General features: G+C 39.3%; 105 protein-coding genes, 2 tRNA genes and 1 riboswitch (1 of these 108 running past the window's edge). Of the genes, 63 read left to right on the top strand and 44 right to left on the bottom strand.

Translation table 11 applies throughout. The features are described from left to right. The 8 genes from atpB to ACTS4L_RS02375 form a co-directional block, all read left to right on the top strand. Window positions 1–37, top strand: the 3' portion of a protein-coding gene (gene atpB, locus ACTS4L_RS02410) for a F0F1 ATP synthase subunit A (protein ID WP_440615391.1). 749 nt of this gene lie to the left of the window's left edge; only the last 37 of its 786 coding nucleotides appear in the window; its start codon lies off the left edge, out of view; the stop codon is at window positions 35–37. 62 nt (window positions 38–99) lie between these two features. Beyond that, window positions 100–405, top strand: a complete 306-nt coding sequence (locus ACTS4L_RS02405) for a F0F1 ATP synthase subunit B (RefSeq protein ID WP_117002281.1) — start codon at window positions 100–102, stop codon at window positions 403–405. A 38-nt stretch (window positions 406–443) separates the two neighbouring features. Beyond that, window positions 444–914: a F0F1 ATP synthase subunit B gene (locus ACTS4L_RS02400; protein WP_192483602.1), complete on the top strand. Its 471-nt coding sequence runs from the start codon at window positions 444–446 to the stop codon at window positions 912–914. 11 nt (window positions 915–925) lie between these two features. Next, the gene (locus ACTS4L_RS02395) at window positions 926–1462 is read left to right on the top strand and encodes a F0F1 ATP synthase subunit delta (protein ID WP_440615392.1); all 537 of its coding nucleotides are present in this window, start codon (window positions 926–928) and stop codon (window positions 1460–1462) included. 24 nt (window positions 1463–1486) lie between these two features. After that, a complete protein-coding gene (gene atpA, locus ACTS4L_RS02390; RefSeq protein ID WP_440615393.1) occupies window positions 1487–3028 on the top strand; it encodes a F0F1 ATP synthase subunit alpha in 1542 nt (513 codons plus the stop codon). 12 nt (window positions 3029–3040) lie between these two features. Further along, entirely contained in the window at window positions 3041–3919 is an 879-nt protein-coding gene (gene atpG / locus ACTS4L_RS02385) for a F0F1 ATP synthase subunit gamma (RefSeq protein ID WP_440615394.1), read from the top strand. A gap of 18 nt (window positions 3920–3937) precedes the next feature. Then, on the top strand, window positions 3938–5314 hold the full coding sequence (gene atpD / locus ACTS4L_RS02380; protein WP_440615395.1) for a F0F1 ATP synthase subunit beta: 1377 nt from the start codon (window positions 3938–3940) through the stop codon (window positions 5312–5314). Window positions 5315–5326: 12 nt separating this feature from the next. Further along, a complete protein-coding gene (locus tag ACTS4L_RS02375) occupies window positions 5327–5779 on the top strand; it encodes a F0F1 ATP synthase subunit epsilon (RefSeq protein ID WP_440615396.1) in 453 nt (150 codons plus the stop codon). 296 nt (window positions 5780–6075) lie between these two features. Here the strand turns inward: ACTS4L_RS02375 and ACTS4L_RS02370 are convergent, their stop codons facing one another. The 9 genes from ACTS4L_RS02370 to ACTS4L_RS02330 all read right to left on the bottom strand — a co-directional run bounded on the left by ACTS4L_RS02370 (window position 6076) and on the right by ACTS4L_RS02330 (window position 15899). Then, a complete protein-coding gene (locus ACTS4L_RS02370; RefSeq protein ID WP_440615397.1) occupies window positions 6076–7059 on the bottom strand; it encodes a TDT family transporter in 984 nt (327 codons plus the stop codon). A gap of 91 nt (window positions 7060–7150) precedes the next feature. Continuing rightward, window positions 7151–8023, bottom strand: coding sequence for a LysR substrate-binding domain-containing protein (locus tag ACTS4L_RS02365; RefSeq protein ID WP_440615398.1), 873 nt, complete (start codon window positions 8021–8023; stop codon window positions 7151–7153). Between the two features lie 128 nt (window positions 8024–8151). After that, window positions 8152–9117 (bottom strand): class II fructose-bisphosphatase, encoded by a 966-nt coding sequence (glpX, locus tag ACTS4L_RS02360; protein WP_440615399.1) that lies wholly within the window; start codon window positions 9115–9117, stop codon window positions 8152–8154. A 355-nt stretch (window positions 9118–9472) separates the two neighbouring features. Continuing rightward, window positions 9473–9805, bottom strand: coding sequence for a hypothetical protein (locus tag ACTS4L_RS02355; RefSeq protein ID WP_440615400.1), 333 nt, complete (start codon window positions 9803–9805; stop codon window positions 9473–9475). Continuing rightward, window positions 9798–10064: a BrnT family toxin gene (locus tag ACTS4L_RS02350; RefSeq protein WP_440615401.1), complete on the bottom strand. Its 267-nt coding sequence runs from the start codon at window positions 10062–10064 to the stop codon at window positions 9798–9800. The genes ACTS4L_RS02355 and ACTS4L_RS02350 overlap by 8 nt, the downstream gene beginning before the upstream one ends. A gap of 345 nt (window positions 10065–10409) precedes the next feature. Continuing rightward, window positions 10410–10486, bottom strand: a tRNA-Arg gene (locus ACTS4L_RS02345). A gap of 103 nt (window positions 10487–10589) precedes the next feature. Next, window positions 10590–13595, bottom strand: coding sequence for an FAD-binding and (Fe-S)-binding domain-containing protein (locus tag ACTS4L_RS02340; protein WP_440615402.1), 3006 nt, complete (start codon window positions 13593–13595; stop codon window positions 10590–10592). Window positions 13596–13677: 82 nt separating this feature from the next. Beyond that, window positions 13678–14919, bottom strand: a complete 1242-nt coding sequence (locus ACTS4L_RS02335; RefSeq protein WP_440615403.1) for a multidrug effflux MFS transporter — start codon at window positions 14917–14919, stop codon at window positions 13678–13680. A 173-nt stretch (window positions 14920–15092) separates the two neighbouring features. After that, complete coding sequence (locus ACTS4L_RS02330) at window positions 15093–15899, bottom strand: ProQ/FINO family protein (RefSeq protein ID WP_440615404.1); 807 nt, start codon at window positions 15897–15899, stop codon at window positions 15093–15095. A 245-nt stretch (window positions 15900–16144) separates the two neighbouring features. Here ACTS4L_RS02330 and ACTS4L_RS02325 point away from each other — a divergent pair. The 11 genes from ACTS4L_RS02325 to argH all read left to right on the top strand — a co-directional run bounded on the left by ACTS4L_RS02325 (window position 16145) and on the right by argH (window position 29492). Then, window positions 16145–16221, top strand: a tRNA-Met gene (locus ACTS4L_RS02325). A 179-nt stretch (window positions 16222–16400) separates the two neighbouring features. After that, the gene (locus tag ACTS4L_RS02320; RefSeq protein WP_440615405.1) at window positions 16401–17321 is read left to right on the top strand and encodes a bile acid:sodium symporter family protein; all 921 of its coding nucleotides are present in this window, start codon (window positions 16401–16403) and stop codon (window positions 17319–17321) included. 226 nt (window positions 17322–17547) lie between these two features. Next, on the top strand, window positions 17548–18885 hold the full coding sequence (locus ACTS4L_RS02315; protein ID WP_440615406.1) for an OmpP1/FadL family transporter: 1338 nt from the start codon (window positions 17548–17550) through the stop codon (window positions 18883–18885). 22 nt (window positions 18886–18907) lie between these two features. After that, the gene (locus ACTS4L_RS02310) at window positions 18908–20581 is read left to right on the top strand and encodes an SGNH/GDSL hydrolase family protein (RefSeq protein ID WP_440615407.1); all 1674 of its coding nucleotides are present in this window, start codon (window positions 18908–18910) and stop codon (window positions 20579–20581) included. A gap of 308 nt (window positions 20582–20889) precedes the next feature. Next, window positions 20890–22746, top strand: a complete 1857-nt coding sequence (argG, locus tag ACTS4L_RS02305) for an argininosuccinate synthase (RefSeq protein ID WP_440615408.1) — start codon at window positions 20890–20892, stop codon at window positions 22744–22746. A 9-nt stretch (window positions 22747–22755) separates the two neighbouring features. Beyond that, the gene (argC, locus tag ACTS4L_RS02300) at window positions 22756–23736 is read left to right on the top strand and encodes an N-acetyl-gamma-glutamyl-phosphate reductase (protein WP_440615409.1); all 981 of its coding nucleotides are present in this window, start codon (window positions 22756–22758) and stop codon (window positions 23734–23736) included. A 9-nt stretch (window positions 23737–23745) separates the two neighbouring features. Next, window positions 23746–24921, top strand: a complete 1176-nt coding sequence (locus ACTS4L_RS02295; protein WP_440615410.1) for an aspartate aminotransferase family protein — start codon at window positions 23746–23748, stop codon at window positions 24919–24921. A gap of 209 nt (window positions 24922–25130) precedes the next feature. Beyond that, window positions 25131–26162, top strand: a complete 1032-nt coding sequence (locus ACTS4L_RS02290) for an acetylornithine carbamoyltransferase (RefSeq protein WP_440615411.1) — start codon at window positions 25131–25133, stop codon at window positions 26160–26162. Continuing rightward, window positions 26149–26961, top strand: coding sequence for an acetylglutamate kinase (gene argB, locus ACTS4L_RS02285; protein WP_440615412.1), 813 nt, complete (start codon window positions 26149–26151; stop codon window positions 26959–26961). The genes ACTS4L_RS02290 and argB overlap by 14 nt, the downstream gene beginning before the upstream one ends. Beyond that, window positions 26962–28080, top strand: coding sequence for a M20/M25/M40 family metallo-hydrolase (locus tag ACTS4L_RS02280; RefSeq protein ID WP_440615413.1), 1119 nt, complete (start codon window positions 26962–26964; stop codon window positions 28078–28080). It begins immediately after the preceding gene. Beyond that, window positions 28068–29492 (top strand): argininosuccinate lyase, encoded by a 1425-nt coding sequence (gene argH, locus ACTS4L_RS02275; RefSeq protein ID WP_440615414.1) that lies wholly within the window; start codon window positions 28068–28070, stop codon window positions 29490–29492. The genes ACTS4L_RS02280 and argH overlap by 13 nt, the downstream gene beginning before the upstream one ends. A 189-nt stretch (window positions 29493–29681) precedes the next feature. On the opposite strand, the gene ACTS4L_RS02270 is transcribed toward argH, so the two are convergent. Beyond that, window positions 29682–29864: a CBU_0585 family protein gene (locus ACTS4L_RS02270; protein WP_440615415.1), complete on the bottom strand. Its 183-nt coding sequence runs from the start codon at window positions 29862–29864 to the stop codon at window positions 29682–29684. Between the two features lie 132 nt (window positions 29865–29996). Between ACTS4L_RS02270 and ACTS4L_RS02265 the strand changes: the two genes are divergently transcribed. Then, window positions 29997–31448 carry a potassium transporter TrkG gene (locus ACTS4L_RS02265; protein ID WP_440615416.1) on the top strand — a complete coding sequence of 484 codons (1452 nt, stop codon included), beginning with the start codon at window positions 29997–29999 and terminating at the stop codon, window positions 31446–31448. Here ACTS4L_RS02265 and ACTS4L_RS02260 read toward each other — a convergent pair whose 3' ends face one another. Continuing rightward, complete coding sequence (locus ACTS4L_RS02260) at window positions 31449–32489, bottom strand: type IV pilus twitching motility protein PilT (RefSeq protein ID WP_440615417.1); 1041 nt, start codon at window positions 32487–32489, stop codon at window positions 31449–31451. A 46-nt stretch (window positions 32490–32535) separates the two neighbouring features. On the opposite strand from ACTS4L_RS02260, the gene ACTS4L_RS02255 reads away from it, so the two are divergent. Both ACTS4L_RS02255 and ACTS4L_RS02250 read left to right on the top strand, forming a co-directional pair. After that, window positions 32536–33237: a YggS family pyridoxal phosphate-dependent enzyme gene (locus ACTS4L_RS02255; RefSeq protein WP_440615418.1), complete on the top strand. Its 702-nt coding sequence runs from the start codon at window positions 32536–32538 to the stop codon at window positions 33235–33237. A 10-nt stretch (window positions 33238–33247) separates the two neighbouring features. Further along, window positions 33248–34354, top strand: coding sequence for an SGNH/GDSL hydrolase family protein (locus tag ACTS4L_RS02250; protein WP_440615419.1), 1107 nt, complete (start codon window positions 33248–33250; stop codon window positions 34352–34354). Here ACTS4L_RS02250 and ACTS4L_RS02245 read toward each other — a convergent pair. Then, window positions 34293–34751, bottom strand: a complete 459-nt coding sequence (locus ACTS4L_RS02245) for an acyl-CoA thioesterase (protein WP_440615420.1) — start codon at window positions 34749–34751, stop codon at window positions 34293–34295. The two genes, ACTS4L_RS02250 and ACTS4L_RS02245, sit on opposite strands and share 62 nt — an antisense overlap. A gap of 34 nt (window positions 34752–34785) precedes the next feature. Continuing rightward, entirely contained in the window at window positions 34786–35601 is an 816-nt protein-coding gene (locus ACTS4L_RS02240; protein ID WP_440615421.1) for an SPOR domain-containing protein, read from the bottom strand. A gap of 172 nt (window positions 35602–35773) precedes the next feature. Between ACTS4L_RS02240 and ACTS4L_RS02235 the strand changes: the two genes are divergently transcribed. From ACTS4L_RS02235 to ACTS4L_RS02225, 3 genes are all read left to right on the top strand, one after another. Further along, window positions 35774–36745 carry a zinc transporter ZntB gene (locus ACTS4L_RS02235; protein WP_440615422.1) on the top strand — a complete coding sequence of 324 codons (972 nt, stop codon included), beginning with the start codon at window positions 35774–35776 and terminating at the stop codon, window positions 36743–36745. Between the two features lie 79 nt (window positions 36746–36824). Beyond that, window positions 36825–38336, top strand: a complete 1512-nt coding sequence (locus ACTS4L_RS02230; RefSeq protein WP_440615423.1) for a fumarate hydratase — start codon at window positions 36825–36827, stop codon at window positions 38334–38336. A 379-nt stretch (window positions 38337–38715) separates the two neighbouring features. Next, window positions 38716–40089, top strand: coding sequence for an SGNH/GDSL hydrolase family protein (locus tag ACTS4L_RS02225; RefSeq protein ID WP_440615424.1), 1374 nt, complete (start codon window positions 38716–38718; stop codon window positions 40087–40089). Between the two features lie 190 nt (window positions 40090–40279). On the opposite strand, the gene ACTS4L_RS02220 is transcribed toward ACTS4L_RS02225, so the two are convergent. The 4 genes from ACTS4L_RS02220 to ACTS4L_RS02205 form a co-directional block, all read right to left on the bottom strand. After that, the gene (locus tag ACTS4L_RS02220) at window positions 40280–41110 is read right to left on the bottom strand and encodes a helix-turn-helix transcriptional regulator (protein ID WP_440615425.1); all 831 of its coding nucleotides are present in this window, start codon (window positions 41108–41110) and stop codon (window positions 40280–40282) included. Window positions 41111–41203: 93 nt separating this feature from the next. After that, window positions 41204–41920 (bottom strand): AraC family transcriptional regulator, encoded by a 717-nt coding sequence (locus ACTS4L_RS02215; RefSeq protein WP_440615426.1) that lies wholly within the window; start codon window positions 41918–41920, stop codon window positions 41204–41206. Between the two features lie 18 nt (window positions 41921–41938). After that, on the bottom strand, window positions 41939–42940 hold the full coding sequence (locus ACTS4L_RS02210; protein WP_440615427.1) for a GRP family sugar transporter: 1002 nt from the start codon (window positions 42938–42940) through the stop codon (window positions 41939–41941). Between the two features lie 126 nt (window positions 42941–43066). Further along, a complete protein-coding gene (locus tag ACTS4L_RS02205) occupies window positions 43067–43219 on the bottom strand; it encodes a hypothetical protein (protein WP_440651663.1) in 153 nt (50 codons plus the stop codon). An 80-nt stretch (window positions 43220–43299) separates the two neighbouring features. On the opposite strand from ACTS4L_RS02205, the gene ACTS4L_RS02200 reads away from it, so the two are divergent. Together ACTS4L_RS02200 and ACTS4L_RS02195 are read left to right on the top strand one after the other, a co-directional pair. Next, the gene (locus tag ACTS4L_RS02200; RefSeq protein ID WP_440615428.1) at window positions 43300–43992 is read left to right on the top strand and encodes a 2OG-Fe dioxygenase family protein; all 693 of its coding nucleotides are present in this window, start codon (window positions 43300–43302) and stop codon (window positions 43990–43992) included. Window positions 43993–44018: 26 nt separating this feature from the next. Then, a complete protein-coding gene (locus ACTS4L_RS02195) occupies window positions 44019–45284 on the top strand; it encodes a cysteine desulfurase-like protein (RefSeq protein ID WP_440615429.1) in 1266 nt (421 codons plus the stop codon). Between the two features lie 424 nt (window positions 45285–45708). Here the strand turns inward: ACTS4L_RS02195 and purN are convergent, their stop codons facing one another. Next, complete coding sequence (purN, locus tag ACTS4L_RS02190; protein ID WP_440615430.1) at window positions 45709–46326, bottom strand: phosphoribosylglycinamide formyltransferase; 618 nt, start codon at window positions 46324–46326, stop codon at window positions 45709–45711. Continuing rightward, a complete protein-coding gene (purM, locus tag ACTS4L_RS02185; protein ID WP_440615431.1) occupies window positions 46316–47362 on the bottom strand; it encodes a phosphoribosylformylglycinamidine cyclo-ligase in 1047 nt (348 codons plus the stop codon). The genes purN and purM overlap by 11 nt, the downstream gene beginning before the upstream one ends. 96 nt (window positions 47363–47458) lie before the next feature. Between purM and ACTS4L_RS02180 the strand changes: the two genes are divergently transcribed. Next, the gene (locus ACTS4L_RS02180) at window positions 47459–47599 is read left to right on the top strand and encodes a hypothetical protein (protein ID WP_440651661.1); all 141 of its coding nucleotides are present in this window, start codon (window positions 47459–47461) and stop codon (window positions 47597–47599) included. A 56-nt stretch (window positions 47600–47655) separates the two neighbouring features. On the opposite strand, the gene dusA is transcribed toward ACTS4L_RS02180, so the two are convergent. Then, on the bottom strand, window positions 47656–48633 hold the full coding sequence (gene dusA / locus ACTS4L_RS02175) for a tRNA dihydrouridine(20/20a) synthase DusA (protein ID WP_440615432.1): 978 nt from the start codon (window positions 48631–48633) through the stop codon (window positions 47656–47658). A 115-nt stretch (window positions 48634–48748) separates the two neighbouring features. Continuing rightward, window positions 48749–50164 (bottom strand): D-alanyl-D-alanine carboxypeptidase/D-alanyl-D-alanine endopeptidase, encoded by a 1416-nt coding sequence (gene dacB, locus ACTS4L_RS02170; protein ID WP_440615477.1) that lies wholly within the window; start codon window positions 50162–50164, stop codon window positions 48749–48751. A gap of 282 nt (window positions 50165–50446) precedes the next feature. Between dacB and ACTS4L_RS02165 the strand changes: the two genes are divergently transcribed. The 7 genes from ACTS4L_RS02165 (at window position 50447) to fba (ending at window position 59041) form a co-directional block, all read left to right on the top strand. After that, on the top strand, window positions 50447–50812 hold the full coding sequence (locus tag ACTS4L_RS02165; RefSeq protein WP_440615433.1) for a dihydroneopterin aldolase: 366 nt from the start codon (window positions 50447–50449) through the stop codon (window positions 50810–50812). Beyond that, window positions 50800–52098 carry a dihydropteroate synthase gene (folP, locus tag ACTS4L_RS02160; RefSeq protein WP_440615434.1) on the top strand — a complete coding sequence of 433 codons (1299 nt, stop codon included), beginning with the start codon at window positions 50800–50802 and terminating at the stop codon, window positions 52096–52098. Before ACTS4L_RS02165 ends, folP begins: the two co-directional genes overlap by 13 nt. Before the next feature lie 76 nt (window positions 52099–52174). Continuing rightward, window positions 52175–54190 carry a transketolase gene (tkt, locus tag ACTS4L_RS02155; protein ID WP_440615435.1) on the top strand — a complete coding sequence of 672 codons (2016 nt, stop codon included), beginning with the start codon at window positions 52175–52177 and terminating at the stop codon, window positions 54188–54190. Between the two features lie 42 nt (window positions 54191–54232). Further along, a complete protein-coding gene (gene gap / locus ACTS4L_RS02150; protein WP_440615436.1) occupies window positions 54233–55246 on the top strand; it encodes a type I glyceraldehyde-3-phosphate dehydrogenase in 1014 nt (337 codons plus the stop codon). 58 nt (window positions 55247–55304) lie between these two features. Further along, the gene (locus ACTS4L_RS02145) at window positions 55305–56492 is read left to right on the top strand and encodes a phosphoglycerate kinase (RefSeq protein ID WP_440615437.1); all 1188 of its coding nucleotides are present in this window, start codon (window positions 55305–55307) and stop codon (window positions 56490–56492) included. Next, entirely contained in the window at window positions 56489–57922 is a 1434-nt protein-coding gene (pyk, locus tag ACTS4L_RS02140; protein ID WP_440615438.1) for a pyruvate kinase, read from the top strand. Before ACTS4L_RS02145 ends, pyk begins: the two co-directional genes overlap by 4 nt. Window positions 57923–57976: 54 nt before the next feature. Continuing rightward, complete coding sequence (gene fba, locus ACTS4L_RS02135; RefSeq protein ID WP_440615439.1) at window positions 57977–59041, top strand: class II fructose-bisphosphate aldolase; 1065 nt, start codon at window positions 57977–57979, stop codon at window positions 59039–59041. 3 nt (window positions 59042–59044) lie between these two features. Here fba and ACTS4L_RS02130 read toward each other — a convergent pair whose 3' ends face one another. Together ACTS4L_RS02130 and ACTS4L_RS02125 are read right to left on the bottom strand one after the other, a co-directional pair. Then, entirely contained in the window at window positions 59045–59824 is a 780-nt protein-coding gene (locus ACTS4L_RS02130; protein WP_440615440.1) for a substrate-binding periplasmic protein, read from the bottom strand. 93 nt (window positions 59825–59917) lie between these two features. Further along, on the bottom strand, window positions 59918–61936 hold the full coding sequence (locus ACTS4L_RS02125; protein ID WP_440615441.1) for a glycosyl hydrolase family 18 protein: 2019 nt from the start codon (window positions 61934–61936) through the stop codon (window positions 59918–59920). A gap of 442 nt (window positions 61937–62378) precedes the next feature. Here ACTS4L_RS02125 and acs point away from each other — a divergent pair, with 442 nt between their 5' ends. The 3 genes from acs to asd are packed head-to-tail and all read left to right on the top strand — an operon-like array spanning window position 62379 to window position 66238. Next, window positions 62379–64274, top strand: a complete 1896-nt coding sequence (gene acs, locus ACTS4L_RS02120; protein ID WP_440615478.1) for an acetate--CoA ligase — start codon at window positions 62379–62381, stop codon at window positions 64272–64274. Window positions 64275–64306: 32 nt separating this feature from the next. Further along, window positions 64307–65095, top strand: a complete 789-nt coding sequence (locus ACTS4L_RS02115) for a beta-ketoacyl synthase chain length factor (RefSeq protein ID WP_440615442.1) — start codon at window positions 64307–64309, stop codon at window positions 65093–65095. Between the two features lie 51 nt (window positions 65096–65146). Next, window positions 65147–66238, top strand: a complete 1092-nt coding sequence (gene asd, locus ACTS4L_RS02110; protein ID WP_440615479.1) for an aspartate-semialdehyde dehydrogenase — start codon at window positions 65147–65149, stop codon at window positions 66236–66238. Here asd and ACTS4L_RS02105 read toward each other — a convergent pair. Both ACTS4L_RS02105 and ACTS4L_RS02100 read right to left on the bottom strand, forming a co-directional pair. After that, window positions 66212–67153, bottom strand: coding sequence for a LysR family transcriptional regulator (locus ACTS4L_RS02105; protein WP_440615443.1), 942 nt, complete (start codon window positions 67151–67153; stop codon window positions 66212–66214). The genes asd and ACTS4L_RS02105 overlap by 27 nt on opposite strands. Window positions 67154–67529: 376 nt before the next feature. Beyond that, window positions 67530–68219, bottom strand: a complete 690-nt coding sequence (locus tag ACTS4L_RS02100; protein ID WP_440615444.1) for a TerC family protein — start codon at window positions 68217–68219, stop codon at window positions 67530–67532. A 295-nt stretch (window positions 68220–68514) separates the two neighbouring features. On the opposite strand from ACTS4L_RS02100, the gene ACTS4L_RS02095 reads away from it, so the two are divergent. The 4 genes from ACTS4L_RS02095 to ACTS4L_RS02080 all read left to right on the top strand — a co-directional run bounded on the left by ACTS4L_RS02095 (window position 68515) and on the right by ACTS4L_RS02080 (window position 73661). After that, window positions 68515–69546 carry an SIS domain-containing protein gene (locus ACTS4L_RS02095; protein ID WP_440615445.1) on the top strand — a complete coding sequence of 344 codons (1032 nt, stop codon included), beginning with the start codon at window positions 68515–68517 and terminating at the stop codon, window positions 69544–69546. A gap of 3 nt (window positions 69547–69549) precedes the next feature. Beyond that, on the top strand, window positions 69550–70698 hold the full coding sequence (gene nagA, locus ACTS4L_RS02090; protein WP_440615446.1) for an N-acetylglucosamine-6-phosphate deacetylase: 1149 nt from the start codon (window positions 69550–69552) through the stop codon (window positions 70696–70698). After that, entirely contained in the window at window positions 70698–71894 is a 1197-nt protein-coding gene (locus tag ACTS4L_RS02085; protein WP_440615447.1) for an NAD(P)/FAD-dependent oxidoreductase, read from the top strand. The genes nagA and ACTS4L_RS02085 overlap by 1 nt, the downstream gene beginning before the upstream one ends. A 264-nt stretch (window positions 71895–72158) precedes the next feature. Then, window positions 72159–73661, top strand: coding sequence for an APC family permease (locus ACTS4L_RS02080; protein ID WP_440615448.1), 1503 nt, complete (start codon window positions 72159–72161; stop codon window positions 73659–73661). Window positions 73662–73804: 143 nt separating this feature from the next. Here the strand turns inward: ACTS4L_RS02080 and yfaE are convergent, their stop codons facing one another. From yfaE to ACTS4L_RS02025, 11 genes are all read right to left on the bottom strand, one after another. Beyond that, the gene (yfaE, locus tag ACTS4L_RS02075) at window positions 73805–74065 is read right to left on the bottom strand and encodes a class I ribonucleotide reductase maintenance protein YfaE (RefSeq protein WP_440615449.1); all 261 of its coding nucleotides are present in this window, start codon (window positions 74063–74065) and stop codon (window positions 73805–73807) included. A 2-nt stretch (window positions 74066–74067) separates the two neighbouring features. Continuing rightward, the gene (gene nrdB / locus ACTS4L_RS02070) at window positions 74068–75219 is read right to left on the bottom strand and encodes a class Ia ribonucleoside-diphosphate reductase subunit beta (RefSeq protein WP_440615450.1); all 1152 of its coding nucleotides are present in this window, start codon (window positions 75217–75219) and stop codon (window positions 74068–74070) included. A 25-nt stretch (window positions 75220–75244) separates the two neighbouring features. Next, window positions 75245–77533, bottom strand: coding sequence for a class 1a ribonucleoside-diphosphate reductase subunit alpha (nrdA, locus tag ACTS4L_RS02065; RefSeq protein ID WP_440615451.1), 2289 nt, complete (start codon window positions 77531–77533; stop codon window positions 75245–75247). 156 nt (window positions 77534–77689) lie between these two features. After that, window positions 77690–77915, bottom strand: a riboswitch (cobalamin riboswitch). Window positions 77916–78163: 248 nt separating this feature from the next. Beyond that, complete coding sequence (locus ACTS4L_RS02060) at window positions 78164–78922, bottom strand: SDR family NAD(P)-dependent oxidoreductase (RefSeq protein WP_440615452.1); 759 nt, start codon at window positions 78920–78922, stop codon at window positions 78164–78166. Beyond that, a complete protein-coding gene (locus ACTS4L_RS02055; protein WP_440615453.1) occupies window positions 78894–79430 on the bottom strand; it encodes a DUF3833 domain-containing protein in 537 nt (178 codons plus the stop codon). Before ACTS4L_RS02055 ends, ACTS4L_RS02060 begins: the two co-directional genes overlap by 29 nt. Before the next feature lie 47 nt (window positions 79431–79477). Continuing rightward, on the bottom strand, window positions 79478–80761 hold the full coding sequence (locus ACTS4L_RS02050; RefSeq protein WP_440615454.1) for an MFS transporter: 1284 nt from the start codon (window positions 80759–80761) through the stop codon (window positions 79478–79480). Next, on the bottom strand, window positions 80758–81300 hold the full coding sequence (locus tag ACTS4L_RS02045) for a chalcone isomerase family protein (RefSeq protein ID WP_440615455.1): 543 nt from the start codon (window positions 81298–81300) through the stop codon (window positions 80758–80760). The genes ACTS4L_RS02050 and ACTS4L_RS02045 overlap by 4 nt, the downstream gene beginning before the upstream one ends. Beyond that, complete coding sequence (locus ACTS4L_RS02040; RefSeq protein ID WP_440615456.1) at window positions 81293–82450, bottom strand: class I SAM-dependent methyltransferase; 1158 nt, start codon at window positions 82448–82450, stop codon at window positions 81293–81295. The genes ACTS4L_RS02045 and ACTS4L_RS02040 overlap by 8 nt, the downstream gene beginning before the upstream one ends. Before the next feature lie 8 nt (window positions 82451–82458). Then, on the bottom strand, window positions 82459–83247 hold the full coding sequence (locus tag ACTS4L_RS02035; protein WP_440615457.1) for a DUF1365 domain-containing protein: 789 nt from the start codon (window positions 83245–83247) through the stop codon (window positions 82459–82461). Beyond that, the gene (locus tag ACTS4L_RS02030) at window positions 83238–84500 is read right to left on the bottom strand and encodes an NAD(P)/FAD-dependent oxidoreductase (protein WP_440615458.1); all 1263 of its coding nucleotides are present in this window, start codon (window positions 84498–84500) and stop codon (window positions 83238–83240) included. Before ACTS4L_RS02030 ends, ACTS4L_RS02035 begins: the two co-directional genes overlap by 10 nt. Window positions 84501–84530: 30 nt before the next feature. Beyond that, window positions 84531–85406, bottom strand: coding sequence for a MerR family transcriptional regulator (locus tag ACTS4L_RS02025; protein ID WP_440615459.1), 876 nt, complete (start codon window positions 85404–85406; stop codon window positions 84531–84533). A gap of 239 nt (window positions 85407–85645) precedes the next feature. Between ACTS4L_RS02025 and ACTS4L_RS02020 the strand changes: the two genes are divergently transcribed. The 4 genes from ACTS4L_RS02020 to ACTS4L_RS02005 are packed head-to-tail and all read left to right on the top strand — an operon-like array spanning window position 85646 to window position 89105. Further along, a complete protein-coding gene (locus tag ACTS4L_RS02020) occupies window positions 85646–87025 on the top strand; it encodes a cytochrome ubiquinol oxidase subunit I (RefSeq protein ID WP_440615460.1) in 1380 nt (459 codons plus the stop codon). Window positions 87026–87027: 2 nt separating this feature from the next. After that, complete coding sequence (locus ACTS4L_RS02015) at window positions 87028–87990, top strand: cytochrome d ubiquinol oxidase subunit II (RefSeq protein ID WP_440651659.1); 963 nt, start codon at window positions 87028–87030, stop codon at window positions 87988–87990. A 29-nt stretch (window positions 87991–88019) separates the two neighbouring features. Beyond that, the gene (locus ACTS4L_RS02010; protein ID WP_440615462.1) at window positions 88020–88331 is read left to right on the top strand and encodes a hypothetical protein; all 312 of its coding nucleotides are present in this window, start codon (window positions 88020–88022) and stop codon (window positions 88329–88331) included. 51 nt (window positions 88332–88382) lie between these two features. Then, window positions 88383–89105, top strand: a complete 723-nt coding sequence (locus tag ACTS4L_RS02005) for an SDR family NAD(P)-dependent oxidoreductase (protein ID WP_440615463.1) — start codon at window positions 88383–88385, stop codon at window positions 89103–89105. Here the strand turns inward: ACTS4L_RS02005 and ACTS4L_RS02000 are convergent, their stop codons facing one another. Together ACTS4L_RS02000 and ACTS4L_RS01995 are read right to left on the bottom strand one after the other, a co-directional pair. Further along, window positions 89106–90368, bottom strand: a complete 1263-nt coding sequence (locus ACTS4L_RS02000) for an MFS transporter (protein ID WP_440615464.1) — start codon at window positions 90366–90368, stop codon at window positions 89106–89108. A gap of 137 nt (window positions 90369–90505) precedes the next feature. Next, window positions 90506–91612, bottom strand: coding sequence for a multifunctional CCA tRNA nucleotidyl transferase/2'3'-cyclic phosphodiesterase/2'nucleotidase/phosphatase (locus tag ACTS4L_RS01995; protein ID WP_440615465.1), 1107 nt, complete (start codon window positions 91610–91612; stop codon window positions 90506–90508). A 98-nt stretch (window positions 91613–91710) separates the two neighbouring features. Here ACTS4L_RS01995 and msbA point away from each other — a divergent pair, with 98 nt between their 5' ends. The 6 genes from msbA to ACTS4L_RS01965 all read left to right on the top strand — a co-directional run bounded on the left by msbA (window position 91711) and on the right by ACTS4L_RS01965 (window position 96796). Further along, window positions 91711–93471, top strand: a complete 1761-nt coding sequence (msbA, locus tag ACTS4L_RS01990; RefSeq protein WP_440615466.1) for a lipid A export permease/ATP-binding protein MsbA — start codon at window positions 91711–91713, stop codon at window positions 93469–93471. 10 nt (window positions 93472–93481) lie between these two features. Further along, window positions 93482–94504: a tetraacyldisaccharide 4'-kinase gene (lpxK, locus tag ACTS4L_RS01985; RefSeq protein WP_440615467.1), complete on the top strand. Its 1023-nt coding sequence runs from the start codon at window positions 93482–93484 to the stop codon at window positions 94502–94504. A 533-nt stretch (window positions 94505–95037) separates the two neighbouring features. Further along, window positions 95038–95877, top strand: a complete 840-nt coding sequence (locus tag ACTS4L_RS01980; RefSeq protein ID WP_440615468.1) for an amidohydrolase family protein — start codon at window positions 95038–95040, stop codon at window positions 95875–95877. A 109-nt stretch (window positions 95878–95986) separates the two neighbouring features. Beyond that, a complete protein-coding gene (locus ACTS4L_RS01975; RefSeq protein ID WP_440615469.1) occupies window positions 95987–96190 on the top strand; it encodes a DUF2281 domain-containing protein in 204 nt (67 codons plus the stop codon). Further along, window positions 96159–96323, top strand: coding sequence for a hypothetical protein (locus ACTS4L_RS01970; RefSeq protein WP_440651657.1), 165 nt, complete (start codon window positions 96159–96161; stop codon window positions 96321–96323). The genes ACTS4L_RS01975 and ACTS4L_RS01970 overlap by 32 nt, the downstream gene beginning before the upstream one ends. Further along, window positions 96323–96796, top strand: a complete 474-nt coding sequence (locus ACTS4L_RS01965) for a hydrogenase maturation protease (RefSeq protein WP_440615471.1) — start codon at window positions 96323–96325, stop codon at window positions 96794–96796. The genes ACTS4L_RS01970 and ACTS4L_RS01965 overlap by 1 nt, the downstream gene beginning before the upstream one ends. A 116-nt stretch (window positions 96797–96912) precedes the next feature. On the opposite strand, the gene ACTS4L_RS01960 is transcribed toward ACTS4L_RS01965, so the two are convergent. Genes ACTS4L_RS01960 through ACTS4L_RS01950 form a run of 3 tightly spaced genes read right to left on the bottom strand, consistent with a single transcriptional unit; the run spans window position 96913 to window position 100446 of the window. After that, window positions 96913–97065, bottom strand: a complete 153-nt coding sequence (locus ACTS4L_RS01960) for a hypothetical protein (RefSeq protein ID WP_440651655.1) — start codon at window positions 97063–97065, stop codon at window positions 96913–96915. Window positions 97066–97119: 54 nt separating this feature from the next. Next, window positions 97120–99213, bottom strand: coding sequence for a phosphate acetyltransferase (gene pta / locus ACTS4L_RS01955; protein WP_440615472.1), 2094 nt, complete (start codon window positions 99211–99213; stop codon window positions 97120–97122). A 9-nt stretch (window positions 99214–99222) separates the two neighbouring features. After that, window positions 99223–100446, bottom strand: coding sequence for an acetate/propionate family kinase (locus ACTS4L_RS01950; RefSeq protein WP_440615473.1), 1224 nt, complete (start codon window positions 100444–100446; stop codon window positions 99223–99225). 213 nt (window positions 100447–100659) lie between these two features. On the opposite strand from ACTS4L_RS01950, the gene hypA reads away from it, so the two are divergent. The 11 genes from hypA to ACTS4L_RS01895 all read left to right on the top strand — a co-directional run bounded on the left by hypA (window position 100660) and on the right by ACTS4L_RS01895 (window position 111797). Then, complete coding sequence (hypA, locus tag ACTS4L_RS01945; RefSeq protein WP_440615474.1) at window positions 100660–101031, top strand: hydrogenase maturation nickel metallochaperone HypA; 372 nt, start codon at window positions 100660–100662, stop codon at window positions 101029–101031. A gap of 52 nt (window positions 101032–101083) precedes the next feature. Next, window positions 101084–101824: a hydrogenase nickel incorporation protein HypB gene (hypB, locus tag ACTS4L_RS01940; RefSeq protein ID WP_440617675.1), complete on the top strand. Its 741-nt coding sequence runs from the start codon at window positions 101084–101086 to the stop codon at window positions 101822–101824. Between the two features lie 286 nt (window positions 101825–102110). Continuing rightward, window positions 102111–104369, top strand: a complete 2259-nt coding sequence (gene hypF / locus ACTS4L_RS01935) for a carbamoyltransferase HypF (RefSeq protein WP_440617676.1) — start codon at window positions 102111–102113, stop codon at window positions 104367–104369. Next, the gene (locus ACTS4L_RS01930) at window positions 104360–104596 is read left to right on the top strand and encodes a HypC/HybG/HupF family hydrogenase formation chaperone (RefSeq protein ID WP_440617677.1); all 237 of its coding nucleotides are present in this window, start codon (window positions 104360–104362) and stop codon (window positions 104594–104596) included. The genes hypF and ACTS4L_RS01930 overlap by 10 nt, the downstream gene beginning before the upstream one ends. After that, window positions 104593–105693 carry a hydrogenase formation protein HypD gene (hypD, locus tag ACTS4L_RS01925; protein WP_440617678.1) on the top strand — a complete coding sequence of 367 codons (1101 nt, stop codon included), beginning with the start codon at window positions 104593–104595 and terminating at the stop codon, window positions 105691–105693. The genes ACTS4L_RS01930 and hypD overlap by 4 nt, the downstream gene beginning before the upstream one ends. Next, the gene (gene hypE / locus ACTS4L_RS01920; RefSeq protein WP_440617679.1) at window positions 105690–106715 is read left to right on the top strand and encodes a hydrogenase expression/formation protein HypE; all 1026 of its coding nucleotides are present in this window, start codon (window positions 105690–105692) and stop codon (window positions 106713–106715) included. Before hypD ends, hypE begins: the two co-directional genes overlap by 4 nt. A gap of 15 nt (window positions 106716–106730) precedes the next feature. Next, window positions 106731–107864: a 4Fe-4S dicluster domain-containing protein gene (locus ACTS4L_RS01915; protein WP_440617680.1), complete on the top strand. Its 1134-nt coding sequence runs from the start codon at window positions 106731–106733 to the stop codon at window positions 107862–107864. Beyond that, entirely contained in the window at window positions 107861–108712 is an 852-nt protein-coding gene (locus ACTS4L_RS01910; protein ID WP_440617681.1) for an FAD/NAD(P)-binding protein, read from the top strand. The genes ACTS4L_RS01915 and ACTS4L_RS01910 overlap by 4 nt, the downstream gene beginning before the upstream one ends. 1 nt (window position 108713) lies before the next feature. Next, window positions 108714–109526 (top strand): sulfhydrogenase subunit delta, encoded by an 813-nt coding sequence (locus ACTS4L_RS01905; RefSeq protein ID WP_440617682.1) that lies wholly within the window; start codon window positions 108714–108716, stop codon window positions 109524–109526. Next, window positions 109523–110848 carry a Ni/Fe hydrogenase subunit alpha gene (locus ACTS4L_RS01900; protein WP_440617683.1) on the top strand — a complete coding sequence of 442 codons (1326 nt, stop codon included), beginning with the start codon at window positions 109523–109525 and terminating at the stop codon, window positions 110846–110848. The genes ACTS4L_RS01905 and ACTS4L_RS01900 overlap by 4 nt, the downstream gene beginning before the upstream one ends. A gap of 7 nt (window positions 110849–110855) precedes the next feature. Further along, window positions 110856–111797 (top strand): HoxN/HupN/NixA family nickel/cobalt transporter, encoded by a 942-nt coding sequence (locus ACTS4L_RS01895; protein ID WP_440617684.1) that lies wholly within the window; start codon window positions 110856–110858, stop codon window positions 111795–111797. 65 nt (window positions 111798–111862) lie between these two features. Here ACTS4L_RS01895 and ACTS4L_RS01890 read toward each other — a convergent pair whose 3' ends face one another. The 3 genes from ACTS4L_RS01890 to ACTS4L_RS01880 all read right to left on the bottom strand — a co-directional run bounded on the left by ACTS4L_RS01890 (window position 111863) and on the right by ACTS4L_RS01880 (window position 114886). Beyond that, window positions 111863–112840, bottom strand: coding sequence for a nucleotidyl transferase AbiEii/AbiGii toxin family protein (locus ACTS4L_RS01890; protein WP_440617685.1), 978 nt, complete (start codon window positions 112838–112840; stop codon window positions 111863–111865). Beyond that, window positions 112841–113467 carry a DUF6088 family protein gene (locus ACTS4L_RS01885; RefSeq protein ID WP_440651653.1) on the bottom strand — a complete coding sequence of 209 codons (627 nt, stop codon included), beginning with the start codon at window positions 113465–113467 and terminating at the stop codon, window positions 112841–112843. A 159-nt stretch (window positions 113468–113626) separates the two neighbouring features. Continuing rightward, window positions 113627–114886 (bottom strand): sensor histidine kinase, encoded by a 1260-nt coding sequence (locus ACTS4L_RS01880; protein ID WP_440617687.1) that lies wholly within the window; start codon window positions 114884–114886, stop codon window positions 113627–113629. Window positions 114887–115343 lie beyond the last annotated feature (457 nt).

Genomic DNA, 115343 nt, shown 5'->3' with positions numbered 1-115343 from the left:
AGTGGTTTATTTGAATCTTGCACAAGATGACCATTAATAAAAATTAAGAATTAAAAGAGTTAAAAACTAAAACTAAAAAAACCAACTAAGGAGAAAAAAATGGAAATGTCATTACAAGTACTAGGTCAATTAAACGGTCTAACAGCAATTGCCGTTGCGTTATTGATTGCTTTACCTGCATTAGGGACTGCGATCGGCTTTGGTGTGTTAGGTGGTAAGTACCTAGAAGGTGTGGCACGTCAACCTGAATTAAGCGGTATGTTACTGGGGCGCATGTTTATCGTGGCAGCTTTCGTTGATGCGTTTGCGGCAATCTCAATTGCAATCGGTTTCTTGGTTCTTTATGCAAATCCATTAGCAATTAACGGTTTAGCAGAAGCTGCGACAAAAGCATTAGGTGCATAATTAACGATAAATCCTGAACATATCCACAAGGAGAAATCATGGATATTAATATTACGCTAATCGGCCAGATGATCACCTTTATCATCTTTGTCGGTTTTACCATGAAGTTCGTTTGGCCACCGCTTAAAAAAGCGATGGATGAGCGTCGCGCTAAAATTGCCGATGGCTTGGCTTCGGCAGATCGTGCCGAAAAAGAACTAGAAGTTGCTAAAAGAAAAGCGCAAGAGCTGATCCATGAAGCAAAAGCACAAGCGACTAAAATTATTGAGCAAGCCAATATGCGTGCGATGCAGATTGACGAAGAAGCCAAAGAAGCAGCACGTGTTGATGCAGATCGTATTCGTAAAGCGGCTAATGATGAAGCTGAAGCACATATGATTGCAATGAAGCAAAAACTACGCAAAGAAGTCGTAGGTATTGCAGTTGCTGGTGCTGAAAAGCTTATTGGTAAAAACATTGATATGACGACCAATAATCATTTATTGGAAGAAATGGCAGCTGAACTTTAAGAGGTACGATCATGGCAGACTTAACGCCGATTGCAAGACCTTATGCGCAAGCTGCTTACGAGTATGCTAAGGCACATAATGTTGTTGCAAACTGGAATAATATGCTACTTAATCTGTCAGAATGTGTGATAGATCATCAGGTTGCATTGTTGCTTGATAATCCTGCCTATTCTCAGTCAGATGTATCCGTATTGATATTTGATGTCTTAAAAGACGTGCTTGATGAGCATGGTAAAAACTTTGTCAAATTGGCTGCAGAGCATAATCGTTTGACAGTGATGCCAACGATTTATAAGTTGTTTTTATTGCATAAAGCTGAAGATGAGAAAGCGAAAAAAGCCAAGATCACGACAGCGTTTGAAACTTCTGACGCAGAAATTCAAAAATTAAAAACAAAACTTGAGCAGAAATATCAGTGCGCAATTGAAATTGACGTGGCAGTTGATGCGAGTTTAATTGGCGGAGCAACGATTGAGATTGGCGACCATGTTATCGATGGGTCAATCAAAGGCAAGCTTCAAAAATTACAGCACGAGCTACAAGCTTAAACAAGATTAATAGGAATAAAGACTATGCAGCTTACTCCAGCAGAAATTAGTGAATTAATAAAAGAGCGTATTGCCAAGTTTGACAATGCGCCACAAACAAAAACAGAAGGTACTATTGTCTCTGTTTCCGATGGTATTATCCGTATTCATGGCTTAAACGAAGTTGCCGCAGGTGAGATGATTGAGTTGCCTGGTGGTGTTTATGGCCTAGCCCTTAACCTTGAGCAAGACTCAGTGGGTGCCGTTGTACTAGGTGATTATGAGCATATTCAAGAAGGTCAAAAAGCGTATTGCACAGGACGTATTTTAGAAGTCCCAGTAGGTGAGGCGTTATTAGGTCGTGTGGTTGATGCGTTGGGTAATCCAATCGATGGCAAGGGTGACATTAAAACAGACGTCACGTCTCCTGTTGAAAAAGTCGCCCCTGGTGTTATTTGGCGTCAATCCGTTGATCAACCAGTACAAACAGGTATTAAAGCAATCGATGCGATGGTACCCATTGGGCGCGGTCAACGTGAGTTGATTATCGGTGACAGACAAACCGGTAAAACAGCGGTAGCCATCGATGCGATCATCAACCAAAAAGATACGGGTGTTAAGTGTATTTATGTTGCTGTTGGTCAAAAAGCGTCATCAGTAGCTGAAGTCGTTCGTAAACTAGAAGAACACGATGCTTTAGCGCATACGATTATTGTTGCAGCTAATGCCGCTGATTCAGCAGCGCTTCAATACTTAGCTCCTTACGCCGGCTGTGCGATGGGCGAGTATTTCCGTGATCGCGGTGAAGATGCCTTGATCATTTATGATGATTTAACAAAACAAGCATGGGCATATCGCCAGATTTCATTATTGTTGCGTCGTCCGCCAGGGCGCGAGGCTTATCCTGGGGATGTTTTCTATCTTCATTCAAGATTGTTAGAGCGTGCAGCACGCGTTAATGCTGAATACGTTGAAAAAGCAACAAACGGTGAAGTCAAAGGTAAAACAGGTTCATTAACAGCGTTACCGATTATTGAAACGCAAGCAGGGGACATTTCAGCATTCGTTCCAACTAATGTGATTTCAATTACCGATGGTCAGATTTTCTTAGAGACTGATTTATTTAACGCAGGTATTCGTCCAGCGATTAACGCAGGTAACTCAGTATCGCGTGTTGGTGGATCAGCGCAAACTAAGATCATTAAAAAGCTAGGTGGTGGTGTACGTTTGGCACTAGCACAATATCGTGAACTTGAAGCGTTTTCACAATTTGCATCAGATCTAGATGATGCAACACGCGCACAATTAAAGCGTGGTGAGCGTGTGATGGAATTGATGAAGCAAAAGCAATTCTCACCACTGAGCATCGCTAAAATGGCATTGTCGCTATATGCTGTTGATAAAGGTCACTTAGATGAGATTGAACTTAATAAAGTTGGATCATTTGAAGCCACATTACACGCTTTTGCTGAAAGTCAGCACAAGGCATTGATGGATGAGATCAATAAAACATGCAACTATAACGATGAGATTGCCGCTCAACTTGAAAAAGTGATCAAAGAGTGCAAAGAAACGCAATCTTGGTAATAGGAGGGTATCATGTCTGGTAGTCGTGAAATACGTACTAAAATTAACAGCGTTAAGAATACCCAGAAAATTACGCGTGCGATGGAGTTGGTTGCAGCCAGTAAAATGCGCAAAGCGCGTGATCGTATGGAAGAAGCAAGACCTTACGCTCATTATGCGCTTGATATTATTCATCACGTTGTGCGTGCCAGTATGGAGTATACACATCCATACTTTCAAGCGCGTGAAGTTAAACGTGTTGGCATGGTGATTATCTCAACAGATCGTGGTTTATGCGGTGGCTTGAATATTAATTTGTTTAAAGAGGTATTAAAGTCGATTAGGCATTACCAAGAGCAGAAAGTTGAAGTTGACCTATGCTTAATCGGATCTAAAGCTGAGAGCTTTTTTAAGCGTTTACGTCAGGTGAATATCGTCTCTGTTGCCAACTTTCACGATGGTGACACGATAGGCTCAATTACCGGTGCGGTATCGGTAATGGTCAAAGCATTTGATGAAAATAAGCTTGATAACTTAATGCTGTTTAGCAATAAATTTGTCAACACCATCAAACAGCAGCCGACTAAAGAGCAGTTATTACCGATCCTTAAACCAAAAGAAGGCGCTGTAAAAGAAGATAAGTCGATTACAGGGCATTGGGATTACTTGTATGAGCCAGGTGCTAAGCGTGTGTTAGATGTGTTGTTAGTGCGTTATATTGAGTCGCAAGTTTACTGTGGCGTGGTTGAGAATCTCGCGTGTGAACAGGCAGCTAGAATGCTTGCGATGAAAAATGCAACGGATAATGCCGGTGACATTATTAATTCACTGAAGTTGCAATATAACAAAGCACGTCAAGCAATGATTACGCAAGAGCTCGCGGAGATTGTCTCCGGTGCTGCGGCAGTTTAAATTTAAGAGGACATAAAAATGAGTATGGGTAAAATTAGCCAAATTATCGGCGCGGTGATTGACGTAACTTTCCCGCGCGATAATGTGCCAAAAGTTTATGATGCGCTAATTGTTAACGAGACAGGCTTAACATTAGAAGTACAACAAGAAATCGGTGATGGTGTCGTGCGTTGTATCGCGATGGGTTCATCAGATGGTTTAAAGCGTGGGCTTCACGTTAAGAATACGAATGCACCAATTTCAGTGCCTGTAGGGCATGGTACTTTGGGACGCATTATGGATGTATTGGGCAATCCAATCGATGAATGTGGTCCAATCAAATCCGATGAAAAGCAACCAATTCATAAAAAAGCACCTGCATTTGAAGATCAAGCGTTAAGTGCCGAGATTCTTGAAACAGGGATTAAAGTAATTGATCTTATTTGTCCATTTGCGAAAGGGGGTAAGGTTGGCTTGTTCGGTGGTGCTGGTGTAGGTAAAACCGTAACTATGATGGAGCTTATCAATAACATCGCTAAAGAGCATAGTGGTTTTTCTGTGTTTGCAGGCGTTGGTGAGCGTACACGTGAAGGTAATGACTTTTATCATGAGATGAAAGACTCCAATGTATTAGACAAAGTATCATTGGTTTACGGGCAAATGAATGAGCCACCAGGAAACCGTTTACGTGTGGCATTAACAGGTTTGACGATTGCTGAGAGCTTCCGTGATGAGAATCGTGATGTATTGATGTTTATCGATAACATTTATCGTTACACATTGGCAGGTACTGAAGTATCAGCACTTTTAGGACGTATGCCATCAGCTGTGGGTTATCAGCCAACACTTGCCTATGAGATGGGTGTATTACAAGAGCGTATTACATCAACTAAAACAGGATCAATTACTTCTGTGCAAGCAGTATATGTACCTGCGGATGACTTAACAGATCCATCACCCGCAACCACTTTCTCGCATTTGGATGCAACAATTGTATTGTCACGTCAAATTGCGGAATTAGGTATCTATCCTGCGGTTGATCCATTAGATTCAACGTCTCGTCAGTTAGATCCTCTAGTGGTTGGTCAAGAGCATTACGAAGTAGCACGTAGTGTGCAACAAACGCTTCAACGCTATAAAGAGCTAAAAGATATTATTGCAATTTTAGGTATGGATGAATTATCTGAAGAAGATAAGTTAACTGTATCACGTGCGCGTAAGATCCAACGTTTCTTATCACAACCATTCCACGTGGCTGAAGTCTTTACCGGAAACCCTGGTAAATACGTACCATTGAAAGATACGATTGCGAGCTTTAAAGCGATTGTTGCCGGTGAGTATGACCACTTACCTGAGCAGGCTTTCTACATGGTTGGAACCATTGAAGAAGCAATTGAAAAAGCCAAGTCAATCTAAGAGGTATCAGTGATGTCTGATAAACTACTGACAGTCAATGTGGTGAGCCAAGAAGGTTCAGTCTATGAGGCGCATGCCAAAATGGTCAGCCTCAGAGGCACGGAAGGGGAGATGGGTATTGCTTTTGGCCATACACAACTGTTATCGACCTTGCCACCTGGTGTCGTCCGCGTTGAACGTGAAAATAATGAAAAAGATACGCTTTATATCTCTGGTGGCATCTTAGAAGTTCAGCCACATCAAGTGATTATTCTCTCTGATGTGATGGAACGTGCTAAGGATCTTAATGAAGCTGCTGCTGAGAAGGCGCGTCAACAAGCCGAAGAAGCATTAAAGAAAGCGCGTGATAGTGACAAAGTAGAAGTCGAAGAAGCACGTCAAATGCTAGCTGAAGCTGAAGCACGCTTAAAAGCGCTTAAAATTCTAAAAGGTGTTAATGCCTACTATAATGATTCAGATAAATAATTATGTAGCAATGCATAAATAAGTTGCATCAGCTAGTACCTCGCCCCTTGCGGGATTGCTCGTGTAGCTTAAGCTGCACGGGTGAGGGGGTAATTAGAGCGCAACTTATTCTTGATTCATTACGATCTCTTTCTTAATCTATACCACATAACTATAGCGAGTATCAGCTGAATAGCAGCTGTGGTCAGCGATATCTTCACAACAATATCATAGAGGCTTCGACTTACGCTCAGCCAGCGCTTATACAATCAAAGTAGATTGGAATATTGTTATCACCATTAATTGGGTGTTGGATATTAGTTGGTAGAGGAAGCTGTTTGAAGAACAAATAAATTTTCAATGACAAGGTGATAGAAGTATTTCCATGCAACATAACCAATAACGAGTGCAGCAATAATCAGTTCAAATACTGCCAAGTAATGAATTTGGCTAACATATTGAGGTGCTAGATTTAAAGTTTTTTCTGCCCAATAAGCGGTTTTAAACAATGCAGTTGAGCCAATAGCCATCGGGAAAGTAAATGCCGCAAACCCAGGGGAGAAGCTTAAGCTCATTAATTTGATAAAGCTTAGATAGATCATTGCAGTCATTAATATTGCTATGCCAAACAATAGCATGACAATAATAGGTGATGGATCTTGAGTAACCGTTAAATAACCTGCTAATGATAAGCTTGCAGGAGCTGCAAAAATCGCAATGGTTGGTTTAGCTACATCAGGAATCTCATGCGTAAACATCACGCGATATAGCATTAACGGCAATAAAATGGCATAACTGATTAAACCAAAATACAATAGTGCACTTGCCAGTGGTTGTAGTACGCCACCAGGGAATGCAACGTCAGCTACGATAATACCAACAGGTGGCACAAACCATGATGGCACCATATGGTGTAGTTTAAATTCACGCATACGATGATAAATAAATGCAGCCAGAAAAAGTAAGTGAATAGTCACTGCAAAAACCCATATAAGCTCGGCAGCAAGATGACTTGCATAATTAATGCTGTTGGAGATGATCATCAATGCCATGGCGAAAGTGGGTACAACACTACCAACAACAGGATGGGCAAGGTCTTGGCGCAATTTCTGTGGCCAAACAATAAATTTGGCAGCGACAAGTAATAATAAAATGCCAGCAATAATTGCTGAAGCGATTTGTAAGCTATGATTCGCAGGCAATGCGTTTTCAGCGCACCAACCCAAACCTGAAATACCAAGGGCTAAACCTGCCATTGGTGTCGGGACTTTTTCTAAAAAACCATGTAATTTCTGAGTCATGATAAACACCTCTATGAATATTGTTATGGTGTTAGTTTATGTTGACTCTTATATAAATAAAATTTGTTAAAATTTATGGGTTGGATTGAAATTATTTATTGGTGACCCAGTCGAGCCACTCTTCGGTAAGCTCTGAGATGTGCGCGCGTTTATTTTGCACAATGAGTAGATCTCTTTCAAGTTTCATTTCAGTACATTCAAGGATGTGAATGTTTGATTCATTATATAAGGCAGATAGTGAAACACAACCAATGGCATTGCTATTTAATACTGCAAGAATAATGGCTTCACTACTACCAAGCTCCAAGAATAAATTCATTTGATAATCAAATAATGGCAATAGGGTTTGCTCGATTAGCGTGCGACTGCCTGAGCCTTTTTCTCGCAGAATAAACGGGTGGTTTTTCAGTGTTTTAATATCAACCGTTTTTTCTTTGGCTAACGGATGATCTTTATGCACAAAGAGCTTTAATTCATCTTTAGCAAAGGCAAAACAATTGGTCTGATTACTTAAGCTAGCACTTTCAATAAAACCTAAGTCTGCTTGATGTGAAATCACGGATTCAATAACTTGTTCACTATTACTGATGCTAAGAGATAACTCCACTTCAGGGTGCTGTTGTTTAAAGGAAGACATAAGTGTCGGCAGGATATAATTACCAATCGTATTACTTGCGGCAATATGTAAGCTACCAATGAGCGCTTGTGTGTGTTTGAAGAAATGCTCAATTTTATCAGTAGTTTCTAAAAGCGCCATTGCCTTGGGGTAAAGCTGTTGTCCATGATGGTTGAGTACGATTTTTCGATCAATTCGATCAAAGAGCTTAACACCAAGCTGAGTCTCAAGGGATGATAGTGCTGTACTTAATGCAGGTTGCGTTAGATTCAAGCTTTCCGATGCTTTGGTAATGCTACCATGTTTGGCAATGGCAGAAAAAATGAGTAATTGTTTGTGTGAAAGCATGTTTTACCTAAGTAGTTTTAATGATGTGATAAAGCAAAAATAAGTTGAGTCATAATATCCCCTCACCATCCAGCTTAAACTGCACGACTTCTCCCGCGAGGGGAGAGGTATCAGCTGATGCAACTCATTTATAAATACTCAAAACCTTTCTTAAAGTTGAAATTATGTTCAGCTTCAATGTGTCTTACCGTACCTGATAATGAGCGCATCACAAGACTATGTGTTTGCGCAAATTGCCCTTTGCGCTTAACACCTTTGAGCATCTGTCCATCGGTAACACCGGTTGCGGCAAACAATACATTGCCAGAGGCAAGGTCATTTAGATGATAGACTTTATTTAAATCATCAATACCCCATTTCTTAGCACGTGCTTTTTCATCATCGTTTCTGAAGATCAGGCGACCTTGCATTTGTCCGCCAAGGCAACGTAATGCTGCCGCTGCGAGCACACCTTCAGGCGCACCTCCTGTGCCCATATACATATCAATGCCGGTATCCTCTTGTGCTGTTGCAATGACTGCTGAGACATCACCGTCCCCAATAAGTGCAATGCGTGCACCAGCTTCACGCACTTTGCGAATAATATCTTCGTGACGTGGGCGATCTAAAATACAGACAACCAACGCTTCAATAGGGACTTTTTTAAATTGAGCCAAGTTTTTCAAATTCTCAGCAGGTGTTGCATTGATATCGATGATATCTGCCGGCATACCATGCCCACCCACAGCAATCTTTTCCATATAAACATCAGGGGCATTTAAAAAACCACCATCTTCTGCCATCGCAATCACTGCCAAGGCATTAGGTCCACCTTTGGCAGTAATGGTTGTGCCCTCTAGCGGATCAAGTGCGATATCAACCTTAGGACCGCCTTTACCAACTTTCTCGCCAATATAAAGCATTGGAGCCTCATCTCGTTCACCTTCGCCGATGACGACAGTACCATCGATATCTAGACCATTTAAAGCGCGACGCATCGCATCAACAGCAACTTGGTCAGCAGCTTTCTCGTCTCCTCGACCCATTTGACGCCAAGCAGATAAAGCGGCAGCTTCGGTGACACGAACAGTTTCTAATGCTAAATTACGATCCATTATTCTATCCCTTAGTTTGTATGCGCACTGTTAAATTTAACACACAATAAGTTGCGATGTGTGTGAAATCATTACAAAGAATCTAGCGCTTGTTGAAAATCGCCAGTATTGTAACAATTGTGTGGTTAAAAGGGTATGGGTTTTTTGATGTACCCTCTCAATTTGCGACAATGAGTCCACTAGAATGAGGAGTAAAAAATGGCAAAATCTCGCCACACACAAGAGTTCAACAATGAAGCGGTGAAGTTATCTCTAGAAAAAGATGCTAATCATAAACAAATAGCGGATAATCTGCCTTAGTGATAACCTGCTACAAAGGCTACAAGCTTTGAACTATTCGGGATTTCCGAACGGTTCAGTGTGAAGTGCCTTTGTTGTGAACAATAGCAAGCTTAAAGCCACCATCAACATATTGTTTCATCAAGAAGTTAAGTAATGTCTGGTAAGGCAAGCCCTCGTGCTCAGCTTTTTCTTTAAAAGCGGCAAGCGTTTCTGGGTCTGGCTTAAAAGAAATTGGTTTTCTGACTTTCTGCATGGTTGCCTTAGCCATTTGCTCAAGCTGTGCTTTGCGCTTTGTAAACTCATCCTCTGCGATGGGCTTGTATTCCCCGCGCTTATCAGATTGCATAATAGTTTCTTCAATGGCATCAAGGGCTTTTATGTTATTTTTTTGGGATGTATTACGCATTTGTATCGCCTCCAAATCGTTTAGTTTGCTTACGGTCTGCATAAGCGGTAATCAACCTTAGGTTATTGTTACGCTGTTCTGTGGCAACAGAGTAAACATAGTCACCAATACGAACGCGCAGAATGCTTTGGCTAGGGTGATTAACATTATCGTCAATCGCTAGTAAATCACCATTTTCAATTGCTTCAACAATCTGTTCAAATGAGATATGTCTTTCTTGTTTGAGCTGTTTATTTTTCTTTTCATCCCATTCAAACATTTAACACTGCCGTTATTTCGTATCTGTAGTTATTTTAGTAAATACTCAGTATATATCAAGATGTTTTCGAAAATACGTTAAGTTTACACAAACTTGCTGTTGGTTTTATTGCACACCGCTAATGCTTGCTTAAATGTGAATATTTCATATTTTTTCCTTATAATACATGTGCAAGCATCATCATGGTGCCGTCAGACCTGTCGGTACCATAATTTCTAATAGGTATAATCTGATGAAATTATGCAGATTTTTTTGTTACCTATATGTTACCTATTGGTTTTTTGGTTCTCTTTTGTACTGCTTGGTGATTACGTCTGTATGTCTTTTTTTATAGGGCTTTAAAGCTGGCGCACCCGAGACGATTTGAACGTCCGACCTTTGGCTCCGGAGGCCAACGCTCTATCCAGCTGAGCTACGGGTGCAAAACTTTGCAATCTAATAACATTGTAGGGCTGTGAAGTTAGCAAAAATCGACATTAAAATCCAGTAACATATGCCTGAATCCGCTGATTTTAATTTTTTAGATTAATTGATTAACTCCAGAAGGTGAACGGCAGGGTGATGTAATTGTTTATTGCTAAAACGTTTAACCTGACAGCGACAAGAGAAGCCTGTTGCAAGATATTGCTTGTTTAGATTTTCCATATCTATTTTCTTTTGCCAGCTTGAAGCATAAATCTCTTTGGATAATGTAAGATTATCTTTTTCATGTCCAAAAGTACCAGCCATACCACAACAACCAACCTTTTCAATTATAAGCTTGGCACCAAACGCTTTAAAAATTTTCTGCCAGTGAAGCATTGATACTGCAGCAAGCGCGCGTTCTGAGCAGTGAGCTAATAAAGACAATGTTGTCGTGTGCTCTTTGACTGTAATATTAATGGTTGCTAGCTGTTTAACAAGCCATTCCTGTAACAACTCAACTTTAAATTGTACTTGGTCTTTTAATACCGTGCGATACTCATCACGATAGACTAAGGTCATGCTTGGATCAATGCCAATAAGCGGGACATTTAAGCGAGCAATTTGATTATAAAAATCAGTAGCACGTGCGGCTTTTTTGTGGAAGTAAGTTAAAAATCCTTTGACGTGTGCAGCTTTGCCATTTTCATAAAAGGGTAATACAAAGACATAAAAACCAAGTTTTGTTAATAGGTCATATACTGCCAAGACAACGTCAGCGTTGTAAAAGCTTGTAAATGCATCTTGAACTATGCAGACTGTTTTTTGAGGGTTGATTGCCTGTTGTACTTTTAGTTTTTCAATGCTAAAGCTTGGCGCATTACGTTTTCTAAGACCTACTTTTAAGGTTTCCTTAGACAGAAGTGGTGCATCAACAAGTTTCAGTTTATTGTTTACCCATGTTTTTATAAAGGGTGCGGATTGTACTGCGTTCATTAATGAAGGGATTAAGCTCTGCCATTTGGCTGTTTGTTCTACATATTTGATGGCATAGTCCTTTAAAGGGCGCTTGTAGCGTTTATGATATTCTGCTAAAAACATTGGTTTCATTGCCGGTATATCCACCTTGATTGGGCAAGCAGTGGCACATGCTTTGCAGCCTAAGCATTTATCAAGCGATTGATAGACCTCGTAAGAGAAGTCATTTTTGTTGGCGTTTTGTCTTTTATTGGATGCAGCAGTAGAAAATGGATTAGGTTGATAGCTTTTCTCGGTAAGTTGTTTTAACCATTCACGTAAAAGTGCGGTGCGCCCCTTGGGGGAGTAAACCCAGTTATGTGACACCTTAGCGGATGGGCACATCACTTGATCAGGATGGTAATTTAAGCAAGCGGCATTGCCATTGCAATCAAATGCGCCTGAGAATAGCTTTTGGGTATTGCTATCAACCTTAGCATCTTCATTGCCGCGAAAGGGGCCATTGACCTTAACCAGTTCATCATTGCTAGCAAAAGGCACAACGATTTTCCCTGGATTTAGTTTGTTATACGGGTCAAATGCTTTTTTGATTTTCTGCAAAGAAGTATGCAGTTCATCACCAAAGTAGTCTTTGACGTATTCACTTCTAAAGCCTTTGCCATGTTCTGACCAATAAACACCGCCATATTTTTTAACAAGATCATTAACCTCTTTGGTTAATTTGACAACCAACGCTTGATCTTTTGGGTCATTCATATCCAAAGCTGGACGCATATGCAAGCAGCCAACATCAACGTGGCCAAACATTCCATAACGCAGGTTATAACTATCCAAAAGCGCTCTTAGTTCAACAATATAATCAGCAAGATTTTCAGGTGGAACAGCAGTATCTTCCATAAATGGAATGGGCTTTTTGGCACCCTTCATCGCACCTAATAAGCCCACACCTTTTTTGCGCAGCTCCCATAATACAGTCATTTCATCTTGATCAGTTGCAAGATAGAAACTACGTTCTTGCGTGTTTAGATGTTCTTTTGCCTGCTTTATTAAGGTGCTGAGCTCTTCAGCGCTATGAGCAATAAACTCAACCAAATTAATGGCAGCAATGGCATGATTGGTGTGTACTTCCAGCATAGGGCGAATTTGCGGGTAAATCTCATCCTCTTTGGCAAGTTTTAGAATATTATCATCAATGGTTTCAATCGCTGCAGGGTCTAAGCTCAATAGGCTTTTAGCATCGCGTAATGCTAAGTCAAAATCACTATAGCTAATCGCGAATAAGATTTTGTGACTTGGAATAGCAGTGAGTTTTAACTTAAGCTTGGTAATAAACGCCAGTGTGCCTTCAGCACCTGAAATCAGATAATTAAGATTGACACTATGTTTATGCGGATCATAGCACTTAGCAAGATTGTATCCTGTCATAAAGCGATCAAGTTTTGGAAATTGCGCAGTGATCTTGTCATATTGGGCAATAACTTCAGTTGCAACTGATCGATAAATTTTACTCAATAATGAGTGTCGCCTAGAGTGTTTATCAATAAGTGTATCTAGGTTATTGGCATCTATTTTTTCAAATGACACGCGCTGACCATCACTTAATACGCATTCTAATTCCAATAAGTGTTCACTGGTGCGCCCATAAATGCGTGAGCCTTTACCGCAAGCATCTGTGCTTGCCATGCCGCCAATGGTAGCACGATTACTTGGTGATAGATTAGGTGCAAAAAAAACGTTATGTGGTGCAAGCACTTCATTAAGCTGATCTAGTACAACACCAGGCTCAACTGAAACATAATTTTCTTTTAGATTAATCTCTAAAATATTATTCATATAGCGACTGGTATCGATAATAATGCCAGAAGTTAGCGATTGACCATTGGTGCCAGTGCCAGCTCCACGTGCGCTAAACTTGAGTGTTTGGAAGGCTTGGCTATTTGCTAAAGTGAAAATCTTGAGAATATCAGTATGTTCTTTAGGGAAAAGGACAAGCTCAGGCACGACTTGATATATACTATTATCAATTGAGCTACTGACTCTGGTGGCGTAATCATGCTGTATATCACCTTTAAAGCCTGAAGTTAGCAGTTCATTTGTAAACGTTTTGCAGAGGGTGTGTTCAGTGGAGAATTTATCAAGAATAGGCAACATCGCGTAATGGTATATATTTGTTTATATTGCACTAGTATCTAGCCAAGCCCTTTTGTTTGTCAAGCCTATGCATTGGGAATTATTAAGCACAGGCTGTTTTATGAAGTGATGAGGTGTGTTGTCTAAAGGTGAGAATGCTCAAAAACGTTAAAGCAGCAAATGACATGACAAAAATAATTAGCGCATAAGCAGAAATTTCAGCAGGAATGATTGCTGCAACTGAGCTTACTATAAATAGTCCAAACATCTGTAAGAAGCCATAAACAGCATTAGCAGCACCCGCTTTATGGCTAAAGAAAGAAAGCGCAACACCAACAACAGTTGGCCCTACGATGCTGCTGCCCATAGCATAAAGCATAACGCAGATGATTAGTATTCTTTCGTGTGCCAACCCCAAGATTGAGGTTATAACTAAAATCGTACTTGCTAACACCATTAAAGATAGTCCTTGAAATAGTGTTTTTAGTGGACCAAATTTCTTAAGGGAAATGATTGACATATATAAGCGAGCAATAAAAGCACAGCCAATGATCGCAATGGATAGAAAGCCAAAATTCTGTGGACTCATGCCGTATTTGTTAATGAGGATAAAGGGTCCAACAGTGTAAAAAGCAACAATGCCAGAAAATCCAGCAATCATACAAAAAGTATATATAACAAAAGGAGTATGTTTTAATATTTCAAGATAGTTTGCGAGTAAGTGTTTAGGGCCTAAGGCATTAATATTTCTTCTGTGTGGTGGGAGAGTTTCGGGCATACGTGTGGCAACGATCAACGTTGTTATAACAACAAGTATGAACATCACGAGAAAACTAATACGCCAATTAAAGTAGGTTTCAATTAAGCCGCCAAGTACTGGTGCACCTGCTGGAGCAAGCATAAAAAAGAGACTTAACCAACCGACGATATGAATAAATTTATCCTTAGCTACCGAATCTTGAACAATCACTCGAGATAATGATAATAAAGCACCGGTTCCAGCTCCTTGAATAACTCGACCAATAATCAGTACATAAATATTCCAAGAGAACATACAAATTAAACTGCCAATTAAATAGATGCTAGCGCCAATAAAAATAATTCTTTTGCGACCAAACTTATCAGAGGCTGGACCATAAAAAAGTTGAGACAAGGCTAAAGCAATTAAAAATACAGCAATTGTCATGCGTGCCATACTTGAGCTTGTAGATAGCGCATCACTCATGTTGGGTAGGCTTGGGACATACATGTCTGATGCCATAAAATAGCTACAGCCAAGTAATATGCTCACAATGCTCAATAGTAAAATACTTGACTTGCCTGCGGAAATATTATCATTAGTCATAGATATAGCCGTAATAAATAGAACATGTGTACAATTTAGCATGTATTGATCAAGTGTTCAATTGAGTACAAGCAGAGCTTACAAAAAGATACGGTAAGTCTTTTGATGATGTGATATGAGAAAAAAAGATTCAGAGAATAGGGTGCTTGAGTATTAAAGGAAAAGTTAAAACGTTATGAGTTCGTTTTTGTATCGTGAGTTTGAGTATCAATATGAGTTGTTTGATCGGCGTTTTCAGTTTGTTCTAATGCTTGCTTTTCTTGTTGTTCTTGCAGCTCTTGTTCACGTTTTTGTTGATAATATGTTTTAATATCAATGCCTTGAGAGCGTAGGTAAGCTTTCTCAGCAATTTCATCTAAACGCTGTTTAGCATAGGCAATATGATCGTCACTGAATGTCTCAACTGGCTTACCATAAAGGTTGAAACGCTGCTTGTGCTCAAGCACCGAGCGTTGATAGCGGGTGTCGCCAACATAGCGTTTAATCACTTTTTTCAGAACATATTGATCAATTGGTGCAAAATGCTCGTTATAATAAATAATTTCAATATCATCACTTATACCGATTTTCAACGGACGCTTATCGCGTGGATTGAAACATTTTGGAAAACGCATGCAAAGCCATTTAAATAGACGTTGCTCTTCTTTATAGAGCTCTTTTTGTAGATCTATCTCAATGATTAGTTCATCTTCTTGAGCATCAGGCATGTCAACAACAAGCTCTTCATGTTGTTTTTGACCATATTGTGGCATACGAAATGGTGTGCGTGGTTGGTTGACACGTTCCTGTCTTGTCTGAGGCGCCTGCTTGGTGGCAGTGTTTGGTCTGGGCGTTGAGTTTGTCGCTTTGGTATCACTCGTTTCATTGCGTTTTGCAGCATGTGCTTTACGTAAACGATCTGTTTTGTCTTTTATGCTTTTGCCACCGACCAATGATTTTAATAATGAAAAATCGTTAAGTTTATTTCTACCATCAGACATCTAAAATGTTCCTACTTTATGTTTATTCGTATTTTGTTTATACACTATTACAACAACTAATATTAAGAGATAAGCGCAGTGATGAAATCGCTTCTTAGTCAATCTTGCTGTAGCAATAAGGCGGACATTATAGACACAATCCCAGCAAAAAACAGTATCTATCAGCTATTTTTGCAGGTGCGGGGATAAAAATAAAAAAAATCATTGACAACAAAACCAATCTTGCTAATATGCGTCCCTGTCGTGGCTACGTAGCTCAGCTGGTTAGAGCACAGCATTCATAATGCTGGGGTCACTGGTTCAAGTCCAGTCGTAGCTACCATCTTCAAAACCATATCTGGCTTATATGATGTGCCTAAGCTATTAAACAAATCATCCTCGACAGTAGCCTAACGGCGATGGAGTTAAGTCGACGGTGCCATAAAATAGCAACTTGTAGTACGCTTTTTTTATTGAGAGACTATCATTTTGTTTTGAGTTGTCATTTTATAGGGTAAAAGCATGAAGTTAAATAATTACGCTGTGATCAAGTCATTTTCTATCATTGTGATATGTGGTGCGCTGTTTGCATTATGTTTGCCTGAGATCTTTGCGCCATTAAAAGCACTTATCCCTTTATTTTTAGGGATTATTATGTTTTTAGTGGGTATTAATGTTTCATTGAAAGACATGCGTCAAATTATTGAAATACGGTGGCGTTTTGTGCTGATTATTCTATTGAAATCCTTTGTTACGGCACTGATAGCATACATGATAGGGCGAATACTTCATCTGGATAGTTATGCATTGATTGGTCTTGTGATTGTGGGAGCGTGTCCTGGCGGGACGGCATCTAACGTCATGTCGTTATTATCTAAAGCAAATCTGTCATTAACTGTGAGCCTTACATTGGTTACAACGCTATTGGCGCCAATCATTATGCCGTTAATATTGTATTTGTTTTTGCATAAAACAGTAACAATTCCTTGGGTTGGTATTTTAACGACGACTTTGATGATTGTCGTGTTACCAATAGTGGCAGGCATTATTTTTCAGCGTTTTATCGCACTCAAACCACACACCTTAAATAAGCTTTCATTACTCGCAATTATAACGATTGTGATCGTTGTGATGATTGTGGTGGCATTGAATAAAGAAGCATTATGGCATGTATCTTTGAAACTATGCATTGCAGTTGTATTACTGCATGCATTAGCCTCTGTTGTTGGCTATAGCTTAGGAAAGCTATTTAGACTGGATCACAAAAGCGCGCTGGCACTATTATTTGAATTTAGTATTCTTGATGTTGGTTTAGGGATTGTGATTGCGATTTTATTTTTTGGTAAACTTGCAGCCATTGCCGGAACACTTTACGCTGTGTGGCAGAATATTGCAGGACCTATATTGGTGAGCTTGTTATCAAATGTCAAAAAAGCTCAATAAGAATCAATAAAAACAGTGATGTGCAAGTGCAGCATATGATGGATTAAGCCTAGACTAATCAGTAAATAAATTACTCAATAAGGAGAGTGTATTGTATTTATGAGGTCTTTTCATGTGGATTATGCCTGTGCTGATTTGACTAAGCAGTCAGAATTAGTACAATCTCCCTGTTTTTCATGTAGATTAAATACATGTGTGAGAGAGTGTTTTTGAAAGAGGGGAAAATATGAAAAAACTACATAAACTGTCATTTTTGGCAGTAGCTTTTGCCATGACTTGTCGGCTCGAGGCAGCAGGCTTTCAGGTCAATGAAAACAGTGTTTACTTACAAGGAATGGCAATGGCAGGAAGTGCTGCCAGCCCAGATGATGTCAGTAGTATCTTTAATAACCCCGCTAACTTGGGCTTTGTTAAAAGTAGCAGTGTATACATTGGCGGCAGCTATATCTTGCCTAGTGTGAAAATGACTAATGCACAAGCAAGTCATGGTGTGCATTATAGTACGATCCCTTTTGCAGATGATCCAGTATCAGGCGCATCATCACAAAATAGTGTGGTTGAGGGAGCGCTAGTGCCTAATTTATATGGTGCATGGCGCATTAATGACCGATTAGCTGCGGGTGTGGCATTAACTGCACCTTGGGGGATGAAGACAAATTATGATGATAACTCTGTGGTGCGCTATGCTGCACAGAAAACATCTATTGAAGTGGTGAATCTAACGCCTGAGATTGCTTTTAATATTATTCCTGAAATATCAATTGCCGCAGGCTTGCAAATCCAATATGCCAGTGCTGAGTTTTCAAACTACGATGGTGAATTAGCCACACCAACAAATCAAGCGACGAGTATTAACGGTAATGGCTGGGGTATTGGTGGTATTTTTGGTGTGATGTTTCACCCAGTGAAAGCGACGTATTTTGGTTTGAGTTATCGCACACCAGTTAAGATGAATATTGAAGGCTCAGGCAATCAGTGGTTACTGCCAACAGGAAGCACACCAATAACACCAGGAGCACCTTATAATAGCTATATTTCTGATGCCTCGACTTCGTTTAGAACACCGGGTGTGATTAACTTTGGTATTACTCAAGCTATTACGTCAAAGTGGCAAGTTAGAGGCACTGTGCAGTATACGATGTGGAGCACATTAGATAAGCTGACCATTGATACCCCAGGAGGCTATTCAACTTCTTCAACGATGCAGTTAGGTTGGAAAAACAGTTGGTTATTCTCATTAGGTACCGATTATAAGATTACGCCGCATTGGTCGGTAAGAACGGGTGTGGCATATGATCAAACTCCAACGGTATCAGAAACAAGAGATGCAAGAATGCCAGATACTAATCGCATTTGGGTGACACTCGGTGGCACGTATCATGTCAATGATCACTTCTCAATTGATGCCGTCTATGAGCATATTTTCATGCTTAATCAAAGTATCAATGTTACTGAATATACCGGTTCAAATGCCAATATTCCAGATATTGAGCAAAACAAGGTGTCTGCGAACTATCGTGGGTTTGCCGATATCTTTGGTTTAGCGCTGAGATATAAATTCTAATATTAATAAATAGGGTACAAAGATGATGAATATAAAGTTTTTGCAATATAAAAAAGCGTGGAAAGAAATCAGTGTGCTGGCTGCCGCAATGCTATTATCTGCCTGTGGCGGCGGAGGTGGCGGTGACAGCGCTGGTGTTGCTGTGAATGTTAGCTCACCGACGGATAATGTGATCCATGCTGATATCAATCAAAATAATCAAAAAGAGTTCACGGTAAGTGTTGGCGATCAAAGTATTGGTGCAGTTGGTCAATCTAATGCATATCAGGTGACTGTAACACAATCCAATCCAAATGCTGGGTTTACTGTTAATCTTGGGACATGTGCACAAGCCATTAGTAATGGTCAAAGTTGTCAGTTTAGTTTGAGCTATGCACCAACAACGAGTACCCAATATAATCAACAGGATACTTTAACTATCAGTGTTGGTAGCACAACACAAACGGTTACGGTTAAAGGTGATAAAGGGCAAGAATTTGTGGTGTTTGGTGATAGCTTATCGGATGCAGGTGTGCAAGATCAGCTAGCTGCTTTAGTTAAAGGGTTGCATGCATTTTTACCCAATGTACTACCTGCATGGCCAAAAGTTCCAGGAACGACAACTGATAAATCGACAACCTATACCACGCCAGGTGGCAATGTATGGGCAACTAATTTGGCTAAGTTGGTTGGGGCATCAAGTGCAACGGCTTTACCTAATAATAGCCATTATATGCAGCCAATAAAGGTAGCATATTCTGTATGGTATGCTCAGATTAACCCTTTATTACAAGCCATTTTAAATGTTTCACTTGATACGGAAAGTAAAGGCTTAGTAGGTAATAATTATGCCCAAGGTGGTGCAACAACGACTTGTGCAGGCATTGGACTTGTTTTGCCGCAAGCGATGTTTACGGCATTAGGACAGCAATTACTTCCACCTGGAAATGTTCCTCTATATATGCCATCACCCATTGGACCTATTCCACAAGTGAATGGACAACCTGCTTATAGTTGTCCTAAAGCGACCGATGCTGATTTGCAGCCTGTCTATGATCAGCTTGAAAACTATAATCAAATAGATAGCTATTTGTCGCAGCAGCCATTAAAGCATGCAGATCCAAATAAAGTCTATATTTTATGGGGCGGTGCCAACAACCTATTCCTTGAGGTTGCAAAGCAACCAACACCAAGCCCAGCAGCGGTAGCACAGGTTATGACGCAAGCAGCAGGTGATATTGCCTATGATGTTCAATATTTAGCAGCCCATGGTGCGAAGAAGTTTGTTGTACTGTTCTTACCAAATATTGGTTTAACACCATTGGCTATCGCAGCCAACCAACAATCGGCGCTAGAGAAAGCATCTGTTGCTTATAATACCGCATTAAATAATATGTTAGGCACACTACAGAAACAAGATCCGAGTATTAAAATTGTACCTATTGATGTATTTAATCTAATGAATGATATGGTTGCAAACTATGAAATCTCGGCATTAGGTCAAAACTATCAGTTTGATGACACAACAACACCTGCCTGTAAACAAGCACCTGTTACTCAGGCCAATCCGTTGGCAGCACTCACTAATTCTGCACTATTGTGCACACCGCAAGCGGATAACAAAAAGCATCTATTTGAAGACACGGTGCATCCAACAGCAGAAACGCATCAAGTGATTGCTGCAAAAATCGCTAAAGCAATGGAAGCTTTTGATTAATTCACGGCTAAGACTAAATATTAACCCATAAGTGCTCACCGTACCCTTAGCGTAAGTCGAGGCGATGCACTGAGCATCAGTCGAAGTGGGTAAGCTTGGGAAAATCACACTTCATAGAGGCTTCGACTTACGCTCAGCCAACGCTTACAAAATCAAAGTGGGTAGTAATATGGTCATAGCCTAATTCACAAATGGAAAATCATTTTTTGATGAATTTAATTCATCAAAAAATATAAAAAATGAATTTTATCTATCATTAAGGCTTTGCTATCGTTGAGCTTCGTTTGGATTAACAAATAAGCACCTAGATGAAGCTAAGTCATGTCGACATTGTTATTGCTAATAGTACGCATTGTCATTTTGCCAGTGTGATTGCCGCACAGATTGAAGAAAGTGCTAAGCAAAGAAAGACCGGTATTGCCAAGCGTAGTGTGAACTATTTGCAGCAAAAAATACGCTCAAAACATGCAGTGATTGCCATTGATCGCCTGCTTAATCAGATTGTAGGCTTTTGTTATATCGAGTCATGGCAAGATAAAGCATATGTGTCTAATTCAGGCTTAATTGTTTTCCCAGAATATCGCAATTTAGGTTTATCCAAAGCCTTGAAGTCAAAAGCATTTATGTTAGCGCGTGAATATTACCCTAATGCCAAGATCTTTGGGTTAACGACCAATCCGCAGGTGATGCGTATTAACTATGAGTTGGGTTATGAACCCGCAGCTTTTACTGGCTTAACGACCGATAAAACATTTTGGCAAGGATGCATGAGTTGCGTGAACTTCGCTATTTTACAAGCCAAAGAATATCAAAACTGTTTATGCACGGGGATGCTTTACGATCCACAAAGAAAACAAAAGCAAAAAGAACAGCAAGAGCAAGGTGTATTACAAAAGAATCAAGATAATAAAAAGGAGCAATCAATGAAGGTTATTGTCGCGTTTAGTGGAGGTTTGGATACAAGTTTCTGTGTTAAGTATTTGCAACAAGAGCATGATTTGGAAGTGCATACAGTAACAGTTAATACAGGTGGTTTTAGCTCGATTGAATTAGCACAGATTGAACGCCGGGCTTATCAATTGGGCGCGAAAACGCATCAAAGTATTGATGTCACAAAAGATTTTTATCAGGAATGTGTTAAGTTTTTGATCTTTGCCAATGCATTAAAGAATAACTGTTATCCTTTATCTGTCAGTGCTGAGCGCGCTTTTCAGGCAATGACGATTGCTAAGGTAGCAAATGCTATGGGTATTACTAAGATTGCACATGGTTGCACGGGAGCCGGTAATGATCAAGTACGTTTTGATCTGATGTTTCATATATTATCGCCAGAAGCTCAAATTATCACCCCCATTCGTGATTTGAAATTATCACGTGCAGCAACGCAAGAATATTTAATTAATTCAGGTGCAAGTTGCAGTGAAAGTAGCAAAAACTATTCGATTAATAAAGGCTTATGGGGCACCTCTGTTGGTGGTGTTGAGACTTTAAGTTCACATTTATATTTAAAAGATGAGGCTTGGCCAACTCAGGTGAGCAAAACACAAGATGATCAACAAACGCTAAAGATTAGCTTTATCAATGGCGAGCCCATTGCCTTAAATGACGAATTATCAAATTCAATTCAAGTCATTCAAAAGCTTAATGACATTGCTAGTCAATATGGTATTGGTCGTGACATTCATGTCGGTGACACCATTATCAATATCAAAGGACGTGTCGGCTTTGAGGCTCCTGCACCGTTGATCCTGATAAAGGCACATCATTTGTTGGAAAAACATGTACTGACTAAAGCGCAGCTTAAAATTAAAACAAGCTTAAGTGATACCTATGCTGAGATGGTGCATGAAGGACAGTTTCTTGATCCGGCAGCACGAGATATTGAAGCATTGCTCTTATCTACGCAGGCAAAGGTCACAGGAGATGTGTTTGTGAAACTTTATCCACTTCACTTTGTATTATTAGGTGTGCAATCTGAGCATGATTTAATGCAGGTACAACATGCCAAATATGGTGAGGAAAATGCAAGCTTCAGTGGTGATGATGTCAAAGGATTTACTAAAGTGATGAGCACACAACTTGCTGCTTATTATCAATTGCAGAATAAAGATAAATCAGTCAAGACAACGCAATTAAGCTCAATCAAAGCAGCGGTAACAGGGTAAGGTTTTATGATGGCGCATAATAACAAAATAACAGGCAAAATAAATGTCGGTATTTTAGGCGGGGCAGGCTATACCGCCGGTGAGCTTTTGCGTTTACTTACCCATCACCCGCAGGTTGATATTCAATTTATACATAGTACCTCACAAGCTGGTGAGTTAATCGCTAAAACACACCATGATTTCTATCTGATCGATAATAAACGCATATTTGATAAAGAGATAAATTATAATGTCGATGTCGTGTTTTTATGTGTGGGTCATGGGCAAGCTAAAGAAGCGCTTAAATCCCATCGATTTAAAGCGGATACTAAGATAATTGATTTAAGTCAGGATCATCGAGATACACAAGCCAATCCAGAGTTTGTCTATGGTTTGGCAGACATTAAGCAAACTACCATTGCAGCAGCATCCAATATTGCCAATCCAGGGTGTTTTGCCACAGCAATACTTCTGGCATTAACGCCTTTTCGTGATTATGTTGATGGAGATGTTCATATTAATGCCATTACTGGTTCAACAGGTGCTGGAGTAATGCCGAGTGAAACCTCACATTTTAGTTGGCGCACCAATAACATGTCTGTCTATAAAGCATTCTCGCATCAGCATCTGACTGAAATTAAACAGGCACTTAAATTATCAGCAAATAATCAACTATTATTTGTGCCAATGCGAGGGAATTTTAGTCGTGGCATTTTTGCTTCGATTTACTTTAAATCAGATTTAACTGAAGTAAGCGCACAACAAATCTTGCAAGCATTCTATGATCAAAGCGCCTTTGTCAAAGTACTTGATCATGAACCTGATTTAAAGATGGTTGTTAATACTAATGGCTGTTTATTATCTGCAAAAAAACATGGTGATTATCTGCATGTTGTCAGTGTCATTGATAATTTGATTAAAGGGGCTTCAGGGCAGGCCGTGCAGAATATGAATCTTATGTTTGGCTTGCCAGAAGAATTAGGTTTGTCCCTCAAAGCCAGTGTTTTTTAAGGTGTTGTTATGAATTTATATGAAGTATATGAGCGTTATCCAATTGCATTGAGCAAAGCTCAAGATTTATATGTTTGGGATGAAAATGGTCAACAATATCTTGATCTATATGGTGGACATGCGGTGATCTCGATTGGGCATAGTCATCCGCATTATATTGAAAGAATCACTCAACAGTTGCAGCATATTGGCTTTTATTCCAATAGTGTTGAGATGCCGATGCAGCAGCATCTGGCAGATAAACTTGCACAATTAAGTGGTTGTCATAATTACCAGTTATTTTTAGTTAACTCAGGGGCGGAAGCGGTAGAAAATGCACTTAAACTTGCCGGCGTTGTAACAAATCGCAAAAAAGTAATTAGCTTTAATAAAAGCTTTCATGGACGTACCAACCTTGCTTTAGCCGTTACTGATAATCCAGCAATTCAATCACCATTCTCTGGAAACTTTCATACTGTCAGTGTGCCGTTAAATGATATAGATGCGTTGACAAAAGCGATGGATAATGACGTGGCAGCAGTGATTGTTGAAGGTGTCCAAGGCATTGCTGGTATCTATGAGCCGGATATGCATTTTCTACAGACTGCAAGTGACTTATGTCAAGAGCACGGTGCAAAATTGATTGTTGATGAAATTCAATCTGGCTTTGGACGCACAGGTGTGTTTTTTAGTTTCCAGCAATCAGGGATTAAACCGGATTTAATTACCTTTGCTAAGGGGGCGGGCAATGGTTTTCCTGTTGGTGGCATGTTGATCAAAGATAATATCCCAGTATTGAAAAATATGTTAGGTACAACCTTTGGTGGCAGTTATCTTGCCTGTGCTGCGATGTTGGCTGTACTTGAAGTTATCGACTATGAAGCACTTATTGATAATGCCAAACAACAAGGAACTTATTTAAAAGAGCAATTGTTGCAAATCCCAGAGGTCACAACCGTGCGCGGGCGTGGGCTTATGCTAGGTGTTGAATTTAGCTTAGATTGCAAAGCAATTCGTGATGCGCTTTTAAAGCAAAAGCATATATTTACTGGTGTGGCTCAAGCAGGGGAAGTGATGCGTTTACTGCCTGCACTGACGATTCAGAAATCGCATATTGATGCATTTATTGTGGCATTAAAAGAAGTGATTGAAGCTGAGCATTCATCTAAAAGTGTTAACCGCACCCTGAGCAAAGTCGAAGGGTAATTTAATAATAAGACAGCATAAGCTTCATCAACTGGTACCTCTCCCCTTGAGGGATTGCTCGTGCAGCTTAAGCTGTACGGGTGAGGGGTAACATTTATAATGGCTTCGACTAACGCTCAGCCAACGCAAATATAAAGGCTTCGACTAATGCTCAGCCAACAGAGAATTCATAAGATAAAAGAAACACACATTTTAGGAGTAAAACAAACATGCAGCAGTATTTAAGTATTAAAGATATTGATAATATCCAAGAAGCGATTCAATCATGCATTGAGATTAAGCAAAACCCCTATGCCAATGGTAAGCTAGGGGTGCATAAAACTTTAGGTATTATTTTTCTAAATCCGAGTTTGCGCACCAAGATTTCAACGATAAAAGCGGCACAAAATATTGGTTTAAATGTATTACCGATTGATGTCAATAATGGCTGGGCATTGGAGTTTAACGAAGGTGTGGTGATGAATGCCGATAAACCTGAGCATATCAAAGAGGCAGCACAAGTTATTGCAAGCTATTGTGATATTGTTGCGATTCGCTCATTTGCCAAGCTCAATGACAAAGAGCAAGATTACCAAGAGCAAATCTTTAGCGCATTTAACAAATATACGGATTGCCCAATAGTGAATTTAGAGTCAGCCTTGCGTCATCCTTTGCAGAGTCTGGCTGATATTCTAACGATTGAAGAGTATAAAAAGCCAAATCATCCTAAAAAATCTAAAAAATCTAAAAAACCAAAAGTTGTGTTAAGTTGGGCGCCTCATGTTAATGCCTTGCCGCATGCCGTGGCAAATTCGTTTGCTGAGAGTATGCAACTGATGGATTATGACTTTGTGGTGACACATCCTGAAGGCTATGAGTTGGATTTAGAATTTATCGGTGATGCTCAAGTGGTATATGATCAGGATGAAGCATTGAAAGATGCCGATTTTATTTATGTCAAGAATTGGTCAAGCACTAAAGAATACGGCAAGGTCATAAATACCGATGATAAATGGATGATTACTCAAGAGAAGCTGAAAAATGCCCCCAATGCCAAGGTGATGCATTGCTTACCTGTTAGACGTAATTTAGTGATTGCTGATGAGGTGCTTGATTCTGAATGCTCAATCGTCATTGAGCAAGCCGAGAATCGACTGTATGCCGCTCAATATGTATTATCTGAAATTGTTAATGCGTTAAAGGTGCAACATCCAAAAGCGCCATTATTAGCTGAAAAGGTTTATGCTGATGAAGTTGAATAAAGTGCTTAATATTATCAAATTAGGTGGGCGGGTAATTGATGATGAAAATAAGCTCAATACGCTATTACATGCTATTTCGCAGCAAAATGATCCATGTGTTATTGTGCATGGCGGTGGCGATCAGGTCAGCCAATTAGCCAAGCGTCTGGGTGTTGAGTATACCTTTATTAATGGCCGGCGTGTGACTGATCAAGCGTCATTAGAGTTGGTGATGATGGTATTGGCTGGAATGATCAATAAACAGATGGTGGCTAAGTTGCAAGCCAAGGGTGTTAAGGCTTGGGGATTAAGTGGTGTCGATGCAAATTTGCTACTAAGTAACAAACGCGGAACTAAGATGCATGACTTTGGTTTTGTGGGCGATGTGAAAGCCGTCAATAGTAATGTATTAATTGATTTGATTAATAATGGCTTTTTACCTGTCATCTCACCAATTACGCATGATGGCAAGGGACAGCTTTTAAACACCAATGCTGACACAGTGGCATATCAGATTGCAAAAGCATTAGCGCATCAATATCAGGTCAATTTATATTATTGTATGGATTTGGCAGGGGTTTATAAGGATATAGCCAATCCCGACTCATTAATTGAAGCCTTAGATCTAAATGTCTATCAACGTTTAAAAGCAGAAGATAATATTCAGCAAGGCATGTTGGTTAAACTTGAGAATTGCTTTGATGCGTTAGCTTCTCACGTTTATCAAGTGGTGATTAGTAATGCGGATAATATTGCTCGCACCTTGCAAGGCGAGAAAGGTAAAGGAACGGCAATCAGATTGGCAGAGGAGGTTTGCTAGATGATAAACGATATGAGTCCATGTTCAGATGTATTATCAGAAGATATAACACATAAACAAGCGGAAGCCTTGGCATTACTCAAGTGTTTAATTGAAATCCCATCGGTTTCAAAGGACGAAGCACAAAGTGCGGCGTTTATTCAACAATGGCTATTTGAACGCGGTATCCCTAGTACCTTAGTTGGTAATAATGTGTGTGCTAAAAATAAATATTTTGATGATAAGAAACCATCCGTTTTACTGATTTCGCATCATGACACGGTGCCACCGAGTAAGAGCTATACTCGTGATCCATATTGTGCAGAGATAATTGATGGCAAGTTATATGGTTTGGGATCGAATGATGCCGGTGGTGCATTAGTGAGCATGATAGCTACGTTTAGTTATTTTTATCAAAGGGAAGATTTACCTTTTAATTTATTATTATGCGCGGCTGCCGAAGAAGAGATCTCAGGTAGAAATGGTGCCGAGTTGGCGTTGACATTTTTTGATGCTATTGATTTTGCGATCGTTGGTGAGCCAACCAGTATGGAGCTTGCCATTAGTGAAAAGGGGTTGATGGTTTGTGATTGTATTGCCCATGGCAAGACAGGGCATGCGGCACGCAATGAAGGGGATAATGCAATATTAAAAGCTGTTGATGATATTAATTGGATTAATAATTATCAATTTGCACAAACTTCAGAGACATTGGGTGATGTGAAAATGAGTGTGACGATGATCAACGCTGGTGTGAAGCACAATGTTGTCCCTGAAAAATGTCATTTTGTCGTTGATGTCAGATCGACGGATGCCTATGGTAATGAGGATGTATTGCACATTATGCGTCAGTATATGGCATCAGAAATTACACCCAGATCACTACGCATTAAAGCCAGTAAAACACCACTTGAGCATCCATTAATGCAGGCATTATTAGCAAAAGGCATCAACAGTTATGGTTCGCCAACGACTTCAGATCAGGCGATTGTGAATTGCCCAAGTGTTAAGTTTTCACCGGGCGATTCAAAGCGCTCACATAGTGCGGATGAATTTATTTATCTTGAGCAAATCAACGAAGGCGTTGAATTTTTTATCACGTTTTTTAATGAATTAAGGGATAAGTCATGGCAGAAGTAGTTAATAAAAAAACGCAACAAAAACAAGAAAAACAACAAAAACAAAAACTCTGGGGTGGGCGTTTTAGTGAGGATAATAATCCTTTATTTGTGCGCTTTAATGAATCATTGAGTTTTGATTATCGACTGTTGCCTTATGATATCAAAGCGACAAAAGCATTTACTGAAGCGCTTTGTGATATCGATGTTTTATCTGATAACGAATTACAGGCATTGCATCAAGCCTTAGCAGAGATCGAGCATGAGGTTAATAACAATCCGCAGCTTATTCAACAAGCTATCAATTCTGGTGTCGAGGATATTCATACCTTTGTTGAGCAGGCACTGGTTGATAAGGTAGGTGATCTTGCTTATAAAGCCAATACCGGAAGATCGCGCAATGAACAGGTATCTTGTGCGACAAGGTTATGGGTGCTTGATCATATTGAGCATTTATGTGATCTCATTAAAGGCTTACAAGCGGCTTTTGTCGCACAAGCCAAAGCAAATTTTGATGTATTTGTTATGGGTTATACGCATTTACAACAGGCGCAACCAATCACGTGGGGGCATTATTTCTTATCCTTTTATGAGATGTTGAAACGCGATTATGCGAGACTGTTAGATATTAAAAAACGCGTTAATATCTCACCTTTAGGAATGGGTGCAATTGCTGGCAATGCCTGGGCATTGGATCGCCAGAAAATGGCAGATACGCTAGGTTTTGAAAAGATTGCTCAAAACAGCCTAGATGCGGTAAGTGATCGCGATTACATTATTGAACTGCTAGCCGCGATTAGTCTTATTGGTACACATCTAAGTCGTTTTGCCGAGGATATGATTATCTATTCAACGACCGAGTTTAGCTTGATTGAAATGAGTGATTTAGTGACAACGGGTTCATCACTTATGCCGCAGAAGAAAAACCCTGATGCAATGGAGTTGGTTCGTGGTAAAGCAGGACGTTTAAATGGCTATTTGGTGGCATTATTAACAACCGTTAAAGCCTTGCCATCGGGATATAACAAAGATCTGCAAGAAGATAAAGAAGCACTCTTTGCGGCTGTTGATACTGTGAGTGACTTATTGAAAGTCACAACGATAACCGTTGAAAGCTTAGTGGTGAATAAAGATAAAAACTATGATGGCAGTTTTTGTGTGGCAACGGAGTTGGCTGATTATCTCTCTAAAAAGGGGATTGCCTTTAGAAAGGCACATCATATCGTCGGAGAAATTACCGCCTTTGCCTTAGGTCAAAATAAATCATTGGATGATTTAACCCTATCCGAGTTTCAGCGTTTTTCCGTGATGATTGATGATGATGTCTACCAAATATTAAGCATTGAATCAGCGGTGAATAGCAAAAAGGCAATAGGAGGTACGGCAGTTACCAATGTTGTAAATGCAATTTCTGCGATTGAGAAAATTATGTAAAGGTGCTAGGTGACAAGCTGCAATACCATCATGCAAAATCACTGAAGTTTATAATGTAGACAGACACTAAACACATAAAGCATAAATGGAATAACTATACACACTGGGAGTTTTGGCTTTATTTGTTATACTACCAGTCAAAATAAGCATAGATAGGACGTCATATTTCCTGCAGTACTCTATTAAGACTTAAAATAGTTCATCTGTTTTGCGACTAAAAATATTACGATGCTTTTGCGCTTCTTTTTTTTGTGATTGTGAGCGCGTTGGGAAATCACGATCGTAATTGGCGAGAAAATCACCGGCGTTACTGACGTATTCGCGTTGCTTTTTATTGTCAAAAAGGTGCAGCATTTTAAGAATAATGGACATAACTCATCTAAGTTGTTGTTTCTATTTTGTTGGCGATTATACTAGAATGCCTAACAAAAACCTATAGCACATACAACCGTAATACGATAAAACGCCGTTGTAATGAGTATAAGCATTTAGGAAAAACGATTTATGCGCCCAGGCCCTATTTTTAAAGTATTAGGCATGTTGCTGATGTTCTTTAGTTTGACGATGTTAACTCCCATCATCGTCAGCTGGGTTTATCATGAACATAATAGCGAGCCTTTTTTATCGAGTTTTTTAATTACATTGATCTCAGGACTTGTCTTTTGGGCACTTAGCTCCAAGTCAAAAAAGCAGCTGACGGTTAAAGATGGCTTTATCGTCGTGATTGCTATTTGGTCGGTGCTTGGGTTTTATGGTGCGATTCCTTATATGCTGTCAAATGGTTTGCATTTGAGCTTTTCCGATGCGGTATTTGAATCGATTTCTGGATTTACCACCACGGGTGCAACCGTCATTCATGGTCTTGATTCGCTACCCAAGAGTATCTTGTATTATCGCCAGCAAACCCAACTTTTGGGTGGTATGGGGATTATCATTTTATCTGTGGCAATTTTACCAATGCTTGGCGTTGGTGGTATGCAGCTATATCGAGCTGAGGCCAATGGACCATGGAAAGAGAATAAGTTAACGCCAAGAATTGCGGATACTGCCAAAGTGTTGTGGGGGATTTATCTCTTATTAGTCGTGCTATGTATTATTAGTTATAAATTTGGTGGTATGAATTGGTTTAATGCAATTTGTTATGCCTATTCAACGATTGGTACGGGTGGCTTTGCACCCAGTGATGCATCAATGAGTGGTCAAACGCCGTTGATTTATTCAATCTGTATCTTTTATATGATGATTAGTGCGACAAGCTTTGCACTGCACTTTACTGCATTTAAACGCATATCACTTAAAGTCTATTGGCGTGATCCTGAGTTTCGCGCCTATATCTTTTTTGCTTTTTCGATGATTGTGATTGTTGTATTAACCTTGATTTCGCAGGATGTGACCAAGAGTAATGATCGCGCGTTTTGGGATGGATTGTTTCAAGTCGCATCATTTGTCTCAAATACAGGATTTACAGCCGATGCAAATTACCATTTATGGCCATTGTTCTTGCCGATTTTGTTAATGGTCATAGGTCTTATTGGCGGATGTGCAGGTTCAAGCTCGGGCGGACTTAAGATCGTGCGCGCAGTACTTTTAAGAAAGCAAGCTTTTCGCGAAGCACGGCGCTTAGTGCATCCAGCGGGTGTTTTTCCGGTGAAGTTTGGCAATAAAGTGATGTCTGAAAGTGTGATGAGCAGTGTTTGGGGATTTGTTGCTGCTTATTTTATTTTATTCGTTATCTTGTGGTTATGCATGATGGGGGTTGGGATTGATTCAGTAACGGCATTCTCGGCTGTGGCAGCAAGTATCTCGAACCTAGGGCCTGGTCTTGGTCAAGTTGGGGTGAATTATGCCACCTTACCGACCGAGGCGCATTGGATCTTGAACTTCGCGATGCTCTTAGGGCGTTTAGAAGTATTTACCATTTTAGTATTATTCACCCCAGATTTTTGGCGTCGATAGCTAGGACATCGGTTGTTGTATGGTGTTGTATTTCTTAAGTTCCTCCGCATCAATTATTCCACAATTAAAGAGTTTGGTTAATGCTTGTTCTAGGGTTTGCATGCCTTTGTTTTGACTGGTTTGCAATACATTATAAAGCTGAGGGATTTTATTCTCACGAATAAGGTTACGCACTGCCGTATTAGCAATGAGCACTTCATGAGCTGCGACACGTCCGCCTTCTTTTTTACGAATAAGCCGCTGAGCAATAACAGCTTGTAAAGACTCTGAGAGCATCGAGCGAATCATTGGTTGTTCATCTCCTGGAAAGACATTAATAATCCGATCAATGGTTTTGGGTGCAGATGAAGTATGCAAAGTGGCAAATACCAAATGCCCAGTTTCAGCGGCGGTTAACGCCAGACGAATGGTCTCAACATCACGCATTTCACCGACCAAAATATAATCAGGGTCCTCTCGTAGTGCTGCACGAAGGGCTGCATTAAAACTTAAAGTATCACGCTTTACCTCACGTTGATTGATGAGGCACTGCTGTGATTTATGAGTGAACTCAATCGGATCTTCAATCGAGATAATATGCCCTTTTTCGGTTTTGTTAATATGATCAATCATTGCTGCAAGTGTCGTACTCTTACCACTACCGGTGGGCCCGGTAACGACAATCAGTCCATGCGGCTTATGCATGAGCTCTTTGAAAATCTCAGGGGTTTCAAGCTCATCCAATGTGTAAACATTCTCAGGGATCACGCGAAAAACAAGGGCACTGCCACGATCTTGTTTAAACGCATTCACCCTAAAGCGCGAATGAAGCTCTGGCAAATGGACAGAAAAATCATATTCTAGCGTTTCTTGAAAATGTTGATATTGCTCCAAGGTCATGACTTCATGCAAGTAGCTCTCAAGGTTTTCTTCAGTTAATAGCTCAGCACTGGCAGACTCAATATGTCCATCAACACGCAGTTTAACTTTAGCGCCACTAGAGAGGTGTAAATCCGATGCCTTTTTGCTAATACAAAGCGATAATAATTCCGTGAGGTTCATGTTAAGATATCCTTCTTACTAACTATACACTCTAAGACTATAGCAGATGAATTATGATCAAGAAGCGCAATTGCGACAAAATTTATCTAAGCTACAACAACGGATTGAATCATTAGTGGTACAAAGGACAACTAAACCAAAATTGTTAGCCGTATCAAAAAAACAGTCTATTGAGGCAATGCGTGTGATTTATGATGCGGGTATGCGCACATTTGCTGAGAGCTTTGTGCAGGAAGCAATTGATAAGATCTCCGGATTGCCAGAGGACATTACATGGCACTATATTGGACGCCTGCAGTCCAATAAACTCAAAAAAATCGCGCAACATTTTGATTGGCTGCATACGCTAAGCAGCATTGAATACGCTCAAAAATTACAGCGCCACTGTGCGGAAATTGATAAAACAATACAGGTGCTAATTCAGGTTAATGTTGATCTTGAACCACAAAAATCAGGCATTATGCTCAATGATTGCGATGCAATAGAGGGTTTAGTTGACTATATCGTTAAATATTGTCCTAATCTCAAGCTTCGCGGTTTGATGTGTATGCTTGAATATACTGGAGAGTATGATAAAGAGTTAGCGAGCTTTTATAAACTGGTTGAGTGTAAAGATAAGATAAACCAAAAGTTTAAGCTTAACCTGCAAGAGTTATCCATGGGTATGAGTGGTGATATGCCCGCAGCGATTGCCGCGGGTAGCACAATGTTACGTATTGGAAGTACTATTTTTGGTGGGCGTAAATAGCGAGACTAGGATGTTAAAGAAGATCTTTTGGAGTTTGAGTGCCGCACTTGTGATTGTCATTGTGGTTATTGCCTTAATTAAGCGCCAAGCTGAGGCGAGGGTTGATCCTCAAGCGAAAGATTTTGCTAATGTTGTCGTCTTTGGCGATAGCTTAAGTGATAGTGTTTATCATGGACAAGGTGTTGGCAATAACTATTGGGTTAAACCCAGTGGTATTACAGATAAAATGGGTGCACCAATTACGAGTGAGTTGAGTCCAAATGATAAAAGTCGCAAGACGTGGCTTAATTATATCTTAGCTGAGCTGCCAACGAGTGCAGGAGATAAGTTTTACAATATTAAAGCATTAAAGCCTAATATGGCTTTTGATCATAATGCGTCTTTTGCAACCGCCTCGGCTGAGACCGGTGATTATTATCTAACGGATACAACATGGGCACCTGATACGAGTGAACAGTGCTTGCATGGCGTGGGTGATTATGGCGCTTATAATTGTGTGCCTGGCGTGTTAAAGCAGCTACAATTATATCTTGCCAATGTCAATAACAAGCCTAACCCCAAAACGCTTTTTATTTTATGGGCGGGAGGCAATGATTTTTATCAAAATATCGTACGTATTGCGTCAAACAATGGTCAAGCGCTTGCGCATCCGATTGATAATATCGTTAAAGCGGTAAAAATATTGATGCAACATGGTGTGCCTGTAGCAAATATCTACGTGCTTAATCTGCCTAATTTCTCGATGGTGCCGGCATTGACAAACTTAGTTGATGAACATATTCATAGTCATATTATGCGTCAAAGTATACTAACCATTATTTCATCCATTTCCCAAATGTATAACTTCAGTTTGCAAACTAATCTTGTGCTTCAGACTTTAGGTGAGTTCCCAGCCAATCATGTCTTTCCAATCGATCGACTGTTTTTAGATGTTTATTTTAATAAAGCCAATGTTTTGGCAAGTATTGGCATTACAAAACCTGTTGACTTAACCTGTGCTAAGGCGGAAGATTTGCCATATTGTAACGGCTATTTATTCTATAACGGTATGCACCCTACAACGATGGTGCATCGCTATTTAGCAAGTCAGCTGCTTCATTATATTCAGATGACCTAAAGCGCTCGAAGTCTTCACGTACTTCGGGTAATACACGTTGAATGCGTTGGGTTTCGGTGTTGATGAACACCCAATTGGTTTCAGCTTTGGCAACGATTTCACCACGCTGATTGATAAACTCATATTTGCGTAGTGCCGTTGAGCGCTTTATCTCATCAACCCACGTTCTAGCTTCAATGACCTCACCTAAGAAAACCTGTTTGATATAGTCAATAAAATGGGTTTTGGCAACCCATGTGCAATGGTTTTGGTGATAACGCTTGGTGTCCCAACCGCAGGCATCCGAATGCATCACGGCAATATCCTGCATCCATTTGATATAGACGATATTGCTGACATGTTGGTTGGCATCGATATGCTCCGCCATTACGTTAAAATATGTTTTGAATATTCGCATAAATTATTCCTTTAAAGGCAAAACTCCATATAGTCTAGTGATTATTATCGCTTGTTTGTTGAGTGATTTCCTGTTTATCTACTTGACGCAAAATACTGCCAGAAATACCAGCTGCTTCAACTTTGTGTTTGATGACATCACCATCACGCTTATTATAGACAGGTCCCACATCCAAGCGATACCAATCGCCTACTTTTTTAATGGTTGGCTTAAGACCTGCCAAAATAAGCTTAGCACGCGTGGCATTGGCATCACTTTGATTGCGATATGAACCAACTTGCAGCATATAGGTATAGCGATATTGCTTTAGTTTGTCAGGGTTAGCATCGACTTGTACGGTCTTGTTAGTCAGTGTGTTATAAAAAGTAAACGTTAAAGGCTGATCGTCATCTTTTTTGTTGTCAGTTTTGCTGTCATTTACTTTTTTGCTGTTTGTTGCAGCGGTCTCTTTTGCTTCTTTTGCTTCTTTTACACTGTTCTCATTCGCTGGAGGCACGCTAACGCCAGAGGTGTTGGCAGGTTGATGTGCTTCTTGAGTTGACTTACTGTCTGCTATGGCATTATCTTGTTTTTGATTGTTTTGCCCTTTAGTCTCACTGGCATTAACAGCTGTTTTGGGTGAGACATTTACCGTTTGTGCAGTCGTTGTTGCGGTGGCATCTTTGGATTCATTACCCCAATAAAAGCTAACAATAAAAGCAATAATCAATACGAGTAACAAAAGTGCGAGAATGATTTTCCTGATGGCTAATGAGGATTGCGTACGAGGCTTGTTATCTGCGGTACTCTTTTTACTTTTTTTATTGCTTTTAGCAGTAGTTGATGAGTTGTTTTTAGCAAAATCACGCATTGTAGAGAAGCTTGCCTTTTATTTATGGATTGTTTTTTAAAGGTATGCTAGAGATTTTAATAAGAACTTGCCAAAGTATAAAGTAGGTTTGTGCACTTTATCTGATTAACTGATTGCGTTTATAGCGTTTTACGTTAGAGTGATGCAAAAAGGTATTTAATGATATCAAGTGATGGAAGTACAAAAAAAGCATGTAAATATTAAACTGTTAGATGGTGACGGTGGCGCTAAAGAAATCACCGAAAAAGATATTCCCTCAGTTATGGCGGCATCATCTGGCATTATCTGGCTGCATCTGGATTTAACGCAAGCGGCTGATTTTTTAAATGAATATCAAGTGATTCCTGAAAAAATCATCGATATGCTATGTGCCAAAGAAACCAGACCACGCATTTTGGTGCTTGATAATGGCATGTTGGCAACTTTTCGCGCGATTAATCTTAATAAGGGGCAGAAGCCTGAAGATATGACATCGATCCGCATGTGGTTAAGCGAGCACTTAATTATTACCGTCAAACGTCGAGAACTACACTCGATTGCGGAGATTAACAATATGCTACGCTCAAATGCGGGACCCTGTGCGACAAGCGAGTTTTTGAATATTTTATTGATGCATATTACCGAGCATACCGATCAGCTGGTTGATAGCTATGATGGTAAACTCGATGACATCGAGCTTCTGATTAAGAAGGAGCGATCGATTGAGTTATCCGATAAGGTCAATGCGATTTGTAAAAAGGTCATTAAAATCAGACGCTATATTTTGCCGCAGCGCGAAGCGATATTGGCCATTTCAGCGAATAAACTGTCATGGCTAAGTGATGAGGACGTCTTTGAATTAAGACAAGTACTCGATGCGAATATGCGTCTATTGGAAGATTTGGATGCGATGAAAGATAGAAGCTTAATTATCCAAAATGAAATTCATGCCTATGAGCAAACACAGATGAATCAGCGTATGTATATCTTATCGATGATTAGTGTGGTTTTTATCCCATTAGGGTTTATCACCGGTCTTTTGGGTATTAATGTTGCCGGGATTCCAGGGGCTGAATCGCATTATGGCTTTATTATTGTCTGCTCCATACTTGCGTTGATTATGGTGGGTTATATTGCCATTATGCGTAAAATACGTTGGATTTGATTGACTTTGATTTTTTCTGTACCACTAGCGTCAATCCTTGTTAAAATGCGTCGAAGTTTAATCAATAGAGTCATTTTAAATGTCAGTTATTAAAGTAGAAGATTTCATTCAAAGTGTTGCCGATGGATTGCAATTTATTTCTTATTATCACCCTAAAGACTTTGTGCAAGCGATGTATCGCGCTTATGAGTATGAAGCATCAAAGCCAGCAAAAGATGCGATTGGTCAGATTTTGATAAACTCACGCATGGCAGCTTATGGTCATCGCCCGATTTGTCAGGATACCGGTATGGTCTGTGCCTTTGTTAAAGTCGGGATGGAGGCAAAGCTTGATCGCACTGATCGCACGATTACTGAACTTGTCAATGAAGGCGTGCGTCGCGCGTATTTAAATGCCGATAATCCGCTTCGAGCATCCATGGTCAATCCACCACATGGCGCGCGTAAAAATACCAAAGACAATACCCCTGCAATTGTACATATTGATATGGTATCAGGATCTAATATCGAGGTTGAATTAGCAGCTAAAGGCGGTGGTTCTGAATTTAAATCAAAGTTTAAAGTCCTAAACCCCAGTGATAGCATTGTTGATTGGGTGCTTGAGATGTTGCCAACAATGGGTGCGGGTTGGTGTCCGCCGGGTATTATCGGTATTGGTATTGGTGGCACAGCGGAAAAGGCGATGCTATTAGCCAAAGAGTCATTAGGTGAAGAGATTGATATGCATGAGATTCTTGAGCGTGGTGCGCAGACTGAGCTTGAGAAATTACGTGTTGAGCTTTATCACAGAATCAATGATCTAGGCATTGGTGCGCAAGGCTTGGGCGGATTGACAACGGTACTTGATGTCAAAATCCATGAATACCCAACGCATGCAGCATGTAAACCTGTGGCACTCATTCCAAATTGCGCAGCAACGCGCCATGTGCACTTTACCCTAGATGGCTCAGGTGTTGCGCAATTACCTGTACCAAAATTAGAAGATTGGCCTGAAATTACTGAAACTAATAAATCACAAGTGCGTCGCGTCGATTTAAATACCTTAACGCAAGCCGATATTGAAAATTTAAAACCAGGTGAAACATTACTATTAAATGGCAAGTTATTAACAGGTCGTGATGCCGCACATAAGCGTATTATGGATATGGTGAAAAATGGCGAGCCATTGCCAGTTGATTTAAAAGGTAAATTTATTTATTACGTGGGACCAGTTGATCCTGTGGGTGATGAGGTGGTCGGTCCTGCGGGTCCTACAACGGCAACGCGGATGGATAAGTTTACTGATTTTATGTTGAGTGAAGTTGGTATTGCCGGCATGGTCGGTAAAGCCGAGCGTGGTCAGGCAACGATTGATTCTATCAAAAAACATAAAGCCGTTTATTTAATGGCAGTTGGTGGAGCGGCTTATCTTATCTCTAAATCGATTCGTAAGGCTCGTGTTATTGGATTTGAAGATCTGGGAATGGAGGCAATTTATGAGTTTGAAGTTGAGGATATGCCAGTAACTGTTGCTGTTGATAGTCAAGGCACTTCAGTGCACCAAACAGGTCCCAAAGAATGGAAAGTGAAAATTGCTGAGATGAAACTATAGTCACCTATCAGCACTATTTCTCGTTCCCTGAGCAAAGTCGAAGGGGGAATGCTGATACGAGATGGCTTCGACTAGCGCTCAGCCAACGACTCTACATGGAAGAAAGATAAAGAAGCAGAAATAGCAAAATAATGACAAAAGCATAATGAGTTAATTACCCCTCACCCGCGCAGCTTAGGCTGCACGACCTCTCCCTCAAGGGGAGAGGTAAAAATATGCAAATATTTCCCAAGCAATAATACTGTTTGTCCCCTGAGCTAAGTCGAAGGGGTAATGCTTAATAAGAAATGGCGCTCAGCCAACGACTGCATGTGAAAGGCGATCAGGAGAAATGCTTATAACTGAAAGGAAAAACAGAAAATAGGGTAGTCGCTACCCTATGAACTGGTCAGGAAGCACGGTGTCTTTGAATGTTAAGGCGCTAAGTAGCAACGCCAATATAGTGATTAAGATTGCTAAAGCTAACCCAAGTAATAGTAATGAAACATGGTTTAATGTCTATGTTGATAATAAGCTAGCAAAAGTTGCACGCACTTCACTGCTTCAGACGCCTACTAGTGCCATTAAACTCGATAACACATCAGCCACGGATGTTGATATTGATCTAAGTCTGGATTCAACGCTAGATTTATCAAAAGCGCATAATATCAAATTGGTTCAATTAAATGAGGCGGATGCAAAGCAGACACCATTCTTTTACTCGCCTTTCTATGTGCAGTCGGTAACGTTAAATAATGCTGAGTTAGTTGAGAAGTATGCTGATCTTAAGAAAATTGTGTTTTATGGTGACTCGATTACAGCAGGCTTTCAAGATAGTAATAATGATGGTGGTGCAAGTGGCAATATTGGCTATGCAAATATTGCAATCTCTTATGCCTTTCAAAGCGTTGAACGATTAAATGCACAGGGTTGGCATATTGATCCAAGCTTTATTGCGCTCTCAGGAATATCATTAACACCAGGCTCCTATTGGGGGCATTCTACCATGTTTACATATTATGACAGCAGTAGCTATAACACCGATCAGCACAATAAGCCAATCACTAGCGAGAATGCCGATATTGTTGTGATTAATCTTGGCACCAATGACACCTTTGTTGCCGACCAAAGTAAATATCAACAAGCATTGCAGCAATTTGTTGAGAAAGTGCAAGCATTAAATTCACATGCCAAAATTGTGTTGGACTTATGGGGATTTCGTCCTGACTATGTGCCGATGTATCAGCAGTATTGGCAGGCAGAGGCAAATATCGCAGGACAATGTGCAACGCCTAAAAATCTCAATTTTAATGGAAAAACAATAAGCTGCTTTGTTGATCGTCGCTTACCAAGTGATGGCTCAGGTAGTGGGCATCCAACAAAGGCTTATGCTTATCAACATGCACAAGCTTTATCGGCTTATCTAAATAATATTCTTAAGGCTGAAAAACCTGTTGATGTATCACACAAATACAGCTGTCCTCAATCATTGCATATTGGCGCTTACATTCTTGATCATAATCACAAGCCATTAAATGGTTGGGGTGCCTATCTTGGGACTCTGGCAGTTGATAAAAATACTTTAAGTTGCAGTAATACGGCAAAACAAGGTGTTAAAGCATGTATTGCTAGTGATCCAACTTATCCCAAGCTGGTGTGTTATGATCAACTTCACGATAGTTACTATCAGGCGGCAGGTTACTTAAACCAAAGCTGTAAAGCGGATCAAAATGGCTTAGCAGGTGATGGCTGTATACTAAACTACGCTCAATAACGGTTAGTAATGATGTATAAATAAGTTGCATTAGCTAGCACCTCGCCCCTTGTGGGATCGCTCGTGCAGCTTAAGCTGCACGGGTGAGGGGGGTAATTAAGGTTCAACTTATTCTTGGCTCATTACTTGGTCGCTGTGGTTGTATGTTTTCGAGAAAACCATGGTGTTGGATTAGCAAAAGTGCGTAACCTCAATTAGTTATACGCTCCGAAATCAAGTTGATATAATAACATTGTAGTAATGTGCACAGCTCTTGTTTTGAGTGTAAATCGAGCTTTAGTTTTATGGCATCAATCACTTTTTCAACGGTGCGTTCAGAGCGGCACAAATGGCTGGCAATGCGCTTGCTTTCCCAAGAAAACACTAAATATTTCAGATATTGCCCTTGTGTGGGTGTTAGATCGTGCATGACAATGAAGTCGTGGAAAAGATCATCATGCCTAAGCTCTGTTATTATGCTTCTGGTGTCATAGCTTGGGAAGTTTGGCGTCAGTTGTGGTGAATAAAAGTTATAAAATGCGATAATCATTTGTAGAAATGTTGCAAACCATGCACCGGTAATAAAGTCCTTATTGCTAGGGTTGGCAATTTGAAAGCAAAAAGCATCTTTATAGATATCCAAATCGTGTTCGATAACAACAGGCGTTGAGATTTCATATGGCGATGTTATTGCAATAAATGCCTTTTGATAATGAGGATTCATTAACTCAACGCGGTCATAGAAAGGATTGATGAGATTGCGATCGAGCATATGGTCATCAATATGTAGGTTTTGACGATAAAATTTTAGTGCCAACATTGGTTCTAATGTGACAATATTACGCTTCAAATCATTATGCGTGCGAATAAATGTAAAATTTAGAAGTTGCTCATTAGGCAGTGTTAAATGAAACATGCGTTTGATCGGCTGACTATATTTAATCGAAAGTTGACCGATTTCTTTGAATGTTTTTGCCTCAGTAATCCATTCTTCAAATTTTTTAATCAGAGGTGTGTTCCGAGTAGCGTTAAATAAAGCCATTTTAGGGGCTAATCACAACAGTTAATAGCAATGATATTGATCATACCTTTGATTGAATGGTTTATAAATCATTTTGGCTTGAGAAATGGTAATTTAATAAAAAAACGAGGGCGGTTTGCCGTGTGTGAATTTTTTAAAGGTGCTAATAAAAGCGCTATCGCTATGATAACCTAATGCTCGGGCAACGACAGATGTGCTTTGATGTTGCGGCAACAGCACCAAAGCATAGAGCATTTTGTACTGCTGTAGCCAGTAGGAAAATGACAGTCCCGTTTCTTTTTTGAAAATACGAGATAAATGGCGTGCGCTGAGATGCGCTTTTTGAGCGATAACTTCAATGGATACTGGTTGTGCTAGCTGCTTATCAATATAAGTGATTAAGTCACGCAGCAAAGGATGTGTTGGGAAACTTAAAGCATAGTTAGGAGCAGATTGATCATCACGCATAGCTTGTAGCAATGCTTGTGTGAAAACAGGTGCTACATCTTGACCTTGTTGATCAACCTTTAATATCAGCTGTTTAGTTAGTTCATCTGGTTTGCTAATGATAACCTCTGCGGGTAATAGTGGCATGTTTTGATCAAAGTACAGAATGATGCCATCGATATCCTGAGCGCATTCGATGCCATGAGTGATGCCTGATGGGATATAAATCGCAAAACCCGTGGGCACGATATAGACTTTATGACCGACGATAACCTTTAACACACCTTTTTGCATGTAGCTTAATTGTGCTTTATCATGTTGGTGTAATTTAGCCGTTGGCAAGCGGCTAATATCAATACTTAAAAGGTGTGCAAGCTGATTCATTATCTTATCTTAAATGAGTTAAGCCTTAGCAAAAATAATCAATAACAAACCAATAAAGTAGAAGATAAACATCCACAGCAAAAGTTTGTTAGCTGATTGCGGTGCATGCTTGAATTCGCGCCAAATAAAGACACCCCATAGAGCAGCAATCATCGTAGCACCTTGACCAAGCCCATAAGAAATGGCAGGTCCTGCAGTGCCTGCAGCAATAAAGTTCAAGCCTGTACCCAAGCCCCAAATGGCACCCCCTAAAATTCCAAAAATATGTGCTCTAAAGCTTCCTTTAAAGTATCCAGTGCCTTTAATGGGTTCGCCAATAAATGGCTTCTTCATCATCCATGTATTGATAATAAAGTTTGATAAAAATAAACCAATCGCAAAAATAACCGCGGCACTATAAGGTGTTAGTTTCCCCGCTTCAGGTGTATGGAAATTGGCAATCATCGATGCGGCAACGAAATAGTAAAATGTACCCATCAATGCGCCAGAGATTAGTGCAATAATGAGTCCTTTTTTAAATGCTGATTGTGTTAAGTGCGCTTTGAGTGTCTTATATGCCTTGGCATCAAGGATAATAGCAATAGCGACACAGATCACACCGATAGCTAAAACTAAGGCATTACCCAATGGATTGGCAATGTAATTAAGAATCACGCCAAGCACTAACGCAAGTCCAATAGCAACAGGGAAAGCCACTGCCATGCCAGCAATGTCAATGGCAGCAACGAGTAAGATATTAGCAAGATTAAAGACAATACCACCAATAAGCGCAAGTATAATCATATTGGTATTTGCCTGCGCCAGATCAACAAAAAAGCCACGTCCAATGCTGCCAGTGTTACCCAAAGTGATGGCAAGAATAAAGCTGATCAAGAGCACACCAATAGCATAATCCCAATAGAAATATTGAAACGCCCATTGTTTGCCTGTTGCTTTTTGAAGGTTTGCCCAAGATCCCCAACAAAGCATTGTGATAATACAAAATAAAATCGCCAGTCCGTAAGATTGCGCGAAAAACATAAGAAAACTCCTGTTAAATGATTGCTAAAACGCGCCAATGGTAGAGAAAATTAAATTAAAAAGATAGTGTTCTGTAAATTAAATACTGAAATGCTGTAAAATGGTTGATGGGCTAATGGCACTACCTTAAGAGGTAGCTTGTAAATATAGGCTTTGCAACGACGTTAAATCAATCATCCCTGATAAAATGGATTGCCACGCATCCATGCTCGCAATGACAGCCTCTGACTTGTCATCCGTAAGGCAAGATGGCGTGAGGATCCAATGCGGAACTGCCATGGATGGTTAGTTATTCTCCTAAAAGTAGTGCCATTAGTTTATGGGCGGTATAATATATAACTATGTTAGGGAGGATTTAGATGTATCAAGTGGAATTAGATATGCCAAAAGGATCAAATAAAGAAGCAGAAAAAGCTGAAGAAATGAGGTATCAGATTGCATTTATTGGTGACTTAAAACCTATATTTGCCAAACCTTTTGAAACACTCAAGCGCGATCCAAATATGAAATCGGGGGACAATTATCGCCACCGTGCGTTTGCTGTGGGTGATATTTTGCAGGGTGAGATTAGTGTGAGTAAGCATAGTGAAGTGTTTCACCAATCAAAAAAACTCAATAAATATCAAGGTGGAATCGATCGAAATTTCCCATTAATCGAGATGGATATTGCCAAGAAAGTGGCTAGCGACATTATCATGGCGCATATCTATCCTAGACTGCCAGCATGTGATTATCATTTTGGTATTCATCAAATTCGTATTTATACTAATGATGAAGTAACGGGAAAGCCAGCTCCTGAGGGTGTGCATCAAGATGGCTTTGATTATGTCACGGTGGTTTGTGTTGATATGCAAAATATCACGGGAGGTAATTCGCTATTGGTTGATATTAGTAATCATCAACATATCCATGTAAATCAAGTGCTCAAAGAGGGCGAGATGTTTCTCTTTAATGATCGCAAATATGCACATTATGCCTCACCAATTGTCCCCTTATTACCGGGTAATGGGCATCGTGATGTGTTTGTGATTACTATGCAGATTAAAAAATAACAAAAAGATAAAAGGAAAAGCTATTTATGTTTGATGTAGATAATATACGCCAAGGCTTTCCTGCGTTGATTAAATCGAATCCGGCGATTTATTTTGATGGCCCAGGTGGCACGCAGGTAAGTTCTGCTGTGATGAGGGTAATGACGGAGTTTATGGCGGATGGTGTTGCGAATTTGGGTGGTTTTTATCAAAGTAGCATTAGCGCACAACAACAAATGGATCGAGCTCGTGAGGTAATGGCAGCGCTCATCAATGCAAACGATTCTAAAGAGATCAGCTTTGGGCAAAATATGACAACGATCACATGGGCATTATCACATGCAGTTGCTAATACTTGGTTGCCTAAGGATAACATTATTGTCAGTGAACTTGATCATGAGGCAAATATCAGTCCATGGCTTATCAAGGCAAAGGAGAGGGGTGTTAATGCCGAGATAATACCATTTGATCAAGATAGTTATACACTTGATCTTGATCGACTTGAAGCGATCTTGAAAAAGGGCAGGACAAAACTCATTGCGATAACGTTGGCATCTAATATTTGCGGTAGTATTACTGATATTACGCGAGTTAGTGCTTTGGCAAAACAGTATCGGGTTAAGCTATTTGTTGATGCAGTGCATTTTATTGCACATTATAAGGTTGACGTGCAAGTGATTGGTTGTGATTGGTTGGTATGCTCAGGTTATAAGTTCTCAGCGCCACATATCGGTATTTTGTATAGTAAATCACAAACAATGGTATCCATTAAACCCTACAAAATAGCGCCATCACCCGATATTTTGCCTTATGCGCTAGAAACCGGAACACAAAACTTTGAAGCATTGGCAGGTTTAGAAGCAGCCATTTATCACAAAGCTGCTTTGATCAATGAAAAAATGGCAAAGACGGATTTAAAGACAGCATTGACGTTAAGCATGTCAGCAATAGAAAAGCATGAATTAACGCTCAAATCTTATTTTTTGAAAAAACTTGAGGCACATCCGCACATCACGGTGCATGGCGTGGATTCTCAGGATAAGTTAACCAAGCGCACGCCAACATTTGCAATAACTGTTGCCGGTGTCAGTAATAGAGAATTAGCACAAGCCTTGGCTCAACATAATATTTGTGTCGGGTTTGGACATTTTTATGTGCCACGATTTATTGAAAAACTAGGTTTAGACCCAAGCGATGGTGTGCTGCGCATTGGTTTTGCTTATTACAATACTTTGGCTGAAATTGATTATTTATTTGATATTTTAGCTGAGACGATTAAGTTTAAATTAAATGATGAAGTCGTTTTGAGATGATTTCATATAAGACCGCATTATGACCTTGTGAGATATTCGCCATATAAAAGCAGAGATTTCTTAAATAAATTTCAGAGATCTCCTCTATCTTGCAGCCAGAGTATTTGAGAGAATAACTTTCGTGGCAGGACGCTACGGCTCAATAACACTCCCTCCCCTTTGTTACTAAGAGTTGATCACAAGGATGTTAAAACCCTCTTAAGGATATTCCAGTTAAATAATAAGCTTTATTGATGTATAAGAGATTTTTATTTTTAGCGATAGACCTTTTACATTTATGTCTAATATCTGCGGTAAGTAATAATGCACAAATAAGTTGAGTTTCAATTTCCCCTCACCCGCACAGCTTAAGCAGCACGACCTCTCCCACAAGGGCAGAGGTATTAGTTAGCGCAACTTATTCTTGATTTATTACTAAGTCGATTTAGTTATGGTTATTTTCGGGCGTTAGGCTAGCGTTATTACGCATTTTTGTTGCAAGCTTGTGAATGGTTGCTGGATAAAAAACATGTTCAAGTGATTTGATGGCTTGCTCTAGCGTTTCAGCGGTGTCAAAGGGTAAAACATCAATGCGTTTTTGCGCGATGATTTTACCACTATCCAAGTGTTCATCAACGTAGTGTATCGTGGTGCCGTGGATTGTGTCTTTGGCATCGATCACGCGTTGATGGGTATTTAAGCCTTTGTATTTAGGCAGTAGTGATGGGTGGATATTGATGATTTGCTGTGGAAATTTCTGGATAAAGTCAGGTGATAGAATACGCATAAATCCAGCTAAAATGATCAAGTCAGGATGAAATGGTTTAAGTAGCTCAGAGAGTAGCTGATCATATTCCTCTCGGGTTTGTTGTTTTTGCCTAGGTAAATATAAGCAGGGAATATTGTGATTAAGTGCGCGTGTGATGGACTCAGATGCCTTATCAGAAATGATCGCACTGATCTTTATATCATCTTCATTATGTAGCTGATCAATGATCGCTTGCAGATTTGAGCCATATCCTGACGATAGAACCACAAGTTTAAATATCGATTTATTTGCCATGGAAGTAGCTAACATGCGCTTGTTGTTGCTGCGATTGGCTTAAGTGACCAATTTCCCAAGCAGTTTCACCAAGTGCTTTAAGTGTTTCAAGCATCGCCTTTTTATCACTTTGTGCTACTGCCATTACAATGCCTGCACCACAGTTAAATGTTTTAAGCATCTCGCTTTGGCTAATATTGCCATTTTGTTGCAACCACTGGAAAATTGCAGGAAATTGCCAACTGTCTAAGTTGATATTTGCACAAGTGAAATCCGGCAATACGCGTGGAATATTCTCAGTAAAACCGCCACCTGTAATATGGCTTATCGCATGAATATCATATTGCTCAAGTAGTTTTAAGATCGTTTTGACATAAATGCGCGTTGGCGTTAATAACGTTTCGCCTAAGGTGCTTTGTTGAAAAGGCATATTTAAGTCAGCATTAACATGTTCAATGACCTTACGCACCAATGAGTAACCATTGGAGTGCACCCCTGATGAAGCAATTGCAATTAAGGCATCGTCTGCTTTGACCTTGTCACTTGAAATGATTTTATCTTTTTCAACAATGCCAACACAGAAGCCTGCAAGATCATATTCTTCACCTTGGTACATGCCAGGCATCTCAGCGGTCTCCCCGCCGACAAGAGCAGCACCTGATTGGCGACAACCCTCAGCAATGCCGGATATTACATCAGCTGCTTGATGAGCATCAAGCTTACCTGTGGCATAATAATCAAGGAAAAATAATGGCTCAGCGCCACCAACAATTAGATCGTTAACACACATTGCAACCAAATCAATACCAATGGTGCTATGATCGTTTAATTCAAAAGCAAGTTTTAACTTGGTGCCCACACCGTCAGTACCTGAGACTAACACGGGATTTTTATAACGATCCAAGGGGATTTCAAACAAAGCGCCAAAACCACCTAAGCCGCCTAATACTTCTTTGCGCATGGTGGATTTAGCTAACGGTTTGATTTTCTCGACAAGCAGGTTGCCTTCATCGATGCTCACTCCAGCATCTTGATAACTTAATGATTGATCACTCATGACTATGCGTAACTGTTAACCGCTGCAGTGGGCAAAGTATATACTGATCATGATTCATTTTACAGGGTTTTTTGCTGTGTAATCCTGTATAAATTAATGGTACTACCTTTAGGAGGATCACTAACCACCCATGGCAGCTTTGCATTAGATCCTCACGCCATCTCGGCTCAGGATGACAAATCAAGCGTGTCATTGCGAGCATGGATGCGTGGCAATCCATTTTATCAGGGATGGTAGGTTTAAGTTCGCTGCAAAGCCTATTCTGTCAGTGTGTACAGATACCCTTATAATGTTTAATCTTTGACATAGCTTAATGCTTCTTTAAAAGTGTGAACGCCTGCTTCGGGGCGAGTAGCATTTTCACTTAAAAATCGGCGATAAAGACGTGCGTTAGGGTAGCCGTTAAATAGATTAAGTGTGTGACGAGTAATATGATTAAGCTTGCGATCAGGCGCTTTTAGCTCTTCTTCAATATAGGGAATTAAATGCTCAGCAACGTCAAAAGGCGTAAGCTCATGGCTTGGTTCGTTATAAAAAAGCTGATCAACATCTTTAAATAACATCGGGTTGTGGTAAGCTTCGCGCCCAATCATCACACTATCGACATGTTGTAGATGTTGGTTGATGTCATCTAGGGTTGTTATGCCACCGTTAATGCCCATTAACTGATTGGGGAATGATTTTTTGATTTGATAAACGGTGTCATATTGTAAAGGCGGGATCGTGCGATTTTCTTTGGGGCTTAAGCCATTTAGCCAGCCTTTGCGCGCATGAATACAAATAAAATCAGCCTTAGCATCGACAATGCCTTGGATAAAGTAAATGAGTTCTTCAAAGCTATCTTTATCGTCAACACCGATGCGACACTTTACTGAAATAGGGATATTAACCGCGTGTTTTAAGGCATTAACACACTCGGCAACGAGCTCAGGTTTATACATCAAGGATAGTCCAAAATCACCACGTGAGACGCGATCACTTGGGCAGCCAACATTCAAATTGATTTCGCTATAACCTAAGTCTTCAGCAAGCTTAGCGCAAAATATGAGATCATTTGGATTGTTGCCACCTAATTGCAATGTCAGTGGATTTTCCTCTGGCGAGTACTGCAATAAACGCGCACGTGGTCCATGAATGATCGCATTAGCTGTAATCATCTCTGTGTAAAGCATTGTTTGTTTGGTAATTAAACGCATTAAATAACGATAATGCCGATCTGTCCAATCAATCATTGGTGCGATACAAAGTGTGCGATTGAGTTGTTGTGTCATTGGTGTTCTATTTATTCAAAAATTAAGAAGGCTATGGTAAAACATTCCCTGTAATTGTAAATGGAATTGGTGATTTATTTAATGCCGGAATGATTACCGCGTTTTTAAATATCTTTTAAAGGTTCTCATAAAAAATTTTAATAATACCATCCTCAAGCATGCGTGCTTTAATGCGTTGAGATCGTGTCAGATCATTTAGCATAATGGAAAAACTCAATAGATGGTTGTGTTTTGTTAACAGATAACCTGAAAGTGTCGAAACACCAGCTAATGTGCCAGTTTTGGCATGAACACGACCTTGCAATTTTCCGCCCATGCGATATGCCAATGTCCCATCTTCACCAGAGCTGGGTAGTGCGCTGTATAAACGCTTGCCAATGCTGCTATTATAGACATTGGTTAATAAGCTCACCATAAACTGAGGCGTTACCGAATCAAGCTTAGAAAGGCCTGAACCATCCTCCATATGCAACCCATCAGTATCCACCTTATACGTTTTGCGAATCAGTGATTCAACCGCTTTGGTACCAACATTGTTGCTGCCGTGACCGGCCTGTTTATAACCCACTGTGCGCATAAAGCTCTCGGCATAGAGGTTATCAGACTTTAAGAGCATATGGGTAAGCAAAGTGTCGATAGAGTCAGATGAAACACTGGCAACTTCAATTAAGCTTGATTTACTAGGCAAGTTGCCAAATAAAGTATTGCCACGGTGTTTAATACCAATTTGTGAGATAAAGTCATTAATCGTATCTTTTGTTTTCAGGGCCGGATTTGCAATCGCAAGACTAAGATAAGTCTCAGCTTTCGCCGGAATGCAGCCCGAAAGATTAAGGACATTATTTCGAGTCATATCTATATCGAACTTACATTTGCCACGATTTTTAGCTGTTGCTAAGCGAGTTGTGTTGTTAATCGTAATATTGCTGGTATTAGCAATTTTTTTGACTTTGGTATTCGTGCCGCTAGTGTTGATAAGTTTGATTACAACGCAGTTTTTATTCATATTTAAACTAGAAGCTGGGGCTGCAAAACAGTAGGGCGTATCATTTTTAGACCAGCCATTAGGTACATAATCTCCGGTAAAGTGGTTAGCGATTAAAACAATATCACCATTAACACGTTTGATACCATGTTGTTTGGTTTGCGAGATCAGGTTATATAAAGTCGCACCGGTAAGACTTGGGTCTCCTGTGAACTCGATGTACAAGTTGCCATTTAAAGTACCATTGTTATATTGTGATTTTTTGTAGAAAACAGATGTTGTAAATTGGAAGTTTTTAGGCAGTGCCGTTAACGCCGCAATTGCTGTAAAAACTTTGTTGTTACTTGCCGGTGTAAAGGGTCTATCTTTGGCATATTGATAAAGCAGCTTTCCAGAGTTAACACGCTCAACGGCAATGCCGATAGAGGCGTCGGATAAGCGGTACATCTTAACAAGTGACTGGATTTCGCTGCGCACGGAAGCATGCGCAAATGTAATGGTGCTGATTAAGGCACAACTAAGTAGTAAAATAAATTTTTTCACAATGAACGCTATTTAAAACTATCGATTTTTAACGATGTCGTTGATAATACCAACTTTTGGAAGCAAATGTCATCACTGAACTGGCATATAGTAATGAATCAAAAATAAGTTACGTCAGCGAATACCTCTCCCCTTGTGGGAGAGGTCGCACAGCTTAAGCTGTACGGGTGAGGGGAGTAATTGAAGCTCAACTTATTTTTGAATTATTACATACCGTTTGTAAATTATTTTACGGTGTTGTGTCGAAGAGGTTTTTGATGCTTTGGATGTTTTTGGGTGGTATATATGTATAAACTGAAACTAACGGAAGTCGTCTTGGACGTTTATCTTGGTGTCTATGATTTTGAGCAAGCGCAACTACAACAAGTTAAACTGGATTTGATTATTAGCTATCACAAAGCACCAAAAGGGTGTCTTAGTGATGATCTTAATGAGACAATTTGCTATGCGACACTTAATGAATTGTTATTGAAAACAGCACGGCAAAAGCGCTATCAATTAATCGAGCATTTAGCGCAATCGTTGCTTGATGTGCTAACAGAGATGCTTGAAGCGTATAAAGTAGATATTTATCTTGAGCTACATAAAAAGCCGCCGCTAGATAATGTGGCATTGGCAAGCTTTTGTGTGGAGCATATATGTGCGAAGTAGTCTTGGGGCTAGGTAGCAATGTTGGGCGTAAGTTATCAAATTTGCGTCAAGCGGTTGATTTGATTGCAAAGCATATTGGTCGGGTGCAAAAAGTCTCCCCCATCTATCAGACCAAAGCACTTTTGCCACCTAATGCACCGTCAAGCTGGGATATTGATTATTATAATTTAGCCGTTTTGGTGCAAACACATCTAGAGCCTGAGGCGCTGTTAAGTGAAATAAAAAGTATTGAAATAGCAATAGGTCGCGATCCAGAGCACGCTTTTTGGTCGCCGCGTGAAATCGATATCGATATTTTATGTTGTGAAAATTTAAACTATCAAAGTGAGCACTTAACCATTCCGCATAAAGAACTACTTAAGCGTAACTTTGCCTTAAAACCTTTGTTGGATGTTTATCCTTACTGGCATCATCCTCAGTATACAAGTGGTTTATATCAATATATAAAAACAATGCCAATGCTTGAGATTGCACCTTTTACCTTAGCAGGTAGTCAAATGATGGCAATTGTTAATTTGTCGAATGATTCTTTCTCGCAACAAGGTGAACAGGTAGTGCCGCTTGAGCAATTTGAACAATATATTATTGAGCTTGTCAATGAAGGCGCTGAAGTCATTGATTTAGGGGCTGAGAGTACCAAGCCGGGTGTAGAACCAATAACAGCGGAAGTTTATTGGCAGAGGTTAAAGCCTTATTTGGAGATTGTTGAGGTGCTGGTTGATGCGCGAATTTTACCTGTTGATCTTAAGGTCAGCATTGATACCTATCATGCTGAGGTGGTAGCAAAGGCGCTAAATTATACTTGTGTCAATATTATTAATGATATTTATGGAATTGAGGCAAAAGCGATTGCCGATTTAATCAAGGATAAAGCTGTTGATTATATTTTTATGCATCAATTAGGTGTTGCCGGTGATCAGTATCTACCAACTGATCATGCTCCCGTGTCTGAAGTCATTGCTTTTGCTAAAGAGAAAACACAAACGCTTTTAGATGCTGGCATGCGCAAAGAAAAGCTGATTTTTGATATTGGGATTGGCTTTGGTAAAACATCACATCAAGCACAATGCTTACTTAAAGGTATTGCTGAAATTAAAGAAGCATTGGGCATTAAAATACTCGTCGGACATTCACGTAAATCATCTGTCATGCCATATGTTGCAAGTAAGGATAATGCTGAAAAGGATCTGGCGGCAGCAATGATTTCACGTGATTTGATGAAAAAAGGCGTTGATTATCTGCGTGTACATAATGTGCGATTAACCGCAATGGCGAAGCATATTTAATCGATGTAGGCACTGCATCTAGCAAATAGTTATGTTACACTTTTGCCCGCAAACATTATTAAATTTTGGAAGGCAGATGAATTCAAACATAACTCTTGCAAATGCTATTCGTTTTCTCTCAATGGACGCTGTACAGAAAGCAAAATCAGGACACCCGGGTATGCCGATGGGCATGGCAGATATCGCAACAGTACTGTGGCGTAAATATCTAAAACATAACCCTAAAAACCCACATTGGCTTAACCGTGATCGTTTTGTATTGTCAAATGGGCATGGTTCGATGTTGCTGTATTCTTTATTGCATTTGACGGGATATGATTTATCAATTGATGACTTAAAGAATTTCAGACAATTACACTCAAAAACCCCTGGACATCCCGAGTATGGTTACGCACCGGGTATTGAAACAACAACAGGTCCTTTGGGTCAAGGTATTGCAAATGCTGTTGGTATGGCATTGGCAGAAAAGCTATTAGCCGATAGCTATAATCAACCGGCACATGAGATTATCAATCATTTTACCTATGTGTTTATGGGTGACGGCTGTTTGATGGAAGGTGTGTCACATGAAGTCAGTTCCTTAGCAGGTACGTTGAAATTAGGCAAATTAATCGCTTTCTGGGATGATAATAGTATTTCGATCGATGGTGATGTTAAGGGGTGGTTCACCGAAGATGTTGCAAAGCGCTATGAAGCTTATGGTTGGCAGGTTATTACCCATGTCGATGGGCATGATTTTGATGCGATTGATGCCGCTATTACCAAAGCGCAAGCTGAAAGCTCAAAGCCAACATTGATCTGTTGTAAAACCAAGATTGGGCAAGGCTCACCAAATAAAGTAGGTAGCCATAGTGTGCATGGCGCACCTTTGGGTGATGAAGAAATTGCCAATACACGCAAAGCGCTTGATTGGCATCATGCACCTTTTGAGATTCCAAATGATATTTATGCAGATTGGTCAGGCATTGAAAAAGGATCAACGCTAGAACATAGCTGGAATGAACAGTTTGTTCAATATCAAAAAGCGTATCCTAATGAGTTTAACGAATTAAATGCACGTTTAACCAAGAGCCTACCTCAAGACTTTGGTGGATTGATTAATGACTATATCAATAAGTTACTCAATGACAAGCCAACAGTAGCAACGCGCAAAGCCTCACAGATGGCATTAGAAGAAATCTGCAAAGTATTACCCGATATGTTTGGTGGTTCAGCAGATTTAACAGGTTCTAACTTAACCAACTGGTCGGGTAGCAAATGGCTTAATAATCACGAAAAACATGCAAACTATCTATCCTATGGGGTGCGTGAATTTGGCATGGCAGCAATGATGAATGGCATGTCGCTTTATGGTGGCTTTAGACCGTATGGTGGTACTTTCTTGGTGTTTAGTGATTACGCACGAAATGCCATTCGTATGAGTGCGATTATGAAGCAGCCAGTGGTTTATGTGATGACACATGATTCAATTGGTTTGGGCGAAGATGGTCCAACACATCAACCCATTGAACACGTACCAAGCTTGCGGGTAATGCCTAATTTAAATGTATGGCGTCCGGCGGATGTCGTTGAAACAGCAATTGCGTGGCAATGTGCGGTTGAAGAGCAAAGCACACCATCATTATTAGCGCTTTCTCGCCAGAATTTACCCACTTTGGTGGCAAATAGCACACAAGCACAACTGGTTAAAAAAGGTGGTTATCTATTAAGAGAAACACAACACGCTGAGATTACTTTGATTGCAACAGGCTCTGAAGTCAGTATCATGTGTGATGCGGCAGAAGCATTGGCTAAAGAAGGTGTTGCTGTAAATGTTGTCTCTATGCCTTGCGTTGAAAAATTCATGCAACAAGATGATTTATATCAACAATCTGTGATAAAACAAAGTATTCCTGCAGTAGTCATGGAGGCAGCACAAGGTGATTTATGGTATCGTTTATTACCAAAAGCAGGCGGGGATGTGATTGGTTTAAATCATTTTGGTGAATCAGCACCAGCTGAAAAATTATATGAAGCATTTGGTTTGACAGCACAAAACGCTGTTGCTACAGCCAAAGTGCTTCTAAATAAAACAACGGTTGAAAGTTTATAAGTCATATATGGTGTGACTGGTTTAACAAAGGAGAAATAAAAGATGGCAATTAAAATTGCAATTAATGGTTATGGTCGTATTGGTCGTTGTGTATTACGTGCGATTTATGAAGCAGGTTTAACAAACGAGTTTAAAATCGTAGCCATTAATGATTTGGGAAGTCCTGAAGTCAATGTTCATTTAACAAAATATGACACAACACATGGTCGCTTCAACGCAGATGTTGCTTTAGAAAATAATGAAATGGTGATTAATAATGATCGCATTAAAATCTTAGCTGAGCGCAACCCAGCTGATCTTCCATGGAAAGATTTAGATATCGATGTGGTATTTGAATGTACGGGTTTATTTACATCAAAAGAGAAGTGTGGCGCTCATCTTCAAGCAGGTGCTAAAAAGGTTGTTATCTCGGCTCCAGGTGGTAAAGATGTCGATGCAACGGTTGTTTATGGTGTCAATCATGATGTATTAACTTCAGATATGACGGTTATTTCTAATGCGTCGTGCACAACCAACTGTTTGGCACCTGTAGCCAAAGTATTAAACGATAGTATCGGTATTCAAGAGGGTTTAATGACAACCATTCATGCTTATACCAATGATCAAAAAATCGTTGATAGCTATCATAAAGATCTGCATCGTGCACGTGCTGCAGCGCATAATATGATTCCAACTAAAACCGGTGCCGCGGCAGCTGTTGGTTTGGTGTTGCCTGATCTTAAGGGTCGTTTAGATGGTTTTGCAATGCGTGTGCCTACGATTAACGTATCGGTTGTTGATCTGACCTTTACTGCTAAGAAACATACGTCTGTAGAAGAAGTCAATGGTTTATTGAAAGCCGCTTCTGAAGCGGGCAACTTAAAAGGTGTATTGGGTTATAATATTGAACCATTAGTTTCTATGGATTTTAACCATAATCCACATCCATCGATTTTTGACGCTACACAAACGCGTGTGATTGGCAATTTGGTTAAAGTCCTTTCTTGGTATGACAATGAGTGGGGCTTCTCAAACCAGATGCTAAGAACGACAAAAGCATGGTTTGCGGCTAAGTAAGATAACTAAAAAAGTATTTAAGGCGTGAAGACGCCTTTTTTGTTTTTAAGGATTAATAATGAACTTTTTATCAATAACGGATGTGCCGTTAAAGGGCAAGAAAGTACTGATGCGCGTTGATTTCAACGTGCCAGTCAAAAATGGCAAAGTCACCAGTTTCGTGCGTATTGATGCTGCATTACCAACCATTAAATATGCGTTAGACCAAGGTGCCAGTGTGATATTGATGTCACACTTAGGGCGTCCTGAGGAAGGTGAATATAATAAGGAATATTCGCTTCAGCCTGTAGCTGAATGCTTAACACAAAAACTGGGTCAGCCGGTAAATCTTATCAAAGACTATCTTTCTGGTGTGAACGTCAATGCCGGTGATGTGGTGATCTGTGAAAATGTACGCTTTAACAAAGGTGAGAAAAAATCAGATGATGCATTATCACGTAAGCTTGCGAATTTATGTGATGTCTTTGTAATGGATGCCTTTGCAACAGCACACAGAGCGCAAGCTTCGACTTATGGTGTTGCCAAATACGCATCGATTGCCTGTGCGGGGCTTCTACTAACTGAAGAGTTAAATGCACTTAAAGCAGTACTGAAAAATCCGCAAAAGCCATTAGCAGCGATTGTTGGTGGATCAAAGGTATCAACCAAATTAACCGTGCTTGAGAACTTAATCGATCAGGTTGATCAATTGATTGTTGGTGGTGGTATTGCTAATACTTTCTTAGTCGCAGCAGGCTTTAATGTCGGCAATTCTTTGATAGAAGCAGACCTTGTTGATACAGCACGTGCTTTGATTGAAAAAGCCAAAGCAAAGGGCGCTGATATTCCGCTGCCTGTTGATGTGCGTGTTGCCAAAAGCTTTAGTGAAGAGGCTAAAGCTGAGATTAAAACGATCGAATCAATTGAACCGGATGATATGATTTTAGATATCGGTCCTTTGACAGAGGCAAAACTTGCAATAACGATTGCTAAATCCAAAACTATTTTATGGAATGGTCCTGTTGGTGTATTTGAATTCCCACAGTTTGAAGCAGGAACCAAAGCGATTGCCAAAGCAATTGCTGATTCAGATGCTTTTTCAGTTGCGGGCGGTGGAGATACTATTGCTGCTATTGAGAAGTTCAATATCAAAGATAAAGTGTCGTATATTTCAACCGCAGGTGGTGCCTTTTTAGAGTTTATTGAGGGCAAAACATTGCCTGGTGTTGAGGTATTATGCGAGCGTGCACAAGAGGTGAAAGCATGAGAAGAACAAAAATCTTAGCAACGATAGGACCTGCGAGCGAATCTAAAGAAGTGCTACGTAAAATGGTCGATGCTGGATTAAATGCCGTGCGTTGTAATTTCTCACATGGTACGGCAGATGATCACCGTAAACGTGTGCAACTGATTCGTGAAGTTGCTAAAGAAAAAGGTGTTTATATCGGTGTTTTAGCTGATTTGCAAGGCCCTAAGATTCGCGTGGCTAAGTTTAAAGACGGTAAAGTCATGCTAAAAAATGGGGATGCATTTATCCTTGATGCTGAAATGGATAAGGCTGCAGGCGATGAAAAGTCAGTTGGTATTGATTACAAAGAACTACCAAACGATGTTAAAAAAGGTGATGTCTTATTGTTAGATGATGGCAAAGTTGTATTAACAGTTGCTAAAGTTGAAGGTGCCAAAGTGCACTGTAAAGTGACTGTTGGTGGTAAGCTTTCAAATAATAAAGGCATTAACAAAAAAGGTGGTGGTTTAACCGCACCTGCGTTAACGGAAAAAGACAAAGAAGATATCAAAACAGCTGCAGCACTTGAGGTTGACTATGTGGCTGTTTCTTTTCCGCGCGATGCCAAAGATATGGAATATGCACGTAAATTATTGCAAGAGTCTGGCTCAGAAGCAGGTGTTGTTGCTAAGGTTGAGCGCACTGAGGCTGTGGCAAATATCGAAGAAATCATTAAAGCATCCGATGCAATAATGGTTGCTCGTGGCGATTTAGCCGTTGAGATTGGGGACGAGAATGTCCCAGCAGCTCAAAAGATGATTATCCGCTTAACGCGTGAATTGGATAAAGTGGTCATTACTGCAACGCAAATGATGGAATCAATGATTACAAGCTCAACACCAACACGTGCTGAAGTATCTGATGTGGCGAATGCGGTATTGGATGGCACTGATGTAGTGATGTTATCAGCCGAATCCGCAGCAGGTGATTATCCGGTTGAAACGGTCTCTGCAATGTCACGTGTATGTGAAGCAGCTGAAAATAGCAACTTGGTGCATATCGTCTCTAAGGATAATGTAACGCGACATCACGATCGTGTCGATGAAGCAGTGGCTAGTGCGGCTGTGTATTTAGCAAATCATGTCGATGCTAAAGCGATTATTTCATTAACTGAATCAGGTTCAACGGCATTGTGGATGTCGCGAATTAATACGCATTTGCCGATTTATGCGTTATCACGTAATCGTATGACTTTGGGTAAAATGACGCTTTATCGTGGGGTCGTGCCAATTGAGTTTGATTCAACACGTATGGCGCGCTTTTATGTTAATCGTGAAGCATCACTTGAGCTTGAAAAGCGTGGCATTGTCAAACCAGGTGAGTGGATGGTATTAACCAGTGGTGATCACATGGGTGTTCATGGTGGCACCAATAAGATTAAGGTTATTCAAGCCGGCAATGTGGTATAAAAGTAATAGTTAAATACAGTTTTAAACACTTTCAAAAAACAAAGAGGGGAAAAAATGGCATTAGTATCATTACGTCAATTATTGGATCATGCAGCAGAACATCGTTATGGCATCCCTGCATTTAACGTGAACAATTTAGAGCAAATCCGTGCGGTAATGGAAGCGGCAAGCAAAGTCAAAGCACCGGTTATTCTTCAAGCGTCAGCAGGTGCTAGAAAATATGCAGGGGCGCCTTTTATTCGTCACTTAGTATTAGCTGCAATTGAAGAATACCCAGATATTCCAGTATGTATGCACCAAGATCATGGCACATCACCTGATGTGTGCCAGCGTTCTATTCAATTAGGCTTTTCATCGGTAATGATGGATGGTTCATTGAAATCAGATGGTAAAACACCAGCTGATTATGCGTATAATGTTGAAGTTACTAAGCGTACGGCTGAAATGGCGCATGCTTGTGGTGTATCCGTTGAGGGTGAGTTGGGTTGTTTGGGCTCATTAGAGACAGGGCAAGCTGGTGAAGAAGATGGTGTTGGAGCTGAAGGGACATTATCGCATGACCAAATGTTGACTGATCCGGAAGAAGCGGCACAGTTTGTTAAAGAAACCAAAGTGGATGCTTTAGCAATAGCAATTGGTACAAGTCATGGTGCGTATAAATTCACTAAACCACCAACAGGTGATGTCCTTGCGATCTCACGTGTAAAAGAGATTCATGCACGTATCCCTGATACACATTTGGTGATGCATGGTTCATCTTCTGTGCCACAAGATTGGCTTAACATTATCAATGAATATGGTGGTGATATGGGTGAAACCTATGGTGTGCCTGTCGCTGAAATTGTTGAAGCAATCAAATATGGTGTCAGAAAAGTCAATATTGATACGGATTTACGCATGGCTGCTACTGGTGCGATCCGTAAATTTATGGCGACACATCGTGCTGAGTTTGATCCGCGTAAATACAATGCGGTGGCTAAAGATGCAATGCGTGATATCTGTCAGGCGCGCTATGAAGCTTTTGGTGCTGCGGGCATGGCGGATAAAATCAAGCCAATTTCTTTAGAGCAAATGTATCAAATGTATCAAACAGGTGAGCTGGATCCGCGTATTAAATAATAACTAATCTTTATGCTCTTTGTTGATTAAAGCCAATGTGTTAGCAAAGTCCTTGGTCAATGCCTCTATATTTTGATACTTGTCATTACTAAATTTGGATTTTTTAGAAAATACGGTGTAATACGTTTTACTAAAAATCGGTGTCGGATGAATAACGATCCCTTCAAGCTTAATGTTTTTATCTAAATGTTCCACGACCTCTGCAATCGCTGGAATCAGTTGTACTTTGTTGATGATTAACATTCTTAAAGCTTGTTCTAAAGTATTATAAGTTTGTATATGTTTAGCATTGTCAGGTTTGGCAAGGCATTTTAATAATTGACTTGAATAGCTATTACCCTTAACCAAACCAATGGTGATATTAAGCTTATTAAGATCAGGACATAAATCAAAATAGTGTTTTTGATAGTTTTGGTTGGTAACCCAAGTGTAATTAACATGTGCTGTTGCTGCATCTGGGTAATAAGCATAAGGTTCGCGTGCTTTCTTCCTAGAGACCATAAAAGCACCATCCATTTTACCGAGTTTGACAAGTTGCCAACATTGCTTCCAAGGCATAATGTGAACCTGTGTTTCAATGCCTAGTTTTGTTAATGTCTTTTTATTCAACGTAACATCAGAACCAAGGACTGTGTTGTTATGTTTGTAGTCATAGGGAGGCCAAGGCTCGGCACAAAACTTCAGTGTTGAGTTATTTGCTTGTGCTTGGCTTAGTATGGGAATAGCGTAGATACCAAGAGATATGATTTTAAGAAATTGCTGAAATAATTGTTTAACTGCCATGTTATCTTTTCTTCCTGTTTAATGTGATGAGCAGCACCAACATTATCATTTATACGATTGGAAATCATCCATGATCACCGCATGTATTGAGATTTAATTTTGCACACCATCACAATTGTCGGCAAAGATGGCATTAACAAATTTATAGCCGTTAGCCGCGTCTTGGTTAATGCTCCAGCTCATCGCACCGCCAAATTGTGGATCATTAAAGACACTTGGAGTTTGGTATGCTTTGCATAGCTCACTATAGGCGCGATCTTTGTAAATACCATTGTAAACAGTGGCAAGACCTGCTGCAGTTTTATCAGAGGGTTGACCTGGAACAATTTTGGTGCTCTCTGGAATAATCTGCTTTAAGCGTACGTAGCTATTAACCACGAACTGAGGGTGCATTTGGTTGATGTTTGTTTCACTGGCACCATTGCATATTGAGCCGATTCCAAATTGGTCAATACAATAATGCCCTGTGTTGTACTCTTGAATGAAGATATAGTCAAACAAACCGGCAGAGACTGATTTTTCATAAATGCGCTGTGTTCCTGTGTTGACTAAATGTACTTCTCCGTTGTCAATTAGGTTAAACTGTGGCGCTGCAGTGATCACAAAATCAGGGTCAATTTGTTTAATGGCTTCGATTGTTGCATAGATATCAACTTCCATTTTCTTTTCATCGATGCCACCTAGATTTTCAAGGTCAAAATCAATACCATCAGCGCCTAGGGATTTGGCATATTGAACAATATTTTGTGCGACAAGTGCCGGATCTGCACCATTTGGTTTAAAAGTGTTATGTTCACCACCAACGGATAGGATAACATGCTTTAAATTACCAGTTTGTTTGGCTTGATCAATATCTTTTTTCATATTCTCTTGCCAGTTGCCACCATTTTGCCAATCAGCATAGATATTCCACGGTGAGTGCATGTCAACATCTGTTCCATCAACAACAGCAAAGGCCAATACGATTGTGTTATAACCTCGATCTACTGCCTCGCTAATTTTGATTTGCTTATTCCAGTTGGTCAGATAACCAACCATTAATGGCTCATCTGCTTTTGCTTGATATTGTAGCTTCCCATCACCTTGAATAACACCATCAACAATACTAATTGGCATGGCGCTGTATTTATAACTATCTCGAGTAAAGCTATCTGCTTTTATTTGGTAACTGCCAATACTTGGTACTTTGAATGTATTATTGCTTAGCTTTAAGTACTGTGCATCTGATTGATATTGATTGCCATTAGTACCAATGATTGATGCCTTAGGATATGCCGAAGGTGCTGAGCCATTAAAATCAACGTCAATAGTTAATGTGCTATAAGGAATTTCTTGCATATCGAACTGAATGTTTAGTTTGTAAGTACCTTTCTCTTTAGCATCAATAGTTGTTGTACTTAATTGTGCAACGTAAATATGGCCATCTTCAAAATCAATAACATCATCAACCGTAAAGCTATGCTCACCTTGGCTCAAGCCAATGGTTGCGCCTGAAAGTGGAATCATATGCAGCTTGTCACCAATCATTAAGGCAATTTGATGATCATCAGCAATGCCATGGGTATCACCGCTTATAGTGACGTTAAGATCAGCAACAATATGACCTTCGCATACTTGCCAGGCACTTGACGTGCCTGGTATATCATTTGTCCACCAAGTATCAGCAACTTGCCAAATCTTATCATCATGAAGTACGAAATCACCTTTACTATAGCCACCCCAATATCCGCTATCAGCACCTTTGTATGCTTGTGGGTTGGTGGGGATGTCACCTATACATTGCTCAGGTGTAGGCGTTGGTTCCGGTTGTGGGTCAGGATCAGGTGTTGGCTCAGGGTCTGGCGTTGGATCTGGACTTGGTGTGCCAGTTTCTTGCCAAGCAGCTTGCCACCAATGCTCAAACCCTGCAACACCTGGCTCATTATGCGACTGCGTGCACCAAGACCCACCAATACACTCATAGGTCTTGCCATTATTAGTCACGGTATCACCTGTTTGATAATTGGCGATATTCTCAGGATAAGTATAATGGGCACTATGCGCAATACCACCTAGTCCTGCACTCATAAGGCTAGCAATAACAATATTAGATAAGATTTTTTTATTTTTCATACGTTCCTCCGTAGATGGTTAAACTGTTTTGTTTTCGACAGGGAAAGCATAAGTTAAAAGATGTATTTAGGCGACAAAATGAGCATCAAGCGTTGTTATGAAGATATAAGATATGCTGATAATGGTTGTGTGGTTAACAAATGATGGGCTAAGTGTAATTAGGCTATGACCATATTTGTGACACCTTTGATTGTGTAAGCGTTGGCTGAGCTTAAGTCGAAGCCTCTATGGAGTGTGATTTTCCCAAGCTTACCCACTTCGATTGATACTCAGTGCACCGCTTCGACTTATGCTCAGGGAACGGTGAGCACTTGTTGATGAATATTTAGTCTTAGTCCGTACTATGAAAAGGGATATTCTATGCATAAATATTAGAAAATCGATGGCTTTTTTGATACTCTTTTTTAAGGAATTAGATTTGAAGATTAAGGAATCACAGATTATGTCAAAAGGTTGGTTGGCAGAGTATGTACAAAGTATTGAAAATAATACAGCATTCTGGGCAGAGAAAAGTCAGATTGTCGATTGGATAAGTCCATGGCAAACGGTTACTAGTGGCAGTTTTAAAGAAGGAAATATCAAATGGTTTGAAGAGGGCGAGTTAAATGCTTGCTATAACTGTGTTGATCGCCATTTGCAAAAGCATGCTAATAAAATAGCGTATTATTGGGAAGGTGATAACCCTGATCATACGAATGCGATAAGTTATCAAGCGCTTTATGAACAGGTGAATCGCTTTGCTAATGTGCTTAAATCAATCGGTGTGCAAAAAGGTGATGTGGTTTGTATCTACTTGCCAATGCTTATTGAAGCACCCATTGCCATGTTGGCATGTGCACGCATTGGTGCAATACATTCGGTTATTTTTGGTGGTTTTTCTCCAGTTGCTATTGCTGATAGGGTTAATGATGCTCAATCAAAATTTATTATTACGGCAGATGGCGGATTTAGAGGTGGTAAAACAGTTGCCCTTAAGGCAAATGTCGATGAAGCATTAAAACAATGTCCAAGTGTTAAAAAAGTCTTAGTTATCAAATATGCAAACAATCAAAGCAATTGGAATGAATCAATTGATGTTGACTACGAAACAGTTGCTGATACAGTGCCTGCCATCTGTCCTGTTGAACCAATGAAAGCAGAAGATCCGCTGTTTATCCTATACACGTCAGGGTCAACGGGTAAGCCTAAAGGTGTGGTGCATACCACGGGTGGTTATTTGGTTTATGCCGCGATTACACATAAACATATTTTTGATATTAAGGATAATGATATTTATTGGTGTACTGCGGATGTTGGTTGGATTACAGGGCATTCGTATGTTGTCTATGGACCGCTTGTTAATGCTGCTACGAGTGTGTTGTTTGAAGGCGTGCCAAGTTATCCTCAAAAATCACGTTTCTTTGATGTGGTTGATAAGTACAAAGTCAGTATTTTCTATACCGCACCGACGGCGATCCGTGCGCTACAAGCTGAAGGCGATGAAGCAGTATTGGGTGAAACTACGCGTGATTCTCTACGTATTTTAGGTAGTGTCGGTGAGCCAATTAATCGTGAAGCGTGGCACTGGTATCACGAACAAGTCGGCAAAGGACAATGCGCTATTGTTGATACGTGGTGGCAAACCGAAACCGGTGGTATTATGATTAGTCCTGATTTTAGTCATCAGCAGAAACCAGGTTCAGCAATGACACCATTTTGGGGTGTTGATGTGGCTATTTTAGATAAAACCTCAGCAAAAGAAGTCAAAGGAGCATTAGCAGCACATGATTATGGTGCATTGGTAATCAAAAAGCCGTGGCCTGGCATAATGCGGACTTTGTGGGGTGATCATGCGCGTTATATGCAAAGCTATTTTGATGTTTATCCAGAATATTATTTCCCCGGTGATGGTGCTTATCGTGATCAAGATAATCATTATTGGATTTCGGGGCGTTTAGATGATGTCATTAGTATTGCAGGCCACAGAATCGGGACGGCCGAGGTTGAAAGCGTGATTGACTCACATCCAGCAGTTGCTGAAACTGCGGTGGTTGGTATTCCTGATAGTATCAAGGGTGAGGTGATCTATGCATATATCACCTTGGAAAAGGGTATTCATCCGGATGACTCGCTTAAAAAAGATATTATTCAATGGGTGCGAAAAACCTATGGACCAATTGCCAGTATTAAGGTGATTCAATGGGCGCCAATGTTGCCAAAAACAAGATCAGGTAAAATTATGCGTCGCATCTTAAGAAAGATTGCACATTTTGAAGAGCAGCAGATTGGAGATACCTCGACTTTGGCAGATGAGCGTTGTGTTAAAGATTTAATTCTACACCGTGTAGACTATCGATAAACAGTTGGTGTAATAGTGTATATTAAGGATTTATGACAAGCTTTACTTTTAATCTTTGCCACTTCAGTGGTATGGCGCCGACACTTAATGCGGCAGGTGATTGGCAGAAGTGGCATAAAAACAAACAAAATTTGCCAAATTCAGGTGAGATTGCCACTACACATTTACCCGCCAATTTAAAGCGTCGATCAAGTTTGGGTGTCAAGCAGGCATTAGAAGTTGCTTTAGACTGTGTAGCGCAATCTAAAGAAAATCTCGCGATTGATTATACGGTGTTTGCATCACAACATGGTGAGATTAATCGCGTACAATCATTATTGAAGCAAGTTGCCCAAAAAGAGCTGTTATCCCCTATGGATTTTTCGCAATCGGTGCATAATACCGCATCTGGTCTTTTGTCATTATCTCAGGGCATCAAAACCAATATCAACTCGATTGCTGGCGGCAAAGATACATTCTTTATGGCTATTATTGAAGCGTTGACTTATTTACAGCTTAATCCGCATTCACAAGTATTACTGGTGATCTATGATGAGCCATTGGCAGTGTGCTATCAATCCTATGACTGTGATTACGATCAGCAATATGCTTGTGCTTTTATTATGGATAATTATGCCCATACAACAAAAGAGGGATTCATCTGTCGCTTGGACGTATTACCAAGCACAAAAGGTGAAACAAGGAAAGAAATAGCCGCACAAACCGCTGTCTTTCCGCCTGCTTTGATATTCTTAGCGTGGGCTTATGACGAGTTTGATAATAACCTCAGACAAGACAGTGCATTTTGGCAGTTTAATTGGTATAAAAATAGTAATAATTAGTGCACAGAAATAGATAGAGTTGGAGAAGGGGATATGACTCAAATGAAAAAAATAAAGCAAGTTGGCTTTATCGGTTGGCGCGGTATGGTTGGATCAGTGTTGCTTGAACGCATGCATGAAAATAATGACTTTGCGTCATTAAATCCTGTCTTCTTTAGCACATCACAAAAAGGGCAACAAGTGAACATACTTGGTGTTGGCGTTCAACGATTACAAGATGCCTATGCCATCGATAGCCTGATGCAAATGGAGATTATCGTGACATGCCAAGGCAGTGATTATACTGCCGAAGTGCTACCTAAACTGAGAGCCAACGGCTGGCAGGGTTATTGGATTGATGCGGCTTCACATCTGCGAATGGATGAGGAGAGTGTGGTTGTTTTAGACCCGATCAATCGTGATGTGATTGATCGGGCTTTAGCAAGTGGAGTTAAAAACTTTGTCGGTGGTAACTGCACCGTGAGTTTGATGATGTTAGCGATTCAAGGCTTGCTTCAAGAAGATCTCATTAATTGGATCTCAGTCATGAGCTATCAGGCGGTGTCTGGTGCCGGTGCTAAGGCAATGATTGAGCTGGTTAAGCAAATGTCTTTAGCTAATGATGTTGATATGGCAGATAGTCTCAAGCTTGAGCGTGAGATTCACACTAGAATCAATGCAAATGATTTTCCATGTACGGAGTTCTTGACCCCGATGGCATATAATATTCTACCATTTATTGATGCGCCATTAGCCAATGGTCAAAGCAAGGAAGAGTGGAAAGCGCAAGCAGAAATGAACAAGATTCTACAGCGACCATCAACCTTACCAATTGATGGCATTTGTGTACGTGTTCCTGTGTTGAGAGCGCATAGTCAAGCGCTGACGATTGAACTTAAACAGTCGATTGATTTGAAAGAAGTAGAGCAAAAACTCAAAAGTTCAAATGAATGGGTGCGTTTTGTTGACAATGATCCTAAGCAAACTGCGAAGCACCTAACACCGATGGCAGTGAGTAACACCTTGGATATTGCGGTGGGACGCTTGAAAAAGACTAATCTTTCAGATCGACATATTCAGCTTTTTACTGCAGGCGATCAACTGTTGTGGGGGGCGGCTGAGCCTTTAAGAAGAATGTTAAATATTTGTCTTGCCCACATTTAAATTGGCAGAGGTTGATAATTCAAACAGCGCTTGAATAAATTCACGCATTACCTTGTTGATCGGCTTATCTAAGTGATAGGCTAAGTAGGCAGTAAATCCTTTCATCGTCACTTTTTGTAAGTCATTAGTAGTGGCACCCTTGGCTTTTAATGCATCAACAATACGAACCAAGCGACCATCTTTAATTTCCTTTTGCAAGATAAAGTCAGGCAACCAGCCGATACCTAAATTGGCAACAATGGCTTTTTTGGCAACTTGTGCATTTGAAAAGATCGAGATATCGGTATTCTTGGGGACGGATTTGATGGTTTGCTCATAAAGTAGCGATTGCAGTTTAAGGGTGATAAAGGTTTGTTTGAAGATATTGTCAATGCTTAAGCTATTCAATAATTCATGATTATCGCTTGAGCATACTAGAGAGTTTTCTAAATTGCAGACTTTTTCATTGTAATATTTCTTATCCATAATATCACGTGAGGCAATAATTAAATCACCATCATAACGCTCATACAATGCAGTGTAATCAAGTGTTGTAAAGTTAATATTATAATTTAGTTTAGGGTGTGATTTTTTTACTTGCTTTAATATCTGGATAATCCACTCATCATAAATGGGAGAGACAACAAGGTTCAATTTATAGTCTTTGTTTTCATGTGATAAATGATATAGCAACTTTTTAAATGAGGCTTGAATTTCGCGCGCATAGGGCAGAAAACTTTCACCTTCAGCGGTTAATAGCGATTTGCGACCATTAAAATAAAAAAGCTTCTTGCCAACGTCCATTTCTAAACTTTTGATTTGTTTGGTGACCGCAGGTTGCGTTAAGTGGAGTAAGTTGGCTGCTTCAGTTAGGTTTTCTGTTTCAACCACTTGTAAAAATATTTGAATTTGTTTGTAGGTTAAGTTATACGCCATTTTGATTGATCTATACTGAGCTAAACTTGTGGTGTAAATGCATTATAAATAGCTTTCATACCCGTCGTAAATCATTTTGCGGTGTTTAATGTTGAAGAAATTTTTGATAGTTTTGGTCAATTGGATTGCGATGCGTATAGCTCAATTTCACCGAGTGTTTTTATGGGATATATTTAGGCTGTGTAGGTGCAGCAAGTCAGAAAACATCCATGTGAATCACGCTAGGGGGAGTGCGCTACTGCTTGTTTTTCCTGTCACCTACGGTAGCTAATACTATAGGGTTTAAATGCTTAATGCAAGCCGTTGATTTCTGATTAACCATGAGATATCAACGCATGCTTTGCAGAGATATAAGATAAATTTATAGGTTTTTGACTTAGGTTCTTTTTTTAAGTGATGTTTGAAAAATGAAAATAACAATAGAAAATCCAAGAGCTACCAAGAGGTATGATTTGTCGATCACGATGTCTATGCCTGCAGCCATTAACATCAAGCCTATAAGAATAAGTGAAGTCAAGGCAATTAATTTCAGTTGTAGTGAATGTGTTAATTTAATTAAAAATTGTGAAGCTAATAGCATGATGGCACATGAGGCTAAAATAGATGCGGCAATTACATAAATGTTGTTACTTAAGCCAATCGCAGTGATCACACTATCGATTGAAAAAACCGCATCGATTAAAATAATCTGGGCAATCGCGCTTAACATGTTTTTGGCAATCTGTGTTGAGACGGTTTTGGGGCGGTATAACAGGTAGATTTCGTGCAATGCTTTACACAACAAGAACAATCCACCGATGATTAAAATCATATCTTTGATGCTAATGCCATTACCAAAAATGGAAAAAACCGGCACTGTCCATTGCATGATGAAACTAATAAATATCAATGAGACGATACGCATCACTGCTGCCAATGAAATGGCAGTAATTTGCGCCTTACGTTGCTGGTGAAAGGGAAGCTTGGCAGTCACAAGATAAATAAACAGTAAATTATCAATCGCTAAAATAGTCTCAAGTGCGGTGATAGTTAAAAAGCTTGTAATAAGTTCCAGCGGAACGTCCAATCTAGGTATCCTCTTAAATGTATAATGACGACATAAATGATAAATGATAAATGATAAATGAATATGGCTTTAAATGTAAACTTGCTATGGCAATTATTTTTTAAGTTATTTTAACTTGTGTTTAGCAGTTGGCTTGTGGCAGACTTTGAAAGCGCAAGAATACAAAAATACAAATTCGATATACAGGAGAAATATAATGGAATTAGTTGCCGTAAATAAGGCAAGCAAAATAAGGATTGCCGTAAGCCTTTAAATTGCTACAATAGTTCTACGCATCACATGTGGAATTATTTTTATGTCTGAAACTATTATGTATCAAGAGGCGTTATCAGCGCCTTTTAAAGTTGCCGAGCAATTACAATATAATGCAAAGATTTGGCAAGAAGTGTGCGCTTATCTTAAAACTCATCAGCCGGCATTTGCAGCAACCGTTGCACGTGGCAGCTCGGATCATGCAGCAACTTATGCCAAGTATTTATTAGAAAGCAAAATGGGACTAATCACCGCATCGATTGCGCCGTCTATTTATACGATCTATCAAAGTCAAACAACTGTGACAAATAGCTTGTTTCTAGGTGTTTCGCAATCTGGTAAAAGTCCTGATTTAGTTCAATCATTCCTAAGCGTGAAAGATCAAGCAACCACTGTTGCCTTAGTTAATATCAAAGATTCACCGTTGGCGCATGCTGCGCGTTTTGTGGTTCCTCTTTTAGCAGGAGAAGAAAAGGCGGTTGCCGCAACTAAAAGCTATATTTGTGCGTTGACCGCGTTGGCACAATTTATCGCTATTTATACGGAAGATAAGGTGTTGCAAGAAGCGCTTAAGGCGTTGCCTGAATATTTGTCACTAGCGGCAAATCTTGATTGGCAAGTGGTGATTGACACGTTAAAAGATGAACAAGATGCCTATGTCATTGGACGCGGCTATGGCTATGCAATTGCTCAAGAAGCAGCTTTGAAACTTAAAGAAACGGCATGCTTACATTCCGAGCCATTTAGTTCGGCTGAAGTATTGCATGGTCCATTTGCTTTGATTAAAAAAACATTTCCAGCTTTGGTTTTTGCACAAAATGATGCATCCGCTAAAGGCACAATTGAATTAGCACAGAAAATGCATCAAATGGGTGCTAACGTGATGTTTGCAATGCCTGGATCACCACATGTTGATACGACGCATAATCTTAAGACAACCAAAAGCTTGCATCCATTATTGGATCCAATTTTATTGATTCAGAGCTTTTACACCATGGCAGCAAAGCTTGCTACGGCACGTGGTTTAAATCCAGATCAGCCAGAGAATCTCAATAAAGTGACACAGACGGTGTAAAGGATGCAAAGTTATCGAATAACGGGTGCTCAGATTGTCACTAAAGATGCTGTCCTAGAAGGTGAAATTGCCGTTGAGTGTGGCAAAATCATGGCCGTTGGTGAGGCACTCCCAGATTTTTCACATTTACCTGTAGTGGAATATAGCCAAAGTGATAGAGTGATTCCGGGATTTATCGATACACATATTCACGGCAGTTGTGGTTGTGATGTGATGGATGGTGAGATCGAATCCTTAAAAATGATTACATCATCTTTATACCGACAAGGTGTTACCTCGTTTTTGGCAACCACAATGACTCAAACTGAAACAGCAATTAGTAAGGCACTGAATAATGTTGCTGACTTTAATAAGGCGCATGCACATGGGCGGCACTTCGCCAATATCTTAGGTGTGCATCTAGAGGGTCCTTTTATTTCACCGGATAAAATCGGTGCGCAGAATCCTGAGTTTTTGCAGGAGTCTTCGATTGCTAAGCTTAAGAGCTGGCAGCAAAAGGCAAATAACCTTGTTAAAAAAATCACGCTTGCTCCGGAGATGTTAGGTGCTAATCATGTGATTGATTGGTGTGTCAATGAGCAAGTTATCGCTTCCATTGGGCACACCAATTGCACAGCAAAGCAAGCATTAACGGCAATTGATCGAGGCTGCTCACAAGCAACACATTTATTTAATGCAATGAGTGGAATCGATCATCGAAAACCAGGAGCTGCAACGGCTTTATTAATGTCAGAGGAGGTCGTTGCCGAGCTGATTGTTGATGGTGTGCATCTAGCACCTGAAATCGTTGATATGGTTTATCGCGTTAAAGGAGCTGATGGCATCCTTTTGGTTACTGATGCGATGTCAGCACAAGCCCATGGTGAGGGTGTATTTAACCTTGGTGGGCAGAAAGTGATTGTCAAAAATAATGAAGCACGGCTAGAAAATGGCGTATTAGCCGGTAGTGTGCTGACGATGAATAATGCATTAAAAAACATGCTCACCTATAGTGATTGCAGTTTGCCGGAAATTGTTAAAATGACGAGCTATAATGCGGCAAAGAGTCTTAATATGCATCATGATAAAGGTAATATCAAAAAAGGGGCTGATGCTGATTTGGTCGTTGTTGATAAACATTTTCAGATCAAGCAAGTATTTAAAGCATCATAATGAAAGTAGATGTTATTGTTATTGGGGCGGGTGCCTCAGGGCTTATGTGTGCCATTGAAGCGGCGAAAAGAGGGCGCAAAGCATTGGTTCTTGATCACGCTAATAAGGTCGGTAAAAAGATACTCATGTCAGGCGGCGGGCGCTGTAATTTTACGAATTATTATGTTGAGCCGACGCGCTTCTTATCACAAAATCCGCATTTTTGTAAGTCTGCCTTAACACGCTATACGCAGTGGGACTTTATTGCACTGGTTGACTCTTATCAGTTAAATTATCATGAGAAAACGTTAGGGCAGCTTTTCTGTGACGGAAAGTCACATGAGATCGTTGATATCCTGCTAAATGAATGCCGCAAATATCAGGTTGAAATTAAACTTAATACGACGGTTAATCAGGTTCGCCAATATGATCAAGATGCAATAATCAATTCTAGGTTTGATGTTAAAACAACAGCAGGTGATTATCATGCGCAATCTGTTGTTATTGCGACAGGGGGGCTCTCAATCCCAACAATGGGAGCCACAGGCTTTGGCTATGAGATCGCGCGCCAGTTTGGTCTTCAAGTGTTGCCAACCTCAGCAGCATTAGTGCCCTTTGTGCTTGGTGAGCATGATAAATTGAAATATGCCGAGCTCTCGGGTGTTTCTGTATTAGCTGAGGTAAGTTGTAACGAACAAAGCTTTCGTGAGAATTTACTGTTTACGCATCGTGGCTTAAGTGGACCTGTGATGCTACAGATCTCATCCTATTGGCAGTTGGGAGAATATTTGCACATCAACTTATTACCAGAAATAAACTCATTAAGTGAATTGCTTCATGTGCACAAAAAATCACAAGGTGGTACACTCTTAAAATCACTATTAGAAAATTACTTACCTAAAAGATTGTTGTTATTGTTTGTGGGTGAATCGTTACTTAATAAAAAGCTTGCTGATCTTTCTAATAGTGAGATTGAGCAGATGATGCAATGCTTACAATCATGGCAAATAAAACCGTGTGGTACGGAAGGCTATCGTACCGCTGAGGTCACCAAAGGTGGGGTGAGTTGTGATGAACTCTCTTCAAAAACAATGGAAACTCATAAAGTTAAAGGACTTTATTTTATTGGTGAAGTCGTTGATATCGCTGGATGGCTTGGTGGGTATAATTTTCAATGGGCATGGGCCTCAGGGTGGGCAGCGGGTCAATTTGTATAAAATTGATCTATAAGTAAGCAAGTTGGTTTAAATGCAATCATTACATAATCATTTCTTTACCTGATATATATTGTTACATATTTACAAGCTTTAAAAATGCCGCTATAGTCTGTCGTCTTGGGCGGCATGTGTTTGAAGAAAATAATGCTGTATTTTTAGACGTATATCTATGATAGTTGCCCATTAAAGGCGGTTTGTGGCACTGTGATATTTATACGGTAAACAAGTAATATAAATAATAGAATTTAAAGAGGGAAGAGGAATATGGGAGCAGAGTTCACACCAAAAAAATCAGGCGTATCACTATTAAGTGCTACCTTGTTAAGTGCCACGTGTATGGTTGGTTCAGGTTGGCTTTTTAGTGCACAATTAACTGCAAAAATCGCAGGTAACTGGGCATTTCTTGCATGGATTCTAGCCGCTGTTTTAGTCTTATTAGTTGGCTTATGTTTGGCAAAGGTTGTTGCTGTTTATCCAGTTCGTGGAGCAACAACACGATCAAGTGCGCTATCGCACAATGGTATCTTTGGTATGCCGTTTGCATTTGCTAACTGGTTTGGCATCATGGTGGTGATTGCCACTGAAGCACAAGCAACAACACAGTACTTGTCGGCAGCGATTGGATCTGATGCATTAATGCAGAATCACGTGCTCACTTATGGTGGTAAGTTTTTAGCTTTAGGCATTTTATTTGTCTACTTGATAGTGAACTTTTACGGCATCAAATTGTTAACACGAGTGAATAATGTCGTTACCGTGCTTAAGGTTTTCACCCCATTGTTTGCAATCGCTGTTTTTTTGATTGCCGCATTTGATCATTCAGGCTTAAGTAATAACTTTAATTTACCAACCAATAGTGATTATGGCTTTAGCAGTGCGGTGATGGCAATTATTGGTGCGGGATTAATTTATTCATTTAATGGTTTTCAGATCAGTGTTTCGTTCGCCAGTGAGATTAAAAATCCAAAGCGTAATGTGCCGTTGTCTATTATCTTGTCGATTGTTATTATTTTAATTGTCTATATGGGCTTACAGTATGCTTTTATGGCAGCGGTTCCCCATGAGCTTTTGGTTAAAAATGGTGGTTGGCAAGGAATGAATTTCTCATCACCATTATTGAATTTAGCAATGTTGTTAGGTTTGAATTTCTTAGCTATTTTGTTATTGGCTGATAGTGTGGTGAGTCCATCTGGCACGGGATACACCTATCTTGGCGCTTCATCACGTATGCTTTACGCAATGTCAGCAGAAGGACAAATGCCACGTTGGATTGCGAAGCTTGATCCGGTATACAACTTTTCAAAGCGCTCAATGATGATTAACTGGGTGTTAGCAGCGATTGTGTTATTTAATGCCGAGAGCTGGGCAGCGTTGATGGTTGTGGTAACTGGTTATCACGTTGTTGGATATATGGCGGCTCCCATTAGTATGGGGGCAATTGCGCCTAAAACACGTTGGTTAGGGTTAGTTGTCTTTGTTATTTTAGGACTTATCATGCTCACGATTCCAAGTCATGATTTACTATTGGTCAATGGCTCATTAACTATTTTGTTAATTATCTATGCTTTCGTACAGCACAAAGTTGGCGTGCAAAAACTATTATTGTTTATTCTGCCATTTATTGCTTACCTATGGTTGCTGTATATCGTGCCAAATATCTGGTTTGTTGCGGTCGTATCTGTCATTTTTTATATTTTAATTACAACTAAGTCTTATGTTGCTATGTGTAAAGAGCATGGTGATTTAAATCGAGTTATCGAAGATTAGTAGCGCTATGTAAGAAACCAAGAATAAGTTGCGTCAGCTAGTACCTCTCCCCTTGCGGGATTGCTGGTGCAGCTTAAGCTGCGCGGGTGAGGGGAGTAATTGAAGCTCAACTTATTTTTGAATTATTACTATACCGATTGTAATCATTTTGCGGCGTTTAATCCCTCTGCCATGTGGTTTATCCCTTTTGCAATACAAATGAGTACTTCATCTTCTTTAACAAAAGCAAGTGGCTCTTTGGTATATTGAATATCTCCTAAGATCAGTTGACAGCGACAGGTACCACAAACACCGTTACGACATTGAAAGTTAGCAGCAATGCCCTGTTGCTCAAGCCATTCGAGTATCGTTAATTCATTATTGTTAATCGTTATAATCTTATGATTAAGTTTGATCTGAATCATTGTTATAGTTCAAAGTCACTAAAGGCATTATCGGCAACGTTACTATCGATTTGTCCGACAAGGTACGAGCTAATCTCCGTTTCTTGGGGGGCGACTTGGACGTTATCAGAGTTAAGATAATGATTAATCCACGGTATTGGATTGCCTTTGGGGGAGGCAATATCATCGGTATTTAGTCCGACGGCTTGCATACGCTCTTTGGCTAAATAATCAATATATTGGCAAAGAATCTGTTCATTTAATCCCAAGATAGAGCCTTGTGAGAATAGATACTTTGCCCAAGCTTTTTCCTGCTCGATGGCTTCCTTAAAAATGGCTTGAGCTTGATCATGCAGACTATGTGCAATCTCGGTTAACTCCAGATCGCCATCTTTGCCCGAAAGAATGATGTTGATCATGTGTTGTGTGCTCGTTAAATGCACGGATTCATCGCGCGCAATCAGTTTCATAATTTTGCCACATCCTTCAAGCTTCTTCTGCTCAGAAAAGGCAAATGTGCAGGCAAAACTGACATAAAAGCGGATAGCCTCAAGAGCGTTAACAGCATGCAGAGCCAAGTAAAGTGCTTTTTTAATGCTGTGTTGACTTACTTCAATCGTTTGACCATCAATGTTATAGCTGCCAGTGCCTTGTGTTTGTAACAGTTGTGTTTGCAGAATTAGTTGATCGTAATAATGAGTAATGTTTTGTGCGCGCTTTCTGATCTCAGGGTTATCAACAATTCCATTAAATACAGGGCTTGGATCATCCATCAGTGAGCGCACCATATGTGTATAAGAGCGGCTATGAATGGTTTCAAAAAAGCTCCAGGTTTCAATCCATGTTTCAAGCTCAGGTAACGACACTAATGGCAAAAAGGCAATATTTGGACTACGTCCTTGTACTGAATCTAGCAAGGTTTGATACTGTAGGTTAGATAAGAAAATATGTTTCTCAATGGCGTTGAACTTTTGAAAGTCAACGCGATCGCGACTTAAATCAACCTCTTCAGGACGCCAGAAAAAAGACAGCTGTTTTTCAATTAAGCGTTCAAAAATCGGATGCTTTTGCTGATCAAAGCGTGAGACATTGACCGATGTACCAAAAAACATCGGTTCATGTAGTTGATTGTTTGAGGCTGTTTGAAAGGTCGAATAATGGTAAATCTGTGTCATATTAGTTTGTTATCCTTGTTAAGCATTATATTTTACAAGCGCCTGATTCACAGTCATCGATATCGGCTATTTCCACAGCATGATTAGTTGCTGCTTTGCTTTCCTTAGCGTGATCACGTGTATTGTGATAATAAAGTGTTTTTAAGCCATATTTGTAAGCGATTAATAAATCAGACATCAATGTATGCATTGGCACTTTATGATCATTAAATTTAAGTGGATCATAGTTGGTGTTGGCTGAAATTGATTGATCGATAAACTTCTGAATGATCGCACATAGTTGCAGATAACCAATATTATTCGGCATTTGCCATAATAGTTCATAGTGAGATTTTAAGCGTTGAATTTCAGGGACAACTTGCTTTAATACACCATCTTTACTTTGTTTGATCGAAACAAGCCCTCTTGGTGGCTCAATACCATTGGTGGCATTGGATATTTGCGACGAGGTTTCTGATGGCATGATTGCACTTAAGGTCGAGTTGCGTAAACCATGCTTTTGAATGCTTTGACGTAAGGCTTCCCAATCATATTGCAGTGAAAAGTCAGCAAATTCATCGATGCTTTTTTTGTAGTGATCAATCGGTAATAAGCCTTGGGCGTAGCTTGTTTCATTGAAGTATTTACAAGCACCTTTCTCTTGTGCCAACTGGTTAGACGCTTTAAGCAGATAATATTGAATAGCTTCAAAAGTTTGATGTGTTAATTTATTGGCACTGCCATCGCTGTATTTAACATGGTTTTTAGCCAAGTAATAGGCGAAGTTAATAACACCTACACCTAAACTACGACGCGCTTTTGCGGGAATCTCTGCTGATGTTAACGGATAGTTTTGATAATCCAATAGATGATCTAAAGCGCTAACAATTAAAGTCGATAAATACTCAAGTTCATTAAGCGAATCAAGTGCTCCTAAATTGAATGCGGATAAAGTGCACAGTGCAATTTCACCTTTGTCATCAAAAATATGTGCTAAAGGCTTGGTAGGGAGAGTGATCTCCATGCATAGATTAGATTGTTTAATTGGAGCAAGCTGTGCATTAAATGCTGAATGCGTATTACAATGATCAACGTTTTGAATATAAATACGTCCGGTTTGTGCGCGTTCCTGCATTAAAAGCGCGAAAAGCTCACTTGCTTTAAGTGTTTTTTTGCGGATTTTTGGCGTGTTTTCTGCAATGATATAAAGCTTCTCAAACTCATTTTGATCAGCAAAAAAAGCATCATATAAACCCGGTACATCACTTGGACTAAACAGTGTTATGTCTTTTTGCTCAATCAATCGTTGATACATCAAACGGTTGATCTGCACACCATAGTCTAAGTGGCGGATGCGGTTATCCTCGACACCACGGTTATTTTTAAGCACCAAGAGAGACTCAACCTCTAAGTGCCACATTGGGTAAAACAAAGTAGCCGCTCCACCACGCACACCCCCTTGTGAACATGATTTCACTGCGGTTTGGAAATATTTATAAAATGGGATGCAGCCAGTGTGTAGCGCTTCGCCTTGGCGAATCTCGCTACCTAATGCACGAATTTTGCCGGCATTAATGCCAATGCCAGCGCGTTGTGAGACATATTTGACAATCGCGGATGCGGAAGCATTGATTGAATCTAAACTATCATCAGTATCAATCAACACACATGAGCTAAATTGGCGTGTTGGTGTGCGTACCCCTGCCATAATTGGGGTGGGTAAAGACAACTTAAATTGACTAATCGCATCATAAAAATCAAGTACATATTGCATGCGTGTCTGCTTGTCATGTTGTGAAAATAAACAAGCACTGACAAGCATGTAAAGCATTTGTGGCGTCTCGTAGATCTTGCCAGTGACGCGATTTTGCACCAGATACTTGCCTTGCATTTGATTCACCGCAGCATAGGTGAAGTTCATATCACGCCAATGATCGATATGCGTATTCATTTGCTCAAATTCAGCCTTTGAGTAGTCATTAAGCAAATGCGCATCATATTTTTTTGCTTGGACGAGCATTTGCACATGATTGTATAAATGTGGTGGTTCAAATTCGCCATAAGCTAATTTGCGCAAGTGAAAAATCGCTAAGCGTGCTGCCATGTATTGATAATCAGGCGTCTCTTCAGAGATTAAATCAGCAGCGGTTTTGATAATAATCGCTTGAATATCAGCTGTTTTCATGCCCTCATACAACTGAATATGTGATTGCAACTCAACTTGGGAAACCGAGACATTCTCTAAGCCTTCAGCAGCCCATGTGATCACACGATGAATTTTATCCAGATTAACAGGTTCTAAACGTCCTGAGCGTTTGGTGACATTTACATTCATTTTTTATCCTCTATCCGCGATTAATTTAAACTAAGCAATCGGGAAGAAGGACATAAGTTAGCAAGAAATGTATCGCTATTGGTTTGTTGTTTATTAACCAATATCAAGTATCTCTACCATATGTGCGCTTTGTTCCACGAAAGCTTTTTTAACATATAAATTTATTAACCAATGGCAGATATTCGGGCTTATGGACGCGTCTACACTCCTACTAGATACCGCTTCCCAATTGTTTCAATCAGTGCATTTCAATGACTCCCAGAAAGTAAGAATCAATGTGTATCGTTCGTTTCCAATTACCGCTGCGGGCCAGCTCTGGAGTTACACCAGATTCCCTCTTGCGTTGTGTAAATTCACACAAACCATTAGTGATGTGTATACCGCCCATAAACCATTTTACAGCATTTCTGTCGTTGAATTTCTCGCGCCTTTGAGCGATTGAATTTTGCCAATAGTCCAAGCTATTACCTACAATTCAATCGCTCAAAGGCATCAAAAACTTCTTTGACACCGAACACCGCAAAATAATTTACGCGCGGTATAAGATCGGATTCTATCGTTTTTAGTGAGAAAAAGCGAAAGTTTTATTTGGTATTATTTGATGGCTATGACCATAAAATCATGAGTGTGCTAGCCTAAACGCATCATTGCAAGCACTTTAAAATAACATTTATAGGGTAAGCTTGCTATCAACTTGAGCATTCGCGTAAAGCGCTTTGGAAAATGTATTTCAAATCGACTTGTTCTTAGACCCTTTAAAATAGCGTTTGCTGCATCATTAGGTTCCATTAAGTTAGGCATTTTAAAGTTGTTTTTATCAGTTAACTTTGTTTTGACAAAGCCTGGGTTAATCAACTTGATATTAAAATTTTTATGCTCAGCTTTAAAGCTTTGAACTAAATTGATTACCGCGGCCTTTGTTGCAGCATAAGGCTGAGAATATGGCAGTCCCACATATCCAGCAACACTTGCGGTAACCGCTAACACACATGCTGGATTTTGCTTTAAATAGTCAAAAACACCCTCAATCAATACAAAAACAGATTTTAGATTAATAGTAATTGTCCTATCCACCAGTTCATTTGAGATATTTCCTATTTTGGCAGGCTCATAATACCCTGGGAAATATAGAATATAATCTGGTTTATGCTTGTTTAGCACTATTTGTATACTTTTATTAAAATTTAAATAATCTCCCACATCAAAAGCTTCGATATGAACTTCACTGCTAAGTTCGCGAGATAGCGTCTGAAGTTTGTCTTGATTTCTTGACGAGATGATTAGCTTTGTCTCTTGTTTATCAAGCAACCGAGTCACGGCCTTACCAATACCGTCACTGGCACCAATAATCCAAATCGTTTTATGGTGATACGGATTGGTTCTTTTCATCTTTGGGCAGTCCTTTTTTATGCATGAATAAAGTCAATGAGCCAACGGGTAAGCCAAATTTTTTGAAGTAGTTTTTATTGATCAAAACATCATTGTGCATTAGAAACATCCAATCATCAAATTTAAGTCGGTAGGTGCTATTGCCAACTTTGACATCCATCGTATATTGCCAGTTCATTGCATTACCTTGAACATGGATTTTAGCAATACCAATCACATCCTTTGTTTGTCCTTCATAATAATGGTCATTGATTTTCTTAATGGTCCAAATACGATGGTCTTTACTGCCATCATAATAGATCATATGTTCATCTAGCGTACATACACCATCTTTCCAACTGGCATCAGCAATAAAATCAAATTTCTTGACCACATTACCTTTCCAGTCCTCAATAATACCAGAACCCTCTATTCTCCCGTCAAGATAGGTCTGTAAATCAAGCTTGGGATTCTCATTTTTATAATACTCAATGCCGCTAGAGCAGCCTGATAATAAACTTATTGCCATAAAATACACTCCTAGTATGATTAGTTGTAATAATCGACATAACGCATTCACTTAACATCTCCTTCTTGTCGTCGGGCTTGCCAGATAAACAAACTGATTAATGCTGCCGCTTTGATTAAACAGGGCAGTAAACAGTACAACACCTTGATCAAAATAACGTTTGATAAATCAACCGTATTGACAGTTATCTGAACATCAAGCCACGGCAAAGTCACAATCGTTGCCAAGGCGAAACTAAATTTACCAATAAATGATAACAATGCATAATAACCATTGCCTAACGGATTTCTTTCTTTGGTATCGATCCATTGTGCTAGTAATAGATTGGGCAGAATGAGCTCAGCAGAAAAACATAACCCCGAAGTCAAGCTGATGATTGAGAATGCTAATATATCCCCTTGGTTTAGAAAAAAGGCACACATAAAAATAATGATGGCAATGATGATGGCATATATCCAAATACGCACTTCACCATAACGCAATGCCATTTTTCTCACAAAAGGAATAGCAATAATCGTGCCAAGAAAATATAAAAAAAGATAAAGCCCTGTATATTGTGGCATCTGCAAAACATAGCGACTATAAAAGGCGAGCATCACCGCAGGGATGGCAGATCCAAGAGCACTGATACTATAACTTAAGAATAAAAATTTTCCCTGTTGATTCATCTGCGCAAAATAGTACTTATAACCGTAACTCTTTTCAGATTTATCTTTTTTTATCGCATTATCTTGCTTATGGACAGCACGATACCATTGTAAGAACTTAATATTGGTAAAAATAATGATGACACTAAAAATCAAGCTATAAACAAAATAACTTGTTTGCACTGGTAATATAGTCATCAAAATAAAAGGCAAAATTGATGCCACTAACACACCTAGAATATTGAATAGCTCACGCAGACTAATAATATCTGCTTTTTCTTTTTGTCCTTTTTTCCAAAGTGCTCCTTCGGTATTGATAAATATCGTTAAATAGCTGTAGGCTAATGTTGACAGCAAAACACCAATTAACAGGTTGATCAATCGACTGCCTATCATAGGGTTGCATAACATATAAAACCCTAGAATAAAAAGAGCAACAATCACCATAAAGCTTTTCTTTTGCCACCGAGGAAAACGATCACAATACCAACCAATAAAGGGATCAATCAGCGCATCTAAAACACGTAATGCAAAAAGAGTAATACTTAACACAGTTAATGATAGATTAAAATAATTATGGTAATAATCAGGCAAGAAGATATAAATAGGAATACCGGCAAAAGCCACAGGAAAAACCATCAAGCTGTATTTAATATTAAGTGACTTCTGCATTTTCATAGTCATTCTAGCCCTCGCAATTGGCGTGATAATTCGAGGTTTTCTGATTGATCACTCAACCAGATAGCAAAAAATGACCTTGAGAAAGCTAACGAATCAATCTGACCTAAATATTTGCCTTGTCCTGTAAAAAACAAAGTCCTTTGTTTGCCATCAAAATAACCGATCAGACTCTGGTTTTCCTTGATATCTGGGAAGATATTTTGTAGCTGCTTTTGCCACTTTTTAAGATCATCATTGTTGTTTTTTGGTGTTTGCGATGCCATCTGATCCATCGTTTCTTCAATAATTGACTGAGCTGAAAAATCTCTTAAATAGGTAAGTTTAAGAAAAAAAGAACTTCGCCAACTAAAATCTTTGGTTGGTGCATAAAGGGCTGCATAATAAACATCCCAGAACCAATAAGTATAAAGAATCTGGCCGACTAATTGCGGATTTTGTTTTTCCACCTTGGAAAAAGAAGTAGTATTGGCATAAAGATGACCACAACAGAATATAAAAAGGCTTAATGCAAATAACAAAAATTGCCGATATAACTTAAGCATGTGCTATCTCAATTTGCACAACATCAGTGCGCTGACTGGTAAATGTTGCAATACACGATGCCAAGTAAAATTGCCACATCCGTTGAAAGCTCTCATCAAAGCCCATTGACGATAGCTCTTTATTCTTTTCATTGAATCGCTTAAGCCAATGCGAAATTGTCTTAGCATAATCTAGACCAAAAAATTTCTCACCAATGATTTTTAAGCCAGCTTTTTGTAGTTCGTTTTTAATAATCTGCATACTTGGTAGCATTCCTCCTGGAAAAATATAGGTCCTAATCATATCAGCACCTTTATCATAGTCTTTAAATAGATCATCAGCAATTAATATACTTTGTAACATGATTCGACCATTAGGTTTCAAGAGTGATTTCAATTTACTAAAATAAGTTGGCCAATAGGCTTTGCCTACCGCTTCTATCATTTCAATTGACACGATAATGTCATATTGTCCTTGTTGAATACGATAATCCTCCAATGCAATCAATGATTTATCATTTAATCTGTCTTGCGCATAATGCTGCTGCTCTTTCGATAAAGTAATGCCTTTGTAGTCATAGACACCGGTATTGAGTGCTTGTTCTGCAAAACCACCCCAACCACAGCCAATTTCTAATAGACTACCTTTTTGGGGTATTTTATCCAAGATATGCTGATATTTATTGTGCTGTGCCTCTACCAATGTCTGTGTTTGTTGATTAAAAATAGCTGATGAATAAGTCATTGATTCATCTAACCATAGTTGATAAAAATCATTACCCAAATCATAGTGTGCATGAATATTTTTCTTGCTTTGCTTTACAGTATTTCGTTTAGTCAAGTAGAGTAAGATAGATAGCTTGCGATAGAGAAAGCTTCCCTTAATATATCCATCAAGAATATTATCGTTATCAAGTGCAAAAATAAGCAAATCTTGCAAATTGGATGTTGACCAGTAAGCATCTCGGTAATCCTCGGCAAACCCGATATCGCCTTTGCGCGTTAAATTAGCGAGCACTCGCCAATCTTTTATCGCAATATCAGCTACTGTACCTGATATTGAGCCTTTGAAATGATGTGTTTCACCCTCTGGTAGCGTAATCGATAAGCTGCCTTTTTCAATATGTTGCAGTGATTGAATGAGTTTATTCCTTAAAATACGTTCAAACATTTATAACCTCACGAATATTTGTTTTTATTTTCTACTTGAGCTAAGGTAACCTTTTTTTCATAAGGTTTTGGCACTTGACGATAACCCACTTTTTTCGTCCATAATTTCAACGCCTGATAATGAATTAAAAGCATGACTTTTACTGTTAGAAAAGGCACTTTAACCATTGATTGTATAATTGTTGATGATTGCAAGCTTTTCGTTTCTCCTGTAACAGATGTTAAAAGTTGCAACACGTTTTCCTGATAATAGTAGATGTATATACGAATCTTGCCACAGTCAGTGACTTGAAAATTAAAGCGATAACTGCCAGTCCGATCATAAAATGGCGATACATGAAACATCTTTTTGGCATGAAACCATGTGTTAGCGTCTATGTGATCTAAATCATTAGCAATACATACATAGCAGTGTGATTGTTTGAATGTATTATTAACCTCGGCAATAACACCAATTAATTGACCCTGGTAAAATCCAAACCAAAAGCTCACTGGGTTAAATAAATAGCCATAAACACGTGGCATCGTCATTAAGTATAAACGATCAATCATGACATCATATTGAGCAAAAATATCCTTTGCCCATTGCTTGGATGAACTGCTATCACGATAACCATGATCTTTATCATAAAAACTTAAAAGATTAGGTTTGTTGACTGAGAAAAGGTTACTTGCACAATTGGGATCATCCATATCTAAGACCACATAATAAGCACGATAGCTAAACTTATTCACTTTGGGCTTAAAGCGTTTATGATGCACTTTGGCATTAAGCAACCCCGTTTTCATTAGTGCCATGGCGTATTAACTCCAAGCATTTTTGCCACTTCAACTGCGCTGAACATCCCATCTTCATGAAAGCCATATCTTAAATATGCTCCACAATAATACGTATTATTTTGCCCTTGAATAGCCATGAGTTTCTCTTGCGCGATAATAGCTGAACGATCAAACACCGGATGGCGAAAGACATGTTGGTCAACAATGGTATCCGCTTGAGGGAATATTGCTGGATTAATTGTCACAAAATAATCCTTTTCTGAGGTGAGTGACTGCAAATTATTCATCCAATAACTTAATGAGATAGATTGATCTGAATCAGATAAATAAACCCAGCTGGACCACGCTTTTTTTCTTTTTGGCATCAAGGTTTGATCACTATGCAAAACCATCTGATTATCTTGGTAGTTGATCGCGCCTAGATATTCACGCTCTTGTGTTGTAGGACTTTCTAACAGCTTAAGTACTTCATCCGAATGCGTGGCAAAAATCACTTTATCAAAGGCTTGCGTACTCTCGTGCTCATCTGTAATAACAACCTGATCTTGAGATCGTTTGACATAATTAGCGCCTGGTCTAAAGGTAACGTTGGCTGCATTAAGTTTATCAATGATTTTAGCAGTATATACTTTACTGCCGCCATCAACTGTATACCATTGAACAGGTGCATTGATATTTAACAATCCATGATTGTTAAAGAACCTTAAGAAGGTTATTGCCGGAAATTCATGCACTTGTCTTGAAGGAGTACTCCAAATCGATGCCCCCATTGGCAAGAGGTAGTAGTGACGAAAATACTCACCAACATGAATTGATTGTAGAAAATCAGCTAATGTGAGGTCATGATTTAAGTGACCATTTGCTAAAAATTTTTTAGCTGTCTTATTAAACTTAACAATATCTCGCAGCATCATCAAAAACTTAGGATTAAACAGTTGTCTTTTCTGAGCAAACAAACTCGAAAAGCGTTCACTACCATATTCAATCGCTCCATTATTAATAGATACTCCAAACGACATGCTACTTTTTTTGACCGGCACACCCAGCAATTCAAACAATGCAGTCAAATGTGGATAGGTCTGGTAATTAAAAACAATAAATCCAGTATCAATTGGTAAATGTGCTTTTGTAAGAACAGTTCGTGCATGTCCTCCGTAGTATCCATTTTTTTCATAAAGTGTAATATCAAAGTGATCTTTTAATAAAAAAGAAGCTGATAAGCCTGATATTCCACTACCAATAATTGCAATTTTTTCGATTTGCTTGTCCATTATTTTAAATAACCACCTTCTTTTAAAGTTTTAGTAGACCTCATCTATTGCAAAAACTCGTTTAAATCCTTCAAAAATCTCAATATAGCTAGATGGCAGTAGATCAATATCACCTGAATAGTTATCTTTTTTATACAGGCTAAGCGCTATATTGTTAACATTGGCTGATAATTTAGCCTCAAGTTGATTTAGATAAAAATCATCATGTCTCATATAGATTATTTTTATTGCTTCTTTTGGAAGCTCTAAGATCGAATCTGAAGACGATACGCCTGAACAGAAAAATATTTCATAACCATGTGCTGATAGAATATTAGCAATCATCAACCCATGCAAAACAAGTGGTTTAATCATAGCAGTACGATAACCAATGATATAAACCTTTTGTCTTTTGGTTTTCGTTTTTTCAATGATATTTCGATATAATCGAAGTATGATCATATCAATAATTTTCTCTTTGATCACTTCAGCATAATCAATATGTATAAAACTATCTTTATTAAGAGATTGCATCATTGCGGGGTGAATGATTTGTGCATATGACTCTGGTGAGTAGAGCGACATTAAGTCTTCAATTTCTTTAATGGATGCATCAATCCTATACTCTTTGATAAGCTTATTAAGCTTATCAAAGGATACCATGTGATGACTTTTTTTGTCTCTAACAACAATATGGCCATCATGTTCATTCAAAAGAGCAGGAACTTCTCTAATAGCATAGCCGTAGTTTAATAGTGTGATCGTCTTCTGGATGGTTTTAATATCCTCATCTGAGTATAAACGATGCCCTTTTTCAGTACGTTGTGGTGTAATAAGGTTATATCGTTTCTCCCACGCACGCAGCGTAATTGGCTTAACACCAGTTTTCTCTGATATATACCTAATTGGATAGAGTGATTCTGTCATTGCGTTGCCCCAGTAATTATTTTATCTATACATGAGTTGATAGAGTTATCGTTAAATCTAACATTATTCCCAAGCAAACAACTTGATATAGCAATGATAGGTTTCATTGAGGTACTACTTTTTCTTGTCATACTATACATGTTAGTCAAACAAAGATTATTTGTATAGCTTTAATTGTTAAATTCAAAATGATAGAATAATATATCTATACAAAATAGCTAAAACTTGGAGAGATTGACATGTCTTGGATGGAAATATTATCTCGTGTTCAATTTGCCTTTACCGTTAGTTTCCATATACTTTTCCCCGCATTTAGTATTGGTCTGTCAACTTTTCTCATGATATTTGAAGCAACATGGTTGATAACAAAAAAAGATAAATATTTAGCGCTTGTTAAATTTTGGACTAAAATATTTGCTTTGACTTTCGGTATGGGTGTTGTCTCGGGCATTGTTATGGAGTTTCAGTTTGGCACCAACTGGTCAGGCTTTGCAGAAAAAGTCGGTCCTGTTCTGGGTGCACTTTTTACCTATGAAGTGCTTACCGCATTTTTTATAGAGGCAGGTGCGTTAGGTATCATGATATTTGGCTGGGGAAGAGTTAATAAATATCTCCATTTTCTGTCGAATGTCGTTATATTTTTGGGTGTGACATTATCAGCTTTTTGGATTTTATCGGCCAACTCGTGGATGCAAACCCCAAGTGGTGTCAGTTATCTTGATGGTATATTTATCATTCACAGTTGGTATGAGGTCATTTTCAATCCATCAGTTATCCCACGCTATATTCATATGCTGATGGCAGCATATCTTAGTACCGCTTTTGTTATACTTGGTGTTGGCGCATATTATATGATTAAGGGAATTAATAAGCAGTTCTCACAGATATGTATTAAATTTTCGCTGATTAGTATTCTGCTTTTAAGTATAGGACAAGTGTTTGTTGGTGATGATGTTGGCCTTGAAGTACACAAACATCAACCACTTAAGACGGCAGCAATTGAAGGTGTATGGGATACACAAAAAGGCGCCCCTTTAGTGCTGTTTGCCTATCCTGACGCGAATCAAGAAAAAAACTTGTTTGCCATTGAAATACCTAAACTGGCTTCTTTGATTAATACCCATAAGCTTGATGGTCAGTTGATTGGCTTGAAAACCGTTAAAAAAGAAGACAGACCATTGGTTGCTCCTGTATTTTATAGCTTTCGGATAATGGTTGGGATTGGTTTATTAATGGTGTTAATAGGCATCATCGATTCTATCTTAGTAGCCAAAGGTAGCATTTTAAAAGCAACGCGATTTTTAAAAGTATGCGTTCTATGCTCACCCATTGGTTTTATTGCAATCATAGCAGGTTGGTTTACTGCCGAATTTGGTCGTCAGCCCTGGGTAGTATACGGTATGTTAAGAACTGAATATGCGGTCAGTGATCTAAGCTTTATTCAAGTTGCTATATCATTGTCACTGATTATTATTGTTTACTTTGTTATATTTGGCTTCTTTTATTTTCGCTACTTCAGTCGAATTATTAAGCAAGGTCCATCAGAACCTGGAACAGAAAGAATGCCATACGCCTACTTTCAATCCGTTGAAGAAAACATATCCAAAAAAGGAGATTAATGATGGACTATCTTGGTTTAAGTTGGCTTTTGATTATTGGCTTCGGTCTTTTAATGTACGTCATACTTGATGGTTTTACACTAGGGATTGGTGTATTACTACCGATGTTTAATAGCGATGAGAAGGACATTGCCATCAGCATATTACTACCAACATGGGATGGCAATCAAACTTGGCTGGTATTTTCTTTAGCGGCATTTTACGGTATGTTTCCTATCGCATTTGCTTTTTTGTTTCCCAAAATATATCTTCCCGCAATTTTATTGGCACTGATGCTTTTGTTTAGAGGCATATGCTTTGAATTTCGATTAAAATCAAAAAAAGGCATTAAAAATTGGGATCGTTTGTTTTTTGTGTCGTCACTGATTATTGCCTTTATCCACGGCTATTTGGTCGGTCAACTTGTCGTTGGTTATTCAGAAGCCCACTATTTAGATGGTGTTGCATTCAAATTAACAACAGGCATTACCTTAACTATTGGTTACATGCTACTAGGCGCTTGCCGCTTAATTTTAAAGACAGAAAGTAATTTACTCATTAAAGCACAAAAATCTGCCACCATATTGGCGTTGTTACTAATGGTAATGATGCTTATCGTTGGTATAGAAACAATAGTTCATCACAAAATAAACCTACTATCTGGTAAGATAATTCTTTTGGTATTGATGCTCTCTTTAACTTTAGTTACATTCATTATATTATTTTTTAGCATTAGAACAGCTAAACATTATTTCCCCTACTTACTCAGTGTTATTATATTTGCACTGACTTATGTCAGTATGCTCATATACATCTTTCCTTATATCGTGCCTTATGAGTTAACTTATACACAAGCAAAAGCATCAGACACTACTTTATCATTTACCCTAATACCAGCGGCTTTCATGATTCCTTTACTCTTGATTTATACCAGCTATGCTTATTACATCTTTAGAGGAAAAACGAGTGAAAAGCTTAAGTATTAAATTGACGTAATCATACAAAGGAGTGCGCTGTGAATAAATTACAAATAAAGTCACTTATTAAAAAAGAGAAGGTTGAGGTTAACATACTTCCTAGAAGGTCACATTATTTGGTTATGTTTAAGAGTAAATCTGGTAAAAAGCATCTTCATACTGCCTTTTTCAGTAAGAAGCCTGTTCTATTTACAAACCTTGATCAAGTAAATACTTTTCTAAAAAAGCTTAATATTAACTGCTATCAGCTGGCTCAGAATTGTCCACATACTGAAATGATTTCCAGCGGTGATCACATGGGCTTGAATGCAACAAGAAATGCTATAGAGTATATACAAGTCAGAATATAAACCATCTAACTCAGATTCTAGCTATAAAAGTCATTGAGAAGGGATTGAAAGATGCATGAATTTAAGAATATTGTTATATTTGGTGCAACAGGCGCAATTGGGTCATCATTAATCCATTTGCTCAAAGCACACTACCGTCAAGCAACTATTCATGCTGTATCCCGTAACTTCAAAGATAAATTAACAGGTATTATTTATCATCAAATCAATTATAGTGATGAATTAATGATTCAATCATTAGCTGTTGAGCTCTCACAGGTCACTCCTATTGATCTTGTGATAATAGCTACAGGTATGTTGCATGATAGTGATATCATGCCTGAGAAATCAATCAAAGAAATATCAGCCGATAAATTCCTTAAGTTATATCAGGTTAATACTGTTTTACCCTCACTCATTTTTAAACACTTTACACCCAAATTAAATTCTACCCAAACATCAGTTATTGCAGCTTTATCTGCACGCGTTGGCAGTGTTTCAGATAATAGGTTGGGGGGATGGTATAGCTATCGCGCTTCTAAAGCCGCATTAAATATGGTTATCAAAAATGTAGCAATTGAAACGTCAAGATATAACAAAAAAGCTATCGTCGTTGGACTGCATCCAGGCACTGTTGACAGCGCTTTGTCCTATCCTTTTCAAAGAAGTGTTCATAAGAACAAAATCTTCACACCTAGGCAATCTGCGCAATATTTATTAAATCAAATCAATAAGCTGACAATGAACAACACAGGCAAAATACTTGCTTGGGACGGTCAAGAGATAGCGCCTTAATTATTGTTTTAGGTGAATTATTTTATACTTGCCCTTAAAACATAGATGATAAGTAATGACGAATAGAGTAATACCAAGTATGGTTGAGAGCATAAATATTAAAATATTAACTTGTACCACTTTATGAATAATTCCTTTGTTGATAAGCCAATGCATTAAATTATTTTTATCCATAATAAAGCCACTAAATAATTGGCCGCACTCAGTAATTCCAGTGATAATCATATTTGTTAAAGCAATTCCTAAGGCAGTAAACTCAGGTTTACAAAATTTATTAAATAATTGCCAGACTAGAACTTGAGCAGCTGAAAAACATCCTAATAAAAAGACTAAAATACTAATATTAACCCCAAATAAATCTACATTCATTGTTAACGAGAATATTATTACTACAGAGATAACAGAAGAAAAAATAATAACCTTTGCCATACCAAATAACTTTGCTAGTAAAATCATTATTGGTGAGAAAACGACCCAACCCATTAGTAGAAATGATATTTCTTTGACTGCCTGATATTGATTAAAACCATAAATATCAGAGAAAAATAATACACCAAATTGTGCTGATAATATTACAGTTGGAATATATATTAATCCACCCCACGCTGAATTTAACCAAAGCAGTTTATTCTTTATTAACGACAAATAAGTATCTATGCCATAGCCATTGAAAAATTTAATACTCTTACGTTTTTTTTGTGATAGTATCAGAAATGATATCAAAGCTAGCGGCAAAGAAACTACACCTGAGATGAAGAAAATAATTTTCCAGTCGATACCCGTATCTGATAAGAAGACACTTATTTGTTGAGAGGATATTCCTGCTAGTGTACCAAATGATATTGCTATACTAGCAAGCAATGAAAAATAGGTACTGCTAAAATATTCTCTTGAAATCTTCAAAACGCCTATAAATGCAAATGCAGACCCAAAACCAATTAATAACCTCCCTATAACCGCAATGCTATATACTGGTGATAAGAAAATAATATTTCCAAGACCGCATATTAAAATGGCAAACGAGAAAACATATTTACTTTCAAATCGATCTAAAATAATCCCACAAGGAATCTGCATCAATAGATAAGTCAAACTATAGCTTGACACAAGAAAAGAGTAGTCAAATTTTGAAGATAGATGGAAATATTCCACTATTTGTTTTTCATAAGCACCATTAATTAATCTTAGAAAAAATTCATACCCATAGAATAATAGGCCAATAAGGAAAACCATTGTTAAAGCCATATTTTCTTTAAAATTCATATTACTTACCATACAGTTGATTTTGATTAAACATTTTTGCGCTCATAAATACGCACTCTGTTTATTTTACTTTCATCAATATATCTAAAAGGTATTTTAAAAGATACTGCTTAAATTACTTGGGGTATTATAAAAGTTTAGTTAATCATTTCTTTAATCAGTTGTAATTGCAGCTTCATCACCGTTTTTGCAATTGTTTGCTTATTGCGAATATCTTTTAGTGCCAACCCATAATTATATTCTGTTAATCTATTCTGAATTTTATCTACTAAACAGATATTAGATATCGCATGAGGGTCGTTTTGATAAAGGTGTCTTAGTGCGACCATAAAATCATTAAATGCTGATTTATTGCGTAGTGCGTCAATTGACTTTAAAGCCTGCAATATTTCTTTTTCGGAATGTTGTTGTAATTGACTAAAAAAAAGATGATAACGATAAACCTTAAGGCAGAGTGTCTGAGTGGTTTTTGGTGGCTTAAGCTCATTTAATACATCTAAAAGTGCCTGCTCGCTTTCTAAAGGCGTCAATAATAAAGCAAATAAGATATCGTTATTTGTACATTGCAATTGGGTAGCATTTAATAATGGCTCAAGTCTACTTATAGATAATGTTTTTAAAGGTTTAAGAATATGTTTGAAGGCACCTAGCTGTTGTAATGTTGATAAGAAAAACTCAAAATTTGTTGTGCTTAATGCACGTGTAAACTCCTGTAAAATGCGCTCGTGAGATAATGCTTCAATCTCGTTATTGTCAACAATTGTTTGCATAAGGTTCAACGTTTCATCAGCAATGGTAAATCCAAGGTAATGAAGCTTGGCAGCAAAGCGCGCGACTCGCAGTACGCGTAAAGGATCTTCACAAAAAGCCTCACTAACATGGCGAAGTTTTTTGTTGTTGATATCCTCTTGACCATTAAACGGGTCGTGTAGTTTACCGTTTTCATCAATTGCCATGGCATTAATGGTCAGATCTCGTCGTTTTAAGTCTTCAATCAATGACACTTCATCAATATTAAATGTAAAGGCTTGATAGCCGCGACCTGTTTTTGTCTCAGTGCGCGCTAGTGCATATTCCTCATGTGTTTCAGGATGCAAGAACACCGGAAATTTTTTACCGACTTGAATAAATCCAAGCTTTAGCATATCTGATTGTTTGGCATCAACCACAAGCCAATCATGATCTTTGACTGGGAGTTCTAATAATTGGTCGCGGACAGCACCACCGACTAAATACGTTTTCATGTTTATGACTGCTTAAGTAAGCTTATTCTTTATGTTATCAGTAAATTTAGGTAAACTCTGTGACAATTTGGCTTCTTAAATAAAATAAAGATAAAAATATGCAAGTTTCTGAAAATGCGAATAAGAAAACCTATAGTTTGTACAAAAGATTGCTATGGGAAGTCAGATCCTTATGGCCATTATTGCTTATCTCTGTCATCGGCAGTATTATCTATTCGGCATGTGATGCTTATGCGATGTATTTGATTAAACCCTTATTAAATAAAGGTTTCACACCTACAGGGGGCGAGTTTTTAAAAGGCATTGCTTTAGTGTTTTTACTATTGTTTACTTTGCGTGGCGTTGGCTCTTTCTTATCATCTTTTTTTATGGGGAAGCTTGGTGCGCAAGTCGTTTATCGCTTTCGCAAGCGTATGTTTGGTAAGTTTCTAGATTTGCCTGCGCACTATTATGATAAAACCTCATCAGGTAAATTGCTCTCCAAGCTTTTGTATAACGTTGATCAGGTCACCAGTGCCACGGGTTCAGCGATTATCACTGTAGTACAAGATGGCACTTTTGTCATTGGTCTTATTATTGTGATGGTGGTGACCAGTTGGCAGCTGTCGATCACTGTGATTGTTGTCGCTCCCTTTCTTGCCGTTTTTATTACGTGGATTAGTAAGAAGTTTCGCCATTATAGCCGTAATACCCAATCAGCGATGGGCTCGGTAACACACTTTGCCGAAGAAGCTTTGATTAACTACAAAGAAATCCGTGTCTTTGGTGGACAAAAATATCAACTACAGAAGTTTGATCATAACCTAAGCTATACCTATCGCCAACAAATCAAAACGTTGATGCTTGATGGCTTATCGTCACCAATTATCCAATTTATTGGAGCGATTGTTATCGCGGTGATTTTGTTTATTGTTGCAACTTATGGCTTAAAAGAAGGTGGTTGGCTTGATGCTGGCGGTTTTGTTGCTTTTTTTGCATCGATGATGGCAATTTTAAAACCAATTAAAAATCTAACCAATGTTAACTCAACCATTCAAAAGGCCATTGCAGCAACCGAGGATATCTTTGAGATCTTGGATGCAAAATCCGAAGAAGATAAGGGTACCAAGCAATTAACTGATGTCAAAGGACAAGTTGAGTTTAAAGACTTAAGCTTCTGTTATCCAGAGTCTCAGCAAATGGTATTAAAGCATATCAATTTAATCGCAAAACCTGGACAAACCATTGCCTTGGTTGGGCGATCAGGTGGTGGTAAAACCACGATGGTGAACTTGTTAGCACGCTTCTACCAACCAACAAAGGGGCAAATTCTACTAGATAATGAGGATATGCAGTCACTGACTTTGGCAAACTTACGTCGTCATATTTCACTAGTGTCGCAGCATGTTAATCTCTTTGATGATACATTATTTCATAATATTGCTTATGGTCGTGATGGAGAAGTAAGTGAAGAAGAAGTCATTCAGGCAGCAAAAGCCGCCAATGCTTGGGATTTTATTGAGAAGTTGCCTAAAGGTTTGTATACCGAAGTGGGTCAAAATGGTCTAAGCCTATCCGGTGGGCAGCGTCAACGTGTTGCAATCGCAAGAGCACTTTTGAAAAATGCGCCAGTACTCATCTTAGATGAAGCCACCAGTGCACTGGATAATGAGTCTGAGCGCATCGTCCAGCAGGCATTAGAGCGATTAATGAAGGATCGCACGACTTTTGTTGTTGCCCATAGACTATCAACCGTTGAACATGCTGATCAGATCGTTGTCATGGATGGTGGTGAAATTGTTGAAATAGGCAGCCACAAAGCCCTATTGCAAAATGAAAACGGCTTATATTATCAGCTTTATCATCAATCTTTGCATTAAAGAGTCCTAAATGATGCAAAAGGATTGGTACACGGCACATAAGACTTGGCGCGCAATGATCTTAGCACCTTTGTCATGGCTTTTTTCATACATTGCTAAGAAGCGTAGAAACAAACTACAAAAAAATGCATATCAAAGTAAATTACCGCTGATTGTCGTTGGTAATATTGCTGTTGGTGGTACGGGCAAAACCCCTGTGGTGCAGGCCATTTGTCAGTATTTAAAAGCACAGGGCTATCATCCGGCGATTATTACCCGAGGCTTTGGTGGTAAAGCGACACACTATCCTTTTATGATAGACCAGACAACGCCAGCAAGTATCTGTGGCGATGAACCTTTTATGCTGCACCAATTATTACAAGATATTCCGATTGTTATTTCTCCTAAGCGTGTTGAAGCAATTCAATATATTGAACAGAAACTTAAAACGGTTGACATCATTATCAGCGATGATGGTTTGCAGCATTATGCGATGCATCGAGATATAGAAATTGCGGTGATTGATGGTCAGCGCCAATTTGGAAATGGTCTGTGCTTGCCAGCGGGTCCTTTGCGTGAGCCTATTACACGCTTAAAAGAAGTTGATATGATGATTATCAATGGTGGTGGTAGGGTGAGTATAAGCAATCAAGCACAATATGATATGCAGTTATTGCCACAAAACTTAGTGAGCGTGGCAACTGGTCAACAGTTTGCTATTGATCAATTAATCAAATCAGTGGGGAGTGCATGCTGTGCTGTGGCTGGTATTGGTAATCCCCAACGCTTTTTTAATAGCTTAAAGTGTCTCGGCTTTACAGTTGAAGCATATCCTTTTAAAGATCATCACAGCTTTACACTTGAGGATTTTAAAGCTGTGGGTGATGAAAAGCCTGTGATTATGACGTATAAGGATGCGGTAAAATGCCAAGGCTTTGCCAAAGATAATTGGTATTATTTAGCGATATTGCCTGAAATTGAAGCAGAATTTTTTGAAGAGCTAAGCGAAAAACTCTCTCTGCTAGAGAGGGGAAAGGAGGGAGGAAAACTCTAACAGAGAAACTTGTGTGATCAATTACTTTGGATTTTCTTTTACCTATTTGATCATGAAAATTTGCGGTTGAGCTGTGTCATTGTTAATTTTGCTTTGACGGACGTAGTCAATGTATAAATCAAATAATTTCATAATGTTCACCTCTTGGGTTTTAGTTTACTGGGGGTATCTACTGTCAAGAATAGCAGAAAAAAAATAATTTGCTGTTTCAATGGCGTATTGGCATGTATCAAAGTTGTTACAGCGATTAGTTTGAGGCAGTAAACGCTGTAACATGGATTATGATCTAATGGCATTACCTTAAGAAGTAGCTTGTGAATATAGGCTTTGCAACGACGTTAAATCAATCATCCCTGATAAAATGGATTGCCACGCATCCATGCTCGCAATGACAGCCTTTGACTTGTCATCCGTAAGTCAAGATGGCGTGAGGATCCAATGCGGAGCTGCCATGGATGGTTAGTCATCCTCCTGAAGGTAGTGCTATTAGCTTATGATCGATGTAGAATGGAAAAAAATGATGGAGTATAGTTTTGCAGATTATCGATACACATGTTCATTTTTGGGACTTAAATCAAAATATAAATAGTTGGGTGTTAAATCAACCAAATAAAGCACTAAAGCAGGATTTCTTGCCTCAAAGCCTACAACAGAAAATGCAGGATGGACTCTATGGTGTGGTGCATATTGAGGCGCATGATAGTCGTATTGACACAGAGGTTGAAATCAAATGGTTGATGGCAGTGGCACAAAAATGCCCTGAGATTCAAATCAAACATATTGCTTATGTTGATATGACATTAGCAAAAGCGCAGTTTACTGCAAAGTTAGATAAGCTTAAGCAATATCCGCAAGTCGTTGGTATTCGTCATATTCTAGCCTATGAACAAGGTGTTGATTATTGCCCTGAATCTCAAGATTTATCCACTCACCCCAATGTGTTAGCTAATTTGCAAATATTAGCGGATTATGATTTTATTTTTGAGTGCCAAGCCTACCCGCGACAGTTGTTAAATCTTGCAACACACCTTAAAGCATCACGTGTTAAAACGGTGATTGAACATTGTGGTTTGCCATTATGGGATAGTCATGAACAGCGTAAGCTATGGCAACAAAGTATGCGAGTCTTATCAGACATTGAGAATGTTTCACTGAAATTATCAGGACTTCAAATGTTAGGGCAACTAGCACATAGTAAAGCGATTGTTGACTATGCCATTGATTGTTTTGGCTACCAAAGACTAATGTATGCTTCAAATAATCCCGTGTGTTTTGGCGATAACCCACTTGAATGGTTTGAAACATTAAATCAATTATGTGCAGGTAAAGGTAAGGTTTTTTATGATAATGCACTTGAGCTTTACCAATTTTAAGCTTTTATAAAAAGTAATCGCCTAGCACATTGCATTAATACTTTAATTTGATGTTTGTCGAAATGTAGTCCATAATTTCACACAGACAATAAGTTTGTATGGAGTTGTTATGCAGTCAAAACATATTGATTTAATCACTCAGAAGCTAAACCATTTACCCGCGAAGTATTTTACGGAGGTCGAGGATTTTATTGATTTTTTGCATCAAAAAGATAGTTTGCAAAAAGTGCGCAAAGATTTCACAATGATGTCACAATCAAGCTTTCAAAAAGTGTGGGATAATGATGAAGACGAAATCTATAATGACCTATGATGTTGGTGATGTTGTTTTAGTCCCATTCCCTAAAAACATTTTAAAGAAACTGGGCGCTTTAACAGCATTAGATCAAAAAAAACTTTTTGAAGTCATGTCAAATTTATTTGATTCGACAAGTGATGATAAATAATGAAGAGAAAACAAAAAACACTTGTTCTTGGTATTGGCTCGCCTTTTGGCGATGATCAATTCGGTTGGTTAGTGGCAGAGCAAATTAAAGAAATGCTCAAGAGTAACCAAAGTTCACATATTGATATTGAGATTGCCGATCGACCAGGTTTGAATTTATTACGATTTTTAGAGAAGAATTATACGCAAGTTATTCTAATCGATGCAGTTAATGCTGGTGTTGAGCCCGGTGCGCAGTTCTTTTTACAGTCGCGTGAGATTCTTGAATTTAATGGATTTCTGTCTTCTCATAATATTGGTGTCGCGCCATCTTTGGCATTGGCAGATGCGCTTAATATGCCGATAGATCATGTGTTGTTTCATGGTGTACAAGGTCAGCGTTTATTTGTGAAGGATGACCTTGTATCGGATGCTGTGAAAAAGTCAGTAAGTAATATGGCGCAGATGATAACTTCCCAGTTGATTAAATCGTAGGGGCGTATTGCATACGCCCGAGAATGGCTTATAAAGGCTTCGACTTACGCTCAGCCAACGGTTGTTCAATGAAATATGATTATTGCCTAAAACATTTATGGGCTAATGGCACTACCTTAAGAAGTAGTTTGTAAATATAGGCTTTGTAACGAAGTTAAATTAACCATCCCTGATAAAATGGATTGCCACGCATCCATGCTCGCAATGACACCCTCTGATTTGTCATCCGTAAGCCAAGATGGCGTGAGGATCCAGTACGAAGTTGCCATGGACGGTTAGTGATTCTCCTAAAGGTAGCGCCATTAATTCATGGGTATTTTAGCTTAAGGTTGATTGGATTGAATCGCAGTAATCGCAATGGTGTAAATAATATCATCGACCGTTGCCCCACGTGAGAGATCATTAACCGGTTTGTTTAATCCTTGTAATATCGGACCGATGCTTAATACATCAGCACTTCGTTGTACGGCTTTATAGGTTGTGTTACCCGTGTTTAAATCAGGAAATATCAATACATTGGCATATCCGGCAACGACACTATGAGGTGCCTTTTTTTGAGCAACAGAAAGCGTTGTGGCAGCATCATATTGTAAGGGACCATCAACGATAAGGTCAGGTCGTTTTGCCTTAACCAATTCAGTTGCAGATTTGACTTTATCGACATCGGCACCATGACCTGAGTCGCCTGTGCTATAACTGATCATCGCAATTTTGGGATCAATGCCAAATGCTGAGGCAGACTCAGCGCTTTGAATAGCAATCTCAGCCAATTGCTCTGCTGTTGGATCAGGGTTAACTGCGCAATCACCATACACAAGTACTTGATCTTCAAGGCACATGAAAAATACCGAAGAGACAATTGAGCATTGAGATTTTGTTTTAATGATTTTAAGTGCCGGTGAAATGGTGTGTGCGGTGGTGTTTAAAGCCCCTGCAACTAAGCCATCAACATCTGACATATATAACATCATGGTCGCAAGGGTCACATTATCTTCGAGTGCGCCACGCGCCATAATTTCGGTCATGCCTTTATGTTTACGAGCGTCGATAAGCGGGTTAAGATACTGAGCCTTGATACTATCGGGATCAATGGTGATGACTTTATCCGATAAGTTTAGTCCTTGCTTTTTGGCAACTTCGATAACATCTTCGCGTTTTGCTAATAAGATACAAGTGGCAATCTTGCGTTCACTACAGAAAATAGCTGCTTCAATTGTGCGCGGCTCTAATCCCTCAGGTAGAATAATGCGTTTGCTGACTTCGCTGGCACGTTTGATCAGATAATGGCGAAACGCCGGAGGCGATAGTTTGGTTGGTGCCGGTGTTGCACTGAGCTTGCGTGTAATCATATCAACATCAATACATTCGGCAATCGATGATCGCAATAAATTTAAACGGGTTGTGTCATCTTTAGGAATGCTACTGTAATCAATGTCAGCTAATTTCAAAATGGTGCTAATGCTTTTATTCTCAGTCGCAAAAATAGGCAAAGATGTGCGTTTGGCAACGTCAAGACAGAAATCAAGTACTGCACGATTGGCAAGTGAGAAGGCAGTTAATATTAATCCGGCGATTTTAATGCCTTTTTGTGCGGCAACTGTCACTGCTAGGATAATATCACTGCGATCAGCAGCCGTGATGATTAATGTCCCCGGCTTTATCTCGTCTAATGCGTGATCGACGGTACGCGAGCACATGGTTACGATATGCACACGGCGTTCAAGATCAAAGCCGTCAAAGAGAGCATTCAAATTTAAACGATTGGCAATATCAATAACACGTGGATAGGTGAGATTGTTTTGCCAATGCGTCACCCCGAGTAAATTCAGATGATTACTGCTAAATATAGTTAATACTTCAATATCTGATCGCGTAAGTCTTGGTGCGCTACTGTTGATATCTTCATCTAACAAACTAAAACGATTCTTGCCATCACTGTCAATAGGTGCATTAAGTTTAGTAACAATGGCGCCTAAGAGTGCATCTTGGGGAATTTGCTGTTGATATAGCTTTAGTTGAATCTCAAGGTCTTTTAGCGCCTTATATCCTTGGCGTGCAATGAGAATAACATTAGCGTTAAACGCGCGAATAAGTGTTTTATTAAAGAGATTGATGTAAGCGTTTAACCATTCAAACTGATTGTGATTGTGCTCTTTGATAAATACGCCATCGATTAAGGTGATATCACTATTTTGACTAACTTTATCGTAGATATTAAGTAAGTATTCAAAGAAGTCTTTTATTTTGTTTTGTTGAAAATAATGCTCAATTTCTGAAGAAGATATTTCAGCATCAAATAATGGATTAAACAGCTTAACGCGATAACCACGTTGCTCAAGGGCATATCTTAAGCCTTGCTTTAACGAAAATAAACCAACACCTTGACCAGTGGGTAATAATATGATTGGTAGACTCATGCTTGATCCTTAATTATCTAATAACATTTGACAACTTTGCGCAATCATTCGCTCTTCATCAGTTTTAAGTACCATAATGCGCTGGCTGCCCTTAGCGTGAATTTCGATTGTCTGTGCGGCATTTTCATTGCGCGCATCATCAATCTTAAAGCCACTAAATTTAAGTCGTTTAACGATTTGTTGACGCACTAAAGCGCTGTTTTGACCAATGCCTGCGGTAAAAATAAGCCCGTCAAGTTGTTCAAAATACATCAGATAACTCGCAATGAAGCTGGCAACACGGTGACTAAATATATCCAGTGCTAATTTCGTTTTCTTAATTCCTTTTACTTCGTTTGTTTCTGTTACATCTTTTTCTTCTTGTAATTCGCTATCAGGATTGGCAATGAGATGTTCAATTTCACGCATATCACTTAAGCCGCATAAGCCGAACAAACCACTTTGCTTGTTTAATAGCTGATTAATCTCATTGATCTCAAGACCAAGTGTTTGTTGAAGGTAGCTAAAAATACCAGGGTCAATAGTGCCTGAGCGCGTACCCATTACAAGCCCATCTAATGGGGTAAATCCCATGCTGGTATTGATGCTTTTACCATTTTTAATCGCACTAATACTGCAACCATTACCTAGATGCGCACAGATGAAATTACCCTGTGTCAGACTTAAGTATTTGGCAGCTGTTTGTGCAATATACTGGTGACTTATTCCATGAAAGCCATATTTTCTGATATGTAGATCTTCATAAAGCGTACTAGGGATGGCGTAGCGATAGACTTCTTCAGGCATACTCTGGTGGAAAGCCGTATCAAAAACAGCGATTTGCGGTATTGATGCGAAATGTTGCTGACAAAATTCAATGCCTTCAAGATTGGCAGGATTATGTAAGGGCGCCAAAGGAGTAAGGGCACGAATTTTAGCAATAACATCATCTGTTACAATAACGGCACGATCAAAATAATGCCCACCATGTACTACGCGATGTCCAATAGCAATGATTTGATTGAAATAGTCTTGTCGCTTTAAAAAGTCAATGATTTTAACAAATGCTTGGTGGTAATTAAGTGGCGCATTCTCTGTCTTAGTCTGTCCATTAATAGAAATGCTTAGCGTTGTCTCTTTGGTATTGATTTTATCAACCAATCCAACAAGCATCTGTACCAAGGTATTATGATCATAAAGTGAGAATTTAATTGAGGAACTACCGCAGTTAAAAACGAGAAAGTACTGTGCCATGGGGTATAGGTTCTTAAAATTTAAGTGACACTCACTATAACTTAAGTTTATCCTTCATTGGAAACCTAAACACACACTAAGATCACAAAAGTAAGCAAAACTTGCGCTATGTCATTATTATCCCATTTAACGCAGTAAATAGCACAGACAGACTACTTCCTTTTATTTACTGTATGTTATTCTGATCCGTAGTGATATATGGGTTTTAAAGTTATGCATGAATTTTCGTTGTGCCAGAGTGTGATTAATATTGTGCTTGATAAAGCAAAAAGCATGGGATATGCGTCGCAAGCGGTGCGCCGAATTGAACTGCGTGTAGGGCTATTAGCAGGTGTGGATGTTGAATCCATGCGCTTTTGGTTTCCTGTTGCTGCTAAAGATACGCCATTAGCGCAAAGTATCTTGAATATCACTGTGCAGCCGGCACTGGCACATTGCGTAACATGTGCTCATGAATATCAATTATCAAAGTTTTACGATGCATGCCCCAAGTGCCAAAGTCATGATAAAGAAATATTAACAGGTCAGGATATGCTGGTGGAAAAAATTGAGTTTGCAAGCTCAGAAGAAAATAATAAGAGTTAAGAGTTAAGAGTTAAGAGTTAAGAGTTAAGAGTTAAGAGTTAAGGAGTAAGTTATGTGTACAGTTTGTGGTTGCAGCGGCTCTGAGGATACGCATCAACATGCGCACAACCATCACACCCATGATCATGGGGTTGATAGTGTCAAATTAGAACAGGCAATTTTGGCAGCAAATGATCAATATGCGCATGCCAATCGTGAGAGTCTAAGTGCTAAAAACGCACTAGCATTTAATTTTGTATCAAGTCCAGGTTCAGGCAAAACCTCATTGCTTGAAAAGACGATCGCTAAGCTTCATACACAATACCCAATCGTTGTTGTTGAAGGTGACCAACAAACTGAGATTGATGCCAATCGAATTCGTAAGGCGGGGGCAAAAGCCTATCAGATCAATACTGGCAAAGCATGTCACTTAGATGCGCATATGGTTGGGCATGCGTATGAACATTTAGATATTCAAGAAAACAGCTTTGTCTTTATTGAGAATGTTGGCAATTTGATTTGTCCGGCGATGTTTGATTTAGGGGAAAAACATCGTGTTGCTGTGATTTCTGTGACAGAAGGTGATGATAAACCGCTTAAATATCCAGATATGTTTTATCATGCCGATACGGTGATTATTAATAAAATTGACTTATTGCCGTATGTTGATTTTAGTGTTGAGCATTGCATTGAAAATATTCGTAAAATTCGTCGTGATATTCGATTTTTTGAGCTTTCGGTTAAAACGGAAGAAGGGTTCGATAATTGGTTAAACTGGTTATCTTCTTTAATAAGCCTGAAAGAAAAGGTGTAACTTTGACATGCCCTGTTAAAGAGAAAGAGTGAGCGAAAGACTACATATACCCATCGTAAATCATTTTGCGGTGTTTAATGTTGAAAAAGTTTTTGATGCTTTTGAGTGATTGGAGTGCAGGTAATAGCTGGGACTATTAGCAAAAATCAATCACTCAAAAGCCCAAGAAATTCAATAGCAGAAATGCTGTAAATTGGTTTGTGATGGGTATAGCTTCAGGTCATTTTTCTTTTGTCTTTAGCTGGGTGTGGCAAATTTTGAATTGATTCAATTCGTTAGGTGAAAAATGCATATAAAAGCAGTCAAAATCACAGTTAATGGCATCGTCCAAGGTGTGGGATTTAGACCATTTATCTATACGTTGGCTGTAAACAATGGCTTATTGGGCAGTGTGCAAAATACGCTTCACGGTGTTGAGATTATTCTACAAGCGACATATCAGGAAGCTGAGAATTTTTGCACATTGATGATGCAACAATTACCTAAACTTGCGCAAATTGAACATGTCAAAATGACTGAAGTCATCATCGATAAAGCATTTGATCACTTTAGTATTTTAGCCAGTAGTGATGGAAAGTCTCAAACTAAAATTCCAGCTGATACTGTGATTTGTGATGAATGTCTTGATGAGCTATTTGATTTAAATAGTCGCTATTATCTTTATCCTTTCATCAGTTGTACGTATTGTGGGCCACGCTTTAGTGTTACCGAGTCTTTGCCTTATGATCGAGTAACTACAACGTTTTCTGAGTTTCCATTGTGTGAGGATTGCTTAAGTGTCTATCGCGATCCGTTAGATCGGCGTTATCATGCGCAAACAACGGCGTGTTGTGCGTGTGGTCCCAAATTATCGCATGAATTTTCTGATATGGTGCAAACAATTAAAGAGGGTAATGTTTTAGCATTAAAAACACATACGGGTTTTAAATTGGTCGTTGATGCTAAAAGTAAAGCCGCAATCACGCACTTAAGACAACGCAAAAAAAGACCGTTTAAACCCTTTGCCTTAATGGCATTAAATCAAGTCAGCATTGAAAAGTATGTGCAGTGTAATCAACAAGAAAGTGCGCTATTAAACTCAACTGCCCGCCCCATTGTGTTGTTACAAAAGAAAACAACGGCTCAGTTGCCTGAGATACTCGCACCTGATCTTAATGAGCTTGGTGTGATGCTAGCAAGTTCTGCCGTTGATTATTTGCTTTTTTATTATCTATTAGGTGAGCCTAAAGAGCATGATTGGTTGCATCAGGCAAATGATCTGTTACTGGTGGTGACAAGTGCTAATTTATCCGGTGGTAGCATTATTGCCGATAATAACCAAGCACATCACTTACTGGCACCAATTGCCGATATGATTGTGAGTGATAATAGAAAAATTGCGATGCAAAGTGATGATAGTGTCATGCGTGTGGTTTTAGACAAATCCATGATGATTCGTCGCGCGCGCGGGTTTGTGCCATTAACAATTAAGCTTAATGGCGAGTTGCCTTGTGTCTTTGCAACGGGCGCTTTGCTGAAAAACACCTTTTGTTTTATCAATCACAATGAAGCCTATCTATCACAATATATTGGCGATATGGATAGTGTCGATAGTATCGACTACTTTGAAAAAGCTTTTCATCACTACCAAGACTTATTCGGTTTGCGCTTTAATGCAGTGGCATGTGATTTGCATCCTGATTTATATACGACAGAGTTTGCTGAGCGCTTAAACTTACCACTTGTTCGTGTGCAGCATCATGAGGCGCATATTGCTGCAGCAGTTGCAGAATATGCATTAAAAGGTCAGATGTTAGCAATTGTACTGGATGGTTTTGGTTTGGGTGAGGATGGTATAGCACGTGGGGGTGAGCTTTATCATTGTGATATTGAAGCACTTAAGTTTACACGAGTGTCAGCGCTTCAATCGATGTCTTATTTAGGTGGCGACCGTGTGCAAAAGGAGCCATGGCGCATGGCATTGAGCTTGTGTGTTGACTTGGGGTTAAAGGTACCAAAGCATTTATTAGCAAATGAAAAAGTGCCAAGTTTCTTACAGTTACTTGAGAAAAATAAAGAAAAGCTACCACACACGACAAGTATGGGGCGCCTATTTGATGGCATAGCAAGTTTGTTAGATATCTGTCACGACAATACCTTTGAAGCGGAAGCCGCGATGAAACTTGAAGCATTAGTTAATCTGCCTATGGTCGATGAAAGTTTAATTGATATAAACAATAGCCAGCTGGATGTATCACAATTGATCGCGCGAGTAGTGACTATGCCAAAAGATAAGGGAAGTGAATTATTTCATGGCACTCTGGTTTATGCTTTGGCCTTATGGGCGTATGATCATGCGCTAAAGACAGACGTTACTCAAGTGATATTAACAGGTGGATGTTTTCAAAATAAAGTGCTGTTGACTGGGGTCACTCAATATTTGGAAACATTTGGCATAGAGGCGATTGTGCCGCAAAAAATTCCCGTAAATGATGGTGGGATTAGTTTAGGGCAAGCATGGCTTGCTGCGAATAAGTTTAATAAAGGGGGAAAAGTATGTGCTTAGCAATTCCGGCACAGATTATAGCGCTTAATGGTGAAGACCAAGCGCTTGTTAACATAGGTGGCGTGCGTAAAGAAATTTCTTTGGCATTGTTAAAGGATAAAGTTGATATCAATGATTATGTCATTGTGCATGTTGGCTTTGCATTAAGTAAGTTAGATGAGGTACAAGCCAAACAAACCTTAAAAGATTTTTCAGAGATGCTGCAACAAGACCGAGGTGAACTATGAACTATATTGAGGTTTTTCGTAATCCACAGGTTGCTAAGGCGTTAATTGCTGAGATTAACAATAGTGTGCAAAGTGGGCGAAAATATCATTTGATGGAGTTTTGTGGCGGCCACACGCATGCGATTCATCGTTATGGTATTACAGGGCTTTTACCAGCTGAAATTAAGATGATTCATGGCCCTGGGTGTCCAGTTTGTGTTTTACCTGTGGCACGTGTTGATCAGGCAATTTATCTTGCATCACAGCAAAATGTGATTTTTTGCAGTTACGCTGATATGTTGCGAGTACCTGGCACAAACCAAGATAGTTTGCTTAAAGCCAAAGCGCGCGGTGCGGATGTACGCATGATTTACTCAAGCGAAGATGCGTTACAATTAGCCCAACAGAATCCAGACAAAAAAGTGATCTTTTTTGCCATTGGCTTTGAGACCACGACACCACCAACAGCCGTTGCATTAGATAAAGCATTAAAGCTAGGCTTAGATAACTTCTTTGTGTTTTGTAATCATGTATTAACACCGATTGCGATGGAGGCTATCTTATCCGATGAAGTGAAAATCGATGGGTTTATTGGACCTTCACATGTCAGTATTGTGATTGGTAGTGATGCCTATCACGATGTGGCAACGCGTTTTGATAAACCGGTGGTGATCGCCGGCTTTGAGCCTTTAGATGTATTGCAATCTATTTTGATGCTAGTACAGATGATTAATCGCAATGAAGTCGGTGTTGAAAATCAATATACACGTGCGGTGACCCCTCAAGGAAACACCTTTGCACAACAATTAATTTCTGAGTATTTAGCATTGCGAGAAACCTTTGAATGGCGAGGATTAGGCTTTATTCCAAAAAGTGCATTAAAGATTAAGCCGCAATACGCACAGTTTGATGCTGAGATGAACTTTGATATTCCACAAGTCAAAGGTCAAGAGCATAAGGCATGCGCATGCCCTGATATCTTGCGTGGGGTTAAAGAGCCTATAGATTGTAAACTCTTTGGTGTTGCCTGCACACCGGAACAACCGATGGGGGCATGCATGGTTTCTTCTGAAGGCGCGTGTGCGGCGCATTACCAATACCAAGGAGTGACGGCATGAGCATTAAATTGAATTTCAAATCCGGTGTGGTGGATCTGGCGATGGGTGCCGGTGGCAAAGCGATGAATCGCTTGATTGATCAATTGATGAAAAAAGCTTTTGATAATGAGTATTTATGTCAAGGAGAGGATCAGGCGACATTACCGAATCTCAATGGCAAAATCGCGATGACGACGGATAGTTATGTGATTACTCCGTATTTTTTCCCAGGAGGCAATATTGGCAGTTTAGCGGTTTATGGTACGGTCAATGATCTGGCGGTTGGTGGGGTTAAGCCACTTTTTCTGTCTGTTGGTTTTATCTTAGAAGAAGGCTTGCTACTGAGTGATTTAAAAGTGATTGTTGAGTCAATGGCAGAAGCAGCTAAAGCCTCTCATGTTCAATTAGTGACGGGTGACACCAAAGTGGTTGAGAAAGGCAAAGGCGATGGTATTTTTATTAATACCACAGGAATAGGCGTTGTTATTGATGATTTTGTGACACATGAACCTTTAGCAATGGGTGATTGTATTATTATCAATGGTGCGATTGCTGAGCATGGTGTTGCTGTGATGTCTAAGCGACAAGGTTTAAGCTTTGATTGTGATGTCCAAAGTGATGCTGTTAATTTAAACCACTTGCTTGAGAAATTACACAAAGCAGGCTGTCATATCAAAACAATGCGTGATCCAACGCGAGGAGGTGTCGCGGCGACCTTAAATGAATGGGCGCACCAATATCAAGTGGGTATTACCATTGATGAAAGTGCTTTAGTTGTCAATGAGGATGTGCGCTCAGCCTGTGAGTTATTGGGGCTTGATCCACTGTTTATTGCCAATGAAGGTAAGGTTTTGATTGTCTGCAATGAAAACGAAGTTGACAAAGTATTAACGTGTTTACAACAAGATGAATTAGCTAAAAATGCCAGTGTAGTTGCTAAGATTGATAAGGTAGGCAATGCATCGGTCAATATGCAAACAAGCTTTGGTGGACTTAGACGAGTTGACTGGCTAAGTGGCGAACAACTACCAAGAATTTGCTAAGTATAAGGAGGAAGAATGAGTCAATTTTATTTTTTAGCGCATGAGTGTCTAGATGATTTAATTAATGCCTTAAAGGCACAAGGTTTTGCGGTAAAAGCGCCAACCGTAGATGATCATGCAATTGTGTATGATGATATTGAAAGAGCAGCTGAGTTACCGTGGGGCTATGTTGATGAGCAAAAACCTGCGCATTATCACGTCAAAAAAACCGATCAAAACAAAGCCTTTGCGTGGAGTCTGCCAGTGCAATCGGTAAAACCGATGTTGTTTAAAGAAAAAGAAGCGTTATGGCAAGTCAAGCGTGATGACAGTGGCAAGCTGACATTTGAGCAGGCGCTAAGTAAACAAAAATATGCCGTTTTGGGTGTCCGACCTTGCGATTTGCGCGCGATTGAAATACAAGATCGTGTGTTTATCGAAAATGCGTATCAAGACGTGCGTTATAAGGCGCGACGTGAAGCAATGTTTATTATTGCTGCTAATTGTACTACTTGTCACAGTAATTGTTTTTGTATTAGTTTGGGAGATAGTCCCTATGCTGATAAAGGCTTTGAGTGGGCAATGACGGAAATCCATGGTGGCTTTGTTGTTGAATCCGGCAGTGATAAGGGTAGGTCGCTTATTGAGCAGTTGCAATTGAATCCAGCAACGGGCGCGCAAACCTATGAAGCCGAACAAAAGGTCAAAGCAGTATACGCTATGCAGGAAAAAACGATTCCACCGCTAGATAAAGTTGAAAAGGCGCTGTTTGAAAACCTAGATCATCCACAGTGGGATGATGTTGCTAAGCGTTGTTTATCTTGTGGCAGTTGCACACAGTCTTGCCCGACGTGCTTTTGTCATACGGAAAAAGAAGAACCTGATTTGCAAGGGCAGACAAGTACGCATTTGCGTGAATGGGATTCATGCTTTGGTCTAGATCATAGTTACACACATGGTGAGTTGTATCGGCAGGAGCCTAAACACCGCTATCGTCAGTGGTTAACACATAAATTCTCTACTTGGCGCGAGCAGTTTAGAACCAAGGGCTGTGTTGGTTGCGGACGATGTATCACATGGTGTCCGGTGAGTATTGATGTCACGGATGAAATAAATATTATCTGTCAGGAGAAGCAGGCGAAACAGAAAAATCAGGAGAAAAAAGCATGATTTATCCACAAGATGCTTATTTGCCACATGAGGCTGAAATTATTGAGTTTATTGAAGATGCGCCAGATATTTTTACCCTGCGTTTACGTTTATGTGATGCAGATTTACGCCAGAAATATAGCTTTAAACCTGGACAGTTTAATATGATTTATCTTTATGGTGTTGGTGAGGTGGCAATATCCATTGTGAATGATCGGAAGTTTAACCATGATGTTTTTGAACATACGATTCAAGTGGTTGGACGCATCACACAAGGTATGCATCAATTAAAACAAGGTCAAAAGGTCGGTATTCGTGGACCTTTTGGCAGCAGTTGGCCAGTGGAAGAGGGGCGCGGCAAAGATGTTGTAATTATGACGGGAGGGCTAGGTAATGCACCATTGGTTGCAGCAACTGAAGCAATGCTAAAAAACCGCGAAGATTATGGTCGCATTTATGTGGTGCAAGGGGTGCGTCACAGTGAAGGACTCATTTATCAGGATAAATACACGCGTTGGAACAATATACCAAACACACAAGTCATTATAACAGCAACTGAAGGTGAGCCATTTGGTCCATGGCAATGGTATAAAGGCTTTGTCACTGAGGCGGTTAAAGATCTTAAGCTAGATTATCAAAACACTTATGTGATGAGTGTGGGTCCTGAGATTATGATGAAAAATGTCGCACGTAGCTTTATTGATATTGGTGTGCCAGAGCATCAGGTCTTTGTGTCATTAGAGCGCAGCATGAAGTGTGCTATTGGGCATTGTGGACATTGCCAAATGGGTAAAGAATTTGTCTGCAAAGATGGTGCCGTTTATGCTTATCCACAAGTTGAAAAGCTCTTATCAATCAAGGGGGTGTAAGATGTCACATGAGAGTAAATTAAAAAATTTAAGTAATAAACCCACATTAGCAGTGCATAAGTTTAGCTCATGTGATGGCTGCCAATTGGCGTTTATTAATGACGGGATTCGTTTGCTTAAATTATCGCAATTGGTAGAGATCAAGCACTTTGCTGAAGCCGGTCCCGTTGATGAAGATGCCAAAGTGGATATTGCTATCATTGAAGGAAGTATTAATACCAAACACGATGTCCATCGCATTCAGAAGATTCGTGAAAATAGCAAATACCTTATTACAATGGGTGCATGTGCGACAACAGGCGGTATTCAAGCATTAAGAAACAATATCGATCGTAACCAATTTGAAGGTTGGATGAAGGATATTTATCCGCAACATACTGATGTGATTGACAAAATGGAGTTAGATACTGCCAAACCAATTGAGGATTATGTTAGCGTTGATTTTGAGATCAGAGGATGTCCGGTTAGTTCTGAGCAGATGTATCATGCGGTTCGCCAACTGTTATTTAAAGTCGAGCCAGAAAAGGTCGTTGAACCGGTGTGTACATCCTGCAAACACCGCGGAATTACCTGTGTGATGGTTGCACATAATGAACCTTGCTTGGGCCCTGTAACGGCGAATGGCTGTGATGCGCTTTGTCCACATATTAATCGTGGATGTTATGGTTGTTATGGTGCGGCAAAATATGCCAATTTTGACGTGATGACGGCAAAGCTCAAATCAATGGGCTTGACCGATGAGCAGATCGCGCATAAATATCATTTTATCAATAATCAGCAACAAGGTTTTAAGCAGGCTGGAGATAACGCATGAGTAACGAAATAAATACGGCCAATAATGCCAAAACAACAAAAATAGAAGTGCCTATTCTGGCGCGTGTGGAAGGTGAAGGTGCGCTTGATTTGGAGATTAACAACAATGAAATCACCAAGTGTCATGTGCGTATTTATGAACCGCCTCGCTACTTTGAGAAATTCTTAGAAGGGCGAGAACCCAATGAAATCATTGATGCGGTAGCACGCATTTGTGGTATTTGCCCGATGGCATATCAAATGAGTGTAGTGACTTTGATGGAGAAAGCTTTTGAGGTAGAGGTGACTCCTTGGATACATGCAATGCGTCGGGTGATGTATTTAGGTGAGTGGATTGAGTCACATTATTTGCATACGCATATCTTAGCTGCTCCAGATTTTCTGAAATACCATTCAGCGATTGAAATGGCAAAAGACTTTCCTAATGAAGTCAAACGTGGTGTTAAGTTGCAGCATTTAGGTAATGATATTTTGTCACTATTTGGTGGCAGGTCTGTGCATCCTGGGGCGATTAAAGTTGGTGGTTTTTATCGAGCCCCTAAGCCAAAAGAGATCAAAGCACTCATTCCACGCCTGCAAGAAGCGTTAAAAGATGCCAAAGATATTGTTACGTGGTTTGCTCAATTACCCTATCCTGATGTATGTTTTGATGAAGTATTGCAAGTGGCATTAACCGATGTCAGTGGGCAGTACCCGGTAATTGCCGAGCATGTTGTAACCAATAAAGGGGAGCGTTTTCCGATTGAAGAATGGGATGAGCATTTCTATGAGTTTCATGCACCACAATCAACGGCACTTCATTCAACACGTGATGGACAGCCCTATCTAACAACGCCGTTGACGCGCTTAAATTTGAATTTTGACAAATTACCCAAAGAGGTTCAAGCACTTGCTAATAGTACGGGTATTTCGTTTCCAAGTAATAATATCTTTCATAGTATTTTGGCGCGATCGATTGAGTGCTATTACGCCATTGGTGAGATACTGCGTATATTTGAAGCTTATGAATACCCTGAAAAACCTTATGTTGATGTCACCTTTAAGGCAGGCAAAGCATGGGGTGCGACAGAAGCACCACGTGGCATTCAGATTGATTATTTTGAGTTTGATGATAAAGGGTGTGCAACAAAAATTCGCATTACGCCGCCCACTGCGCAAAACTTAGCTTGTATGGAGGCTGATTTGAAGCAATCATTGACTAAGTTTGGGTTGGATAAATCCGATGATGAATTAAGACAACATGCCGAAATGGTGATTCGTAATTACGATCCATGCATTTCATGTTCAGCGCACTTTTTGACATTGAATATTGAGCGTTTATGAGGTTGTTATGCATAGAAGATTCTTTCGTGGGTTTATACTCATAAGTTTGTTGCTGTGGGCGATATTTGCACTTGCTTTTTATCAGCATTTAAGTTTGCTTGGCATTGTTTTTGTCGCTTTCATGTTAGGCCTGAGGCATGGCTTTGACGTCGATCATATCGTGGCAATTGATAATGTAACACGTCAATTAGCACAACAAGGCAAACCCAGTGTGACAACTGGTCTCTTCTTTGCCTTAGGGCATTCAAGTGTTGTATTTTTACTGACTTTACTGGTTATTTTAGGGGTGAGTTTGAGTAAGGCAGAGAGCCTTGGCATCATTGGTATTGGGGCTGTGATTGGATCGGTTGTGTCAATTGCCTTTTTGTGGCTTACCGGAGGCATGAATTTATTATCACTGTATAAGCTCATCAAACATCAACAAAACACACATACACATTCGCCCTTAACACGTTGGTTTAAGCCTTTGTTTAAAATGGTGGATAAACCTTATAAAATGTATCCGGTTGGTTTTTTATTTGGTCTTGGTTTTGATACAGCAACTGAAATCGCTCTTTTGGGATTAGCGGCAACAGCATCATTAAGTGGCGAATCGATCTGGTTAATTTTGGCATTGCCAATCGCCTTTGCACTTGGTATGACTTGGGTTGATTCGTTAGATGCATTATTAATGACAAGGCTTATCAATACTCAGAAAATAAATGATCAGATCTTTCGTCGCTACAATATTGCGATACTATTGATCGTGATCAGTGCGTCGTTTATTGTCGGATTTATTCAGTTATTTGGATTATTTGATCTTGATGTCTATGGTGCGATCGGTTTTGTCAGTGATCACTCGCCATGGTTTGGTGGTGGCTTAGTGTTGTTGCTATTGGGTATATTTTTAGCATTGATATTTAAGCGACAAGTGCTGATGGGCAGAGCATTAACAGAGAATACTAAGTGATTATTTTAAAAACTCATTAAGCTGGTGTTGTATCGTTTGAATCCTTGCAATTAGTTGCTTAAAATTTAAGCATTGTCAGGCAGCATACCACTGTTTTGCATATCTACATAATCGGCACATAATTGGTCAAGAATTTCTCCTGTGGGAACGAGTTGAATGTTTGCACGTAGGCAGTCGTCATAATTTGAGAATGACGTTTTATAGAAAGTTTTCTTAATACGTATGACTTCATGCAATAAATCCTTGGTCAGTTTATTAACTGGGTGATAGTGAGAAATTTTTTCTATGTCATACCAGTGACGAGAGATTTTTTGATAACTCTGTTTTAATGACTTTCTGTTGCATTCACTATGGGCAAGTGTGATTTTCTCCCAGTAAGTTCTTTCTGACGAAAGTACAGTAATGTTATTGCAAGTGGGTAAGTCTAATCCGGTAGTGATTTCAGCAATATAAGGTCGAATAGTGTGATTTTGACTTGGTGTTGTTGCGTTACGCCCGCCAAACTCTAAAAGAATATATTCTTTCAAATAGTTATTGGAATGATTTGAATGATTGACTACAGATGGGTAGTAAATCGAGACACACTCAGGATTATCTGGTTGTATTTCAATCTCTAAGTGATTTAATGCGAGTTGATCAAGTTCATTAATGAGGTGGGGTACAACCTTCAAACGTACATGCTCAGCAACTTGCTGCTTAAGATAATCTGAAAACTTATCGATTTGACGTTTTGAAGGGGTAGAGTTAGGGTCAAATGGATCAAACTTCTTATTCTTAGGGTTAGGAAAGTCTGTAAAATATTGGTAATTTATGGTTATGTCAATATCTTCTGAAAATCTGTCGATCATGCCATATATTTTTGAGAGTGAAGTTCCGCCTTTGAATGCCATATTATGATTGGGCATTGAAAATAAAAGTTTGAGTATCAAGCAGATCCATATGTCCTTTTCCAAGATGATTTCACTTTTGGTAAAATGATGGGATGCTGCTTGCAAAATTTCCCTTTTTTCATGATCAGAAAGATCGAAATAGTTCTCAGACATTTAAGCATTTTCCTTTATGTATTTAGATAAAGCCGAATTTATCCATTGGGGCTTTTCTGCTTTAATGAGTTGATTAAATTCATTATGGCTTAGCTGAGTATGAATTTTTTTGATGATGTCATTTGTTATTTGATCTGTGCCAAGATGCCATAGTGCCGATAAGGCTAAGCCAACGTTCGTCCCAGCATGAACGAGCTTTCTTTTGTCATTGGTATGTATCAGCTTCACTTTGATGTTGCCTAATCTGAGTTCTCTAGATGCTCCACTTGTATAGTAAACTTTTGATAAAGGCACTTGAGTGCTGATTCTAAAGTGTCTTAACGCTTCAGCGCCATGCACTTGAATGCTTTCACCCCTTGCCGTGAGTTTAGATTGCAAGATTTGTTCTACACTAGGGCGAACTGAACCAATAAATCTATTGTGAGCGGGTCTAATGTATACGCCTCTGGCAATTCGCTCAACGATACCTGCTTTAGATAGTCGAGACATGTTTTTATCTATTGTACTTCTTGATCCCAAATTAACAAATTGTTCACTCGTAAAAGGTGTTCCTTTTTCTATTTTATTTACTTTGTCAACAAGAGACTGAGCTAAAGATTTCATTCCAAATACCTCGTGATCAAACATCTTTAATTTATGTCTGAAAAAATAGCATTTTTTCAGACATATTGCAAAGTATCACATAGAAGGTATTTTGCAGGTGATTCTTTCAAATCCTTGGTAATCCTTTAATACACTTCGGTCAATTCAATTATTGTGACGTAATTATGGCATTTTGCGTTTTAATTAAACCTTTTGCTGCTTCCAAGTCATCGTGACTTTAAGACCCAAGGTATGATCGTTTTCAAAAATAATGGTGCCACCGGTGAGACTCACTAGTTCATGAACGATCGCCAAGCCTAGGCCATAGTGTTTATTAGCATCCATGTTATTCTCAGAGAATCCTAGTTGCGTGATTTTACTTAGTTTATTATGAGAAACCCCTTGTCCATGATCAATGATGATCAGTTCAATAAGTTGCTTGGTTTGAGTTAAGCTAATATCGACTCTATCGGCAAAACGAAAGGCATTATCAAGAATATTGGTCAAAATACGGTTATAGACTTGTGCCGAGCCATAGACAATGGTGTCAGGTGTTTCCGTGTAATCAATGCGATGGCCCATATCGGCGTAGTTGTCTTGTAGTGTCAATAACATTAGGTTTAGGTCAATTTTTTTGCGCTGCTGTAAATGTAAGTTAGACAGTGATAAAAAGCTTTGTACCACCTCATTGATGTGATCAATATCTGCCATGCTTTTTATCGCATCCTTATTACCTTTTAACTCCAGTTGCTCTAGACGAAAACGCATGCGCGTTAACGGTGTTTTGATATCATGAGATATCGATGACATTAACTGTGCGCGTGTACGTGTCAAATTATGGATGCGCAACTTCATTTGTTCAAATAATGCTTTAGGTCCTGAGATAAGTCCAATATAAATGGAAGTATGTTGGGGAAGCCCCAATTCGACCAACATATGCTGACTCAGTTCAGTCAGTCGATACAAGCGCAGTAGTAACCAACAGGCAAATATCAACAAGAGAACAATCAGTAAGATGATGGCAAATTCAGCGGTAAATAAAGAGAAAAAATAATGATAGTTTTTGACGGCATGGATGTTAAGCCATAAATTTTTATGAATAAAAACCGAGAATTTATGAATAGTGTCTTGGTGTTTAAGTATTTTGTTCTCAAGATCTGGCGCATTCTTGATGGTGTAGTCTGGGTGAAATTGTGGTGTGCTAGATAAAGCCATTTGCAACTCAATGCGTTGGATTTGGACATCAGAAAAGTGTTTGCTATCAAAGGTTTGAATAAAATTATTCAACGCTTCATCTTCACCATATTTGACAATTTTAGCGATCTCCCACGCAATTTTATGATGTAGTTCCGCGTGAATATCTTCATTGATTTGGCGATATGCGCTTATAAAAAGATAGCTGATGGCGATAAAGCTTAAACAAAAAAAAGATAAAATACACAATAGATTGAGATGTTTTTTCATGTTGACCAATATTTGAAGTTAATGATAATAAAATGTCGTTGATTCGAGCCCTAAAAGCAAGGGAATCAATCAAAGATTTTTGTGCTGAAGTGAAATCTCGATTTTTAATCAATGCAAAGCAGGAATAAACTTAGAAACAAGTCGAATAAGGATGCTGACGACGACTAAGCCGTATAGCCAAGTAAACTTAGTGTTCATATCCTTTCGAAACTCGTGGAGCTCAGATCTAAGGGCTTTAATTTCAGATATGACATCCTTGATTTCAGAGTTAACACCTTTGTCTGTATTCATAATAAAGACCTTAGATTTATTCTTAGTGTGCCCAATTCTACCATCAAAATAGCGAAAACAGAACACCTAAACACGGCTGTCCCATCTAAAATATGTTGACTTTTGCTAAATTTATCTTTGAAGTTGTTAGCAAAGGAATCTACTGTATTAGCTATGACTCAGGAAA

The sequence above is a fragment of the Cysteiniphilum sp. 19S12-1 genome, from assembly GCF_052030685.1.
Lineage (GTDB): Bacteria > Pseudomonadota > Gammaproteobacteria > Francisellales > Francisellaceae > Caedibacter.
This window is presented reverse-complemented; position numbering and strand designations above follow the sequence as displayed.

Bases quoted from the DNA above. Each gene is read 5' to 3' on its own strand.
- ACTS4L_RS02405 (WP_117002281.1), top strand. From the start codon at position 100: ATGGAAATGTCATTACAAGTACTAGGTCAATTAAACGGTCTAACAGCA.
- ACTS4L_RS02400 (WP_192483602.1), top strand. From the start codon at position 444: ATGGATATTAATATTACGCTAATCGGCCAGATGATCACCTTTATCATC.
- ACTS4L_RS02395 (WP_440615392.1), top strand. From the start codon at position 926: ATGGCAGACTTAACGCCGATTGCAAGACCTTATGCGCAAGCTGCTTAC.
- atpA (WP_440615393.1), top strand. From the start codon at position 1,487: ATGCAGCTTACTCCAGCAGAAATTAGTGAATTAATAAAAGAGCGTATT.
- atpG (WP_440615394.1), top strand. From the start codon at position 3,041: ATGTCTGGTAGTCGTGAAATACGTACTAAAATTAACAGCGTTAAGAAT.
- atpD (WP_440615395.1), top strand. From the start codon at position 3,938: ATGAGTATGGGTAAAATTAGCCAAATTATCGGCGCGGTGATTGACGTA.
- ACTS4L_RS02375 (WP_440615396.1), top strand. From the start codon at position 5,327: ATGTCTGATAAACTACTGACAGTCAATGTGGTGAGCCAAGAAGGTTCA.
- ACTS4L_RS02370 (WP_440615397.1), bottom strand. From the start codon at position 7,059: ATGACTCAGAAATTACATGGTTTTTTAGAAAAAGTCCCGACACCAATG.
- ACTS4L_RS02365 (WP_440615398.1), bottom strand. From the start codon at position 8,023: ATGCTTTCACACAAACAATTACTCATTTTTTCTGCCATTGCCAAACAT.
- glpX (WP_440615399.1), bottom strand. From the start codon at position 9,117: ATGGATCGTAATTTAGCATTAGAAACTGTTCGTGTCACCGAAGCTGCC.
- ACTS4L_RS02355 (WP_440615400.1), bottom strand. From the start codon at position 9,805: ATGCGTAATACATCCCAAAAAAATAACATAAAAGCCCTTGATGCCATT.
- ACTS4L_RS02350 (WP_440615401.1), bottom strand. From the start codon at position 10,064: ATGTTTGAATGGGATGAAAAGAAAAATAAACAGCTCAAACAAGAAAGA.
- ACTS4L_RS02340 (WP_440615402.1), bottom strand. From the start codon at position 13,595: ATGTTGCCTATTCTTGATAAATTCTCCACTGAACACACCCTCTGCAAA.
- ACTS4L_RS02335 (WP_440615403.1), bottom strand. From the start codon at position 14,919: ATGACTAATGATAATATTTCCGCAGGCAAGTCAAGTATTTTACTATTG.
- ACTS4L_RS02330 (WP_440615404.1), bottom strand. From the start codon at position 15,899: ATGTCTGATGGTAGAAATAAACTTAACGATTTTTCATTATTAAAATCA.
- ACTS4L_RS02320 (WP_440615405.1), top strand. From the start codon at position 16,401: ATGAAGTTAAATAATTACGCTGTGATCAAGTCATTTTCTATCATTGTG.
- ACTS4L_RS02315 (WP_440615406.1), top strand. From the start codon at position 17,548: ATGAAAAAACTACATAAACTGTCATTTTTGGCAGTAGCTTTTGCCATG.
- ACTS4L_RS02310 (WP_440615407.1), top strand. From the start codon at position 18,908: ATGATGAATATAAAGTTTTTGCAATATAAAAAAGCGTGGAAAGAAATC.
- argG (WP_440615408.1), top strand. From the start codon at position 20,890: ATGAAGCTAAGTCATGTCGACATTGTTATTGCTAATAGTACGCATTGT.
- argC (WP_440615409.1), top strand. From the start codon at position 22,756: ATGGCGCATAATAACAAAATAACAGGCAAAATAAATGTCGGTATTTTA.
- ACTS4L_RS02295 (WP_440615410.1), top strand. From the start codon at position 23,746: ATGAATTTATATGAAGTATATGAGCGTTATCCAATTGCATTGAGCAAA.
- ACTS4L_RS02290 (WP_440615411.1), top strand. From the start codon at position 25,131: ATGCAGCAGTATTTAAGTATTAAAGATATTGATAATATCCAAGAAGCG.
- argB (WP_440615412.1), top strand. From the start codon at position 26,149: ATGAAGTTGAATAAAGTGCTTAATATTATCAAATTAGGTGGGCGGGTA.
- ACTS4L_RS02280 (WP_440615413.1), top strand. From the start codon at position 26,962: ATGATAAACGATATGAGTCCATGTTCAGATGTATTATCAGAAGATATA.
- argH (WP_440615414.1), top strand. From the start codon at position 28,068: ATGGCAGAAGTAGTTAATAAAAAAACGCAACAAAAACAAGAAAAACAA.
- ACTS4L_RS02270 (WP_440615415.1), bottom strand. From the start codon at position 29,864: ATGTCCATTATTCTTAAAATGCTGCACCTTTTTGACAATAAAAAGCAA.
- ACTS4L_RS02265 (WP_440615416.1), top strand. From the start codon at position 29,997: ATGCGCCCAGGCCCTATTTTTAAAGTATTAGGCATGTTGCTGATGTTC.
- ACTS4L_RS02260 (WP_440615417.1), bottom strand. From the start codon at position 32,489: ATGAACCTCACGGAATTATTATCGCTTTGTATTAGCAAAAAGGCATCG.
- ACTS4L_RS02255 (WP_440615418.1), top strand. From the start codon at position 32,536: ATGAATTATGATCAAGAAGCGCAATTGCGACAAAATTTATCTAAGCTA.
- ACTS4L_RS02250 (WP_440615419.1), top strand. From the start codon at position 33,248: ATGTTAAAGAAGATCTTTTGGAGTTTGAGTGCCGCACTTGTGATTGTC.
- ACTS4L_RS02245 (WP_440615420.1), bottom strand. From the start codon at position 34,751: ATGCGAATATTCAAAACATATTTTAACGTAATGGCGGAGCATATCGAT.
- ACTS4L_RS02240 (WP_440615421.1), bottom strand. From the start codon at position 35,601: ATGCGTGATTTTGCTAAAAACAACTCATCAACTACTGCTAAAAGCAAT.
- ACTS4L_RS02235 (WP_440615422.1), top strand. From the start codon at position 35,774: ATGGAAGTACAAAAAAAGCATGTAAATATTAAACTGTTAGATGGTGAC.
- ACTS4L_RS02230 (WP_440615423.1), top strand. From the start codon at position 36,825: ATGTCAGTTATTAAAGTAGAAGATTTCATTCAAAGTGTTGCCGATGGA.
- ACTS4L_RS02225 (WP_440615424.1), top strand. From the start codon at position 38,716: ATGAACTGGTCAGGAAGCACGGTGTCTTTGAATGTTAAGGCGCTAAGT.
- ACTS4L_RS02220 (WP_440615425.1), bottom strand. From the start codon at position 41,110: ATGGCTTTATTTAACGCTACTCGGAACACACCTCTGATTAAAAAATTT.
- ACTS4L_RS02215 (WP_440615426.1), bottom strand. From the start codon at position 41,920: ATGAATCAGCTTGCACACCTTTTAAGTATTGATATTAGCCGCTTGCCA.
- ACTS4L_RS02210 (WP_440615427.1), bottom strand. From the start codon at position 42,940: ATGTTTTTCGCGCAATCTTACGGACTGGCGATTTTATTTTGTATTATC.
- ACTS4L_RS02205 (WP_440651663.1), bottom strand. From the start codon at position 43,219: ATGGCAGTTCCGCATTGGATCCTCACGCCATCTTGCCTTACGGATGAC.
- ACTS4L_RS02200 (WP_440615428.1), top strand. From the start codon at position 43,300: ATGTATCAAGTGGAATTAGATATGCCAAAAGGATCAAATAAAGAAGCA.
- ACTS4L_RS02195 (WP_440615429.1), top strand. From the start codon at position 44,019: ATGTTTGATGTAGATAATATACGCCAAGGCTTTCCTGCGTTGATTAAA.
- purN (WP_440615430.1), bottom strand. From the start codon at position 46,326: ATGGCAAATAAATCGATATTTAAACTTGTGGTTCTATCGTCAGGATAT.
- purM (WP_440615431.1), bottom strand. From the start codon at position 47,362: ATGAGTGATCAATCATTAAGTTATCAAGATGCTGGAGTGAGCATCGAT.
- ACTS4L_RS02180 (WP_440651661.1), top strand. From the start codon at position 47,459: ATGGTACTACCTTTAGGAGGATCACTAACCACCCATGGCAGCTTTGCA.
- dusA (WP_440615432.1), bottom strand. From the start codon at position 48,633: ATGACACAACAACTCAATCGCACACTTTGTATCGCACCAATGATTGAT.
- ACTS4L_RS02165 (WP_440615433.1), top strand. From the start codon at position 50,447: ATGTATAAACTGAAACTAACGGAAGTCGTCTTGGACGTTTATCTTGGT.
- folP (WP_440615434.1), top strand. From the start codon at position 50,800: ATGTGCGAAGTAGTCTTGGGGCTAGGTAGCAATGTTGGGCGTAAGTTA.
- tkt (WP_440615435.1), top strand. From the start codon at position 52,175: ATGAATTCAAACATAACTCTTGCAAATGCTATTCGTTTTCTCTCAATG.
- gap (WP_440615436.1), top strand. From the start codon at position 54,233: ATGGCAATTAAAATTGCAATTAATGGTTATGGTCGTATTGGTCGTTGT.
- ACTS4L_RS02145 (WP_440615437.1), top strand. From the start codon at position 55,305: ATGAACTTTTTATCAATAACGGATGTGCCGTTAAAGGGCAAGAAAGTA.
- pyk (WP_440615438.1), top strand. From the start codon at position 56,489: ATGAGAAGAACAAAAATCTTAGCAACGATAGGACCTGCGAGCGAATCT.
- fba (WP_440615439.1), top strand. From the start codon at position 57,977: ATGGCATTAGTATCATTACGTCAATTATTGGATCATGCAGCAGAACAT.
- ACTS4L_RS02130 (WP_440615440.1), bottom strand. From the start codon at position 59,824: ATGGCAGTTAAACAATTATTTCAGCAATTTCTTAAAATCATATCTCTT.
- ACTS4L_RS02125 (WP_440615441.1), bottom strand. From the start codon at position 61,936: ATGAAAAATAAAAAAATCTTATCTAATATTGTTATTGCTAGCCTTATG.
- acs (WP_440615478.1), top strand. From the start codon at position 62,379: ATGTCAAAAGGTTGGTTGGCAGAGTATGTACAAAGTATTGAAAATAAT.
- ACTS4L_RS02115 (WP_440615442.1), top strand. From the start codon at position 64,307: ATGACAAGCTTTACTTTTAATCTTTGCCACTTCAGTGGTATGGCGCCG.
- ACTS4L_RS02105 (WP_440615443.1), bottom strand. From the start codon at position 67,153: ATGGCGTATAACTTAACCTACAAACAAATTCAAATATTTTTACAAGTG.
- ACTS4L_RS02095 (WP_440615445.1), top strand. From the start codon at position 68,515: ATGTCTGAAACTATTATGTATCAAGAGGCGTTATCAGCGCCTTTTAAA.
- nagA (WP_440615446.1), top strand. From the start codon at position 69,550: ATGCAAAGTTATCGAATAACGGGTGCTCAGATTGTCACTAAAGATGCT.
- ACTS4L_RS02085 (WP_440615447.1), top strand. From the start codon at position 70,698: ATGAAAGTAGATGTTATTGTTATTGGGGCGGGTGCCTCAGGGCTTATG.
- ACTS4L_RS02080 (WP_440615448.1), top strand. From the start codon at position 72,159: ATGGGAGCAGAGTTCACACCAAAAAAATCAGGCGTATCACTATTAAGT.
- yfaE (WP_440615449.1), bottom strand. From the start codon at position 74,065: ATGATTCAGATCAAACTTAATCATAAGATTATAACGATTAACAATAAT.
- nrdB (WP_440615450.1), bottom strand. From the start codon at position 75,219: ATGACACAGATTTACCATTATTCGACCTTTCAAACAGCCTCAAACAAT.
- nrdA (WP_440615451.1), bottom strand. From the start codon at position 77,533: ATGAATGTAAATGTCACCAAACGCTCAGGACGTTTAGAACCTGTTAAT.
- ACTS4L_RS02060 (WP_440615452.1), bottom strand. From the start codon at position 78,922: ATGAAAAGAACCAATCCGTATCACCATAAAACGATTTGGATTATTGGT.
- ACTS4L_RS02055 (WP_440615453.1), bottom strand. From the start codon at position 79,430: ATGGCAATAAGTTTATTATCAGGCTGCTCTAGCGGCATTGAGTATTAT.
- ACTS4L_RS02050 (WP_440615454.1), bottom strand. From the start codon at position 80,761: ATGACTATGAAAATGCAGAAGTCACTTAATATTAAATACAGCTTGATG.
- ACTS4L_RS02045 (WP_440615455.1), bottom strand. From the start codon at position 81,300: ATGCTTAAGTTATATCGGCAATTTTTGTTATTTGCATTAAGCCTTTTT.
- ACTS4L_RS02040 (WP_440615456.1), bottom strand. From the start codon at position 82,450: ATGTTTGAACGTATTTTAAGGAATAAACTCATTCAATCACTGCAACAT.
- ACTS4L_RS02035 (WP_440615457.1), bottom strand. From the start codon at position 83,247: ATGGCACTAATGAAAACGGGGTTGCTTAATGCCAAAGTGCATCATAAA.
- ACTS4L_RS02030 (WP_440615458.1), bottom strand. From the start codon at position 84,500: ATGGACAAGCAAATCGAAAAAATTGCAATTATTGGTAGTGGAATATCA.
- ACTS4L_RS02025 (WP_440615459.1), bottom strand. From the start codon at position 85,406: ATGACAGAATCACTCTATCCAATTAGGTATATATCAGAGAAAACTGGT.
- ACTS4L_RS02020 (WP_440615460.1), top strand. From the start codon at position 85,646: ATGTCTTGGATGGAAATATTATCTCGTGTTCAATTTGCCTTTACCGTT.
- ACTS4L_RS02015 (WP_440651659.1), top strand. From the start codon at position 87,028: ATGGACTATCTTGGTTTAAGTTGGCTTTTGATTATTGGCTTCGGTCTT.
- ACTS4L_RS02005 (WP_440615463.1), top strand. From the start codon at position 88,383: ATGCATGAATTTAAGAATATTGTTATATTTGGTGCAACAGGCGCAATT.
- ACTS4L_RS02000 (WP_440615464.1), bottom strand. From the start codon at position 90,368: ATGAATTTTAAAGAAAATATGGCTTTAACAATGGTTTTCCTTATTGGC.
- ACTS4L_RS01995 (WP_440615465.1), bottom strand. From the start codon at position 91,612: ATGAAAACGTATTTAGTCGGTGGTGCTGTCCGCGACCAATTATTAGAA.
- msbA (WP_440615466.1), top strand. From the start codon at position 91,711: ATGCAAGTTTCTGAAAATGCGAATAAGAAAACCTATAGTTTGTACAAA.
- lpxK (WP_440615467.1), top strand. From the start codon at position 93,482: ATGATGCAAAAGGATTGGTACACGGCACATAAGACTTGGCGCGCAATG.
- ACTS4L_RS01975 (WP_440615469.1), top strand. From the start codon at position 95,987: ATGCAGTCAAAACATATTGATTTAATCACTCAGAAGCTAAACCATTTA.
- ACTS4L_RS01970 (WP_440651657.1), top strand. From the start codon at position 96,159: ATGATGAAGACGAAATCTATAATGACCTATGATGTTGGTGATGTTGTT.
- ACTS4L_RS01965 (WP_440615471.1), top strand. From the start codon at position 96,323: ATGAAGAGAAAACAAAAAACACTTGTTCTTGGTATTGGCTCGCCTTTT.
- ACTS4L_RS01960 (WP_440651655.1), bottom strand. From the start codon at position 97,065: ATGGCAACTTCGTACTGGATCCTCACGCCATCTTGGCTTACGGATGAC.
- pta (WP_440615472.1), bottom strand. From the start codon at position 99,213: ATGAGTCTACCAATCATATTATTACCCACTGGTCAAGGTGTTGGTTTA.
- ACTS4L_RS01950 (WP_440615473.1), bottom strand. From the start codon at position 100,446: ATGGCACAGTACTTTCTCGTTTTTAACTGCGGTAGTTCCTCAATTAAA.
- hypA (WP_440615474.1), top strand. From the start codon at position 100,660: ATGCATGAATTTTCGTTGTGCCAGAGTGTGATTAATATTGTGCTTGAT.
- hypB (WP_440617675.1), top strand. From the start codon at position 101,084: ATGTGTACAGTTTGTGGTTGCAGCGGCTCTGAGGATACGCATCAACAT.
- hypF (WP_440617676.1), top strand. From the start codon at position 102,111: ATGCATATAAAAGCAGTCAAAATCACAGTTAATGGCATCGTCCAAGGT.
- ACTS4L_RS01930 (WP_440617677.1), top strand. From the start codon at position 104,360: ATGTGCTTAGCAATTCCGGCACAGATTATAGCGCTTAATGGTGAAGAC.
- hypD (WP_440617678.1), top strand. From the start codon at position 104,593: ATGAACTATATTGAGGTTTTTCGTAATCCACAGGTTGCTAAGGCGTTA.
- hypE (WP_440617679.1), top strand. From the start codon at position 105,690: ATGAGCATTAAATTGAATTTCAAATCCGGTGTGGTGGATCTGGCGATG.
- ACTS4L_RS01915 (WP_440617680.1), top strand. From the start codon at position 106,731: ATGAGTCAATTTTATTTTTTAGCGCATGAGTGTCTAGATGATTTAATT.
- ACTS4L_RS01910 (WP_440617681.1), top strand. From the start codon at position 107,861: ATGATTTATCCACAAGATGCTTATTTGCCACATGAGGCTGAAATTATT.
- ACTS4L_RS01905 (WP_440617682.1), top strand. From the start codon at position 108,714: ATGTCACATGAGAGTAAATTAAAAAATTTAAGTAATAAACCCACATTA.
- ACTS4L_RS01900 (WP_440617683.1), top strand. From the start codon at position 109,523: ATGAGTAACGAAATAAATACGGCCAATAATGCCAAAACAACAAAAATA.
- ACTS4L_RS01895 (WP_440617684.1), top strand. From the start codon at position 110,856: ATGCATAGAAGATTCTTTCGTGGGTTTATACTCATAAGTTTGTTGCTG.
- ACTS4L_RS01890 (WP_440617685.1), bottom strand. From the start codon at position 112,840: ATGTCTGAGAACTATTTCGATCTTTCTGATCATGAAAAAAGGGAAATT.
- ACTS4L_RS01885 (WP_440651653.1), bottom strand. From the start codon at position 113,467: ATGTTTGATCACGAGGTATTTGGAATGAAATCTTTAGCTCAGTCTCTT.
- ACTS4L_RS01880 (WP_440617687.1), bottom strand. From the start codon at position 114,886: ATGAAAAAACATCTCAATCTATTGTGTATTTTATCTTTTTTTTGTTTA.